We start from the raw sequence: 113,048 nt of genomic DNA, 5'->3' as shown, positions 1-113,048 counted from the left end.
GGTGGCGATACTCGGTGCCCTGGTGAATTCGCTGCTCACCGCGGATCTGCGGCAGCGAATGACCGAACTGGGTCTACCGGCCGACCTGCAGCCCGGCGCGGTGGAGGCTGTCGAACGTGGTGGTATTCCCCCGGGCCTCGAAATCGGACCCTATTTCCCGTATCTGGGCAAGCTGAACGAGGTTATCGAAACCGGAAAGACCGCATTCCATCATGGACTGGATGTGGCGCTGCTGGTTTCGGCGATCATGATCCTGGCTGCCGCGGCGTTCACCGCGTTCGACACGGCGAGCAAGCAACCTTCTCCGGGCGATCGCGCCCGGTTGCCGCAGTAGGGGGAGCGGCGCTTCTCGGGCGGGAAACCCGGTGGCGAGGTCGCCGCCCCCCGGCGGTGTCGAAGGGGCTGATCCGCAGCCGAAGCCCGGTGCGGGTCGTCGAAGCCGTAGATATGCAGTACCGGTGCTCTGACTGGAACAGTGCCGCTGGTGATTCACTAGATAATGAACCGCTGAACAACGGCACGTAGATGGGTCTCAGAACGCGCTACCCGTGCCCGGCAGGCCCGGAGCTCCGGCCAGGGGCAGGGGCAGGTGCGGCAGCGACGGGACGTGCAGCGCGGGGATCGGCGGCAGCAGCGCCGGCGCGGCCGGCGGGATGTAGGGGTTGGGCACGTTCCAGGTCTGGGATCCGCCGTTGTTGTGGCCGCTGCCCCGGTCGCCCGGTGCGTCGTAGTCGTGGCCGCGGTTGCCGCCGTAGCCGGCGTGTGAGTCGTTGTCCCGGCGGCCGTTGTGACCGCTGTTGAACTGGTCGTTCCAGCCGTCGTAGTTCTGCTGGTTGTGGTCGCGATATCCGTAGTGGCCGTTGTCGTCCCAGCCGTAATCGTTGTCGCCGATGCCGTAGTCGCCGGGCGTGCTGTCGCCGAGCTTGTTGTCGCCGAAACTGCTGTTGCTGTCCGAATTGCCGGAACCGTGGGAATCGCCGGGGCTGCTGATCGCGGTCGCGCCGGCCGGGTCCGCGAGGGCGGTGCCGGTGACGGCCAGGGGTGCGAGGGCGATGACCGCGATCGCGGCGATCCGGGCGGCGATACGGCGGGTGCGCTGTTCAGGGTTTCGGTTCATCGGTTGAGTCCTCACTCGTCGCGCCCTCTGTGGCTGTGGGCGGTAGCGCCTGTGGAGCGCTTATCGATACATTCAAAAGCGTACCGCTAACTAACGGCACATACAATAGGTGCTCGCGAATTGGGTCAGTGCGCGGAATAGGGGGCGGTTCCGGCCGATGTGATGCCGCATGCCGATGCCTTCCGGCGGGAGACGTCCGGCCCCCTTGGGTGTGTCGCATGCTGGTAGTCGCCCTCGCCGCGGACTCCTTCTTCACGCCGCGGCATCTACAAGTGAGACGCCGGTATTCGGGCGCCACCGACGACGGGCTATGCGCGTAGGGCCGCGGGTATCAGCATCGTGCCGCTGCGCGGCGGCTTACCGAGTGGCCGTCGCGAGGCTCGGGTTCCGGCGATTGCCGGTTGCGTGATCGGTGCCGATCGGATGCTGCACTTCCCGCTCGTATGGGCTCAGCAGTTGAAGGGGGTGCGATGGGGTGGCGGGATGCCGGTGCCGGCCGGTCGGGCACAGCCGATTACGGAGTCTGGATGGCAGTGAAGGTCATGCGGTCGCCGCGGTACAGAGAGCGGCGGTGTTCGATGGGGATGCCCGCGGTGTCGTAGGAGACTCGTTTGAGCAGGAACATCGGGGTCCGGGTGTCGACCGTCAGGAGGGCTGCCTCGCGAGCGTCGGGGAGGGTGGTTTCGATGCTGTCGACCGATTTCGCGAAAGCTATGCCACGGCCGGCTATTTCGGCGTAGAGCGACTGCGTGTAGTCGAAGGTGTCGATCAGCCCGGGGTAGCGGTAGGCGGGGAGCCGGGTTGTTTCGAGGCCGAGGCGGACGCCGTCGGTGGTGAGGACGCGTTCGAGCTGGACCACCGGGTCGCCCGGCTCGATGTCCAGTTGTCCGGCCAGTTCGGCGTCGGCGGTGAGGCGGGACCAGCCCACCAGGATGCGGGTGGCGCTGCGGCCTCCGGCCCGGGCCGCTTCCGTGTAGGAGCCGAGTGCCAGTGGGAGAACGAGTTTCGGGCCCGCGACGAGTGTGGTTTTGCCCTGCCGTTCGATTCTGCCCGCGACCAGTAACTCCCGCAGGGCCTGGCGCACCGTTTCCCGGGCCACGTCGAAACGGACGGCGAGATCGCGTTCGGAGGGAACGGTGGCGCCTTCCGCGAGTCCGTCGAGCAGTTCTTCGATGCGCGCGCGCACGATCTGATGTTTGAGAACCCGGGGTTCGGCGGTCGCGGTCACGATCCAACCTTACCGCGAAGCTGGTCTATACCAGCTGTTAACCCAGGGTTCGCTCAACAGCCGCCCCCTGGTCTATACCAGGGGTCATTCTCGATCCTGTGCAAGACAACAGCGATATCGCCCTGGCAGTACTGGACATGGCCGGCACCACGGTCGCCGACGACGGTGCCGTGATCGCGGCCTTCGACGACGCCGCCACGGCGGTGGGTCTGCCGGAATCCGGGCCGGAGCGGGACAACGCCCGTCAGTACGTGCTCGACACGATGGGCCAGTCGAAAATCGTGGTGTTCCGTGCACTGTTCGGTTCCGATCACCGGGCCGCACAGGCCAACGCGGCCTTCGAATCCGCCTACGAGCGTTATATCGACGAAGGCGCCATCACCCCGATTCCGGGTGCGGCGAACGCCATCGCGACACTGCGCACGGCGGGTATCAAGGTCGCGCTCACCACCGGATTCAGCCGCGGGACCCAGCGAAAGTTGCTGACCGCGCTGGGCTGGACCGAGGTTGCCGATCTGGTGCTGGCCCCCGCCGACGCCGGCCGCGGCCGTCCCTACCCCGACCTGGTGCTCACCGCGCTGCTGCGCGCCGAGGTCGACGATGTCCGCCGGGTCGCGGTCGTCGGCGACACCTCGAGCGATATCACCTCCGGCCTCCGGGCCGGCGCCGCCATCGTGGCGGGCACCCTCACCGGCGCGCACGACGCGCACACCCTGCGCGAGGCCGGCGCCACCCATGTGCTCGATTCCGTCGCCGAACTTCCCGCCCTGCTCATATCCGCCTGATCCCGCTCGACCCCTTCTCTCCCAAGGACGTTCCATGTTCTTCCGTCGTCGCCATGCCGTGGCCGCCGTATTCGCCGGCCTGGCTCTCACGCTTTCGGCCTGTTCCGGTTCCGATTCGGAAGCGGTGAACGAACAAGGCTTCCCCGAGACCCTGACCCTGGCCGCCATCCCGGCCGAGAACTCCTCCGACCTGAAAGCCAGCTACGAGCCGGTGATCGCCCTGCTGGAGCGCGAAACCGGATCGAAAGTCGACTTCGTGCAGGCCTCCGATTACGCGGGCGTGGTCGAGGGGCTCATCGCCGGCAATGTCGACCTGGCGTTCTTCGGTCCGTTCGCCTACGTCGTGGCCGGTGTGAACGGCGCGGAGATGACTCCGCTCGGCGCGGTGGTGCAGGACAAGGGCACTCCGCCCGGCTACCAGTCCTACGGCCTCACTCGCGCCGGCAATGCCGAGATCAACGGACTGCCGGACTTCAAGGGCAAGAAGGTCTGCTTCGTCGACCCGGGTTCGACCTCCGGATTCCTCTACCCCACTGCCGGACTGATCGAATCGAAGGTGATCGCCTCGGGGTCGGAAGCGGATCTGTCGGCCGGTGTGCAGCCGATCTACGCGGGCGGGCACGACGCCTCCGCGCTGGCCATCGCGACCGGCGATTGTGACGCCGGGTTCGCGTTCGACACCATGGTCGACAAAACCCTGATCGAAAAGGGCGACCTGAAGCCGGGGCAGCTCAAAACGGTGTGGAAATCGGAAACCATCGCCGGTTCGGTATTCGCCGCCAACAACGATCTCGGCACCGACACTGTCGGCAAATTGAAGACGATCTTCACCGAGAAGGTCAACGCCGACTACATGCTCGGCGAGGGTCTGTGCACCGGCGACTGCCGGATCACCGACGAACGCGTCTGGGGCGTTGTCCCGGCCGAAGACGCCGACTACAACGGCGTGCGCCACGTATGTGAAGTCACCGGCTCCGAGAAGTGCAAGGGCTGATACCGATGCCACCCGCGCCGCACCGCCCGACTGTGGCGGGAGATGACACCGTCATCTCCGCACAGTCGGTCACCAAGAAGTTCGGCGAAACCACCGCGCTCGACGAGGTGTCGTTCGAGGTGCACCGCAGTGAAATGGTCGTCCTGCTCGGGCTTTCCGGCTCCGGCAAATCAACCCTGTTGCGCTGCCTCAACGGACTGCATCCGGTGAGCTCGGGCCGGATCGAGGTCGGCGGAACCCGCGTCGACCTCGCGTCCGGGGCCCGGCTGCGCGCGCTGCGGCGCGATGTGGGATTCGTCTTCCAGCAGTTCAACCTGGTCGGTCGCCTCAGCTGTCTGGAGAATGTGCTCATCGGCGGCCTCGGCCGGATCACGCTGCCGCGCTACGGCGCGCTCACCTACCCGAAACGGATGCGGGCCGAGGCGCTGCAGCATCTCGACCGGGTCGGGCTGGCCGATCTCGCCGAACGCCGCGCCGACACGCTGTCCGGTGGGCAGCAGCAGCGGGTCGCGATCGCCCGGACCCTCATGCAGCAGCCCAAGGTCCTGCTTGCCGACGAACCTGTCGCCTCCCTCGATCCCGAGAACGCGGGGGTGGTGATGGACCTGCTGTTCCGGGTCTGTATCGAAGAGAAACTGACGGTGCTGTGCACCCTGCACCAGGTGGATCTGGCGATGGGCTGGGCGCACCGGCTGATCGGCTTGCGCGGCGGGGCGAAGGTGCTGGATCGGCCCGCGGTGGGCCTTTCCCGGGACGAGGTCATGGAGATCTACCAGCGCGTCGAACCGGCGGCCGCCGGCTCGACCACGGCAGAGTCGCGATGAGCACCTTACTTGCGCCGCACCGGCCGGCGGCGAAACCGCCGGTGCCGAACTCGTTTCGCGCTGTGATGCTGCGGAGCTTCGCCGGCGCCGCGGTCCTGGCGACCCTCGCCGCCGCCTGGTATATCGACTTCGCCCCGGCCACCCTGATCGACGGTCTCGACGAGATCGCCGCACTCCTGGAGCGGATGCTGCCACCGCGGCTGGACGACCCGGGCCGCATCTCCGTCCTCGCTGTCGAAACCCTGCTGATGGCGGTACTCGGCACCGTACTGGCGGCGCTGGTCTCGGTGCCGCTGGCGTTCCTCGCCGCCCGCAACACCACACCCCATCCCGTGGTCTACGGTGCGGCACGGGCCGTCATCACGTTCTGCCGGGCCATGCCGGATCTGCTGTTCGCCGCGCTGTTCGTCCGGGCGCTCGGCATCGGGGTGCTGCCCGGCATTCTGGCGCTGGCCCTGCATTCGATCGGGATGCTCGGCAAACTCTTCGCCGACGCCATCGAGCAAACCGACGCGGGCCCACGGGAAGCGGTGCGCGCGACCGGCGCCGGATACCTCCGGGAAATGCTCAATGCCGTCGTTCCGCAGGCTGTTCCGTCCTGGATCAGTACCTTCGTCTATCGCATCGATATCAACCTGCGGATGTCGGTGGTGCTCGGTTTCGTCGGCGCCGGCGGTATCGGCTTCGCGCTGCAGGATGCGCTGCGCGGGCTCATCTACCCACGGGCACTCGGAATCGTCGCCGTGATCCTGGTGATCATCGCGGCCATGGAAGTACTCACCATCGTCATCCGGCGTACCCTGCTCACCCCGTCGCAGGCCGGTCCGCGCCGGGACCGGCTGACCCGCTTCGTCTTCGGCACGCTCCTGGCCGTCACCTGCCTGGCTTCGCTGGTGCTGCTCGAGATCGCCCCGTTGTCGCTGCTGACCTGGCCGTGGCCCTCGTTCGAGGTATTCGGCCGGATGATCCCGCCGAACTTCGACGCGCTGGGCACCGAACTGTTCGACGCCGCCGTGCAGACCATCGCGATCGGTCTGGTGGCAACCGCGATCGGCGTGGTGCTCTCGATACCGCTCGGAATCCTCGGCGCAGCCAACGTCTCTCCGCACCCGGTGCTGTACTGGCTGGCCCGCGCCTGGATTCTGGTGGTGCGCGCGGTCCCGGAACTGATCATCGCGGTCGTCTTCGTGGCCGCGCTCGGACTCGGGCCCATCGCCGGAACGTGCGCCCTGGCCATCGGCTCGATCGGGTTCCTGGGCAAACTCGTCGCGGACGCGGTCGAGGAGATCGATCCCGGGCCGCTGGAGGCCGTCCGGGCGGTCGGCGGCGGCTGGTGGAAAACCCTGTTCGCCGCGGTGGTCCCGCAGGCCGTGCCGTCGATGATCGGCTCGAGCCTCTACCTGCTCGACGTCAATATCCGCACATCGACGGTGCTGGGGATCGTCGGCGCGGGCGGTATCGGATATCTGCTGTTCGAATCCATCCGTACGTTGAACTTCGATATCGCGGGCGCGATCGTGATCATCGTCTTCGTCATCGTCTACACCATCGAAAGGCTGTCCGGATGGATACGCTCACTCGTCGTCTGACCCGCGCCGCGATCTGGTCCGCGGACGGCGTACAGGTGCGCGAGGTCGCGTTGCCGGACCCCGGGCCGGGCGAACTCGTGGTGCGGGTGCGGCTCGCCACGGTATGCGGCAGTGACCTGCACACCGTCTCCGGTCGCCGCCCGGCACCGTCACCGTCGATTCTCGGCCATGAGGCCGTCGGGCACGTGGTGGCCGCCGGACCCGGCGCCGAACAGGAGATCGGCGACCGGATCGTCTGGTCGGTGACCGCCGCCTGCGGCCGGTGCGCTCGGTGCCGGCGGGGATTCACCGCCAAATGCGAGCAGGTCCGCAAAGTCGGGCACGAGGCGTTCACCGGCGACTGGCCGCTGTCCGGCGGCTACGCCGAGCACATCCTGCTACCCGCCGGAGTGACGACTGTCCCGGTGCCCGATTCCGTACCCGACGCTGTCGCCGCACCCGCCGGCTGCGCGACCGCGACCGTCATGGCCGTGCTGGAAGCCGCCGGCGATATGGCCGGGCGCCGGGTCCTGATCTGTGGCGCCGGAATGCTCGGGGTCACCGCCGTCGGCGCCTCCACCGAACGGGGTGCGCGGGTGGAGATCAGCGATCCACACCCGCAGCGCCGCGAGCTGGCGTCCCGATTCGGCGCCGGCCCGGACACCGGGGGCCCGGTGGATATCGCCCTGGATTTCTCCGGCTCGTCCACGGCCGTGGCTGCCGCTCTGTCCCGGATCGATCTCGGTGGAACGCTCGTGCTGGCCGGCTCGGTGACCCCGGGCCCCACCGTCGCACTCGACCCCGAAGCCGTGGTGCGGGGATGGCTCACCATCACGGGGGTGCACAATTACGAGCCCCGCCACCTCGTGCGCGCGGTCGAGTTCCTGACCAGGACTCATCGGACCCTGCCGTGGAACGAGCTGGTCGCCGCCCCGGTCGAATTGACGGCGATCGGCACGGTCCTCGCGCCCACCCCGCGGAATGTGCTGCGCGCCTCGATCGCCCCGTGAATATCGCCGGGTCCGGCGATCATCGTCGCGGCGCGGTGCCGTGGATATTGCGGCATGATGCTCATGGACACACCGGCTTTCGGTCCCACCGTCGTTTCCGAAGCCGCCCGGACCCGTATCCCGCGAGGATCGGAGAACAGTGCAGCAGCGTAGGACAGCAGCGGGACTCGCCGGTCAGGCCGAGTTCACCCTCGAATACGAACCCGATGCCCTCACCGAACGCGGTATCGATTGGCTCGTCACGGGCTTGGAGGAATCGATCCGGGAGGGTAGTCGTTTCCCGGTCGGCGAGACCGTCGGTATCGGCTGGCTCGATTGCTACGTGATGGATCGCGGAGACGGCACCCTCGGCCTGTGCGAGCCCGATTTCGTGCATTTCCCGCCGACTCTCGTCGCGGGGGCTTCCAACGCCCTGGAGCAGTTGTGGTTCCAGCGCGAAATCGCGAGGAGCGTCGGGCTGGAACCCGAACTGGACTTCCCGAACAATCTCCAGCCGGCTGTCACCTGCGCGGCGTTCGACGCCGGCCTCCCCGCCGTCCTGATGCATCGCTACCCACACGAAGAAGGCGAATCCGGCTGGTTCATCGGTTGCCGCGGTGCGGTCCACGAGCACACCGGCACCGCACTGCGCAGCGCGACCCTCTACGAACTCGCCCTGGCGAAACCGGTGATAGTCGGCTACCTCGCCCTTCCACCCGACTGCTCGGTCGTCGTGGGCGACGGCGCCCCCGAAATCACCCGCCGCAACGAAGTGCTGATCCCGGAACCCGGCTCACTTCTCGCGAAGATGTACAGCTGACCTCTGCGCGCCCAGAACCGCAGGCCGGCGGGCCGCCGCCGCTGCCGCTCACCGGCCGGACCGGTCAGCGGCGTTCGATGCGCTCTTCGGGAGGTGCGACCGGGCCGCGATCGCGGAGGTAGGTTTCCAGGGCGTCGAGGTCGGTGGGGCCGACCGTGGTGTCGGTGCCCCGGGTGAAGGTGGTGAAACCGTCGCCGCCGGACGCGAGGAAATTGTTGGTGCTCACCCGGTAGACAGCGACCTCGTTCAGCGGTTGTCCGCCGAGCCGGACCGAATCGGCGATCACCTTCTCGCCCGGCGGGGCGGTGTCGTCGTAGGCATAGGTGATACCGGCTACCGAGAGCACCGCGGGTTTGCTCTCGTTGTCCCACTGCTGTTCCAGCAGGTCGAGGATCTGGCGGCCGGTCAGGGTGAGTGTGACGACCTGGTTGCCGAACGGCTGGGTCTCGTAGATGCTTCCGTAGGTGATCGGGCCGGGGTCGATATCGGATCGAACCCCGCCGGGGTTCATGAACGCCGCCACTGCCTGCGCCGATTCGTCGGTGACATCGAGCATGGCGTCGGCGATCACCGCGCCCAGTGGGGATTCGCCGGTCGCGCTCGCCTTGGCCAGCGGGCCGGTGGCGGTGCCGACCACCCGGCCGGCGCGCGGGGCGGCCCGGCCGGCGAAGAAGTCGATCAGCCCGGTGACTCCGGAGTCGGGTTCGACATCGCGGGTGACCACCCGGTTCACCGCGTCCGCGGTGACCCGGCCGTCGCCGAAGCGCAGGGTGATATCGGTGATGAGGCGGCCGTAGGACGAGCCCTGGGTGACCACCTTTCCGTCGAATTCGCAGACGTAGGGCTGGTGGCTGTGCGCAGTCAGAATGACCTGCACCGCCGGGTCGGTACGGGCGGCCAGCTCGGGCACATCGGGGCTGATCTCGGCGCATCCGTTGTAGTCGGTGGTTTTGGCCGGGGTGCCCTGGGCGCCGCCGTCGTGTACCAGCGCGACAACGGTTTCGGCACCCGCCCGCTTCATCTCGGGGACGTACTTGTTGACGGCTTCCGCCTGGTCGCCGAAGGTGTAGCCGCGGATTCCCTCCGGGAAAACCAGATTCACCGTATCCGGTGTCACCGTGCCCACCACCCCGATCTTGTGGCCCCCGGCCTCGACCATGGTCCACGCCCGGACCTCCGGCGGCAGTTCACCGCGCGCGTCGGTGAGGTTGGCGGCGAGGAAATCGAAGGCCGCGCCGGTGAACGGGGTGCCGGGCGAGCAGCCGTCCACGGCGCATCCGCCCCTGCTCAGCCGGGCCAGGTCCAGCACGCCGTGGTCGAGTTCGTGATTGCCGACCGCCGATGCCGCAGTTCCGATCCGGTTGAGGAACGTGATCGTCGGCTCGTCGTGGAACAGTGACGACACCAGCGGGCTCGCGCCGATATTGTCACCGGCCGAGAGCACCGCGCTGTCCGGATACGCTGCGCGTAGCCGGTCCAGGTGGGTCGCGAGGTAGGCGGCCCCGCCCGCGGTGTACTCGCCGATCAGGCCGTTGCTCGCCTCGGGTGGTTCCAGATGGCCGTGCAGATCGTTGAAACCGAACAGATGCACCTCGCCCGTTTCGGCCGCCGGAAGATCATCGGTGGAGACCAGCGGGACGGTACCGGGCGGCCCGGGAGCGGGCTCACCGCCCCCGGAACAACCGGCCAGCAGGACGAGACTCAACGCGACACCGAAACCGGACGCGGCCCGACGCAGGACACTCATACCGCCCAACTCTGGCAGCGCTGTTCGGCCGTGGGACGACGCTGCGGTGAATTCCTGCGGTAGCCGGAGAAACTGCCGGCCGGCCGATGAATTCGGCCCGCCCGTTTCGTCGGTATCGGTGGGACGGCGGCCCGCGAACCCGAGATAGCGGGCCGCCGCCCTGCTGTGTATACGGGGCCGGGGCAACCGGTGCTGTGTGTCGCCTGTCGAGTTCCGCATCTGGGGAGCGTGGCGCGTGCAGGTGTACTACCCTGGGCACGCATTACGGAAAAGCGTTCCCTACCTGGGAAACTCGGCAAGGAGTGGTTGATGGCGGCGGTCCGGAATCTGGTGGAGAACTACTACGAGCTGATCGACTCCGGGCAGCTCGCCGACGCTGCCGCGTTGATGACCGAGGATGTGAAGCTGACCTTCGCCAACGCCGAACCGGTGACCGGGCGGGACGCGGCGACCGCCTCGATCCAGTATGTCCTCGACCAGACCACGAAGATCGAGCACAAGGTGGTGCACTGGATCGAACCGCATCCGGCGGTGAACGGCATCACCGAGGTCGTCTTCGAGATCCGCATCCACTACTGGCTGAAGAACGGCAAAGAGGTGGATATCCCGGGCGCCGTCTACGCCACGGTGGACGCGGACAACAAGTTCACCGAACAGCGCCTCTACGGCGATCTCACCGAAGTATTCGCCGCCTGAGCTGTATCTTCGGCGTCGCCTCCGGCGTCGCGGGGTCGGGGCCCTATCAACCCTCCGCTTCGCTCTCCCGCTCCAGACCAGGGGCAGGCCCCGACCGGAGGATGCTGACTATCCGGAGTGGGGGAACTGTGGACCGTGGCGCGGGGTGGGATGGAACGTCCGAGGTCTGGGCTGGTCCGAGGCTACGGAACCGGGGGAGAGCCGACCGGGGCTCGGACCTGGAGGGTGTCCGAGCCCCGGTGTGGTGCTGTTATTTCTACTTCGGCGCGGTCAGGTCGTAGACGGTGACGCCGTCCACTTCGGTCGCGGTGAAATGCTCCTGCACCCACTGCGTGATCTCCGCGCTCGTGCCCTCCCGGCCGCCGGGACCGCCGCTACTGCCGCCCAGGAAGTAGTGGATCTGCCCGGAATCGACATACTGCCGGAACTGTTCCAGCGTGGGCGAAGGGTCACTGCCGTTGAACCCGCCGATGGGCATGATCGGCGCTTCGGTCGCCAGCTGGTATCCGGCCGCGCTGTTCGAGGAGACGGTGGCGGCCGCCCAGGAGTAGGCGCCGGCGTCGTCCTTCAGCAACGCAACCAGGGCGTCGCCCGGCTTGCTCGCGCTCATCACGCCACCGCCGGGTCCGCCACCCCTTCCACCGGGCCGGCCCATACCGCCGTCGGCGCGGCCGTCGGCACCCTGAGTCGTCCCGCCGGGCGGCATTCCGGGCATTGCGCCGGTGCTGCCCGGCCCCGCGGGCGCGCCGTTTCCACCGTCGCCGGTTCCTCCCGGCATCCCGGGCATCCCCCCGGGCCCGCCGGTGGTTCCGCCCGGCCCGCCGGTCATCCCACCCGGCATTCCGGGGCCGCCGTCATCGCCGCGCATACCCGGCGGGCGCATACCGCCGAACATTCCGGTGTTCGGCCCGGCGGTCGGAATCGACCCGGCATGTGCCGAATTCAGTGTGTCGACCGTATACGCGACCGGACCGCCCAGCCCCACCACCGCGGCGAGCACCGCCGCGGCCACCGCGGCGCGGCGGGGCAGCGGCACCAGGATCGCTAGGGTCGCGATGATTCCGCCCACGAGGATCGTCCAGCGCAGCCACGGGAGGAAATCCGCACTGCGGGACAACAGCATCCAGGCGGTGGCCGTGGTCAGTACCAGGGCAAGGGCCGCCAGGACCCGCACCCACCAGCGGGACCGGTTGCGCCAGAACAACACCGCGCCGATACCCACCAGCGCCGCGATCGCGGGCGCCAGCGCCACCGTGTAGTACTGGTGGAAGATTCCGGCCATATAGCTGAACACCAGCCCGGTGACCAGCAGCCAGCCACCCCACAGCAGCACCTGGGCGCGGGCGGCGTCGGTGCGCGCGGCCCGGCCCCGCAACAGCAGTCCCGCGACCGTCGCGATCAGCGCCGCGGGTATCAGCCAGGCGATCTGCCCGCCCTGCATCTGATCGAACATGCGGGTGATCCCGGTCTGCCCCCACATTCCGTTACCGCCGGGCGGCAGTTCGCCACCCGGACCGACGCTGCCGGTCTCGTTGCCGTTCAACCGGCCGAGGCCGTTGTAGCCGAGGGTCAGTTCGATAATCGAATTGTTCTGCGATCCACCGATATACGGCCGGGAATCGGCCGGCCACAGTTCCACGGCCAGTAACCACCAGCCGGCCGCGACCACCATGGCCGCGCCCGCGGCGAACAACTGCGCGATCCGTTTACCCAGTTTCGGCGGTCCGGCGAACAGGTACACCAGTGCGAGTACCGGTACCACCAGCATCACCTGCAGCTGTTTGGCGAGGAAGCCGAAACCGATGCAGGTTCCGGTGAGCACCAGCCAGCGCCAGCGGCCGTCGTCGACGGCGCGCGTTATCGCCCACACCGCGGCGACCATCAGGAACACCAGCAGTGCGTCGGGGTTGTTGAACCGGAACATGAGTGCGAACACCGGAATCACCGCGACCACCAGGCCGGCGATCAACCCGGCCGCGGGTCCGAACGAACGCCGGACGGCCGCCCAGAGCAGCGCCACGGTCGCCAGACCCAGCAGCACCTGCGGGACGAGCATGCTCCAGCTGTTCAATCCGAACAGGCGGACCGACAGTTCCATAACCCACAGCGAGGCCGGTGGTTTGTCCACGGTGATGGAGTTCGCGGCATCGGAGGAACCGAAGAAGAAGGCCTTCCACGACACCGATCCGGCTTGGATGGCGGCCGAGTAGAAAGAGTTCGCCCAGCCGTTGGCGCTCAGGTTGTACAGATAGGAGAGCCCGGTGGCGAGCAGCAGCACCGCCAGCGCGGGGCTCTCCCAGCGGGCAATTCGGCCGGGCCCGCGACCCACAGTTGTGCCGGCGGCTCCGGTACTAGGGCGCGCCGGTGCAGTGATCGTCACAGAACATCCTTCGCAGCGGTGTGACGCGGTCGGCGGAGGCGGAGGTATCGCATCACCTGACCTCGTCGGAGCGGGTTGATGCGGCCGGCGGAGGCCGCAGCGAAGGCGGAGGTATCGCCGCACCCGCTTCGGTGAGCAGTGCGGGGCGCACGGTTTCGCGGAACACCCAGCGCAGTCCGATGAATCGCATGATGGTCGCGATCAGGTTCGCCACAACCAGCACGAACAGCTCCAGCTGAACCGGAGCCCCGGGCGCCCAATGATGCAGAACGAACAGGGAACCGCTGGTGACCAGCAGGCCGAACCCGAATATCAGCAGACCTTGGAACTGATGCGACGCCATCCCGGCCTGACCGCGCACCCCGAAGGTGAACGTGCGATTGGCGGCAGTGTTCGCGACCGCGGTGATCAGCAGGGCCGTGAAGTTCGCGATCTGCGCGCCGGTCATCGGCTGGATCAGCAGGTAGAGCAGCGCATACGCGAGAGTGGAACCGACGCCGACGAGAGCGAAGCGGATCAACTGCCCCACCATGCCGAGCGGTACACCGGGCACGAGCGGTTCCCGCCCGACGGCCCGGCGCAGTTCGGGCAGCGGCAGCGAGCCGGTGCCCAAGGCCCGGCCGAGCCGCCAGATTCCCAGCAGATCCTTGCGGGCGGTATCGACGATATCGACCCGGCTGTCGGGATCGTCGATCCAGTCCACGGGTACTTCGTGAATGCGCAGACCGGCGCGTTCGGCGATCACCAGCAGTTCGGTGTCGAAGAACCATTCGCCGTCCTCGACCAGCGGCAGCAGTTTGCGGGCCACGTCCGTGCGCATGGCTTTGAAACCGCACTGGGCGTCGGAGAAATGGGCCCGCAGCGAGGCTTTCAACAGCAGGTTGTAGCAGCGGGAGATGAATTCGCGTTTGGGTCCGCGCACCACCCGCGAGCCGGCGCCGAGGCGGGTGCCGACCGCCAGTTCGGAGTGTCCGGAGACCAGCGGCGCGACCAGCGGGAGCAGGGCATTGAGATCGGTCGACAGATCGACATCCATATAGGCGACGACCTGTGCGTCCGATTCCTGCCACACCGTACGCAAGGCCCGGCCGCGGCCCTTCGCGTCGAGATGCACCACCCGGACATCGTCGAGTTCGGCGGCGAGCAGTTCGGCCACCGCCAGGGTGGCGTCGGTGCTGGCGTTATCGGCAATGGTGATCCGGGCCGGGAACGGGAATCCGCTGCCCAGGTATTCGTGTAGTCGGCGCACACAGACGCCGAGGTCGGTTTCTTCGTTGTACACGGGGACGACCACATCCAGCACGGGAGGCGACGATGGGCCGTCGACTAATTCCGCCGGTGCGGCGACGGTCACGGTCTCGGTCATATCGACCAGAGTCGGCGGGCGGGCTGGGGCCGGGCTCCAGCCAACCTGGGAGGTTGCTGTGTTTTCGGCGCGCTGGCGCGCGCGGGGTTTGGCCCCCTTGGGCCATACCGTCAGCCCTCGAGACTCGCGGCTTCGCCGCATGCGCTTCGAGGACTGACGGCACGGCCGGGCCGAAACCTTCAAGGGCCTCGTAAGACTCGGCGCCGCCGCTGGGCACGTTTGGTCAGGCTGGGATCGGGCCTTGCCGGACTTCGGTGCCGACTGGGATGTGTTTCAGTTGTTCGGGGGCCGATGCATCAGCCGGATGTGCTACGGACCACACGAACCCCGTTGTTCTCGCCACGTCGTTGTGGTGGTGGTGTTCCGTAACGCCCTCAGTATGCGCGGAGGCACCGACAAGTTCGGGTCAGTGCAGGCGCCACAGGGGAGATACCGGGCCGTGGCCTTTGCCCAGGTCGTAGGCGGCGTCGAGGCAGCGGCGGGTCCATTCTTTGGCGAATTCGAACGCTTCGGGGACGGAGTATCCGTTGGCCAGCGCACACGCCAACGCCGCGGCCAAGGTGTCGCCGCCGCCGTGGTCGTTGCCGGTGGCTATCCGCGGTGCCCGGAATTCCAGGAACTGTTCGCCGTCGAACAGCAGGTCGGTGCTGTCGGCGGACGAGCGCAGATGCCCGCCCTTCACGACGACCCATTGCGGGCCGAGCGCATGCAGGGCCTGCGCTGCTGTCCGCGCGGACTCGGTATCGGTGACCCGCACCCCGGTGAGCAGCCGCACTTCGTCGAGATTCGGGGTCACGATCGTGGCCAGCGGAAACAGGGTGTAGCGCACCGCGTCCAGGGCCTCGGTGTGTAACAGCGGGTCACCGTGCATGGACGCGGCAACCGGGTCGACCACCAGCGGAATCTCGCCGTCGCGCCCGATCCCGACCTCCCGGCACACCCCGGCCACCGCCTCGATGATGTCGCCGGAGGCGAGCATCCCGGTTTTGGCGGCGCCGATGCCGATATCGCCGGCCACCGACCGCACCTGATCGGCGACGACCTGCGGCGGGATCTCGTGGAACCCGCTCACCCCCACCGAGTTCTGCACCGTCACCGCGGCCACCGCCACCAGGGCGTGCACTCCGCACAGTGCCATCGTGCGGGTATCGGCCTGGATTCCGGCCCCGCCACCCGAATCGGTTCCGGCGATGGTGAGCACCCGCACCGGGGTCTGCCCGGGGGGTGTCAACGGCAACAAATTCACGCAGTCACCCTACGTGGGGGCGGTAGTGGCCGGGCCCGGTGTCGCCGATCCACCCGACCTGCGGTCGCAGTCCGGCGGATCGTAGTGCTTCCGGCATCGGCGAGGGTGCGGCGCAGCGATCCGGAGAGGTTCCCGGTTCGTCAGTGGATGGTCTGGTCGATGAGCCGGCGGGCGGCGCGGTCGGTGCGCTCCACGTCGGCGGTGATGAGCCGGTCCTGGAGGATGCCGCGGAGTCCGGAGACCAGCAGGGTTGCGACCACTTCCGGGTCGTCCACCGAATGCAGGCCGCGGAGTCCGGCGGTGAGCGCGGAGACGAACGCGGCGGTCGCTTCGCCGGCGTAGCGGGCGTACGGGCCGTGGGGGGCGCAGGCCGCGCCGAGTACCTGCAGCATCACAGTGACGCTGACGGCGTCGGGACCGGTGGTGTTCGATTGGTAGAAATCCCACAGCCGTGCGCGCAACGCGGCGGCGTTATCGACCTCGGCGAAAACGGCGGTGAGATCCGGGCGGTGCGTGGCCAGTGCCTGGACCAGCAGTTCTTCCTTGGTGCCGAAGTAGTAGATCAGCATTCGTGAACTGGTGCCCAGGGCGGCGGCCAGCGGGCGCAGCGACAGATTCGCGAGGCCGTGTTCGGCGATATAGCGCACCACCGCGTCGAGGAGTTCGGTGCGTTTGGCGTGGTCGAGGGGGCGGGCCATGGGTTGACTGTAGCGAACGCTACAGGTATTCATGAGCCCGTGAATGTACCGATCGCTTCAGAAACTCGGCCGGTGGCTCCCCAGGTAGTCGTCACCGCCTACGCGGGCGTCACCTCGCTCGCCGACGATATGGACGAAACCTGGGCCGGGCTGCTGCGCGGAGACACCGGTATCACCACCCTCGACGACGACTTCGTCACCGAGTACGACCTGCCGGTCCGGATCGGCGGCAAGCTGAAATCACATCCCGGCGCGGAGCTCACCCGGGTCGAACAGCGCCGGCATTCCTACGTCGAGCAACTCGCCCTGGTGCTGGGCCGGCGGGTCTGGGCGGCGGCGGGGCAGCCCGAGGTGGAAGGGGAGCGGCTCGCGGTCTGCATCGGCACCGGGCTCGGCGGCGGTGACGCGCTCATCGACGCCGTCGACGCGATGCGCGCGGGCGGGTATCGGAAGGTGTCGCCGATGTCGGTACCGATGGTCATGCCGAACGGTCCCGCCGCGGCGGTCAGCCTCGAAATAGGGGCCAAGGCAGGTGTTTTCGCTCCTGTCTCGGCTTGTTCGTCCGGTACCGAGGCGATTGCGCAAGCCTGGCGGCTGATCGCCACCGGGGAGGCCGATGTGGTGGTGGCGGGCGGGGTGGAAGGTCATATCCACGCGGTGCCGATCGCGAGTTTCGCCATGATGCGCGCGATGAGCACCCGCAATGACGAACCGGAACTGGCCTCCCGCCCGTTCGACCGCGACCGCGACGGTTTCGTCTTCGGTGAGGCCGGAGCCCTGGTGGTTCTCGAATCGGAGCGGCACGCCCGCGCCCGCGGCGCCCGGATCCACGCCCGGGTTCTCGGGGCGGGAATCACCTCCGACGCGTACCACATCGTGGCCTCGGACCCGGCCGGTGCCGGCGCGGCCCGGGCCATGCGCAAGGCGATCGGCACAGCGGGCCTGCGACCCACCGATATCCAGCATGTGAACGCCCACGCCACCTCTACCTCGATCGGCGACGCGTCCGAGGCCGCGGCGATCCACGCGGTAACACCCGAAGCCTCGGTCTACGCGCCCAAATCGGCGCTGGGACATTCCATCGGGGCGGTCGGTGCGCTGGAAACGATCCTGACCGCGCTGACACTCCGTGAACAGATCGTCCCGCCCACGCTCAACCTCGCCAACTCCGACGTCGACCTCGACATCGTGCACGGCTCCGCACGACCGCAGGTCTGCGAGTACGCATTGACGAATTCCTTCGGATTCGGCGGGCACAACGTCACTCTTGCTCTCGGGCGGGCCTGATCCGAACCGATCGCCGGGCGCGGGCACCGATATCCGGACGGGAGCCGGCACGGTTCCGAGTCGTCCGACCTCGAATCCGTGCTTGCTCAATTGGCGGCCGTGGGCGGCGCGCTGGGGCTCGGGTCGCGTTTCCAGCGCCAGGCGAATTCCCCGGCGCGTGGTGGTGGGCCGGGTAGCTCCTCGTCGGCGCGTAGGCCGGCGAGGAGGAGGGCGAGTATCCGGCGGCGTAGTTGTCCGGTTCGTTCGGTGTCGGGGGTTGATACCGCGGCACAGGCCTCCAGTACGAGACCGAGGTCCTGCGGGGTCACGTCTCGGCGCAGCTGTCCGGATTCGTGTGCGCGGCGGACGAGTTCGTTGTTCACTTCCTCGGAATGCCGGACATCGGGCAGCAGCGATTCGTCGGGGGTGAAGGTGCCGGCGAGGTGGACGGCCAGCGAGTGCACATCGGCGTCGACCACGCGCTCCAGGAAGCGGGCCAGTGCCTGCCAGCCGTCGGGTTCCTCCAGTGCGGCATCGGCTTCGGTGTTGTACCGGCGGAGCCCGTCGTGGCAGAGAGTGCGCAGCAGTACCTCCTTACTGGGGTAGCGGCGGTAGAGGGCGCTGATGCCGACTCCGGCTCGTTCGGCGACGGCCGAGATCGGTGCGTTCGCATCGGCGAGGAAGACCGCTCGTGCGGCGTCGAGGATGAGTCCGTCGTTGCGTGCGGCCTGTGCTTTGCGGCCGGGGAGGGGTTTGGCCGCGGGGGGCTCGGCTGATCGGGGCATGCACCGAGATTAACACTTGAAACGGAATGATCCGTTCTGATACTCTCTGAACAGAACAAATCATTCCGTTCCAATAGGAGTCGATATGACCGCCATCCAGCCCTTCCGCATCGAGATCCCCGCAGCCGATCTCGATGACCTGCGTAACCGCCTGGACCGCACCCGCTGGACGGATCAGATCCCCGGGTCCGGTGACGAGTACGGCGTGGGCATCGATCGGGTGCGTCATCTGGCCGAGGTCTGGCGTTCGTTCGACTGGCGCGCCCAGGAGCGCAAACTGAACGCCTATCCCCAGTTCCGCACCGAAATCGACGGTCAGCTGATCCACTTCCTGCATGTCCGGTCGACGGGTGCGCAGGGGTTCCCGTTGATCCTGACTCACGGCTGGCCCGGAACCTTCGTCGAATTCCTCGATCTCGTCGAGCCCCTCACGGCGGCCGGTTTCGACCTGGTCATCCCCTCGGTGCCCGGCTACGGCTTCTCCGGACCGACAACGGAAGCCGGCTGGAACGACGCCCGGATTGCCCGCGCCTGGGCGGAGTTGATGCGTCGCCTCGGCTACCGGCGCTACGGCGCGGTGGGTAACGACGGTGGTTCGGCCATTTCCGCGGAACTGGGTCGATACGCTCCCGAGCAGGTGGTGGGAGTGCATGTCGCGCAGGTGTATTCGTTCCCATCCGGTGATCCCGCCGAAATGGCCGATCTCAGCGCCGACGAGCAGCAGGCGATGGCGACGCTGGACTGGTTCGTCAAGAACAAGATGGGCTTCAACGTCCTGCAATCACAGCAGCCGCAGACTCTCGCGCATGCGCTGGCGGACTCCCCGGCCGGTCTGCTCGGCTGGAACAGTCAGCTGCTCGGACCCGATCTCGACGACGAATTCGTCGTCACGAACATCGCGATCCACTGGTTCACCGGCACCGCCGGCTCGGCGATCCGGCACTACTACGAGAAGGACAAGGCCGAGCAGCCCACCGAACCGAGCACCGTCCCGCTCGCGTTGTCCGGTTCGACCGGCGATTTCCACGGAATCCGGCGTTTTGCCGAGCGCGATCACAACGTGGTGTCCTGGCGGACCCACGACGTGCACAGCCACTACCTGCACCACGCCGCGCCCGCGCTGATGGCCGAGGAGATCACCGTGTTCTTCGACAAATACCGCGGCGGCGAGTAGATCGCGCAAATCGGTTCCGGATCGATGTCGTCGGCGCGGGCACGGTTCCGACGTTCCCGGTGAGGATGGTTCGGACGGATCCATCCACCACCGAGTGAGGAGTAGGTCGTGAAATACGTGATCCTGATTCATTCGAACCCGCAGCCGTGGGGCCACCCGACCGGCGACTACCTGGCCGAATTCCAGGCGCTGCCGCAGGCGGAGCGCGACCGGATCAGCGGTGATTTCGAACGTTTGCTCACCGAGATGCAGGAGAAGGGCGAGTTGCTGGGCGGCGAGGCGCTGGGGTCGCCCGACGCCGCGCGGTTGTACCGATGGGAGGCGGGCCGGGCGGTGGCCGGGGACGGTCCGTACTCCGAGGCAAAGGAGCACCTGGCCGGCTTCTTTCTGATCGATGTGGAGGACCACGCGCGGGCGGAGGAGGTCGCCGCGGTGTTCGCGGGGCCCGGTGAGACGGTCGAACTGCGGCCCACGATGTGGCCGGGAGGCGACGACAGATGACCGCCGATCTCCCGGCGGTGGCCGAGGTGTGGCGCCGGGAGGCGCCGCATATCCTCACCGCTCTGCTGCGCCGTCACGGCGACCTCGGCGAATGCGAGGACGCCGCGCAGGAGGCGGCCGAGGCGGCCACGGTGCGGTGGGCTCGGGACGGGGTGCCGGACAATCCGCGGGGCTGGCTGATCCGGGTGGCCTCGCGGCGGCTCATCGACCGGGTACGCGCCGAGCGTGCGCGGGCCGGCCGGGAAGACGCGGTGGCGTCGGCGAAACCGGGCGATGCCGGTTTCGCGCCCGCCGCCGACCTTCCGGAATCCGGGTCTGCCGACGATACGCTGCGGCTTTTCCTGCTGTGTTGCCATCCGAGCCTCACCCGGTCGTCCCAGGTGGCCCTGACTCTGCACGCTGTCGCCGGTATTCCGGCCGATCGGATCGCCGCCGCCTATCTGGTTCCGGAGCGCACCATGGCGCAGCGGCTCACCCGGGCACGTTCGACGCTGCGCCGGGCAGGCGCCCGGTTCGAGTTACCTGCGCAGGCCGACCTGCCGGCCCGGCTGGCCGCGGTGCTCGACACCTGTCATTTGATGTTCACGACCGGGCACACCGTCAGTACCGGTGCGTCCGTGCATGATCCGGGCCTGGCGGGCGAGGCGATTCGGCTGACCCGAATTCTGCACCGGGCCGTCCCCGATCATGCCGAGGTCGCCGGCGCTCTGGCTCTCATGCTGCTCACCCACGCCCGAGCCGGGGCGCGAACCGATATGCGCGGGGAACTGGTCCCGCTGGCGGAGCAGGACCGCAGCCGGTGGAACGGCGACGCGATAGCGGAGGGTATCGGCATTCTCGAACGGGTGCTGCCTCGGGGACATATCGGTCGCTATCAGCTCGAGGCGGCCATCGCCGCTGTGCACGCCGAAGCCCGCACCTGGGAGAGCACCGACTGGCGGCAGATCGTCGTGCTCTACGCAATGCTCGACCGAGTGGCGCCGAGCCCCGCGATCACCCTCAACCGGGCAGTCGCGATCGCGATGGTGGCGGGCCCGGAAGCCGGGCTGCGGCTGACCGAACCGCTGCTCGACGAACCTGCCATGCGCCGCCACCATCGCACCTACGCGGTCCGTGGTCACCTGCTCGAAATGGCCGGCGACCCGGAGGCGGCGCGGGTGAATTACCGCCGTGCCGCCGCGCTCACGGCAAGCCTGCCGGAACAGCGTTATCTCAACGCCCGACTGCGCCGTCTCGATCTGACCTGAGTTGTCCTGTGTCCGTTGACCCGGTACAGGTGATACCGGTAGCCGTCCCGGGATCTCAGCCCGGAACCTTGTCCAGGAACCCGAGCACGGTCTCGATACGGCCCTGCTCGTCCGTGACCAGGACGTCGAATCCGATGATCACCGGTTCCGCGCCGGCCGGCCCGAGACCCCACTGGAAACGGACCTGGCGGTGGTGGTTGTCCGGTTCGCCGACCTGGGTGAAGACGAATCCCGGGAACTGGTCGTGGACGGCGCCGATGGTGGTGCCGATCGCGTCGCGGCCCGCGGCTTCGGCGAGTGGGTCGGTGTAGGTGGCTTCCGGTGTCCAGTGCTCGGTGAGCAGGGCGGTGCGGGCCTGCGGGTCGGTGCTGTTCCAGGTCTGCAGGTAGGTGGTGACGATGTCGTTCATCGGTTGGTCCCTCCGGAGTCGGGTGAATGTGTGCTCACAGCATTGCCACGATCCGGCGGTCTGACGATTACCTCAGAGGTAATGGGATCGGCTACCGCAGCGGCTAACATCCGTCATATGGCGACACTGGACACCGAAACCTCGATAGGCGGCCTGATCCGCGCGTGGCGGGAGCGGCGGCGGCTGAGCCAGCTGCAGCTGGCCACGCAGGCGGAGGTGTCGACGCGGCATCTGAGTTTTGTGGAGACCGGCCGGTCGCGACCCACCCGGGAGATGATCGAACGGCTCGCCACGCATCTGGACGTACCGCTGCGGGAACGCAATGAACTACTGCTCTCGGCCGGCTACGCGCCCCGCTACGGACAGCGCGACCCGGACGCACCCGAATTACGCGCGGTGATGGACGCCTTCCGCACCCTGCTCGACGCACACCTCCCGCATCCGGCGCTGGTACTGGATCGCGGCTGGGACGTGGTCGATCGCAATACCGCCACCGATGTACTGCTCGAAGGATGCGCCGCGGAGCTGCTCGAACCGCCGGTCAATGCGATCCGAGTCTCCTTGCATCCGGACGGTTTGGCGCCGAGGATCCGTAATCTCGGGCAGTGGCGGGGTCATCTGCTGAGTCAGGTCCGGTCCCGGCTGGCGTCGACCGAGGATCCGCGGTTGCGGTCACTGCTGGAAGAGGTATCGGCCTACCCGTGCCGGGATACGGGGGTCGTGGCGCGGGCCGATGTGGTGGTACCGCTCCGGTTGAGTATCGGCGAGACCGAGTTCTCCTTTTTCAGTATCACCACCTCGGCGATGTCGGCGACCGATATCACGATCGACGAACTGCATATCGAGGCCTTCTACCCAGCGGACGAGGCGACGGTGCGAGCCTTCCGCGCGATGTGAGCGTCCGTAGAAGCACGTGTAGACGCTCGCTTATGTAGAAGAGTGTTCGAGCCATGTTCCGTCTCGCTTCTGACGGCTGTACTGGATTCAGTCACCAGCCAACACTTTTCGACACTCAGGAGCGGATATGCGAATCGCGGTTTTCGGAGCCACCGGTACGGTCGGCCGGCACGTCGTCGACCAGGCGCTCGAGCGCGGGTACGAGGTCACCGCGCTCACCCGGGACGCCGCCCGGATCACCCGGGCACACGAACGACTGCACATCGTGGCGGGCGATGTGCTCGACCCCGGCGCGGTCGAACGCGCCGTCACCGGCCAGGACGCGGTCGTAGTGGTGCTCGGCAACGGCCGCAAAGGTGTGGTGCGGGCCGAGGGCACCCGGACGGTCATCGAGGCGATGAACCGGGCCGGGGTGAAACGGCTCGTCTGCCAGTCCACCCTCGGCGCCGGCGACAGCCGGGGAAACCTGAACTTCGTCTGGAAATACATCATGTTCGGCCTGCTGCTGCGCCCCGCCTACGCCGACCACCAGCAGCAGGAGTCCTACGTTCGAGCTAGCGATCTGGATTGGACCATCGTGCGCCCCAGCGCTTTCACCGACGGACCCCGCACCGGCACCTACCGCCACGGATTCGGCCCGACCGAAACCGGTCTCGATCTGAAGATCGCGCGGGCCGATATCGCGGAATTCCTGCTGAACCAGGTGACCGACCGCACCTACGTGCACCGGGCGCCGGGGCTCTCCAACTGAACTCGGCCGGATCAGTGCAACCGCCGTCACACCCGGTGGTTGCTCGGTGCCGGAAACCGCGCCGGGGAGCCGGAATCGGTCGAGGCGGTGATGGGGCGCCGGTCGTCCGGGGCGCGGCACTGCCGGAGCGTGGCATTGAGTTCAGGAATGCTCATGGACAGCGTCCCATACGGGAAACGGGTCGGGGTAGGTGGTCCATACACCCGGCCCGGCCGCGTATTCGGTGTCGGTGAGCAGCGCTTCGTCCAGCATCTCCCGCAAGGCAGCCCGATCGAGGCGGACCCCGATGAAAACGATTTCCTGACCTGCCGGGATCTCCAGCGACGACCACCACGCGGCGGGTTCGAAGGTGAGGTTCGGCCCCGCCTGCGACCAGATCGCGGCGAGGTCGGGGCGGCTGGCGATCCAGCAGAAACCTTTGCTGCGCAACAGCCGGCGCACCTGGGCCAATGCGTCGGCCAGGCGCTGCGGGTGGAACGGCCGGTCGGCGCGGTAGGTCAGGCTGCTGATCCCGTATTCCTCGGTTTCCGGCACATGACCACCGGCCAGTTCGTCGGCCCAGCCCTCGGTGCTCGCCGCGGCCACCGGATCGTAGCGGCCGGTAGCGAGTACCTCGCTCAGGTCCACGATGCCGTTGCTGGTGCGGATCAGTTCGGCCCGCGGGTTCATCCGCCGCACGGTCGCTTCCACAGCACCCACGATCTGCGGGCTCACCAGGTCGGTCTTGTTGATCAGCAGGACATCGGCGAATTCCACCTGGTCGGCGAGGAGATCGGCGATACCGCGTTCGTCGCCGTCGCCGGCTTCCAGATGGCGGGCGGCAAGTGTTTCGCCGCGGGTGATCTCGGTGAGGAAAGTGGCGGCGTCCACGACCGTCACCATGGTGTCGAGGCGGGCGAGTTCGCCGAGGGAGAAGCCGTCCTCGAATTCCCATTCGAACGTCGCCGCCACCGGCATCGGTTCGGAGATACCGGTGGATTCGATCACCAGCTGGTCGAATCGCCCTTCACGGGCGAGCTTTCCTACCGCCTCGATCAGGTCTTCACGCAGTGTGCAGCAGATACAGCCGTTGGTGAGTTCGACCAGCTTCTCCTGCGTCCGGTCCAGATGGCCCTGGCCGGCGACGAGGGCCGCGTCGATGTTCACCTCGCTCATATCGTTCACGATCACCGCGACGCGGCGGCCTTCGCGGTTGGCGAGTATGTGGTTGAGCAGGGTGGTTTTACCGGCGCCGAGGAATCCGGACAGCACGGTCACCGGAAGCGGCCGGGGAAGCGCAGAACTGGTCATCAGTAAATGGTAACCATTTTCATTAAGAGCAGTCCGACCGGGCCGCCGCACTACGGGTGATGCGCTGCCGGACCACGATGATCAGGCAGAGGCCGACGCCCAAAGTGGTCGCGTAGACGGGGAAAGCCCATACCGCCGGCTCCCACACGGTGATCGTGAGCAGCGTGATGATTCCGTTCACCGCCACGAGACCGAAGACGAGCGGGTTCTCGGTGCCGGGCGCGGACCAGGCTTTACGGAAGGTTGGAATCGCCGCGGCCAGATCACCGAGCACGGCGAAGATCACGGCTGTCTGCGGATCATCCCACCCGAGCCAGATCGCCAGCGCGACAACCGAAGCGGCCCCGCAGAGCAGATCAGCGAACGACACCCGCCAATAGCTCGACCTGTTCGCGAACGACGCAAGGAACACCACTGCCGGGCCCGCGCCCATCGAGAACGTGAGGACCGCAGACAGGCCGACACCGTCGTCGAGTTGGGCGCCGAACCCGGTCAGCGACGCGGCAGCCCACAGGAACCACGAGAGACGATTCGGTTTCACCTCGCCACGTACAGTGAGCAGGGCGTAACTGAGCGTTCCCACCATGCTGAGGGCGGCACCGAGGAAGACGAACCGTGGATCGATCACCGGTCCACGAGAACATCGGAATCCCCGGCCCGGCAACCGGACCGGTCCGGACACCACCGGGAAGCGGCGCCCGGATCATCCGCCTCCGGGCCGGTGCCGAGCTCACACGGCGCAGGGCTGTCCGACGTCGCGGCTGTTGTGGGCAGTGACTGCTGGTGGTCTCAGGCTGCGGTCGTGATGGCGATCGTCGCGGCGAGTTCACGAGCACGGGCGTGGGCGTCGGACATGGATGCCTCGTGTATCGGGACGAGTTCGGCGAGAGCCGGCGTATCGGGGGCCATGGTGAGCTCGGGGACCACGGCAGTGACATCGAGTCCCAGCAGTTCCTCGCGTCCGAGCACTGCCTCGAGGGTGGGCACGACGTAGTCGAAGCCGTGGTTGGGCGCGCCGGGACCGTAGCTGCCACCGCGGGCGGAGATCAGCACCGCCGGCCGTCCGGCGGCCGGGGACGGCCTGAACGTACGACCGGAGACGATGATCTGATCGAGCCAGGCCTTGAACACCGATGGCATCGACAGGTTGTACATCGGGACCGTGAACAGGTAGGCCCCGGCGCCGAGGAACTCCGCGATGAGCTCGTCCTGCAATGCGGCTGCGGCAGACTGCTCGTCGCTGTAATGGGCGGGGTCGGTGACGCGGGCCGTGATACCGGCAGCGCTGATATGCGGCACGGGTGCGGCGGCGAGGTCGCGGTGGACAACCTCACCGCCCCATCCCTCGCGGAACGACCGGGCGACCCGGCGCGAAACCGAGGACTCGCCGAGCGCGGAGGAGTCGATGTGAAGCAGGTACGACATGGATGTTCCCTTCGGGTAGTGGTATCGAGAGTGCGCTCCGGTGATCGACCGGAGCGAGTCGTTGTCGTGGAGCGTTGTGTGGTCGCCGACCGGGTCTTACATACTGGTAGTGCGGTTGCACACCAGATGAGAGGCGAATGGGATGGCGTCAGCGCGACAGATCAGCGGCCCGTGCCAGGCGTGGCCGGAGGACAGCGCCTTCATTCGTGAGGTGCTCGATCGCATCGGCGACAAGTGGACGGTGTTGGTCATCGGCACCCTGAGTGCGGGCTCGTTGCGTTACTCCGACCTGCAAGCGAGCATCCCGGGCATCTCCCAGCGGATGCTGACCCAGACCCTCAAGCACCTCGAGCGCGACGGACTGATCACGCGGACCGCGTACCCCGAAGTCCCGCCGCGGGTGGAGTACGAACTGACGGACCTGGGGCGGTCTCTGTTGGGTGCAGTGTCGGCGATGGCTGGTTGGGCCGCCACTCACCACGGTGAAATCGCCGACAACCGCGCCAGCAGTGAGCTGACCGGAGTCGGCAGAAACAAGGCATCGGTCCGCGCGTCGGCCGGCGGATCGAGCTGACTGCTCAACCATCTTGCTCACCTCACTAGTAGTGCGTAACACCATCATGAGTGAGTAATGGAGACCTTACAAAAGGCACTTCTAAGTGCGTCGGCATCGCCCGGCGCGCCCGGTGTCGGTCGGTTCGCGGTCGCCGGCGCCGAGACATCGTGGAGTGACTACCGCCAGAATCGGTGTCCCGGAGAAGCTTTCGCGGCCGATTCGCCTCGGCTCGTTGTACGCCGCGGAAGTCTCGCCCAGGTTTCAGGATTTTTCGGCTTGGATCAGGGTGCGGGTGGAATGTGCGACAAACGGGCCGTGCTGTCGGATCTGGTCGTGCAATCGGTGGAGTCGATCGAGATGGGCTTCGATGGTGAAGCCGGGAACCATCCAGACGACCTTGCGCAGGAAGTACACCACCGCGCCGACGTCGTTGAACTCCATGCGTAGCCGCCCGCTGCGCAGGTCGACGATCTGCAAGCCTGCGGCCTCCGCCGCGGCGGCTTCGTCGTCGGGCCGGCGTTTGCGTCGCGCCGCGGGCTGCGGACCCAGGAAATATTCGACCAGCTCGAACGCGCTGGCGGGTCCGACGTGCTGGGCAAGGTAACTTCCGCCGGGTCGCAGCACGCGCGCGATCTCGTCCCACCAAACCGTGGCCGGATGCCTGCTGGTGACCAGATCGAACGCCGCGTCGGCAAACGGCAGCGGCGGCTCGTCCGGATCGGCGACGACGACCGCACCCCGCGGATGGAGCAGCGCGGTAGCTTTGGCGATATTGGGTGGCCACGACTCGGTGGCGGCCATGGTCGGCGGAAATTTCTCGGCCTCGGCCAGCACCTCACCACCACCGGTCTGGATGTCGAGAGCGGCATTCACGGTCGCGAGCCGAGCACTCATCAGCCGTTGATAACCCCACGACGGCCGCTGCTCGGTGGCCCGGCCGTCGAGCCACGAGAAGTCCCACCCCGCCACCGGTGCCGCCGCGGCTTCCTCCAGCAGCTCCTCGAACGATCGCCCCATGTGGGAACAGTCTGCCAGCGACCGCGCGGGAAGATCGATTGGCACTCCCGGCCGTCGATCACCCCGGCGGCCCTGGCGTCCGCGCCCACTGCCCAGCTGAAAGCGGGTCCCGGCGGCACCGGGCGGCACTGCCCGTCTGCCAGTCGGCTCGTACCGCCGTGGACAGTCTGTGGTTCGCGCGCGGACCGGATGGGCTCACACGTCGTGGATGACGACCCGATCGCCGCAGAGCTTTTCCCAGTCGTCGCGGTCCGAGGTGAGTACCAGTGTGGAGGCTGGGCCTCGTAATGCCATGGCGGCGACCAACGCAGCGATCGCGTATCTGTGACCGTGCAAGCCGCCCGCGGCGCGAAGTAATTTCACTGCGCTCAGCGAGTCGTCGGGGAGGGCTGATTCGACCCGTAACCGGGAGAGATACCAGTTCAGGCGTGCGATATCGGTTTTGCCGTGGGCGGCCTCGACGATCGTCAAAACCGAAACCCGGACCGGGATGCCCGCTCGGCGAGCGGCCTCGACCCGAGCGGTCAGCGCCCGGTCCTTCTCCAGGAGCAGGCCGAGCGCCTGGCAATCGAGAACAATCGACCGGATCTGGACTTCGGTCACGCGGCGCCGCGACCGGTAGTTGCGTTGCCCGAACCGAACATCTCTCGCGCCGCCGCCTCGATCTCGGCTTCGGTGAGCGGTTCGTTGGCCGATTCGTACTCGGCGACGATCTCGGCCAATCCGTCCATCTCGAGCTGGTGGCGCACCGCTTCGGTGATATACGCCGATACGTTGCGTTGACCCGCCCGGGCGCGGACTGCGGTCAGTAGATCGGTCGGTATGGATACCGACACGTTGGAGGTTGAGCCTGCACGTGTAGTAGACACCGTCCTATTGTACGACAAAGTTTATTACAATCATCGGTCAATTCGACCCGTGGAGCTGCCGGAGGGTACGTCGACCACGCCGAGGATGTCGCTACCGCGGCCGCCCGTGAGGTCGAAGGTGAGACCGGGTGGCATCCACGCGCGATGGAACACCGCATGACCCATCAGCCCGTAATCGGAACCTGGGGCCATCCCCAGCAGATCTACCTGGCGCGTGGTGCCGAGCTCACCGAGACCCTGCCGGGCCCACACACTTACCTACCACCCGGTGGATCTCGAAGAGTCTGCCAGAATGACCTCATGACTGCGGTGCGCTCGGGACTCGTCATATGGGATATCGACGGCACCCTGATCCCCGCGGACTTGCGATGGCTACGGAGGGCAATTGCGCGCACTTATGCTCTGGCGGAGTCGCAAGTTGTTTTCCCTGCAGCGCGAGTGCACGGATATACCGATGAGTCGATTGTCGTAGAAACTGTTGTTGCGTCGGGTATCTCGCAGGAAACGGCAGAGGGGAAAATCGCTCGTTTCCATGACGAACTGGCAAGTGTGATGCACGAGGGCGAAGAGGAGTTGGCGCGAGACCAGCCGGCTTATGCCGGCGGGGCCGAGTCGATCGCCGAACTCGACAAGCATGGGTTCGTGCAGACTGTCTTGACCGGAAATATGCGATACGCGGCGGAAACCAAGCTCAGAGTAGCTGGCCTGGACTCACGCCTGCGACTCGACCTCGGCGCCTACGGCTCGGATTCCCGGGACAGGCTGGAATTGCCCGCTGTCGTTGCCGACCGATATCTCGAACAGTTCGGAACCCGCCTTCCCATTGCACAGACAGTGGTCATAGGTGACGCTCCGAACGACATTTACTGTGCCCGCCACGCAGGCTTCCGGATCATTGCCTTAACGCACCGGATGACGCGCCGCGAGCTGATCGAACACACACCCGATGCGATCCTCGATGGCCTGGATCCGTCCTCGGTTGTTCCCGCGGTCCGATCACTGACCGGTGCGACTCACTGAATCTCGGCACTTCGGATCCGCTCCCGCAGTTCCCGAACGGGCTGCTCGTTTCGCCACGGTGCGGTTCTCTCGATAGCCCGCTGCGCACGTTCGATACCACGGTGGTTGCCCATGGCAACGAGACTGCTGTGTGTTTCTCCGAGGATCCGGCACCCCTCTTCGAGTTCGCCGATCTGGTTGTATGCGCTGGCCATATCGACCTGCGCTGCGAGCCCCACATTCCGGTTCCCGTCTCCTGTGGCATTACACGCCTTGTCGAGAACAGAAATCGCTTTGCGAGGCTTATTCAGGAAGAGCCAGCACGTGCCCTCGTATACCAGGAGTCGACCAGCATCCCAGTCACTGAAAAGTCCGGTGCGGTCGATCTGGTCAATATCCTCGGCCGCCCGGCGCGCGCGAGACATAGCTTCCTGACACTCCCGTTCGAGCTCGAGCACCGCATATGCCTGAGCGAACTCGGCACCGATCCTTGCCCGGGCGGCCGGTGGCAAGCGATCCGCGAGCGTTGCGGCGTCTCTGAGGATCCGCAGTCCAATGATGACATCGCCGTCCGAACCGATCAGTGTCGCGGCATCCGAGCGCAAATTGCTTTCGAATATCCGAGCCACTCCGCCGATGACCGGATCGCGCAGGTCGTCTGCCAGCTTTCGCGCAAACGCGCAGTGTGAAAGCGCCATAGCACGATCGCCAACAGCGCTCCATATCCTGCTTGCGACAATGGAGGTCTCACCGAGCAGCGATCCGAGTTGTCCCTTCATTGGGCTATCGGCGGCGTTTCGGAACAGGGCGGAAATAGTGTCTCGGTGCGCCTCGATGGGACCTAAAAGCGCACCCGGCGCCACGTTCTGCCGCTGACCGGCCAGCAGTCGGGTGACCTCGGTCAAGCTTGTCATCGCGTGTTCGGATATTCGCTGTGAGCGAAGGTATGCGCCGATTTGTTCACGATCCAATGGCAGCTCGATGTCCGGCGCTTCCGCTGACGACCCTGAATGGGTGCGTGGCCCGAGGACGCCAAAAGGCACACAACCGCATTGTTCACCCACGGAACCCGCAGCATCTACTCGGCCGATGTTTTGACGGGTGGCCTTCCGGTCCTGCTTGATCCGGTCGTGTATCGCGATGAGCTCACCGTCGGCATCGAGCCCGGCATCTATGGCCGTAACAAGCTCTCGAGAAGGAAGATTCGCGTCCTCCCATTCGGTCATGGATACGTACTGTCGGGTGTAGCCGATCCGGCTGGCAAGTTCGCGCTGGCTCAACCCCGCCGCCCGTCGGCGACTCCTGATTTCGCGTGCAAGTTCGTCAGCGACCTCAGCGCGCTGAAGTGTGTGGTCGGGCACCGCTACCCGTTCGGCATTCCCCTCCTGCATGACTCGATTCTGGTGGAAAGCGCACAGCGGCAACTGTCTTTCACCGGTATTGCCACCTTTCTTGCCATTCGATTCCACCGCTGTCCTGGGACGGACAGCCGACCTGACCTTCCAGAGGGGAACAGCGAATGAGAACCACCGGTACCCACGCGCAGCCCGACCAGGTGGCGCCATGAACCACTCGATCGCGTTCGGCTGGATCGACTATGAAATCAGCCGTGCACCCGAATGGGATCGCGCCCAGATGCAACGCCTCGCCCGCCACCTCGGCTACCGCCTCGTATGGCCCGACGAACGGTCGGTGTTGCGAGTGTCCGACCAGGCACGCAATGCCGGGGCCGACCTGGTGATCCTGCTGGCACCCGATCACCTGAGCCCGCTCGAACTCAACGCGGTGATGGATGTGGCCGATGTGGAAACCGTGGTGCCGCGACTCAGCTTCGCCCGCTGGACCTTCGCGAAGGTGGGCCCATGAGCGCCGCGGTGGCGGCTGGTTTCGCCATCGTGATCGGACTACCGATGCTGGTGATCGCCGCGACGATCTGGTGGCCGTGATGCGCTTCGGTCACCTTCGGGCAGCGAAGGCCGCCCGAAGGGCGTTCGAGTCGCCGCGGAACTCGCTCGCGACGACGGCATCCTCGATGCTCATTGCTCCCGCCGCGAGGCCGACGATGACATCGGGCGCTGCAATGAGGACTGTCTCGGGCAGGTCGTCAGGGCGGGCGAACGCGCTCGGGCCTTCCTCGTCGATCCGCAGGACCATGGCGAAGCCGTCGGTCTCGATGCCGAGTTCGATGGGAGGCGAGGCGGTCGCGCCCCGGAGCAGCGCGGGTAGTGCGAGGGTGAGCCAGCGCGGCTGGAACGCATCGTCTCCGCGTCCGGTCGCGAGCAACGGCGCTCCCCAGCGGCCGAGCGCTTCCATGGGCTCCCGCAGTCCCTCGCCCCAGGGCGTGAGGGCGTACGCGACGCTTCCGTCCGCCAAGCGGCGCTCGACGATTCCGTTCGCTTCCAAGCTCCGCAGTCGCTCGGCGAGGAGGTTCGTCGCAATGCCCTCGAGCGAACTCTTCAGCTCGGTGTATCGCATCGGGCCGGGGAGGAGTTCGCGCACGATGAGGAGGGTCCAGCGCTCGCCCACAATGTCCAGAGTGCGCGCGAGCGCGCAGAACTGTCCGTAGGTTCGGGAGCGCTTCGACTTATGATTGACTTTATCCATCATGGTTGATTATATCAACTTAAATTGTCGAGAAGGGGGTTCCCCGTGGAGCTGAGCATCAGTTGGCCGGCCGTCGTGGTCGCGATCGTGGTCGGGTCGGCGATCGCGTGGGTCTGGTACAGCGATTGGGGCCTGTTCGGCAGCGCCTGGCGGAAGCTGACCGGCGTGACCAAGGAAGACTCCGCGCGAGCAGGCAAGGCTCCGTTCCTCGTCCTGGTGGCATCGATCGTCGTCACTACTCTCGCCCTCGCCGTCTCTTGCTCCCTCGCGTCCTCGTTCTTCGGCAGCGATTCAGTATGGCTCGCCCTGGCCGTCGGCTTTGCCGCCTGGCTCGGGTTCTCGCTCTCGACGCTTGCGCAGCACAACGGCTTCGAGCAGAAGCCCGGTCGACTCACCATGATCAATAGCGCTTATCAGCTCGTGTTGTTCCTGGGTGTGGCAACCCCCATCGGTTTGCTGCAGTAGTAGGGCCGCCACATCCAGCTTCGTAGGGCCGAGTTGCGCTGCGGGTTCGACCCGGGCGAGTAGGGGCCCGGTAAGTGCCCGGCCGGGAGCGTGGCCTGGAGAGGGACCGCCGAGCCGAGGATGAGCCTCAGGGAGTTCGCTTCAAAGGCGACTTGAATAGCACTCAAATGTTACTCGAATAGCACTGGATTGGGTGACATTTGACCGGTGTAGTAGCGCGGGAGCGGATTCCCCTTTGAGAACTTTTCCCAAAGGGGAATCCGCTGGGTAGACCTGTCAGGTGGTGATCGGCAGGTACACGCGCTTACCGGAATCGGTGAATTCGGCGGACTTCTCCGCCATCCCCGCCTCGATGGCCTGCACATCGGTAAGGTTGTGCTGCTCCGCGTAATCGCGGACATCCTGCGAGATCCGCATCGAGCAGAATTTCGGCCCGCACATCGAGCAGAAATGCGCGGTTTTCGCGGGTTCCGCGGGCATCGTCTCGTCGTGGTACTCGCGGGCGGTGTCCGGGTCCAGGGACAGGGCGAACTGGTCACGCCAGCGAAATTCGAAACGGGCCTTGGACAATTCGTCGTCGCGGCGCTGGGCGTGCGGGTGGCCCTTGGCGAGATCAGCGGCGTGCGCGGCGATCTTGTAGGTGATCACGCCGGTTTTCACGTCGTCACGGTTGGGCAGGCCGAGGTGTTCCTTCGGCGTGACATAACACAGCATCGCGGTGCCGGCCTGCGCGATCATCGCCGCGCCGATAGCCGAGGTGATGTGGTCGTAGGCGGGCGCGATATCGGTGGCCAGCGGGCCGAGAGTGTAGAAGGGCGCTTCCTCACACAGCTCCTCTTCCAGCCGCACATTCTCGACGATCTTGTGCATCGGCACATGGCCCGGGCCTTCGATCATCACCTGCACGCCATGCGCTTTCGCGACCTTGGTGAGCTCACCGAGCGTCCGGAGTTCGGCGAACTGCGCCTCGTCGTTCGCATCGGCGATGGAACCCGGCCGCAAGCCGTCGCCGAGCGAGAACGTCACGTCGTAGCGCGCCAGGATCTCGCACAGCTCCTCGAAGTGTGTGTACAGGAACGATTCCCGATGATGGGCCAGGCACCACGCGGCCATGATCGAACCGCCGCGCGAGACGATCCCGGTGACCCGTTTCGCGGTGAGCGGCACATACCGCAGCAGCACACCGGCGTGCACGGTCATATAGTCGACGCCCTGTTCGCACTGTTCGAGCACGGTGTCGCGGTAGAGCTCCCAGGTGAGCGCGGCCGGATCGCCGTTCACCTTTTCCAGCGCCTGATAGATCGGCACGGTGCCGACCGGTACGGGCGAGTTGCGCAGGATCCACTCGCGGGTTTCGTGGATGTTCTTGCCGGTGGACAGATCCATGATGGTGTCGGCGCCCCAGCGGGTGGCCCACACCATCTTCTCGACCTCCTCGGCGATCGACGACGAGACCGCGGAGTTACCGATATTGGCGTTGATCTTCACCAGGAATTTCTTGCCGATGATGGTCGGTTCCAGCTCCGGATGCCGGTGGTTGGCCGGGATCACGGCCCGCCCCGCGGCGACCTCCGTGCGCACCAGGTCGGCCGGGACTCCTTCACGGGCTGCGATGAATCGCATCTCCGGAGTGACGAGCCCCGCCCGTGCCCAGGCCAGCTGGGTCCGCGGTCCCGGTATTTCCGGCTTCGCCCAGGCGTCCCGTAATTTCGGCAGCCCCGCTTCCAGATCGATGGTCGCCGAATCGTCCGTGTACGGCCCCGAGGTGTCGTAGACGTCGAAATTCTCGCCGTTGGTCAGATGGATCCGCCGCACCGGAACGCGCAGGCCGTCCACCTCCCGATAGTGCTTGACGCTGCCCTCGATCGGACCCGTGGTCACGGAATCGACAGATGTGCCCGTCATTTTTCCTCCCTACGCCGGCATTACCCGGTCAGGTTCGTACGGTCGACAGCCCTGAACGCCCCGATGGGGCTAGCCGTCCTCTCAGCCCGCTGGTGCGAGCCCCCGTTGGATGAAATTTTCCGCCGCCGACCCTACTCGCTCGCGGGTCGCGCTGCCGGTCGGCGGGGTTCCTGCACCTGTCCGCCGCGAATGTGACATCACCCGGCGTAAGTTGTCCGAATACGGCTTCTGGGGGTCGTGAGCGATAGGGTCGAACGGTGACGCTCTCGCATGGATCGCTGATGACTGTGGACGAGTTCGAAGAACTCGATGCCGCGGCCCAGCGCATATCCGAGGGACTGCGGCTGGAGTACCTGAGCGGTCTGCTGGCGGCGAAAGCGCGCCCGGACGTGAACCACGGCCGGGTCATCCAGTGGCTGGCCCGCTTCCTCGTACCGCGCAGGTCGGAACTGTGGCTTTTCGCCGACCGCGGCCTGCGGGCCGGGCGTGGCAGTGGCAGCCGGGTACGCCCGGACGCGATACTCGCGCCCGCGTCCGCGTTCGCGGGGGAGGGCGAATGGTCGGATCCGCAGCCGGTGTTCATGACCATCGAGATCAGCTCCCGGGCGCAGCACACCGAACTGCGGGATCGGCTGGACAAACCGTTCCTCTACGCCGCCACCGGTATCCCGCTCTACCTGCTGATCGACCGCGGCTCCGCGGAGGTCAACATTTTCAGCGAACCCGACGACGGCCGCTACGCCTCCCGCGAAACCGTCCCGTTCGGCACCGATATCGAAATCCCCGAACCGCTCGGGGTCATCCTGGCCACCGACCCCCTCCTGGACTGGACCTAGATTCCGCCGCCGCAGCCCCCGCCGCCGCCACCCGTATCGCCGCCGGCGCTGCACCCGCTGTAGCCCCCGCCGCTCCCATCTGATGTGTACGGCCCCCGGTCCCCGCTCCCGTCCTGGGAGGTGCGGCCGGAACCGGCACCCCCGGACCCCTGGCCGGAGCGCCGGCGCCGTACACCCAGGATCGCGGCGATACGTCCGGGTTCCTCGTCCAGGAACTCGGCCACGATATCGACGAGATGTAGTCGGTAGTGCAGTTCGCGTACGGCCTTGTCCGCTTCCTGACGGGCGTGGGCTCGGGCCCAGCGGTACGGTTCGGCAGCCTTTGCGACGGCCGCGGACGCGTTCTCCTGTGCTTGCTGGAAGCTCATACCGTGGTCACGCTCGAAATCGGCAAGGAACTGATCCATGGCGGCCTTGCGCACAGCCATGAGCATGCGGCGGTTGCTGCTGTACAGGTCCGGGCGCTGCTGCATCTTCTGGCGTTTGCCGAATGCCCATGTCAGGGGGTTCCAGATCCGCAGCGGCCCAGGATCCCAGGCTTCCCATGCGTCCTGTGCGCGTCTATCCGCCTCGGCCCGGGCGGCGTCGCGCAGGGCACGGAGTTCGTCCTGTCGTGTGCGGGCCTGTACTTCCGCCGGGGCCGCGTTCGCTGCCGCCCGGGCAATCCGGTAGCGCAGCCGCCAATAGTCGCGGTCGGGTGCAGCGCTGCCGATCGTCCTGTTGAAGGTGTTTCGCGGCGAGATCTTCGCCCGTCCGGCCTCGCGCAACAACCGGGTCATATCGTCGAGTCCGTACTCCACCGCCACGTCCAGGGCCGTCCTACCCTCGTCGTCGGCGGCAGTCAGCGCGGCATCCGCAGCGAGCAACAGTTGCGCGATCTCGCTGTGTTCGTGCCGCGCCGCGAGGTGCAGTGCAGTCCAGCCGTTCGGTGTCCGGGCCATGGGGTCCGCGCCGAGTCCGAGCAGTCTCTCGGTTTCCGCGACCCGGCCGTCGGCGACAACGTCAAGTAGCGATATCCCTTCGCCCGGCACCGGGCCCCCGGCCGCATCCGGTACCACCAGCAGGCTCGCGATCTTGTACCTGTGGTGGGCGGCAGCGATATCCTGGGGTGTGTGCCCGGCCGTGTTCCGTGCATCCGGATCCGCGCCGGCCTCGATGAGTCGCCGTACTACCGTCGGCGAACCGGAACGTGCCGCGAGATGCAGTGGGGTGTCTCCGTCTTCCGTGATCTGCCCCGATTCGACCGCTACCCGGACCATCGCCGGATTGCCATGGAAGAACATCAGATCCAGCGGTGACCCCGTGTGCTGGTCCTTCGGATAGAGGTCGGCACCTGCCGCCAGGAGGATTCGGACGATCTCGGGATGGTTTCCGAGAACGGCGCATTCCAGTGACGACCGCCGGAAACGGTACCGCGCTGCCGGGTCCGCGCCCGCGTCGAGCAATATCCGGACTATCTCGGCATCTCCTCGTGTGGCAGCCAGTTCCAGTACCGAAGGCGATTTCTTGTGCCCGACAGCCGGGTCGGCGCCCTGATCCAGCAGTTCGCGGATTATTTCCGGATCTCCCCCTTCGACCGCCACCGATAAGGCGGTGCGGCCCGCCTTGGTCATCGTGTTCGGATCCACTCCGCCCCGGACGAGCTCGAGGATCCGATCGAGGAAACCCTGACCGATCGCATTGGTCAACGCCTGCTCCGGTGAATTCATCAGCGCTCCTCCCGCCCCGATGCCCACAGCCATCGGAAATCCCGCTCCCCGAGCCGAGGGATCTCTTACGCCGCGCCCCCGGAGGTGGCATCGTCGAACACCGCGATCACCGGTGCGTGGTCGCTGGCCCCCTTGCCCTTCCGTTCCTCCCGGTCCACACCGGCATCGACCACGGTAGCCGACAGTGCCGGGGACGCGAGGATGAAATCGATGCGCATACCTTCCTTCCGGGGGAAGCGCAGCTGCGTGTAATCCCAGTAGGTGTAGACACCGGGCCCGGGCGCGAAGGGACGCATGACATCGGTGAAACCGGTCGCGGTGATCGCCGCGAAAGCATCCCGTTCCGGCTGGGAGATATGGGTTTTGCCGGCGAAGAATTCGGGGGACCAGACATCGTCGTCGGTGGGCGCGATATTCCAGTCTCCGACGAGCGCGGTCCTGCTGCCGGGGTTGTCGGCCAGCCACCGGGCGGCGTTCCCGCGCAGTGCCGCCAGCCAGGCGAGTTTGTACTCGTAGTGCGGATCGGTCAGGGAGCGGCCGTTGGGTACGTAGAGGCTCCACACCCGGACGCCGCCGCAGGTCGCGCCCAGCGCCCGGGCCTCGACGGTGGGGGTGGTGATCAGCGCGTCCGCGGCGTCCCGGTCGAATCCGGGCTGATCCGGGAAACCGATTTCCACCTCCTCGAGCCCGACCCGGGAGGCTATCGCCACCCCGTTCCACTGGTTGAGCCCCACATGCGCGACCTCGTAACCGGCCTCGGTGAACTGCTCGAACGGGAACTGGTCGTCGCGGCATTTGGTTTCCTGTAGTGCTACGACATCGATGTCCTGGCGGTCGAGCCAGGCCAGGACCCGGTCCTGCCGGGAGCGGATCGAGTTGACATTCCAGGTGGCCAGTCGCACAGACTTCCTAATTTCTCGCGGGATGTGTCGGTCGCACCACGGCTAAGGTGTGGCCGCGGAACCTCCGGGGACGGCGTAGCGGTAGCTGTGGTGATCGAGGAAGCCCAGCTCGCCGAACAGTTCCAGTGCATCCACATTACCGGCCTCGACCTGCACGTACGCGTGGGTTGCGCCACGGTCGTGACCCCAGCGCAGCAGTTCCCCGCACACCAGGGCCGCCAAGCCGTGGCGGCGGTGGGCGGCCACCACGGCCACACAGGTCAGGCCGACCCAGCGGCGGCCGTCCGAGGCGGTGGTGAGGGCGCCGCGGGCGATCGCGATGGGACTGGGCAGACCCAAGGAGGCGAAGCCCAGCTGTCCCTCGTGGACCGCGGAGAGCACCTCGGGCAGCGGCACGGTGGCCGTATGACCGCTCGGTTCGTCGCCGCGGTGCCGGTGGATCTCCAGCCAGGCGATATCGGGTTCGGGGGCGATGCGCACCATGGACGGCCCCTGCGGAAGCACGAAATTTTCCAGATCGATGCCCAGGACCCGGGTTTCTCCCCAGCTGTTCCAGCCCGGCGGTACGGTGGCCAGCCGGTCGGGTAGCGCGAGCTGCAGCGGCAGCCCTTTCGCCGTGTACCAGGCCCCGATCCGCTGCAGCGTTTCCGGCGTGACCCGAGCCGGTCCGCTCGAATCACCAATGGGCACAGCCGAATTGGCGCGACGGGTGTAGCCGTGTCCGGCGCGCAGCATCCAGCCGTCGATCCAGGCGTATTCGGTACCCGGCCAGCCGTAGGCCGCCGCGGATTCCAGGGTGCGGATCTCGGAGGTGCGAATGGGTCGCGGCGCCAGCGTTTTCAGGGCGACCACGCCGGCGGCGGGGATCATCACCGGATGGCCGTCGGCGGCCATGACGGTGAGTGGATTCGTCGAGATCACCTCGCCGATGACGTCGGTCAGCGGCGGTTCGCTGCCCTCCGGCAACCGATAACGGACCACCACCCGTTCGCCGATCGGGATATCCGCCGCGGGGTTGTTCTCGGGTTCGGGCGGTTCAGTCGTCATGTCCGAAGGGATCCGGGTCGCTACCGGGAAGCCAGCTCAGGCCCGGAACGCCCCAGCCGCTGCGTTTCACTGTTTTCTTCGCCGCGCGCGCGTAGCGGCCGGTCAGCACATCGATATAGAGGTACCCGTCCAGATGTCCGACCTCGTGCTGCAGCATGCGGGCGAAGAACCCCGTGCCCTCGATCGTGACCGGCTCGCCGTGCTCGTCGGTTCCGGTGACCTTCGCCCAGTCGGCGCGGCCGGTGGGGAACTGTTCTCCCGGTACGGAAAGACATCCCTCTTCGTCGTCGTCGGGGTCCGGCATGGTTTCCGGGATCTCCGAGGTCTCCAAAACGGGGTTGATCACGGCCCCGCGGCGCCGCGCCACCGTACCGTCGGCCGCCCGGTCGGGGCAGTCGTAGACGAAGAGTCGCCTGGACACGCCGACCTGGTTGGCGGCCAGGCCCACGCCGTTGGCAGCGTCCAGCGTTTCGTACATATCGGTGATCAGCCCGGCCAGTTCGGCCGGTGATTCGGTCACCGGCTCGGTCGGACGGTGCAGTACGGGATCACCGACGATCACGATGGGCAGGATTGACATGCCGACGAGCTTATTGGGGTCGGTGCCGCGATAGGAAAAGGGCCTGTTCGGCGGAGGCGCGGGCGCGGTTCCGGTCGTTCCGCCGATCAGCCTGCGGGTTTTTTGGTACATGCGTACCGGACACGCCCGGGTGGACTCGGCAGCGGCGGACCGGGTGTCGTGGTTGAATATCGCAAGGCAGTAACACAGTGAGGCGTTCGGTCACAATTCGATCGCATCCGGTGGTAACTCGGCGAGGAGCAAGATGGACGGCGCAGCAGCGCGGGATCTTTCCGCAATCCAGGGCAGTCCTCCGGCCGGTACAGCGAATACGTTCTCCGAACCGGCCCATGATCCGGACAGCGGCCTGAGTCGCCGCGAACACGAGATCCTGTCCTTCGAGCGGCAGTGGTGGAAATACGCGGGCGCCAAAGAGGAGGCGATCCGCGAAATGTTCGCGCTGTCGCCCACCCGCTACTACCAGGTCCTCAACACCCTCATCGACCGCCCCGAGGCCCTGGCTGTGGACCCCATGCTGGTGAAACGCCTACGCCGGCTCCGCGCGAGCCGCCAGAAATCCCGCGCCGCCCGCCGCCTCGGCTTCCAGGTGTGAAACCCGGCCACCGCAGCCTGCGCCCCTCCGGGGCGCCCAACCGCTAGGCTCGGGCCCGTGAGCAATTCCAACCCTGGCTCCGGTGGACCGCCGCTGCGCGCGACGGCAATGGTTCTGATCGCGCTGGCGATCGTTTTCGCCGGTCTGGGCGCGATGTCGCTGTCGAGCGCGGATTCCGACTCCGATAACGCCGAGGGCGCCGGCAGCACGTCGGCGGCAGCTGCCCCGACCGCCCCGCGTGTCACCACCCCCGTGGCGGCGTCCACCTCGGCCGCGGCGGGATCCACCACGGCGGGCGCCACCACGACCGCGGGCGCTACCACCACGGCGGCAGCCGGTGAAGTGGACAAGTCCACACCGATCCGGATCCTCAACAACAGCCTGGTCGCCGGTTTGGCGGCCACCACGGCGAACGAGCTCACGGCGCGCGGCTGGACCAATACGTCGACCGGGAACTACGCCGCCACCACCCTCGAAGCGACCACCGTGTACTACGGCGAGGAACCGGCCGACAAGGACACCGCCGCCGCGGTCGCCGCGGATCTCGGCGCCACCACCGCGCCCATGGTTCCGGGACTGGGTGAGGGCTCCGGCGTGGTCGTCGTGGTGACCGGCAGGTGATTCCGGTCGCCGGAGGTCGGGGGCGTCCCGGGCGGTTACGGCGGGCGTGGCATCATCGTCTGCGTCTAACGATCGTTGTCGAAACGCTCAACCCGTAAACTCGGTACTCGTAAAGGAGTTCCCTGATGGCACCGTCCTCATCTCGTCGCCCGGCCTGGCGGTACGTGACCCCGGTGCTGGCTGTCGCGGCTTTCGGCCTCGTTGCCTGCACGAACAGCCAGGAATCCAGCGATGTGACGGGAACGACCCCGCCGGTGTTCACCTCCTCGCCCGCTCCGGCCGGTGAGGGCGAACACGGCGGCGAACACGGTGAAGAGCAGGACACCCCGGCCGGTTCCGGTACGGAAGTCGAGCTGAAGTCGCCGACCGGCGCGACCATCGGTACCGCCAACTTCACCGATGAGGGCAACCATCTGCGCATCACCGTCGACGCCACGGGCCTGACCCCCGGTTTCCACGGGCTGCACATCCACCAGGAAGGCAAGTGCGAGCCGAATTCCGCGCCGCCCGCCGGTGGCGCGCCCGGTGACTTCCTCTCCGCTGGTGGCCATCTGCAACTCGGCGGCGCCACCGGCCATCCCGCCAGCGGTGACCTGACCTCCCTGCAGGTCCGGGAAGACGGACACGGCTACCTGGTGACCACCACCGACAAGGTCACCATGGCCGATGTGCAGGGGAAGGCGCTGATGATCCATGCCGCCTCGGACAACTTCGCCAATATTCCGGACCGCTACACCCGTGAGGGTGGTACCGGCCCGGACCAGCAGACGATGAGCACCGGCGATGCGGGCGGCCGCGTCGCCTGCGGTGTCATCGGGTAGCTACCGACCCGCTACGGAGGGCTGTATGGGTGGGGCACGGATCGATCCGGTACCGTTCCGTGGCTCGCCCCGGCCGACCATCGGGATCGAATGGGAGATCGCGCTCGTCGACAAGACGAGCCGCGATCTGTCCAACACCGCGGCCGCCGTATTCGATGCCGTCGGTGAGCTGCGCGCCCACGACGGCACTCCGCAGGTGAGCAAGGAACTACTGCGCAACACCGTGGAGTTGGTCACCGGGGTGCACGAAACCGTCGGTGCGGCAGTGCAGGACCTGTCCGGCACCATGGACACCGTGCGCCGCGCCGCCGACGGGCTCGGGGTGGACCTGTTCTGCGCCGGGACCCATCCGTTCGCGCAGTGGTCCACCCAGCAGCTCACTCGCTCGGAGCATTACGACGAGCTGATCGAACGCACCCAGTGGTGGGGCCGGCAGATGCTGATCTGGGGTGTGCACGTCCACGTCGGCGTAACTCATCGGGAGAAGGTCTTCCCGATCCTCAATTCGCTGCTGCTGTCCTACCCGCATCTGCTGGCGCTGTCGGCGTCTTCGCCCATGTGGTCGGGTTCGGATACCGGCTATGCGAGCAACCGCGCGTTGATGTTTCAGCAGTTGCCGACGGCGGGCCTGCCGTTCCAGTTCGAGAACTGGACGCAGTTCGAGCATTACGTGCACGACGAGATGAAAACCGGTGTGTTCGAACAGCTCGGCGGTATGCACTGGGATATCCGGCCCGCCCCGAAATGGGGGACCATCGAGGTGCGGATCTGCGACGGGATCTCCAACCGCGCCGAGCTCGCCGCGCTGGCGGCATTCATCCACAGCCTGATCGTGCACCTGGACGAACGGGTGGAGCGCGGGGAAGATCTGCCCACGCTGCCGCCGTGGCATGTGCAGGAGAACAAATGGCGCGCCGCTCGCTACGGCCTGGACGCCATCGTGATCGTGGACGCCGACAACACCGAACGCCTGGTCACCGACGACCTCGACGACCTGCTGAACCGCCTCGAACCGACCGCGAACCGCCTGCGCTGCGCGGACGAACTCGCGGCCGTCGCCGAGATCCCCCGCCGCGGAGCGAACTACCAGCGCCAGCGCCAGACCGCCGCCGCGGCACAGGGCGACCTGATCGCCGTGGTCGACGCACTCGTCCGAGAACTGCGCGGTTAGGCCCGGATCCGGGCCGAACGGGCTTACCCCCGTGGCCTCCTTGACTCGGCAGTGGGCGCGTCAGGTCCTGGTGCAAACACTCCTGTTCGCATGCGACCCGCCCCTCCCTGTTCTCTGCATGCGACCGGTCAGCAACCCGCGCCGCCGAAGGCGGCGCCATAGACACAGCCCGTAGATCTGCCGTTCACGTGCCGTTTACGATGAGCGGGTGCTAGTCGAAAACCCGAATATGGGAGCTGGAGCCGCGGCGCGCAGATCCGCGTCGCAACGGGGGATTCGGGTGTTCGCCGTCCTCGCGGTACCGCTATTGCTGCTGGTATTGCAGGGAGTGGCGCTGTGGCGGGGGTACGAGGGGCCGCTGGAGAGCGTGGTCCGCGACTACTTCGGTACGCCCAAATCGATGACGGTGCCCTGGGCGGGGCTGGTGCTCGCGCTGGTCGGGCTGGGTAACCGGCACCGGGTGATCGCGTTCGGGGCGGCCGTTCTGATCGATATCGTCTACGCATGCGCCCGCCTGATCGCGGGCGGGCCGTTCACCGTCGGCAACGGGCCCGTGCTGGTTCTCACCGGGCTGGCTGTACTGGCTTGGTGGCGCTGGGAGGGGAAGCAGCGGAGTAATGCGCTGCGGGCCGCCGCGCTCGGTGCCCTGCTGATCCTGGCGACCAAGGTCGGCGACGTCTGGTTGCACATCACCGTCGACCTGCGGCCGCAGGTCCTGGACCAGTATGTGATGCTCGCTGATCACGCGCTCGGCGATCCCGCCTGGGTGATGGGCCGGGCACTGGAGGTGCTGGGGCCGGTCCCCGAGGCCGTCCTGCATTGGGTGTACATCGAGCTGCCCGCCGCCGCGATCGTGGTCGCGGTCTGGCAGTTGCGCCGCGTGGTGGCGGGTGGCCGGTGGCCGAACCATTACCTGGTGCGCACGTTCCTGGTGCTGGGCCTGGTGGGCCCGCTGGTGTACATCCTGTTCCCGGTGGTCGGCCCCATGTTCGTCTACGGGATGGACGGGAACGGTTTCCAGGTGGGCAACTACTGGCCCGGTGTGGTGCCGCCACTGGATCGCGGTCCGGAAGCGCTACCGTTCTCCGATCTCGCACCGCGTAACTGCATGCCGTCGATGCATACGGCGTGGGCGCTGGCATTGTTCCTGCACACGCGCCGCAATGCCGACGGCACACTGGCGCCCACCTGGCTGCGCTGGGGCGGGACGTTCTGGCTGCTCTGCACACTGGCCGCGACCCTGGGCTTCGGCTACCACTACGGTGTCGATCTGGTTGCCGGCGCGGTGCTCTGCCTGACGGTGGAGTCGGCGCTGCGCGAACCGGAGCGCGGCTGGGGCTGGTTCCGGGTGCGTCTGGTCGGCGGCGGGGCGCTGGTCCTGGTGACGCTGTTGCTCGGATACCGCTATCTCGCGGTGCATATGGCCGATTACCCGGTCGTGGCCGGTTCGATCGTGCTGGCTCTGCTGGCGGCAGTCGCCGCCGGATTCCACGCGACCTGGTTCGCCCGCCGCCGCAGCGATCTACCGCTCGCCCCCGCATCGAGTTCGGCCCGTACCGACAAGTTCCTGACCGGTACGGTCAACCGGCCGGCCCCGCACCCCAGCGCGGTACCCCTTCGGACGCAGACCCCGGATGGACCGGCAGTGCCCGCCGACTCCCCGATAGCGCCGGTCGAATCGCGCTGACACTGACTCCCGCCCTGGAGTTCTGGTCGAAGCCCGGATCAAACGTGTCCAGCGGCAGTGCCGAGTCTTACGAGGCCCTTGGAGGTTTCGGCCCAAGGGGGCCGAAACCCGCGACGCCGCAGGCGGCGCCAAAAAACAGAGCCTTACTGCTGCTCGTCCATCTTGTCGCCGAGTTCGTTCACCGCGAGCGGGATCTTGCGGTGCCGCTGCTCCCGGTAGGCCGTGCGGCCGATCAGGTGGGCGATCACCGGGGCGGTGAGCAGGGTGAACAACCCGACCAGGACCAGCATCCACACGTTCGGGTCGTCGTAAACCCGCAGGCAGGTACCGGCCAGGACCAGGTTGAGTCCGATCACCTGCGGTTTGGTCGCGGCGTGCATCCGCAGCAGCGTGTCCGAGAACCGGACGATGCCGATCGCCGCAGTGAGCGCCAGCAGCGCACCGAGGATGATGAAGGTGCCGGAAACCCAGTTCAGGACCGTGTTCATCGATCGTCCCGGACCCGGTAGCGGGTGACGGCCGCCGATCCCAGAAAGCCCACCAGGGAGAGCGCGACGATCGCGGGGACCACGGTGGTGTCACGGCTGTAGGCGGCCCAGACCGCGAGACCGCAGATCGCCATCGCGATGATCGAGTCGATGCCGACCACCCGGTCGAGGGTGTCCGGGCCGGCGAGGATGCGGTACGCGGTGATCAACGCGGCCGCACCGAGCAGGACCGCGGCCACCACGGCGACTACGTTCACGACTGCACCTCCTGGGTGGGCGCCGGCGGTAGCGGGGTGGCGCGGCGCTGGAACGCCGCGATCAGTAATGCCTCCACTTGCCGGATGGTGCGGTAGAAGCTGTCCACCGCTTTTTCGCTGCCGACGTCGATGACGTGGACGTAGACCTCGCACCGTTCGCGATCGATCTCCAGCACCATGGTGCCGGGTATCAGGTTCAGCAGGTTGGTGCACAGCACCAGCACGAGATCGGATTTGAACGCGAACTGCACCCGCAGCACACCCGATTCGGGGGGCGGGCCGGGTCGCAGGGCGAACCAGGCCAGCTGCAGACTCGATTCGATCGCGTAGTAGACACTCACCGCGACCAGCTTCAGCAGCGGCAGTATCCGCAGGTGTCCGCTGACCGGTATCCGGGGCAGCGGCAGGGTGATCATGATGACCGCACCGACCACGAGGCCCGCCAGTACGTTCGCGATGCTGATCCGCCCCCACAGCGCCACCCAGACGACGGTCAGCCAGATCAGCACGCCGATGCGCAGTACGTTGTCGCGGCTGAGTGCGAGCCGGATCATTTCGTCCCTCCACCGAGGACGGCGCCGATATAGATGTCACGGTCCTGTAGTTCCGTGGCGGACCGGTCGGCGATACCCAGAATCGGCCCGGCCCAGACCGTGAGGGAGAGACCCACCGCGACCAGCGCGGCGGTCGGCAGCACCATCATGACGGGCAGGCGGCCGGGGTCGGTGCGCTCGTCGTAGAGCATGTCGGTGTGGTCCTCCACCAGGGTCGGGAGGGTCGCGGCGACCAGGTAACCCTCCGGCGCCTGTTCGCGCGGCCGCCAGAACGCCTTGCTCCAGACCCGCGCCATCACATACAGCGTGAGCAGGCTGGTGACCACCGAGCCGCCGACCAGGATCCAGGCGAGTGCGCTGCCGTCGGCCGCACCGGCCTGCAGCAGGGTGACCTTCCCGATGAACCCCGAGAACGGCGGGATACCGCCGAGGTTCAGCGCCGGGATCAGGAACAGTCCGGCCAGCAGCGGACTCGCCGCCGCCATCCCGCCGACCCGGCGCAACGATGTGGAGCCCGCTTGCCGTTCGATCAGACCGGCCACGAGGAACAGCGCGGTCTGCACGAGGATGTGGTGCGCGATGTAGTAGACGGTGCCCGCCAGACCGAGCATGCTGGCGATCCCGACACCGAACATCATGTAGCCGATATGGCTGACCAGCGTGAACGACAGCAACCGGCGGATATCGTTCTGCGCGATCGCGCCGAAGATACCGATCAGCATGGTGAGCAGGCCGGCGATCAGCAGCAGGTTGTCGAAGCCGCCGTCCGGGAACAGCAGGGTCTGGGTGCGCACGATGGCGTACACGCCCACTTTGGTGAGCAGGCCGGCGAACACCGCGGTCACGGGGGCGGGTGCGGTCGGGTAGGAGTCGGGCAACCAGTTCGACAGGGGGAAAACCGCCGCCTTGATGCCGAACGCGACGAGCAGGACGCCGTACACGGCCTGGCGGATACCGTCGGGAACCGTCTCCATCCGCAGCGCCAGCTGCGCGAAGTTCAATGTTCCGGTGGCCCCGTAGGTGACGGCGATCCCGATCAGGAAGATCAGCGACGACACCATCGACACCATCACATACGACACCCCCGCGCGGATCCGTTCCGCGGTGGCGCCGAGGGTCAGCAGGACGAACGAGGCCACCAGCAGGATTTCGAAACCGACGAACAGGTTGAACAGATCACCGGCCAGGAACGCCATCGACACACCGCCGCTGAGCACCAGGTAGGTGGGCCAGAAGATCGAGGTGGGCTGGCGTACTGTGCTGTCGCCGATATTCTGGCCGGCGCCGTAGACCGCGACCGCGAGCAGCACAATCGCCGATACCAGCAGCATGGCGGCCGATAGCCGGTCCACCACGATGGTGATCCCGATCGGTGTCTCCCAGCCGCCGACCTGCACGGCGACCGTGCCGTCGCGGTCGGCCAGGTACAGCATTCCCGAGCAGACCACCACCGCGGCGGTGAGCGCGACCATGACGACCACCCGCTGGATCCGGGGGCTGCGCCCGACGACGAGGGTCGCGGCGGCGGCCAGCAGTGGGATGAGTACCGGTAGCGGCGCGAGCGCGGGGAGCAGGTTCTGCGGCAGGGTCATTCTTCGGGTTCCTCCCGCTCGCGCGCGGCGATCCCGACATCCTCCGGGTCGTTCTCGACTTTTTCGCTGGTGGTCAGGATGTAAGAGCGGTAGGCCAGGGCCAGCACGAACGCCGAGATCCCCATGGTGATGACAATGGCGGTCAGCACCAGGGCCTGGGCCAGCGGGTCGGCCATCCGGTCGCGGACGGAATCGGCCGCGCCCTGGATGGGCGGCGCGCCGTCCGGCCCGCCCATGGTGAGGATGAGCAGGTTGACGGCATTGCCGAACAGCAGGATGCCGAGCAGCATTTTCGTGACCGTGCGCTCCAGCAGGAGGTAGACCCCGCAGGCCACCAGGACACCGACGACGATCAACAGGGTGAGGTTCGCGCTCATGATTGCACCAGCTCGTCGTCCAGCCGCGCGCCCAGGCTGCGCAGTACGTCCAGGACCAGCCCCACCACGATCAGGTAGACACCGAGATCGAAGAACAGTGAGGTCACCAGTTTGATGTGACCGAGCAGCGGCACCGTCGCCTCCACGATCACCGAGTACAGCGGCGGGGCACCCAGCAGCAACGAGACGGTGGCCGTTCCGGCCGCCAGGATCAGGCCGGCGCCCAGCAGGCGTCCGGCGTCCACGGGCAGGGCCTCGCCCAGTTCGTACTGGCCGCCCGCCAGATAGCGCAGGACCAGCGCCAGACCGGCGATGAGACCGCCGGCGAAACCACCGCCGGGGGCGTTGTGGCCGGAGAAGAAGAAATAGACCGACAGCACCATGATGGTGGGGAACACCAGGCGGGTCGTGATCTGCAGGACCATCGACCGCTCGCGGCGATCCACCAGCCGGCCGGCGGGCAGCCAGCTCACTTTCCCGGGCCGGTAGTTCGGGGCGTCGGCGGCGCGCGGCGGCAGACCGAACCGGCGGCTGCGGAACACCAGCGACGCCACTCCGGTGGCGGCCACCACCAGAACCGATATCTCGCCGAGGGTATCCCAGGCCCGCATATCGACCAGGAGCACATTGACCGCGTTCTTACCGCCGCCGAACTCGTAGGCGGCCGCGGGGATCCGTTCCCAGATCGGCTCGGTGCTGCGGGCGGCGGTCGCGAACGCCGCGAGTACCGGCACGGTGATACCGGCGGCGATGGCGATCGCGGCCCGGCCGATCTGGAATCCGGCCTGCTGTTCCGGGCCGATCTCGGCGGGGAAGGCCCGCAATACCAGGACGAACACCACCAGGGTCAGCGTTTCCACCAGGAACTGGGTCAGGGCGAGGTCGGGTGCGCCGTGCAGGGCGAAGATCACGCCGCAGCCATAGCCGGTGAGCCCGACCGCCAGCACACTCGCCAGGCGGTTGCGCAAGACCGTGGCCCCGAGCGCCATGGCGATCATGATCGCGCCGATCACCAGTTGCATCGGGCGATCCCAGAGGCGTAACTCCACGCCGGTGCGGGTGCCGACGGCCAGGACCACCGCGGGCAGGATCACCAGGGTGCCCAGGATGACGGCCTGGGTCAGCGGCAGCGAACCACGCTGCACCGAACCGGTCATCCGCAGGGACAAGCGGTCCATGGCGCGCAGGGCAGCATCGTAGCCGCGGTCGGCGTTGCCGAGCAGGGTCGCCGATTCGCCGAACCGGTCGCGCCGGACGAACAGCAGGGCACCACCGGCGACAACGACGACGGACAGCAGCAGCGGCAGGTTCAGGCCGTGCCAGAGCTGGAGATGTGCTGTCAGTTCTCCGGGGAGCGTGGCCGCGTACGGTGCCAGCAGGCCGTCCATCCAGGGTGCGGCGAGTCCGGCGCCCAGCGAACCCAGGGCGAGTAGCGCGGGAGCGGCGATGAATGCCGGCCCGGGTGCGTGCCAGTCCGGAACCCGAATAGCGCGTTTATCGGCGAAGGCGCCCCAGACGAAACGCGCGCTGTAGGCGACGGTGAGCATGGACCCCAGCACCACACCGGCCAGGAGCAGCCATTTGCCGGTGCCGCTCAGCGGCGGATCCGCCGCCAGTTCCGCGGCCAAGGCCGACTCCTTGGCCACGAAACCCCACAGCGGCGGAATTCCGGCCATACTCAGCGCCGCCAGCACGGAAGTGGCGAGGAGGACGGGTGCGCGGCGCCCCAGGCCGGACAGTTCGCCGATATCGCGGGTCCCCGCACCGTGGTCGATGATGCCGACCACCAGGAACAAGCAGGCCTTGAACAGCGCGTGGGCAACGAGGAGTCCGATACCGGCCAGCGCGGCGTCGGGGGTGCCGAGGCCGACCATCATCACGAGGAAACCCAGCTGGCTGACGGTGCCGAAGGCCAGGAGCAGTTTCAGGTCGGTGACCTGCATCGCGCGCAGCCCGGCCAGCAGCATCGACGCCAGGCCGAGCGTGAGGATCAGCGGCCGCCACACCGGTTCGTCCGCGAACGCGGGGGCGAGCCGGGCGATCAGGTAGACACCGGCCTTCACCATGGCGGCGGCGTGCAGGTAGGCGCTGACCGGAGTGGGTGCGGCCATCGCGCCGGGGAGCCAGAAATGCAGGGGGACGATGGCGGACTTGCTCAGCGCGCCGACCAGGACGAGCACCAGCGCCACCTGGACGGCGATACCGTCCGGCACCTCGGGTGCCGCGAGCAGGTCCGAGAGCAGATAGCTGCCGTAACTCTGTCCGAGTACGACGATGCCGACCAGCATGGCCAGGCCACCCGCCCCGGTGACCAGGAGTGCCTGGAGTGCGGCCCGGCGCCCGGCGGCGCTGTCGGAGTTGTGCCCCACCAGCAGGAAGGAGAGCACCGTGGTGATCTCCCAGAAGATGAAAAGCAGCAACATATTGTCGCTGGTGACCAGCCCGAACATGGCCCCGGCGAAGGCGACCAGCCAGGCGGCGAAGGAGCCCAGTTTGGGTTCGTCGTCGGTGAAATAGCGGGCGCAGTAGGCGAGTACGAGCGCGCCGATTCCGAGGACCAGCGCGCTCATCACGGTGGCGAGCGAGTCGAAGCGCAGCTGCAGAGACAGATCGATGGTCGGTGCCCAGGCGTAGCTGACCTGCTGGGTTTCGTTCCAGCCCGCCATGACCCACACCAGCGAGGCCAGCGGCACCAGGGCCAGTGGATAGAACGCGTTGCGGCCCATCACTCGCACGGCTGCGGGCGCGGCAAGCGCGGCCAGGGCGTGTGCGAGCAGGATGGCGAGCAAGCGTTACCTCCGTCGGAATCAGGGGCGGCGGGGTATTGCGCGCTCATCATATGCGAGCACGAATTGGCACCATCGTACAGATATGCGGACCTCGGTCCGGATCCGGCTACCGTTTGGCAACGATCTGCCCAGGTCAGACATAACGGACAGGGTGTTACCGGATCAGTGGCGAGCCTCCGCGTAACGGCGCAGTGCTTCGACCTGTTCGGGGTCCAGGGACGGCCGCACCGCACGGCGGGCGGCGGCTATATCGTCAAGGGTGACGTCGGCCGCCATCACATCGCGGCGCATGGCCGCCAGTGCGGCCTCGCGCAACAGTGCGGCACAGTCGGCGGCGGAGAAACCGTCCAGGTCGGCTCCCAACTGTGCCAGGTCGACCGACTCCTCCAGCGGCACCGAACGCCCCGCGGTCCGCAGAATTGCCTCCCGGGCCTGCGCATCGGGCGGCGGCACGAAAACCAGGCGTTCGAGGCGGCCCGGCCGCAACAGCGCCGGATCGATGAGTTCCGGACGGTTCGTGGCGCCCAGCACCACCACATCACGCAGCGGTTCCACCCCGTCCAACTCGGTCAGCAGTGCCGCGACCACGCGATCACCCACCCCGGAATCGGAGCCCTGCCCCCGCCGCGCCGCCAAGGCGTCCACCTCGTCCAGAAAGATCAGCGACGGTGCCGAATCCCGGGCACGCTGGAACAGTTCCCGCACCGCGCGCTCGGACGAGCCGACCCATTTGTCCATCAACTCCGCGCCCTTGACCGTATGCACGCTCAGCTGGCCACTACCCGCCAGCGCGCGGACCAGGAATGTCTTCCCGCAGCCGGGCGGCCCGTACAGCAACACTCCGCGCGGCGGCTCGATCCCCAGCCGCGCGAACGAATCGGGATGCCGCAGCGGCCACAGCACCGCCTCGGTCAGCGCCTGTTTGGTCTCGGCCATATCGCCGACATCGTCGAGTCCGAGGCTGCCGATCGCCAGCTCCTCGGTCCCTGAGCGGGACAGCGGCCGGATCACCTCGAGCGCGCCCAGCAGGTCGTCGTGCTCCAGCCGCGGCTCGGCACTCTCCCGGCTCGCCCGCGCCGCCGCCCGCAATGCCGCCTCCCGGCACAGTGCGGCCAGATCGGCCACGACGAAACCGGGGGCGCGCGCGGCGACCTCCTCCAGCCGCAGCTCACCCGTGGGCACCTTGTTCAGCAACTGTTCCAGCAGCGCCTGCCGGATCGCCGCGGTAGGCAGGGCCAGGGCGAGCTCGCGGTCACACAGGTCGGGCGCCCGCAGCCGCTGGTCGACCGCGGTGGGATGCGCGGTGGTGGCCAGCAGTGCCACACACGGTTCGGCGACCGCCGCGCGCAGCTGGTCCAGGATCAGGGTGGCCACCGGTTCGGCCGGTTCCGGCAGCAGCGCATCGATATCGGTGACCAGCAGCACCCCGCCCTTACCCGACCCCGCAGCGGCGACAGCAGCCGCGACCTCACGCAACCGGGCACCGCTCTCGGCGGCCCCCACGGATGGGCCGTCCAACTCCACCACCCGGCGCGGCGCGGCCACCGCCCGCGCCAGCGTGGCCTTACCCACACCGGCCGGACCGGTGATTAGCACACCCAGGTGCGGCGCGGCACCCAGCACCTTCAACAGCTCGGGTTCATCCAGCGCCAGACTCAGCCATTCGCCGAGCTTGGCCGCCTGCGGCCGCGCCCCGGCCAGTTCCTCCACCCGGACCTCGGTGGCCGGGGCGTTCGTGACCGGAACCGTCCCCGGCAGATCCGTTTCGCACACGGTATCGAGATGACTCGGCACCAGCAGTTGATCCGGTGCGCCCTGCCCGTTCACCCGCACGGTTGCCGGATGATTGCCGGTCACCGCCCCCGCGGTCCATTCGACCGCGGAATTCGGTTGCACACTGACCGGAACGCCGGCCGGTTCCGTCGCGACCACGGTCAGGAGCTCGGAGGTCCAGGCGATCCCGAACGCCCGCGACAGCGCCTGACTGGCTTGCGAAGACGGAATATCCGGGCCCAGATCGCGGGGCAGCAGCGAGACGGTATCGCCGACCGTCACCACCTTGCCGAGCAGTGCCTGCCGCAAGGTCGCCGCGGGGATGGACTGCGTGGCGTGCTGCGACCCGCTCACCGAGATGTGCCGGGCACCCTGCACCGGCGCGGGCGAGACGACGACGGTGGCGTTCTCCCGGAGGCCGACGTTGGACAGGGTCACATCGTCGAGCAGTGCGGCTCCCGCGGGGGTGCCGGCAGGGGCCCGCCCGGCCACGGCCGCGGTACGGCGTGCGCCGACCAGTGCGATTCCGTCCCATTCGCGTAGCCCCAGCGCGGTCAGCACTTCCGGATGGAGTCGGATCACCCCACGCCGAGCGTCTGCGGCGGACGAATTCAGTCGGACGGTCAAAGCCAGTTCAGCCACAGTGTTTATTCTGCGCTGTATTTTCTGGCGCCGCCTGCGGCGTCGCGGGTTCGGCCCCCCTTGGGCCGGGCCAAAACCTTCAAGGGCCTCGTAAGACTCGGCGCCGGGTGCGCTAGCCGTTGACGACTATGCCGGAGACTACGGCGACCTTCTGATCGGCGAGTTTTGTGGAGTTGCAGACCAGTTTCGCGGTGCCGAGGGCGGCGTTGGGGTTGCTGACGAAGGCGCTCTCGGGGTTCTCGGAGAGAATTGCCTGGACCAGCTGCTGCTGTTCCGGTTCGTCGAGCTGGGCGAACTGGGCGCAGGTCGTGTCGGTGGCCCGGGCCGGGGAGTCCTCGGCGGGGGTGCTGGTCTGTGCGGGGGCCTCGGCGGTGGCGCTGTTCCCGTCCGGCGCGGGGGTGTCGCCGGTATCGGATTCGGTTTTCGGCGCGGTCTGTGCGGTCGCGGTGTTCTTCCGGAGTCCGGACGCTTCGGCCGGCTCCTCCTCCGACGAGCAACCCGCCAGCGCCAGCGCCGCGAGAGCGGCAGCGGCCGCGACAACAGTTGAGATTCGCTTCATCACGCAGTCCCCGGGGTCAGCCACGCCGGAGCCTCCGGCGCGACGTGCAGAGTACCGGGGAATCAGACTCGGTGCTTGCGCACCATATCGAGTTCGGTGGGGGTGAGCAGACGTTCCAGGCGTTCGTCGACTCGGTCGTCGCCGATGGCGTCATCCGGTTCGAGGGCGGGGAGCTTGGGTAGTCCCTCGGAGTTGTGGCGGCGCAATAGCGAGCGAAGGTTCACGGCCCATCACCTTACCGTAGCTGAATGTTTGCTGGCGTCGTGTCTTGCTTGCGGTGGCGTATACGGAACCGGCTGGTCTTCCATCTTCGATTCTGCTTGCGGATCGACGCTATCGATACACGGCCGGGGAAAACGTGACCGAGCCGTCGCCGATCGCTACCCTTCCTGATACTTGTAGTTTCAGCTATCCCGGAGGCACCGTTGCCGAAAAACTTGGAAACCAGCATCGACATCGCCGCCTCGCCGGAGCGTGTCTGGGCCGTTCTCGCAGACCCGAGCCGGATGCCGGAGTTCAGCCCGCAATGTGTGCGGATGATCCCCATCGGCAAACCCAAGGCGGGCGTACTCACCGTGAACCTCAATCGGGCCGGCTGGAAATTCTGGCCGACCACCTCGCGCATCCTGCGCTACGAGAAGAACAGCGCGCTGGCGTTCCGGATCAGCCAGAACCGGACCATCTGGACCTACACCTTGGAACCGGCCGGAGAAGGCACCCGGCTGATCGAACGCCGGGACGCCCCCAACGGCACCACCTGGGTCTCGCGGACCCTGATCAACGCCCTGCTCGGTGGCGAAGCGGCCTTCGAAGAAGACCTGGTGCGCGGGATGGACGAATCGCTGGCGAAGATCAAGACAGCGGTTGAGGCGGGCTGAACGCCGGCAACCGCACCACCTGCGCCGCGTAGGACAGCCCGGCGCCGAAGGCGATGAGCAGGGCGCTGTCACCCGGCTTCGATTGCCCGGTGCGCAGCAGGGTCTCCATCGCCAGCGGGATCGAGGCTGCCGAGGTGTTGCCGGCCTCCTCGATATCGTTGGCCAGGGCGCAGTTCTCGGGGAGTTTCAGCACCCGCGCCATGATTTCGATGATCCGGCCGTTGGCCTGGTGCGGGATCATGGCGTCCAGGTCGTCGATGGTCAGCCCGGAGCGGTCGACGGCGTCGCGGCAGACCTTCTCCAGCGAGTGGGCCGCCCACCGGAAGACCGCGGTCCCCTCCATCGCAAGATAGGGGCGCACGGCGTCGAGACCCTTCTCCTCGATTTCGGTGAAGAATTCGACCCAGTCCTTGTCCTGCCGGATCGCCTGGTGTTGCGTACCGTCCGACCCCCAGACGACCGGTCCGATTCCCGTTTCGGGGGCCGGGCCGACCACCACCGCGCCCGCGCCGTCCGCGAACAGGAACGCGGTGCCGCGGTCGGCCGGGTTCACCGTGTCGGACAGTTTCTCCACGCCGACGACCAGGACGTGCGACGAGGTTCCCGCGCGCACCAGGTCCGAGGCCATGGCCAAGCCGTGACAGAAGCCGGCGCAGCCGGCCGAGATATCGAAGGCCGCGGCACCGTTGGTGCCCAGTTCGGTGGCGATCCGGGGGGCGGCGGCGGGGGTGAGCAGCAGGTGGGTGGAGGTAGCGACGATAACGCAATCGATCTGATCACCGGCGATCTCGGCGGCTTCCAGGGCGCCGCGAGCGGCGGCGACGCTCATCGAGTGGATGGTTTCGGTGTCGTCGGCGAACCGGCGGGTGCGGATCCCGGAGCGGGTCCGGATCCATTCATCGCTGGAATCGATCGGCCCGGCTACTTCGTCGTTGGTGACGACGCGGGCCGGGCGGTAGACGCCCAGTCCCAGGATCGCGGTGAACTGCGCCCCGGTCGTCTGGGCGATCTGAGTAGCCATGGTGCTTCTCCTATGTACCTGCGGCGCGGCCGCGAGGGTTGACCCGGTTTCGATTGGATTCCTCACCCGGCGGGACGGCCGGGCGGCAATCCGAAGACATGAGGCACCCTCATATTAGCTCGCTGTGAGCATATCGGCAGCTTGTCTCCGATTTTTGCCGGTGGTTATGCGATCGGAACCCGGGTATGGCCCGGGTACAGGCCCGCCACCGCGAGCCTGATATCGGAGAGATAAGCGAGGAATACTCATGCTCGGTCTCGGCATCATCGGCTGGATCATCATCGGCGGCATCGCCGGATGGATTGCCAGTAAGATCATGAAAACCGATGCGCAGCAGGGCATCCTGCTCAATATTGTGGTCGGTGTCGTAGGTGGCCTGCTGGGTGGCTTCCTGCTCGCGGCCCTCGGGGTCGACGTTGCGGGCGGCGGCTGGTGGTTCAGCTTCTTCACCTGCCTGGCCGGCGCCGTCATCCTGTTGTTCCTGGTGAAGTTGGTCGTCCGGAGGTAGCTCGGGACCGACGCCCGGCGGCCGGGACCCTGTTCGGCGTAAGGTGTGAACGCTTGCGCCGACAGGTTCGCACCGGTCGCCGCAGGTGTCCGTCGCACACCGGTCCGAGTGGATCGACCGAGTTTTGAAAGAGGATTCAGTGGCACGCCGTCCCACTCCGCCCGGTACCCCGGAACGTACCGGTCCGGGCCATCTGGCCGATCTGGTGCGCAAAGCGATCCCGCCGATGCATCCGGCCGGTCTGCCCTTCGTGGCCGCGCCGCTGGCCGTGGCGGTACTGGGCGGCCGGCGCCGCTGGGTCCGCCGGGCCGGCCTCGCCGCCGCCGCGGCGAGTGCCACCTTCTTCCGGCACCCCCATCGCGTCCCGCCGAACCGGGCCGGAGTGGTCGTGGCCCCCGCAGACGGCGAGGTGGCGCTCGTCGATACGGCCGCGCCGCCCGCGGAGCTCGGTCTCGGTGACGAGCCGCTGCCCCGGGTGAGTATCTTCCTGTCCGTTCTGGACGTGCACGTGCAGCGCACGCCGGTCTCCGGAGTGGTCCGGGACGTGCGCTACCAGCGGGGAAGCTTCAAGTCCGCCGACCTGCCCGAGGCGAGTGCGGTCAACGAACGCAACAGCATGCTGATCGACACCGCAGGCGGGAAACAGGTGGTGGTCGTCCAGATCGCCGGCCTGCTGGCCCGGCGCATCGTCTGCGATGCCGCGGCCGGTGATCGGATCACCATCGGCGACTCCTACGGCCTGATCCGTTTCGGCTCCCGGGTCGATACGTACTTTCCGGCCGGTACCGAACCGCTGGTGACCATCGGGCAGCGGACGATCGGGGGGGAGACGGTGCTGGCGGTTCTGCCGTCGGCCGGATCGTGATGGAGCAGGTTATCGAAGGCAGGCGGCGCCGCTCGATCAGGCTGCTGCCCAGTATCGTCACGATTCTCGCGCTGTGCTCGGGGCTGTCCGCGGTGAAATTCGGCCTCGAAGGTGAGCTGGAAATCGCCCTGGCGATGATCGGCGCCGCCGCGGTGCTGGACACGCTGGACGGCCGGCTGGCCCGGCTGCTGTCGGCCACCACTCGGATCGGCGCGGAACTGGACTCCCTCTCCGATGCCATTTCCTTCGGGGTGGCTCCGGCCCTCGTGATCTATGTCGTGCTGTTCAATGGGGAGAGCAGCGGTGCGGGCTGGATCATCGCGCTGTTGTTCGCGGTGAGTATCGTGCTGCGGCTGGCGCGGTTCAATACGCTGCTGGACGACGATACGCGGCCGGATTGGGCGCGGGAGTACTTCGTCGGAGTGCCCGCTCCGGCCGGCGCGCTGATCGCCCTGGCGCCGATTGCCCTGTACGTGCAGTTCGGTGACGGCTGGTGGACGAGTTTTCCGATCGTGGCGGCGTGGACCGTGTTCACCGCGGCGCTGTGTGTGAGCACGATCCCGACGCTGGCACTGAAATCGGTATCGGTGGCGCCGCAGGCCGCCGCGGGTCTGCTGGTGCTGGTGGCGCTGGCCGGGGCCGCGTTGATCACCTATCCGATCGTGCTGTTGCTGGTGCTGATCGTGCTGTATCTGGGGCACATCCCCTTCGCCTGGTATTCGCAACGCTGGGTGGCCGCCCGCCCCGAGACCTGGCAGTACAAACCCGCCGAACGCCGCGCTCAGCGCCGGGCCGACCGCCGGTTGCCCGTGCTGCGCCGCCCCGATATCCGCCGGCCGGTGATGCGGGGCGATTCGCGGCTGCGGTTGCGCCGGCCGGGCGGGCGGAACTGAATCCCATCGAGCGTCAACTTTCGGTTGACGATCGTTATACGTCAACCTATCGTTGACGCATGACTTCTCCAGTGCGTTTGGACGACCTCATCGAGGCCATCAAAAAAGCCCGGCCCGACAATGCTCTCGAACAGCTCTCCGACGCGGTGGTCGCCGCCGGTCACCTCAGTGATCTGGCCGACCACCTGATCGGCCATTTCGTCGATCAGGCCCGCCGTTCGGGGGCCTCCTGGACCGAAATCGGTACGAGTATGGGCGTCAGCAAACAGGCTGCCCAGAAGCGATTCGTGCCGAAGGGTCCGGGTGATCCGTCCGCCGAAATGGACCCCAACGCCGGATTCGCGAAATTCACCGAGCGCGCGCGCACCATGGTGGTGGCCGCGCAGGAAGCGGCCAGTGTCGCCGGCAGCGATCAGATCACCCTCGTCCACCTGATCCTGGGCCTGCTCAGCGAAGCCGACAGTCTGGCGGTGCGGCTCATCGCCGACCAGGGCGTCGCGCCGGCGGATATCGCCACCGCCGCGACAGCGGCCGCGGGCGCGGAACCCGGCGCGGCGATCTCGCCCGAGGAGCTGAAGGCGGCCACCGCGGCGGGCAAGATGAGCGGGCTCGTGCCCTTCGACGCCGAATCCAAGAAAGCCCTGGAACTGACATTCCGGGAAGCGCTGCGACTCGGTCACAACTACATCGGCACCGAGCATGTCCTGCTGGCGATCCTGGAGCAGGAGAACGGTTCGGGGCTGCTGTCCGGCGCCGGTCTGCGGAAGGATCCGCTGGAAACCCGCCTGAAAGAGATTCTCCAGCAGATCGTGGCCGGTAAGCAGTAGGACACCGGTGGCGGAAACGCCTCCCAACTCGGTTGTCGCGCGAAATCCGGTCGGGTGCGGTGGGTGCTGCCGGGCCGCGCGCGTTCGGCTGCGGTGCTCCCGGCTCGGGCACCTGCCCCGGTAATCTATAGCAATGGCGGATGAAACGGACCCCGATCTGGTCGCTGGGGAGACCCGGGACGATCTGCTACGCGCACTGACCTATGTGTCCACCGAATCCCTGTCCGACGGGAGTTATGTGGTGAACGGCGATCTGCCGCCGGAGGTCGCACCGCCGTTCATTCGCGCGATCATGCGGGTCGAAGCCGAGCTCCTCCTGCACGATGCCGAATTCGTCACCATCGACGAGGGCGAACCGCGAACGCCCGAGGAGCGCCGCGCGGACGCCTTCCTGGCTCTCGCCCTCCGCGTCACCGACAGTCTCTGAGTTCGGCGCCGGCCTCCGGCGGCGCGGGCTCGGGCCCCCTTGGTCTCGATTCTTCACTATGTCGCTCCAGAATCGAGACGGGCCCCGAACCTCTTCGGGTTGCTGGACCGGGGATTGTTGTGGTCTTCGCGGCGGCCGACCTTGCACTCGCCACCCGCGAGTGCTAAAAATGGCTTTGGCACTCTCGATCGGTGAGTGCCAGGTCGGGACGGTGAGATCGGGTTACAACGACACCCCTGGTCGTCCGTCGCGGGCACCGAGCCTGGCCACAGCGTAACTAAGGGTGATCCGACAATGCGGTCATCCTGTGTGTCAGCCTCATTACTTGGAGGATCTCACCGCAATGGCCAAGACAATTGCGTACGACGAAGAGGCCCGTCGCGGCCTCGAGCGGGGTCTGAACGCCCTCGCCGACGCGGTCAAGGTGACGCTGGGGCCGAAGGGCCGCAACGTCGTGCTCGAGAAGAAGTGGGGCGCCCCCACGATCACCAACGATGGTGTGTCCATCGCCAAGGAGATCGAGCTGGAGGACCCGTACGAGAAGATCGGCGCCGAGCTGGTCAAGGAAGTCGCCAAGAAGACCGACGATGTCGCAGGCGACGGCACCACCACCGCCACCGTGCTCGCCCAGGCGCTCGTGCGTGAGGGTCTGCGCAATGTCGCGGCCGGCGCGAACCCGCTGGGCCTGAAGCGCGGCATCGAGAAGGCCGTCGAGGCCGTCACCGCCAAGCTGCTCGACTCCGCCAAGGAGATCGACACCAAGGAGCAGATCGCCGCCACCGCCGGTATCTCCGCGGGCGACTCGTCCATCGGTGAGCTCATCGCCGAGGCCATGGACAAGGTCGGCAAAGAAGGCGTCATCACCGTCGAAGAGGCACAGACCTTCGGTCTGTCGCTGGAGCTCACCGAGGGTATGCGCTTCGACAAGGGCTACATCTCGGGCTACTTCGTCACCGATCCCGAGCGTCAGGAAGCGGTCCTCGAGGATCCCTACCTGCTGCTGGTCGGCTCGAAGGTCTCCACCGTCAAGGACCTGCTGCCGCTGCTGGAGAAGGTCATCCAGGCCGGTAAGCCGCTGCTGATCATCGCCGAGGACGTCGAGGGCGAAGCCCTGTCGACCCTGGTCGTGAACAAGATCCGTGGCACCTTCAAGTCCGTCGCCGTCAAGGCCCCGGGCTTCGGTGACCGCCGCAAGGCCCAGCTCGCCGATATCGCCATCCTCACCGGTGGCGAGGTCATCAGCGAAGAGGTCGGCCTCTCCCTGGAGACCGCCGGCATCGAGCTGCTCGGCCAGGCGCGCAAGGTCGTCGTCACCAAGGACGAGACCACCATCGTGGAGGGCGCCGGCGACGCCGAGGCCATCCAGGGCCGGGTCGCGCAGATCCGCACCGAGATCGAGAACTCGGATTCGGATTACGACCGCGAGAAGCTGCAGGAGCGCCTGGCCAAGCTGGCCGGCGGTGTTGCGGTGATCAAGGCCGGTGCCGCGACCGAGGTCGAGCTCAAGGAGCGCAAGCACCGCATCGAAGATGCCGTGCGCAACGCCAAGGCTGCCGTCGAAGAAGGCATCGTGGCCGGTGGTGGCGTGGCTCTGCTGCAGTCGGCTCCGGCTCTGGACGATCTGAAGCTCGAGGGTGACGAGGCGACCGGCGCGAACATCGTCCGCGTCGCGCTGTCGGCTCCGCTGAAGCAGATCGCCTTCAACGCGGGCCTCGAGCCCGGTGTTGTCGCGGAGAAGGTTTCCAACCTCCCCGCCGGCAGCGGCCTGAACGCCGCGACCAACGAGTACGAGGACCTGCTGAGCGCGGGCGTCGCGGACCCGGTCAAGGTCACCCGTTCGGCCCTGCAGAACGCGGCCTCCATCGCGGCCCTGTTCCTCACCACCGAGGCCGTTGTCGCCGACAAGCCGGAGAAGGCCTCGGCCGCCCCGGCCGATCCCACCGGCGGCATGGGCGGCATGGACTTCTGAGTCCTGCCTCCTGGCAACCTGTTTCACACCGAGGGCCGGTCCACCATCAGGTGGGCCGGCCCACGGCCTGTTCTGACGGTGCCCAGCGAGCGGATTCGCACCGGAAACCCATCCGGTCCACGCGGATAACTGAACTACTTTCGAAGTCTTGCTAGGATGGTGGCATGGCTACTCGGACCTTCGCTTTTTCGACGCTGATCAATAAGCAGACCAGTGTTTTTCCTGCACTCGAGGATTCGGACGTGATTCTCGAACGTCGCGATGCGGAAAATCTGGTGCTCATGCGCTCGGAACGATTCGACGCGATGGTCCAGGGCCTCGGTCTGGCCGCTCGGTCGCTCGCGATCATTGCCAAGACGAACCGGTCCCTCGCCGAGGAAGTCTTCGCCGAGGAGCTACCTTGGCTGACTTGGCTACCGGCCGACGCTCGGCCGCAGTGCGTCACCGAACTTCTGGACCAACTCCTGGCCGGGGCTGCCACCGGACTGTTGCTGCCCTTCGCGCGTGCATTCGGTGAATGGCAGTCGACCGCCGAGATCTACTCCGACCCAGAGCTGGCCGCACGCCTGCGCGGACCGTTCGATACCGCTGACGCGGTGGAAGCCGACCGTCCCGGCGGTGGAGATGACTGACAAGCTCGGGCGTGGTGACGAAGTCCGACGGCCGACCGGATGGGTGATCCGGCTGGTCGATCGGCGGGCTGCGATCGGCTGGGCGGCGCTCCGATCCCAGGTCCCGGAAAATCTGGATCGCGCCTGGCTGGCTCTTACCGCTGATCCACGATGCCGCGACGAGCCCGCGCGACAGCATCCGTTGAGATACGACCTTGCCAGGGTGAAGGTGGGTGCCGGTGACCTCGAACAATGGCAGTACGAGGTCACCGGCGGCGGCCGCATCTGGTATGCCATCGATGACGAGCACTGGACTGTATGGATCACGCAGGCCGGCACGGGTCATCCGAAGCAGACGGACAAGCGTCGCCGCTGAGGCCGGCCCCCGGTGCGCCCTGGAGCGACCCGTGCGGCGATGAGTAATTCTGTTGCGGCGGTGCAGAGTTCGTTTCTATGGTGATCTCTGCCGGAATCGTCCGGCTCAGGGGAGGTCATCAAACCATGAAGCGCGTTTTCTTCGTACTCTTCGCAGCGTTGTTCGTCTCGCTGGTGCCCGTGGGTGTCGCTACCGCGGAAACCGGCACGCATACGAATTCCGGAAGCTGTTCCGGACAGACGCTGAGCTGGGGTTACTTCTATGCCTACACCTACCAGTACGCGTACGTGGTGAACGGCAAGTTCCAGAACGAATCGCACAATTTCAACTTCAACGGCTTTCTCGACGGTGCGAACGATGCCGATTTCGCCTACGGCATGGACAAGAAATGGATGGTCTACCGGTCGGGCGACTTCGACATAGCCGTGCCCTACATCGAGGGCGCCGGCCTTTTCGTCAAGGACAACCGCACGCGCGACAACGAGTGGATCAAGCTCTGCAGCTACTGAACGTTCTGATGGCTATGCGGCGTAGAGCCGTGCACTGCTGAAGAACCGCCTCGTGGCCGTGAGATCGATTGTGTTCGCCGCCAGGGAAGTAACGCTGAACTGGCCAACAGTGTGATGGCAGCGAACCCGATCGCGACTCGGGGGCTGGTGGCGCCTGCGATGACTCCGCCAAGGGCTATGAAAGCGGGTTGGAAGCTCTTGGCGCTGATCGACCAGGCGGTGCCGACACGTGCCATGTGATCGTCGGCGGTGCAGTTCATCCGATAGGTCGTGAAGACAGGATTGAACACACCGGCACAGAAAAGTAGCAGCGCCTCGGCGCCGATGATGACGATGAGCCCGGCCGTGCCCGGACCGGCGAGTAGCAGCAGACCGAGCCAGCAAGTGCGCAACGTCCCGAAGCCGAGAAGGACGGCCCGCTCTGTGAACAGTTCGACGAGCTTGGGGGCGCATAGCGCGCCGAGGAGACCGCCGAGGCACGGGACGCCCAGGGCGAGCCCGTACTGCCACGGGGAGAAACCTAGTTCGCGCAGCATCAGCAGCGCCAACAGCGGTGTGGTGAGCATGATGGAGCCGCCGAAGGCCATGGCATTCCAGAACAGCCGGTGCAGAGGGGGGTGGTCGAAGATATAGGTCCAGCCGCTGCGGATCTCTACCCACCAATGGTGTTCGGGTCGTCCGTGCATCGGTTCTGGTTCCGAGGTGGTGATACTCCGGATACCGAGAGCGGACAGCAGGTAGCTGACAGCGTCGATGACGAGAGTGATCGTGGTCCCGAAGATCGAGATGAGTGCGCCACCTACTGGAGCGCCGATGGTGGAGGCGGTCCAGAAAGTGGTCTCGAATCGGCTGTTGGCTCGTACCCGTAATGGTTCGGGAACCAGGGATTTGAGGTACGCGCCGCCGGCGGCGTTGGAGACGATGGCGCCCAGAGTCTGGACCGTGACAACAATGCACAGGTGGGTGTAGGTGAGGACCCCGAACCAGCCGGCCAGTGGCACGCTGGCGAGGGCCACGAAGCATACGAAGCTGGTGTGGACGATGATGCCTCGTTTGCGGCGGAACTCGATGAACGAACCCATCGGCAACGCGATGGCGGCGCCGGCGATACCAGCGAAGGCCGCCATAAGTGCTACCTGCAGATCAGAGGCGTTTACCGCGAGGATCGCTACCAGCGGTAACGCGCCGGACCCGAGTGCGCTACCGACCTGACCGACGGTGACCGACGCCCAGAGACGCCGAAAGTCGGGCGAGAGCCGCTCGGTGGAGACAGGGGTGTGCGTCAACGAACGTTCTCCGGCTGATGGGGAGGCGCTTGTGGGTGAATCGGTGATATGAGCCTAGATGGTTCCGTCCGTCGGATTTTCGCGTCAGCCCGCGGCAGACGCCCTCCGCCGCGGTGATCACGGATTTGGCCGAACTCCGGTGCGCGTTCTATTCGGTGAACGGAGGGGAGGCCGCTGCCGATGGTGGCAACCCGCGAAACCAGGTGCTGGGGGGTGAGGGCTAGGTTCGAGGTCGAGGCGAGGGAAGGCGTGCGCGGTGGCCAAAGTGTTTTCGGGGATCGATGCGGGGTTGCGGGAGTTCATCGGGAAGCAGGCGATGTTCTTCGTCGCGACCGCGCCGTCCGACGGTGGGCGGGTGAACCTGTCGCCCAAGGGGTACCGCGATACCTTCGCGGTGCTCGACGAGCACACCGTGGCCTACCTGGATCTGTTCGGTAGTGGTGTGGAGACCATCGCGCATCTGCGGGACAACGGGCGGATCACCATTATGTTCTGCTCGTTCACCCGGAACTCGCGGATTCTGCGCTTGTTCGGCACCGGACGGGTGGTCCGGCCGGACGAGGCCGAGTTCGAGAACCTCCGGCAGCATTTCGGGAGCGATCATCCGGGTGTCCGGATGGCCATCGTGATCACGGTGGATCGTATTGCGGACTCGTGCGGGTATTCGGTGCCCTACTACGACCTGATCGGTGAACGTCCGGTGCTCGACGCCCATCATGCTCGGCAACCTGCGGAAAAGTACGCCGGGCGGATTGTCGGCGACAACGGGCACAGCATCGACGGCCTGCCCGCGCTGGATCCCGAACATCCCGTGCCACCGGCGGCCGCGCCTCGGTCGACCGATTAGGCGCCGGAGAAAATCCGGTGATCCGGTACCGGCTCGGATGCATTTCGTCCCGCTCGCCCCGGGCGGCGGATTTCCCCCGTGTGGCAAGGCGGTCGGCGACTCCGTAGGGTCCATAGGTCACGTTGTGCCGGACGTGGCGTTCGCGGATGGAGGTCCGGCAGCGTGTCGATGGTGAAGAGGGCTTTGGTCGCGGCTGCTGTGGGGGTGATCGGCCTGGTGCCGGGCGCGATGCCCGCGCTGGCCCAACAGACACCGGAACCGAGCGGAACCGAGTACGCGCCGACGATGCTGGTACTGGACGCCTCGGGCTCCATGCTGGCCGCCGACCCCAGCGGCGGTACCAAAATGGACGCGGCCAAAAACGCCGTCCGCAGCTTCGTCACCGCCGCACCCGACACCGCGAAGGTCGGGCTCACCGCCTACGGCACCGGCACCGGCAACACCGACGCGGAAAAGACCGCCGGCTGCCAGGACGTCAAGATCCTGCACCCCGCCGACACCATCGACAAACCCGCCCTGACCACAGCGACCGACCAGATCGTGCCCCGCGGCTACACCCCCATCGGCACCTCGCTGAAAGCAGCCGCCGCCGCGCTGCCCCAGGCAGGGCCGCGCTCGATCGTGCTGGTCTCCGACGGCCTGGACACCTGCGCCCCACCCGACCCCTGCGACGTCGCCCGCGAACTCAGCGCCCAGGGCAACGAGATCGTCGTGCACGCCATCGGGTTCGGTGTCGACGATCCCTCCCGCGCCCAGCTGACCTGTATCGCCCAATCCACCGGCGGCACCTACACCGACGCCGCCGACGGCAAAACCCTCGAACAGGTCCTGCCTCGTGTGAGCGCCGCCGCCCTGCGCACCTACGCCGCGACGGGCGCTCCGATCACGGGCACCCCGGAGTACCGGGACGCACCGGTCGCCACACCGGGGCAGTACGTGGATGTGCTGGAACCGAAAAAGGAGCGGTATTACGCGGTGGACGTGCCCGAGGGTGCGACCGCGTATTTCAGCGGCACGGTGTCGTTTCCGCGTGTCTATGGCACCGAGCATTCGAACAACCAGCTGGATACACGTGTTTACGGGGCCGGCGGCAAAGATTGCAACGCCTACGAATTCGACGCATCCACCGGCTCCTCCGACGGGGTGGCGTTGACGGTCGGGAGTGTCTGGGCGGGAGCTGCCGAACCTGAGACCGGGAGCGCCGACGAATGCAAGGGCGGGGGGCGCTACTACTTCACGCTGAAATGGGCCACTGCCGCGGCCGACGCCCCGGCGCAGCTGCCGCTGGAGGTATCGGTCGGCCTGGAGCCCGGTGTCGACGATCCCGGCCCGCCGGCCGAACCCACCCGGGTGACATTCACCGAGCCGACCGGTGCGCCTGCGCCCGTGGTCGGCGGCGGGTCGTTCAATGTCGCGGCCGAGCTATCCGGTTCCGGCCGGTATTCGGATACATTGCAGCGTGGCGAGTACGTCTTCTATCGGGTGAAACTGGATTGGGGTCAGGGGCTGGCGTACCGGGTTCGGTTCGGGGAGAGCCCACTGCGTGGTGTCGACAACCTCTCGAATGTCTGGACGACGCTCTACACGCCGTATCGGGTGAAACTCGACTCCGATTTCTCCTCCTACAACGGCACCGAGAACATTGTGCCGGCCAATGACCCCGCAATAGCGACCGTCCCGATCCGCTATGCGAATCGGGAGAACTCCGACGGTGATATCGCGAACCAGGCCCTCCCGGGCTGGTATTACATCGCGGTCAAACTCAGCCCGACGCTCAACGGCGAGCGCACGGTGGGACCTGTTCCGATCGAACTGGAAGTCGATGTCACCGGTGCCCCGGAGCCCGGCCCGCGTTACCGGGACAGCACCGGCGACGAGTCGGTGTTCGGCAATGACGGGAAATCACGCAGCGTGGAGGATGACACCGCACAGGTCCCCGGCCCGAGCGAACAAGACGGGGTTTCCCCGCTGATCTGGGCAGCGATCGCCGCCGGGGTCGTTGTCGTCGCCGGTGCTGTCGTGGCAGCTGTTCTGAGTATTCGCCGTACCCGGCGCTGACCGGCGCCCCCCGGGATTCGGCCCGCCGGGCGAGAACGGTCGGATGGGCGACGCACCGAACAGCGGAACCGACCTGTCGCGGCAAGGCTCAGATGCCGGAGACCTCCAGCACGCGGAACGGGGAGTCCGGGGTGCCCGGGCCGAGGGGGCCGCCTCGGTCGAATTGCGATGCGACGACCAAGGTTCGATCCGCACTGTGGATCAGGGTGGTGGGGGTGGCGAGAGTGTCGTCGCGGTAGCCGGCGGTGCGGGTGGCGGAGGTGCCGTCGGGGGACAGGTTCCAGCGGGTGACGGTGTTTTCGGTGTTGTGGGCAACGCGGAGGGTGTTGTCGTGCAGGTCGAGGCCGTCCCCGAGGGGGAGATCGCCGCCGGTGAGGGTTACTTTGCGGATCGCGGCGGTGGTGAGGTCGACCCGGTAGAGGTCGCCGCCGGTGGAGTCGACGGTGAGCAGGTAGGAGCCGGTGGGGTCGGCGGTGATGCCGTTGAGGGTGTAGGCGGCGGGGTCGTGGGGTTCCAGAGCGGGGGCCAGGTCCAGGGAGTCGGTGAGTTCGGCGCGGCCGCCGGCGGTGATGGTGTGGGTGAGGGCGGCGGGGGTGATGCGATAGATCGCGGCGCGTTTGCTGTCGGTGAGGTAGGCCGTGCCGTCGGGGGTGAGGGCGATGTCGTTGAGAAAACGTTCGGCCCGGCCGGGGACGGTGTAGCGGGCGAGTGCGGTGCGGGTCGCGAGGTCGTAGACGGTGACGCCGGTGGTGGAGTCGATCACCCACAGCCGCCCGTCCGGGCCGACGCGCAGACCGTTGGCGGTCCGGCGGCCGTCGGTGCCGGCGGGGAGGAAGACCTCGGCGCGGGAGGTGCCCGGGGCTGCGCGGTAGATGGTGCCGTCGGCGAAGGAGCCGACGTAGAGGTCGCCGGTGCGCTCGTCCACGGCGATGCCCTCCGGGTAGACCCGTTCACCCGGCAGCTCGAACGCCGTCTCGACCCGGACAGTAGGAGCGTTCGACGCGGAATCGGTGCCGCAGCCGAGGGGCGATAGGCAGGCGGCGAGCGAAAGGGCAGTCGCCGACCAGCGCATTCGTGTGTTCACAGGCATGATTGAGAGATCCTATTCGTACTCACTTCTTATGAAGAATACGAACTATAGTTAGAACACTAATGATGGTCAATGCTCTTATTGATCGGCGGGTCGATACGATGCCTCTATGACGTCCATGCCCGCCGAGGAGCGCATCGGTTCGTATGTCAAACGCGCGGAACAGGCGCGGACAGCGGCCAAGAGCGCGGTGCTGAAACCGGCGGGTGTCACCGAAGCGCAGTACGCCGCACTGCTGTTCCTGACGGAGAACCCGGGTATCTCGGCCGCCGCGCTGGCGAGGTTGTGCGGGGTTACGCCACCGACGATGAAGACCGTGCTCACCAACCTCGTCGATCACGGGCTGATCGAACGCACGCCGCACCCCTGGCACAAGAACGTGCTGGAAACCCGGCTCACCGAGAAAGGGGAAGGGGTGATGCACGATGCCGACGCCCGCGCGATCGCGGTCGAACGAACCGTCGGCGACGGGTTCACCGACGCCGAACGGGAAACACTGTGCCGGCTGCTCACCCGCTGTGCCGACCTGTTCGACACCGCCCGCGCCGAAGTGCCCGCCCGCTTCGATACCGTAACCGGCTCCACCCCGGGGCGGACGTAACGGCCGGCACGAAACTCGGCGGACCCCGGTCACGGTTGGCCGGTTCGGCGCACGGCCTCGCGCCGGTGCGGTACCGACCTTCGTCGCCGCAGCTCCGTCCCGCTGGGTGAGAATGGTCGGATGAGCGACGCACCGGACAGTGGAACCGACCCCTATCTCTGGCTCGAAGAGGTCAGCGGTGAACGCCCGCTGGCCTTCGCCCGGGCACACAACGAGACGGTTGTCGAGCGGTTCGCCGCCGCCGACCGGTTCGATGTGTTGCAGCGGCGGATCCTGGACATGCTCGATACCGATGCCAAGATCGCCTACCCGGGCCGGCGCGGGAAATGGTTGTACAACTTCTGGCGTGATGCGCAGCATCCGCGCGGGCTGTGGCGACGAACCACGTTCGCCGAGTACGCGAAAACGGAACCGGAATGGGATGTGCTCATCGACCTCGACGCGGTGGCCGCGGCCGAGGACGAGAACTGGGTGTGGGGCGGGGCGGGTGTGCTGCGGCCGGAACAGACGCGGGCGCTGATCAGCCTGTCCCGGGGCGGCGCGGATGCCAAGGTCGTGCGGGAGTTCGATATCGAGACACGAGAATTCATCGCGCCGGAGAACGGCGGGTTCTTTCTTCCGGAGGCGAAATCCAGGCTCAGCTGGATCGATATCGATACGCTCTATGTCGGAACGGATTTCGGGTCCGGCTCGCTGACCGATTCCGGATATCCGCGGATCGCGAAACGCTGGCGCCGCGGTACCGCGCTCGATACCGCGGAAACCGTATTCGAGGGCACCGCAACCGATGTGGCCGTTTCAGCCGGCTACGACCGTACGCCCGGTTACGAACGCCACTACATCGGGCAGGCCACCGATTTCTTCAACGAAGAGGTGTACCTCCTCGATTCCGGCGGCTCGTGGGTCCATCTCGAGACACCGTCGGATGCCAGTGAATCGTGGTACAAGGACTGGCTGCTGGTCCGGCTGAAATCGCCGTGGGAGGTCGGCGGGACGACCTATTCCGCGGGTTCGCTGATCGTGACGAATTTCCCGCGGTTCCTTGCCGGCGAGCGGGAATTCGAGGTCCTGTTCGAACCGGACGCGCATACCTCGCTGCACGGCTACGGCTGGACCGAGAACCATCTGCTGCTGGTGACCCTGCAAGATGTGCAGACCAAACTGTATGTCCTCACCCCGGGGGCCGACGGCTGGGACACCGAACCGCTCGCCGATACCCCGGCCATGGCCACCACGAGTGTCATGAACCTCGACCCGCTCGAGGGCGGGGACGATTACATGCTCATGACCAGCGGTTTCACCACGCCGACCACCCTGCTCGCGAGCGCGGTCGGGGCACCGGCCACCGAGTTGAAGCAGGAACCGGCCTTCTTCGACGCCGCCGGCATCGACACCGAACAGTTCTTCGCACGCTCCGACGACGGGACCATGGTCCCGTACTTCGTGCTCAGGCACCGCGACAATCGGGGTCGCCCGGGGCCGACGGTCATGTCCGGATACGGCGGCTTCGAGGTCTCCCGCACGCCGGGGTACAGCGGGGCCTCCGGTATGGGCTGGCTCGAACAGGGCGGTACCTGGGTGATGACCAATATCCGCGGCGGCGGGGAATACGGGCCCGAATGGCATACCTCGGTGCAGAAAGCGAATCGGCACAAGGTGTACGAGGATTTCTCGTCGATTGCGCGCGATCTGGTATCCCGGGGGATCACCACCGCACCGCAACTCGGTGCGCTGGGCGGCAGTAACGGCGGATTGCTGATGGGGGTGATGATGACCCGCTATCCCGAGTTGTTCGGCGCCATTGTCTGCCAGGTGCCACTGCTCGATATGCGCCGATATCACCTGCTGCTGGCCGGGGCATCGTGGGTCGCGGAATACGGTGACCCCGATATCCCCGAAGAATGGTCGTATATCAGCCGGTATTCCCCCTATCAGAAGGCAATGGAAACAGGGTCCGATGCCACTTACCCACCTATCCTGATCACCACCTCCACCCGCGACGATCGGGTGCACCCCGGGCATGCGCGGAAAATGACCGCGCTGCTCGAGGAACAGGGGCATCGGGTCTGGTACCACGAGAACATCGAGGGTGGGCACGGCGGCGCCGCGGACAACAAACAGTCGGCGTTCCAGGCGGCCCTGATCTACGAATTCTTCACCCAGATGCTCATCGAGGGGCGCACCTCGAAATAACCGGCGCCGCCGTCAGCGGTCGCGCAGCCATTTCTCGACAGTGTCGAGTACCGGGCCGGGATCGGAAATCCAGCCGTTGTGGCCGAGGCGCCGCGGTTCGTGCCGGCTGGTTTTGTCGGCGGCCGGCAATTTGTCCAGGAGGTGGCGGGCCGAGGCCGGTGGGGTCAGGTCGTCACCGGCCAGGGTGATCGACAGGACGGGGAGTTTCAGCCGTGCCAGCCGCTCCTCGTAGTCGATATCGGCGCCGGCCGGGGCGAACCGGCCGGTGCGGGCCAGCCGGGCCCAGTCCGAGATCAGCACCTTGGACTGGCGTCCGAAGCCGTTGGGGCCGAGTTTGTCGCCGGGCCAGACACCGGCGAGATTCGCGGTGAGCGAGACTGCCGCGCTGCCGAGCAGCAGGCCGGCGCCCATGATCCCGCGAAACCCGCGGTGGTAGGGGGTGCCGGAGGCGATGAGGATCAACCCGCCGAGGCGGCCGCGGATACGGGCCGCGTAGAGCGCTGAGAGATGCCCGCCCATACTGTGCCCCAGCAGGTAGGGGGTGCTGTCCGGGAAGCGGGTGCGGACCACTTCGAAGATTGCCGGGAAATCGACCGCGGCCAGTTCGTGGTATCCGTAGGTGCTGGCCGCACTGGGCGCCGGGGTGCTGTCGCCGTTGCCGCGCAGTTCGCCGACCGCCACGTCGACCCCGCGGCGGGCGAGTTCCCGCGCGAAATACAGGTAGTACTCGCCGGGGACGCCGAGTCCGGGGATCAGCACGACCACGGGACGCGGCCGGTCGAGACCGATCGGGTGCCGGTGTGGTCCGCCGGCGGGGAGCAGCCGGACCGGTACGGTGCTGCCGTCCGGCATCTGGATCGCCACGGTTTCCATCGCGTCCAGATTAGCCGCGTGCCGTCCCCGAGCCGGACGCCGTCAGGCCCGGATCGCTCCGACGATGATCCGGCTCAGGACACGGATCACCTCGTCGAGTGGCTGTCTGGGTTCGGTGCCGCTCCATTCGTCGATCACGTAGTTCACCGCGCCGATGATCGCGAGCATGCGCAGGTCGTAATCGCCGGTTGGGATCTCCCCGTGCAGGGCGGCGTCCTCGGCGGCCCGGGCGAGGACAGCACTCCAGGCCCGGCGGGATTCGATCCGCATTTTTTCGACCTTGGCGCCCGCGCCGACTACTTCGACGAGAACCACCCGGGCCCGCCGGGCGTCGGTGCCGATGGATTGCACGTAGGCGCGGATCGCCGCGTCGATACGGGGTAGCGAGGTCTGCTCGGCGCTGTGGTCCAGCGATGCCAGTACCGCGGCCCGGGATTCCCGGTCGATGAGTGCGAAGAGTTCCAGGAGTAAGGATTCACGGCCGGTGAACTCCTCGTAGAACTGGCGCGAGGACAACCCCGCATCCCTGCAAATGGCGCCGACCGAGCTATTGGCATACCCATCGCGGGCGAAAACCGTCAGGCCGGATTCGAGAAAACGCGCGCGCCGCTCGCGTTGCCGATCTTCTACGGGCTGGCCGGCGTACCTACGTCCCGAATTCGCTTCCTGTGACATCGCGCAGAACAATACCGAAAAGCCCGATCCCCTCGTCATCGATCGGGCCTTTCGTAGCACACCGGTAGCATCCTGCGGGTTTGCCGAAAGTTGGCTGCTCGCAAGTGTGGTCACCGGTAAAACTGCCAAATCGGACAGTACGCGGTTCCGGTATCACGTGCGCGATTTTAGAGGGAAATTCTAGAATAATTTCGAGCGGCGGTGCGAAGGTGAGCCGATAACCGTGCAACACATAGTGTTCATCTTATGGGAACCGCACTGCTGTACGGGCTCGGCACGGCAATTCCATTGGTGATCGGTGCGGCAATCGGGTTGCGCACTACATTGCCCAAACCATTGCTCGCCTCACTCATGGCTTTCGGTGCGGGCACCATGATCGCCGCGGTATCGAATGAGTTGTTCGAGCCGGCCTTTTTGCAGGCGGGGGCGTTCATCGCCGGAGTCGCGCTGTTTCTCGGTGCCGCCGTGTACGTCGTGGCGAACCGGCTCCTGGAACGGCGGGCGGGCGGCACCTCTGCCGTCGGCTGGGCTCTCATGCTGGGCACTGTTCTGGACGGGGTGCCGGAGAACACCGCCCTGGGCGTATCGCTGAGTTCGGGCGGCGGGGTGGTGCTACTGGTGGCCATCGCCGCGGGGAACGTGCCGGAGGCGATCGGTGGTTCCGCGCTGCTGCACCGGCAGCGAAACGTCGCCACCGGCCGGGCATTCGCACTGTGGGTCCTCACCGGTGTCGTGCTCGTCGTCGTGACCGTGGCCGGCCACGTACTCTCCGACCACCTCGGCCCGACCCCGATCAGCGCCGTTCAGGCGTTCGCCGGGGGCGCGACCATTGCGGTCCTCGCCGATTCACTCATGCCGGAGGCCTACCGCGAGGGTGGCTGGTGGGTGGGTATCGCGACCGCGGCGGGGTTCCTGGTCGCCTTCCTGCTCGGGTGATCCCGGCGGCCCGGCGGCCGGGGGCGCGGCCCGTTGCGCCGGGGCGGCGAGCCCGGGTGATCCGGCTCACCACCGGGGGCGGGTGGGGTGGGCCGGGCCACCCGGGGAGAGTTAGGCTCGACCTCGTGACTTCCCACTACGATGTCGTCGTTCTCGGTGCTGGTCCCGGCGGTTACGTCGCCGCGATCCGCGCCGCTCAACTCGGCCTGCGAACAGCGATCGTCGAGCAGAAATACTGGGGTGGCGTGTGCCTGAACGTGGGCTGCATCCCGTCCAAGGCCCTGCTGCGCAACGCGGAGCTGGCCCATATCTTCACCAAGGAAGCGAAAACCTTCGGTATCACCGGGGAGGCGTCGTTCGATTTCGGTGCGGCGTTCGACCGGAGTCGTAAGGTCGCGGACGGCCGGGTCAAGGGCGTCCACTTCCTGATGAAGAAGAACAAGATCACCGAGTACGACGGGAAGGGGACGTTCACCGACCCCAACACCATCGCGGTGGAGCTCAGCAAGGGTGGCACCGAGTCGATTACCTTCGACAACGTGATCATCGCGACCGGCACCGTCACCAAACTGCTGCCGGGTACCTCGCTGAGCGCGAACGTGGTCACCTACGAGGAGCAGATCCTCACCCGCGATCTGCCCGGTTCGATCCTCATCGTCGGCGCGGGCGCCATCGGTATGGAGTTCGGCTACGTCCTGCGCAACTACGGCGTGGATGTGCGGATCGTGGAGTTCCTGGACCGCGCGCTGCCCAATGAGGACGCCGACGTCTCCAAGGAGATCACCAAGGCGTACAAGAAGCTGGGCATCACCATCTCCACCGGTGCGGCCGTGCAGTCGATCGACGACGACGGTTCGAAGGTCACCGTGGCGATCAAGGACAACAAGTCCGGTGCGGTGGAGACGATCACCGTGGACAAGGTCCTGCAGGCCGTCGGCTTCGCGCCCCGCGTCGAGGGCTTCGGCCTGGAGAACACCGGTGTCGCGCTGACCGAGCGTGGCGCCATCGCGATCGACGACAGTATGCGCACCAACGTGGGCCATATCTACGCGATCGGTGACGTCACGGCGAAACTGCAGCTCGCGCATGTCGCGGAGGCGCAAGGTGTGGTCGCGGCGGAGACCATCGGCGGTGCGGAAACCCTGCCCCTGGGCGACTACCGGATGATGCCGCGTGCCACCTTCTGTCAGCCGCAGGTCGCGAGCTTCGGCCTGACCGAACAGCAGGCCCGCGACGAGGGCTATGACGTGAAGGTCGCGACCTTCCCGTTCACCGCCAACGGCAAGGCGCACGGCTTGGGCGATGCCACCGGATTCGTCAAGCTGATCTCGGACAACAAATACGGCGAACTCATCGGCGGGCATCTGATCGGCCCGGACGTCTCCGAACTGCTGCCGGAACTCACCCTGGCCCAGAAATGGGATCTGACGGTGAACGAACTGGCCCGCAACGTGCATACGCATCCGACGCTGAGCGAGGCGCTGCAGGAGGCCATCCACGGCCTGGCCGGCCACATGATCAACTTCTGATCGCATTCACGGCCGATTCGGCCGTGCGCGACCCGGTGCGGTATCTACCGTGCCGGGTCTTTTGCGTTGCTGGGACTACCGGCCCGCGGTTCGCCGCTGATCGGCAGAATCCGGCGCCGCAACTCGCGCTACGGCGTGCCTCCGTTGCCGGCTGCGCGCGCGCCGTCGAGGAAGATCGCGAGCACCGCGGCACTCGCCTGTTCCACTCCGGTGTCGCCGCGCAACACCATGAGCAGGCCTTTCTCCAGTAAGCCGGTGTACATCTCGAACAGCGTGTCCACGCTCAGGTCAGTGCGCAGCGCGCCGGCGCCGGCGCCGCGCCCGATGAGTCCACGGACCGGTTCGCTCAATCGCTGCTTCAGCCCGGCGTCCTTTTCGGGGAGGTGCGTCTCCGGCTGTAACAGAGCGCCGTATTTGCTGCCCGCGGTGAGGAAACCGCGCGTCAGGCGGGCCAAGGCGGTGGGCACCGGCACCGAGTCCAGGTCGGCGTCGTCGATCCGGGCGACCAGGTCCCGGGCTGCCGCCTCGGTGAGCCCGCTCAGCAGCGCCTCCCGGTTGGCGAAGTAGCGGTACAGGGTCGCGCGGCCGATCCCGGCGGCCGCGGCGATCTCGGCCATGCTCGCGGTGCCCCGGACGGCCAGCACGTCGGCGGCTGCGGTGAGGATCGCGGCTTCGATGTGATCGCGCAGGGCGGGACGTTCGGCCATCGCCCGAGCATATATCCCAGCCCCATTCATTGACATATACATCTCCTTATGAGACATTGATGTCTCATAAGGAGATTGGAGAAGCTCATGATTGCAACGCGGGTACTGGGGTCATCGGATATCGAGGTCACGCCCATCGGTCTGGGTTGTATGCAGTTCGCGGGTCCGGGCCTGGTGGCGCAGTTCTACCCGGAACTCGACGGCACCACGACCGATGGCGTGGTGAAAGCCGCGCTCGACAGCGGAATCACCTGGTTCGACACCGCCGAGATGTACGGTGGCGGGCATTCCGAACGCGCGCTGACCACGTCGCTGCGCGCCGCGGGAACCACACCCGGTGATATCTCCATCGCCACCAAATGGACGCCGATGGGTCGCACCGCGACCAATATCGGCCGCACCATCGACACGAGAATTACCGCGCTCCAGGGATTTCCGATCGACCTCTATCAGATCCACCAACCATTCGGCAGCCTCTCCTCGGTGGCCCGCCAAGTCCGGGCGATGGCCCGCCTGCGCAGCGAGGGCAAAATCGCGTATGTCGGCGTGAGCAATTTCTCGGCGCGGCAGATGGAACGCGCGGACCGGATACTGCGCGAACACGGAACGCGGCTGATTTCCAATCAGGTGCAGATCAACCTGCTGCACCGAAAGATCGAGGACGACGGAGTGCTGGAAACGGCCCGCCGGCTCGGGATCACGCTGATCGCCTATTCGCCGCTGAAATCCGGTCTGCTCACCGGGAAATTCCACGATTCGCCCGACCTGATCGGCGCGGTACGACCTATCCGCAAGACACTGGGCGGCTTCAACACCCGCACCCTGACCCGGACCGCGCCGTTGATCGACGAGCTATGGAAACTGGCCCGGGCATACGGCGCCACGCCGGCACAGGTGGCGCTCGCCTGGCTGATCGGCTATTACGGCGACACGGTGGTCGCGATCCCGGGCGCCTCCAAACCACACCAAGCGGCGGAGCTCGGCGCAGCGATGAACCTGCGCCTCACCGATACCGAACTCTCCCGCCTGGCGGAACTATCGGCACCGCTGAATTGATCGGATCGATCCGGCAGGCCGGTATCGACGGTGCCGCCTCCGGCGGCGCGGGTGGGGCACACGTATACCGCGCCCGGGATATATTTCGCCTGTGCCTTCGGTTTCCGCGGTCCGCCGCTCGTCCACGCCGTGGTGGGTGCTCGCCGCGATCGCGGTGCCGCTGCTCGTTCTGGCCGGCGCGGTGGGGGTTTTCGTCGATACCCAGATGGTGCGGACCGCGACGGTGTACACGTCCACGCAGCCGGACGCAGTCGACTACGACGGGTTCACCTACCACGCCGGGCTGGTACGGCGGGAGAGCCGGCTGCTGGGCCGTCGTCTCGACGACAAGATCATGATCAGCCGCGACCCCGGCCTGACGTACGGGCATCCGGTGTACTTCGAGATCCTCGGAAATCGAGACCCGGTGCCGACAACGGTGCAGTGGCGTCCGGACGGGGTCTCGGTACGGTTCGATTCGGGGCACGAGATATTCGTGCCCGCGGCGGCATTCACCGGCGGGCGATAGCCGCGACCGGGTAAGAACGATCGTGAGGTGGGGGAATGGACCTGGCCAGGGTGTTCACCCAGATGTCGGCTCGTCAGTTCGCCGCATTCACCAGTCTCTATCCGCCGTTCCTGCTGGGTGGGGTGCGCGTGGTGCACGTCGCGGACGATTGGACCAGCGTCACCGTCCGCCTGAAAGTTCGCGGCTGGAACAAGAATCACAACGGTGCCGCGTTCGGCGGCATGCTGTCGGCGATGACCGATCCGTTCTTCGGATTGATGGCGCAATGGCAGCTCGGCGACGAATACACGATCTGGAACACCCGGGTCTCGACCGAGTTCCTGGCACCCGGACGCGGTGAGGTGCGGGCGACGATGTGTGTCTCGCCGGACGAGGCGGAGGTCATCCGGCGGAACGTCGCGGCCACCGGAAGTTCGCGGACCATCCATTCTGCGGACCTGGTGGGCTCGGACGGCCGGGTGGTCGCCCGGCATGAGCAGGAGGTGTACGCGCGGCTGCGGACTTGATCGCGGATCCGTCCGAACCGCGGCGCGCGGGATTCGTCCGTGCGGGCCGCGTTCAGAACTCGTCGCGGCGGATGCGCAGGGTGTTGATGGTGGCGGCGAGGCCTTCGTACTGGTTGACCAGGAGGACGATCTCGATCAGCCGGCGGTCGTCGTAGTAGGTGGACAGATGTTCCCAGGCCGCGTCGTCGATATCGCGGGTCGCGATCAGCTGGTCCACCGCGGTGAGCAGGGCGCGGTGTTTATCCGTCCATCCCTCGGCGCCGGCACCTTCGCGGATCCGCTCGAGAATCTCCGGCGTCACCCCGGCTCGGCGGCCGAGGCGGATGTGATGGTCGGTTTCGTACGCGCAATCACGCAGATGCGCGACGCGCAGGATCACCAGTTCGGAGTCGTGGCGGCGCAACTGCCCGGCGGGCATCAGCATTCCGGAGAAATGCAGCCAGCCGCGGAACAGCCGGCCGGCCCGGCCGAGGGTGCTGAACAGCTGCGCGTCCCGGGTGCCGGATGCCCGGGAGAGCACCTGCCACGCCACCCAGTTGAACGGTCCCAGCTCGCGCAGGCGGCCGGGGGTGATCCGTGGTTGCGACGCCGAAACCATCGATCTGCCCTCTCTCGAATGGAAGCTTTTCCTGCCGTCGGCCTCGATCTCGGTCTCGGCTACACGCGGCGCTGCACTGAACCTACCTGTCCCCGGGCCGGTGTACCGGGCTGCCGGGTCACGACTGTCCGGCGCGACCGAGCAGATCGGAGACGGTGACGAACCGGTAGCCGTCGGCCCGCAGCGTGGCGGCGATCGGCCCGATCGCCGCGCGGGATGCCGCCCCGCTTCCGAACATGGTGTGCAGCAGGATTATCGAACCGGGTCGGACCTGCTCGATGGCGGCGTCCACGATCTCGGCCGTCGAACTGTTTCCGGCCTCCGGTTCCACATCCCAGGTGACCGTTGTGCGGTCGTGGTCCGACAGATAGTCCGGCAGTGTCCACAGTTTCTTGCCGTACGGCGGGCGGAAGGTGATATCGCCCCGGTAGCCGGTTCGCCGGATCTCGGCATCGGTGCGTTCCACTTCGCCGGCCACCGTTTCGGGGGAGACCAGCACCATACGGCGGTGGTTGTAGGTGTGGTTGCCGATCTCGTGGCCGGCCGCCGCGATCGCCCGGCCCAGTTCGGGGCGGGCGGCCAGATCGCGTCCGTTGAGATAGAAGGTGGCCGGCACGCCGGCGGCGGCGAGGAGATCCAGTACTTCGGGGGCGTGGTCGGTGGGGCCGTCGTCCAGTGTCAATGCCACTATCTTGTCGCTGGTTTCCACCCGATCCACCAGTCGCCCGGCCAACTGGTAGGTCCGGGAGTTCATCAGAAAGTAGCCGCCGGCCAGCACGACCAATACCATCACCAGCCCGCAGGCCGCACCGATCATCCACCGTCGCATATCAGCTGTATACACGCAGCATGTCTGATTTGCGGTGGAGCAGGGCAGTTTTCACCCTGTCTCAGGCCGGCCGGGTGTCGCGGGTTGTTTCATCCGGGAGCGGCTGTTGCCGGCGGCGTTCGCGTTTGCCGCGCGCGACTTCGGTGGCGAGGGCGTCGAGTGGCTGGGCGAACTGTGCCATCGGATCCAGCAGGCCGGCCAGCCACTCCCGGGCAGCGGCCACGCCGTCCGGGTCGAGTGCGTAGATCCGCTGGACCCCCACCGATCGCACCCGCACCAGCCCGGCCGCACGCAGCACGTCGAGATGCTGCGAGACCGCGGGCTGGGAGATCGGCGAAGATGCCCGGACGCCGGCCACGAGTACACCGGCCGGTTGCTCACCGTCCGCCACCAGGCGCAGGATTTCGCGGCGGACGGGGTTGGCGAGCGCCTCGAATACTTTTTCCGGAGCTGAACCGGACATCAGGACTGGGTGCCCTCCTCTGGGACGGTGGTGTAGAACGCCACCGTTGTCTCGGCCGCCGGCCGCGCGAGCGCCGGATCGTCGCCGTCGGCGATCGCCGCCTCCGCCCAGCCCGCGGCGGCGGCGCGGACGAATGCCAGACCGTCCGGGGTGGTCGGGAATTCCAGGGCCGCCGCCTGGTCGACGCCCGCTCCGGTGTCCAGGTGCAGCCCCAGGCCCATGAGACCCAGATCCCACCCCACGCCCACCGCACCGGGCCCGAATTGTTTCCACATATCCGGGTCCACGGGCGCCTCGTGCATCAATTCCAGCGTGGTTCCCTCGGCGGCCGGATCGAGGCGGATTTCGAGCCAGGAGATCATCGGGCCCATTTCCCAGGTGACGGCGAATCGTTTCGGCGGTTCGCATTCTTCGACCACACCGCCCGCATTTCCTTCGAGCTGATATCTGCCGCCGACGCTCAGCTCCCCGGTGACGGGCAGAAACCAGCGTGGTATGCGGCCGGCGTCGGTGAGCGCATTCCAGAGATCGTCCGGATCGGTGGCATACGAACGCCGGGCGACGGCGATCTTCGTCGGCATCCCCTGTCGTTCGCCGGTACGGATCTCCCGGGATACGAGCCCCGCGACGGCGATGGGATCAGTCAGTAAACCCACGATGTCCTCCTTTGATAAGTTTTTTCTTATATTAATCGAACGAGCGGCGAGACTCCACCGGCTCCGGGCCCGGCTGTGGCGGGCCCGCGCAGCGCGGCGTGGATCCGATTCCGCGGCTGCCGGATCGGACCTTGTGAGCGGGGTATGGAGCTTGTGATTCCGATCCGGAACCGTGTACCGCTGACCGGTACACGTGCGGAGTTTTGGCCTTAATATCGGGCGAGGCCGGAGCTGCATCCGGTCGCGGCGAAAGGCGCATCCCACTGATGACAGGTCACGAATCCGGAATCGGGCGGAAAATTGCGTACTACCGTGCCCGGAAAGGATTGTCCCAACGTGATTTCGCGCCGTTGATCAAACGTTCGGAAGCGTGGGTGTCGCAGGTCGAGCGCGGGGTCCGTCCGGTCAAGGTGCTCGATGTGCTGGAACGGATCGCGGAGGTGCTGGAAATCCCGGTCGCCGAGCTCGCGCCCACCGCGCCCACCGCGCAGGCCCAGCCGGTTCCGGCGCATGTCCTCGCCCTGCGCCGGTTGCTGGCCGGCGATCACGCGCTGGGCGTAGCGGTGGCCGAAGTCCGCGATCTACCCGACCTGGGCCCGCTCGCCGAACAAGTCGAAACCGCCTGGGCCCGCGCCCGGCAGGCGCGCTACGCCGATCTGCTCGCCTTGCTCGAATCGCAGATCCCGGAGCTGGAGGCGGCGTCGGGGGCCGGTAGCGCGCGAGCCGATGCCCTGCTGGCCGACCTCTATCAGGTCTGGGCGGTGGCGCTGGCCGAGCTGCGGCAGTTCGACGCCGCCTGGGCCGCCGCCGAACGCGCGATGGCGAAGGCGCAGCGCAGTGCGGACCCGGTGCTCATGGCGGCCTGCGCTTTTCGGCGCGCCATCGTCTTCCAGCGGGCGCAGCAACTCGAGCTGGCCCGGCACACCGTCGATACGGCCCGCGCGGCGCTGGGAACGCTCCTGGACCAGCCGGCGCCGCGGGCGCTGACGGTCTACGGCGGATTGACCTTGCAGTCCGCGATCATCGCCGCCCGGATGGAGGACACCGAGCGCGTGCACGAAATGCTGCGGCAGGCGCGCAAGGTATCGAGCGCGCTGGGTGCGGACCGCGAGGAATACCGCATTGCCTTCGGGCCGACCGCGGTCGATCTGCAAGAGGTCGCCGCCGCGGTGGAGCTCGGTGATGCCGGTACCGCGATACGCCTGGCCGGCAAGATCGACGCGACGACCCTGTCGGATTTCGATCGCGGCCGGCTACTCGTCGATACGGCCCGGGCCTGGGCGCAGCGGCGCAGCCCGGAACGTGCGCTGGCACTGCTGCTCGCGGCCGAGGCCCTCGCGCCGGAACAGATTCACCGGCACCGGTCGGTGCGCTCGGCGACCGCGGACCTGCTCAGCATGGATCAGCGCACACCGGGCCTCGCCGAGTTCGCACAGCGCATCGGGGTGGACGCGCCGTTCATCCCGCCGCCGGGGGGCCGGTCCGCCCCGCCGCGCAGTGCGCTGCGGGCCGCGCGCGGGCCCCGGACGATCTGAGTTCCGGCGCGCCCGGTCACGCGGTGGGCCAGAACTCCCGCAGTTCCGTCGCGGCCGGAACCGCCTGGCGCAGACCGGATTCATAGGCCGGACCCAGCGCCGCCTCGGCGAACAGATCGGGGCCGAATGCGGCGACGGTGATATCGTCCGGGCCGATCGAGATCTCCCGGGCGTCCAAGCCCCGGTCGGCCTTGGTGCGCGGATAGACGTGGGCCAGCGGCTCCAGGATCACGACCGCGTCGTAGCCGGCGGCGAGATCGGCATTGATGGTGGAACGGACGCCGCCATCGATGTAGTGCCGGCCGCCGATCTCGATCGGCGGGAAGACCCCCGGGACCGCGGTACTGGCGGCCAGCGCCTGGACGAGGGTGGCCTTATCGCCGCGGGTCCAGGCGTGGAGTTCGCCCGAGCCGATATCGATCGAGGTGACCACTAGATCGTGGTCGGGCCAGTCGGCGAAATCCACCAGCGAACCGATGCGTTCGAGATGGGCCGCCGGATCGCCGGTTTCCGCGCCGAGTGCCAGTTCGCCGACTCGCTGCAGGACGAGTTCGCGATCCGTGTCGACGGCACGCAACAGCGAGGCGATCTCCAGGAGCGGACCGTAGTCGTGCGCCGGCGGTTCGGCGGGAGCCGGGCGCGGCCTCAGCAGCGTGGACAGGTCCGCCCGGGCGGCGATGGCCGTGCCGACCACCGCGCCGGCGGAGGTCCCGATGATGCGGCCGGCACGGGACAGGTCGATCCCGGCCGCCTGTAAGCCCTGGGCCAGGCCGGCCAGCCAGGCTATCCCGACAGGACCACCGCCTCCCAGCACCAAGGCGATCGTGGGCTCCGGGGGCAGTGCGGCGTCGGGCATGGCAGCAGGTTAGCCAATGTGCGGACGTCCCGCTCGGTTCGGGTGAGCGCCGCGCCCGGCGCCGGGGAATGTGAAGCAAATCACGGTGCGCTCGCGCGGGAAGGCCGGTAACAATAACTACGTACGATGTACGGAATTATCGCGAGTGACTGTGGAGGGCTCATGCGTACTACCGGAACAGCCATATCCCTGAACGTCGCCGACCCGGCCGCCTCGGCCGATTTCGTGTCCACGCACTTCGGATTCGCCGAGCAGATGTCGGCCGACGGTTTCGTCTCGCTGAGCCACCCGGATGCCGGGATCAACCTGATCTACCTGCGCACCGGCCTGTCCACCTTCAAACCCGCGCGGATCGCCGGCCCGGCGGGAGACGGTCTGCTGGTGGTGTTCATCGTGGCCGATATCGACGCCGAATACGCGCGCCTGCGGGCCGCGGACGCACCGATCGTCACGCCGATCGAGACCGAGGAATGGGGCGAGCGCTACTTCCAGACAACCGATCCCAACGGCATCGTCTATCAACTCGTGCAGTGGGTTTGATCGCCTCGGCTGCTGTCTCCCGGCCGCGGGAACACCGGATATCCGGACGCTGATCGCCGATTCGCCTGAACCACAGGCCATATCAGTGGTACGAAAGGGGCGGGCGGGTCATGATCGACACCGGGGGTCAGTGGTGGCAGAGGGCGCAACGGCACACAGCAGAGGTAGAGAACGATGCTGGTGAAGGTCGACGATCGGGCGGAACTATCGGTTGCCGAGCGGGAATTCGTGGAGTGCTTACGGGCGCTGCCGTCGACCGGGCTGGCCATTGTGGATCTGCGAATCGGTACCCAGCGCGGTACCCGGCAGATCGGCGCGGTCATCTGGACCCCGCAGGGCATTCTCGTGGTCGAGGTGATCGGGTTCCGCCGGAAGCAGAGCGGGATGCTGACGGTGTCCACGGAGCGGCCGTGGCGGGTGGGTGAGGAGGATGCGGACCTCGTTGTCGAATTCGGGGCCGATCCGGTGCGCGCGGTCGAGAGCGCGGTGCGGGAGGTTCAGCTCACCTTCGATCGCGCCACCTACGATCCGGGTCAGTTGTGCGGTGCGGTGGTGCTGGTACCGCTGCGGGGTGCGGTGGTGCGGCCGGCCCGGGAGACCGTGCGACCGGGACTCGACGTTGTGGTCGGCAATGTCGCGGAACCCACCGAACTGCGGATCTTCCTGGAGAATTTCGCCCCCGGGCCCCCGCGTTGGACGCTCGGCCGGGTCTGCGCGGCCACCCGGGCGCTCACCGGCTGGGCGCCGGAGCGCCGCGAACTGATCGCCGCCGGCTTCGACGACAAATTGCCGGAGCCGCCGAAGGCGTCGCGGAAACGGCCGGCCCTGCGGCGCCCGGACTCGCGGCGCGTCCACGATGCGATCGGCTGGTCCGTCCTGGCGGTCGCGGTGGTGGGCGTGCTTGTGGTCCTGGCGGCGATCGCCGGGTCGCTGCTGGCCGACGGACCCGCCGCCGAACCCGCGGCGCCCAGCAGCAGTAGCGAACCGGTGGCTCCGCCGCCGGCCGGCCCCACGGCGTGCTGGCCACTGCAACCGGACTGCTGAGGGCGGTCCCGGGGCCGCTGCGGTGTGCTCCTCGTACCGGTGCCCCGGCTACGGTTGCGTAGCCGGGTGCGGTCCGGCACGCTGCAGTTCGTACGATGTCAAAAAGCCTGTCACCACGCGGTCTGCCCGGCCGCCGGGGCGCCGATCAGGAGGACGACCGTGGGTCACTACCAGGCGAATCTGCGCGATATCGAATTCAATCTGTTCGAAGTATTCGAACTCGGCAAACTGCTCGATGCCGGCGCCTACGGCGATCTCGATACGGATACCGCGCGCGAGATCCTGGCCGAGGTGAAACGCCTGGCCGAGGGGCCGGTCGCGGAATCATTCGCCGCCGCGGACCGGGAACCGGTGGAATTCCGGCCGGAGACCCATTCGATCGCCGTTCCCGAGCCGCTGACCAAAACTGTGCTCGCTATCCGGGATGCCGGCTGGAACCGGCTCGGCAAGCCCGAGGAAATGGGCGGAATGCCCGCACCCGCCGCGCTGATCTGGGCGGTGAGCGAGATGATCACCTGCGCCAACCCGGCGGCGATCTTCTTCGATATGGGCGCGGCCATGGCCCAGGTGCTCTACGGGATCGGCAATGAGCAGCAGAAGCATTGGGCCGCAGCGGGTTTCGAGCGCCACTGGCAGGGCACGATGGTGCTCACCGAACCCGATGCCGGCTCCGATGTCGGCGCGGGCCGCGCGAAGGCGATCGAACAGGCCGACGGCACCTGGCATATCGAGGGCGTGAAGCGTTTCATCTCCGGTGCCGATGTCGGCGATACCGCGGAGAACGTCTTCCATCTCGTCCTGGCCCGGCCCGAAGGCGCGGGGCCCGGTACCAAGGGACTGTCGCTGTTCTACGTGCCGAAATACCTGTTCGACCCGCAGACACTCGAACTGGGCGAGCGCAACGGTGTGTACGTGACCAATGTGGAACACAAGATGGGCCTGAAATCGTCGCCGACCTGTGAGCTCACCTTCGGCGGTGCGAAGCCCGCCATCGGCTGGCTGGTCGGCGATAGCCACAACGGGATCGCCCAGATGTTCAAGGTGATCGAGAACGCGCGCATGATGGTGGGCGTCAAATCGAGCGGCACTCTGTCGACCGGCTATCTGAACGCGCTGGAATACGCCAAACAGCGCGTCCAGGGGGCCGATCTGACCCAGATGTCGGATAAGGCCGCCCCGCGGGTCACCATCACCCACCACCCCGACGTTCGTCGCAGCCTGGCCACCCAGAAGGCGTACGCCGAGGGCCTGCGCGCGGTCTACCTGTACACCGCCGTGCACCAGAACGCCGATGTCGCGGAACTGGTTTCGGGTGTGGATGCCGATACCGCGCACCGCGTCGACGATTTCCTCCTGCCGATCGTCAAGGGCGTGGGTTCCGAGCGGGCCTACCAGTATCTGACCGAATCGCTGCAGACCCTGGGCGGCTCCGGCTACCTGCAGGACTACCCGATCGAGCAGTACATCCGCGACGCCAAGATCGACTCGCTGTACGAGGGCACCACCGCCATCCAGGCGCAGGACTTCTTCTTCCGCAAGATCCTCCGGGATCGGGGGGTCGCGGCGGGACATATCTTCGCGAAGATCACCGAATTCCTGGATACGCCCACCGGGCGACTGGATACCGAACGCGCGCTGTTGCGTACCGCGCTCGGCGATGTGCAGGCCATGGCCGCGGCGCTCAGCGGCTACGCGATGGCGGCCCAGGCCGAACCGTCGGAACTGTACAAAGTGGGCCTCGGCTCGGTGCGTTTTCTGCTCTCGGTCGGCGATCTGCTGATCGGCTGGCTGCTGCTGCGGCAGGCCGAGGTGGCCGCGGCGGCACTGGCCGGTGCTGCCGAGGACCGCGACCGGCCGTTCTATACGGGCAAGGTCGGGGTGGCGAGTTTCTTCGCGAAGAACGTGCTGCCGACCCTGACCTCGACCAGGGCCGTGATCGAGGCACTCGATGCCGACATCATGGCGCTGCCGGAGGACGCCTTCTGATCCACGGTCGAGGCGTCCGGCGGCCGATCGGCTCCACCAGGTAACTTATGTTTTCATAAGTAAGTATCTGGAGGAGGTGCGCCGATATGCCGAGCACGGCCAAGCCCGGAGTATCCGGGCTACTGCTGGTGGTCCTGGCGCTGCTGTCGGCCGCGGCGCCGTTCGCCATCGACATGTACCTGCCCGCCTTCACCGATCTGGCGGGCGACCTGGGCGCCAGCGCCGCCAGCGTGCAGCTCACGCTGACCACATTCCTGATCGGACTGGCGGTGGGCCAGCTGTTCATCGGCCCGCTGTCGGACCGGTACGGCCGGCGTAAGCCGTTGGTGTTCGCCACGGCGGTCACCGTGGTGGTGACGGTGATCTGCGCGCTGGCGCCGACCATCTGGTTGCTGATCGCGATGCGGTTCGTCCAGGGGCTGTCGGCGTCGGCGGGTCTGGTGATCGGCCGCGCGGTGGGCGCCGATCGCACCGACGGCGCGGCGACCGCGAAGCTGTTCACCCTGTTCTCGGCCATCGGCGGAATCGCGCCGGTGATCGCGCCCCTGCTCGGCGGAGTGCTGGTGGACTTCGGCTGGCAGGCCGAGTTCTGGGCGCTGAGCGGGATCTTCCTGGTGATGTTCCTCGGCGCGGTACTGGTGGTTCCGGAATCGCTGCCGGCACAGCACCGCCAGCAGGCCGGATTCGCCGGCACCCTGCGCACGATCGGGCGGCTGGCGGCGGAACGGGGCTACCTCGGCTACATCTTCGCGTTCGCGTTCGGGTTCGCCGCCCTGATGTCGTATATCTCGGCCTCACCGTTCGTGATCGAGAATGTGCTGGGCATGTCGAACCAGGTGTACACACTGATCTTCGCCGTCAACGCCGCCGGGATGGTCGCCGCCGGTACGGTGAGCTCCCGGCTGGTCGGCAGGTTCGGACCGGAACCGATTCTGCGGGCCGGTCAGACCGTGACCCTGGCGGGCGGCCTGGTGCTGCTGGCGCTGCTGGCCGCCGGCGCACCCGCGTGGGCCGTGCTGCCGGTGCTCTTCCTGACCGTGGTGTCCGCGCCGATGGTCATGGGGACCGCGAGCGCGCTGGCGATCGGCCGGGCACGGTATGCCGCCGGAACCGCGTCGGCCCTGATGGGTGCGCTGCAGTTCGCTCTCGGTGCGCTGGTTTCGCCGATCGTCGGACTCGGCGGGCCCGGCACCGGTATCCCGATGGCGGTATCGATCGTGGTCGCGGTGGCACTCGGCATACTCGCCCGGCTGGTGGCGCGCACCGCGGGCCCGGTCCCCGAACCCGAACACAGCGCCGCGGCCGCCTGATCTCCGGCGCGCGCTGCCGTCACGATTCGACGGCCGGAGTCCGGTCAGCCGCCTGATCCCGGAACACTTCGGCAACGCTGTCGCCCCGGTCGCTCGCGCCTCACGGTGACCCGTGCACAATGCCTGGTGTGACAGTTGAGCTGTTGATTCTGCTGGTCGTCATTGTCACCGCGCTGGCCTTCGATTTCACCAACGGATTCCACGACACCGCCAACGCGATGGCCACGTCGATCGCCACCGGGGCGCTACGCCCCAAAATCGCAGTCGCCTTGTCCGCCTGCCTCAACCTGGTGGGTGCCTTCCTTTCGGTGGCGGTCGCCGCCACGGTGGCCGAGGGAATCGTGCGGCTCGATGAGGTGTCCGGCCACGAACTGCTGATCATCGTGTACGCCGGCCTGGTCGGTGGCATTCTCTGGAATCTGCTCACCTGGCTGTTCGGGCTGCCCTCGAGCTCCTCGCATGCGCTGTTCGGCGGCTTGATCGGCGCCACCCTCGCCTCGCTCGGCTGGAGCGGGGTGGTGTGGGCCGGCGACGACGGCGGTGTGCTCTACAAGATCGTCCTGCCCGCGATACTGGCCCCCATCGTGGCGGGATTCGTCTCCGCCGTCGGCACCTGGTCGGTGTACCGGATCACCCGGAGCTCGGAACACGGCAAGGTGACCACCGGTTTCCGCTGGGGGCAGATCGGTTCGGCCTCGCTGGTATCGCTGGCGCACGGTACCAACGACGCCCAGAAAACCATGGGGGTGATCTTTCTGGCGCTGGTCGCGCACGGGACGCTCACCGCCGACTCGACCATGCCGATCTGGGTGATGGCGGCCTGCGCGGTCGCCATCGCGGCAGGTACCTACCTGGGTGGCTGGCGGATCATCCGCACACTGGGCAAAGGGCTGGTGGAGATCGAATCCCCGCAGGGGCTCGCGGCGGAATCATCGGCGGCGGCGATCATCCTGACCTCCGCGAATTTCGGGCTGCCCCTGTCGACGACGCAGACGGCCACCGGCGCGATTCTCGGGACCGGTATCGGCAAAGGCGCCGAGGTGCGCTGGGGGGTGATGGGCCGGATGGCGGTGGCCTGGCTGCTGACGCTCCCGGCCGCCGGGATCGTGGGCGCTGTCTGCTGGCTGCTCGCGCACTACATCGGGGGGTTGCCCGGGGTACTGGTGGTATTCGCACTGCTCGTCGGGTTGGCAGGGTGGATGTACCGGCGCTCGCTGCGCGACAAGGTGTCCAGCGAGAATGTCAACGAGCCGACCACACCGTCCGGGTCGCTTCCGCCGTCGACACCCCCGTCATCGACCCCGCAGTCGCCACCACCGTCGGGAACGCGGGACCGGCGCCGCTCCCCGGCTCGATCGGCCGCCGAAGAGGAGGCATGATGTCCACATTCCTGACGCATCTGCGCGCACTGTGGGATGTATTCGTCGCGGCGCTGATCCTGGGTGCCGGGTTGCCGATCGTGTTCGCGCTCGGGGTGCGGTGGTGGTCGATCGCCGGGGTGACCGGTAGCGACGGGTCGGTCCGGCGTAATCCGCTCGCGCTCGCGGGCGCGTGCGCCTGCCTGGCGGTCGTGGTCGCGGTGGTGATCGCGGGCGTGCTGTTCGTCGCCAAGGCATTCCTCGCGGATCGTCTGGGGATCCATCTGTTCGGAGAGGACTGATATGGCGGCGCACGAGCCACAGCCGCAGCGGCAGGGACTGCTGGCCCGGGTCATCACCTGGCTGCGGGCCGGATATCCGCAAGGGGTTCCCCGGTCGGACTATGTCGCGCTGTTCGCGATCCTGCACCGGGATCTGACCGAAACCGAGGTTGTGCTGGTGGCCGAGGACGTTTTGCGCGACCGCGTGGAACGGCAGGAAATCACCCACGAAGAGATCGAAGCGGCGGTCCGCAGGGTGGCCAAGGAACACGCCGGCGGTGACGATATCGCGCGGGTGAGGGCGCACCTGGCCGCGGGCGGCTGGCCGCTGGCCTCGCCGTTGCCGGAGGAGGGGTAGTCATGGCCGGTGTTCTGTCCGCGGTGGTGGACTGGCTGCGCAGCGGGTATCCCGACGGTGTCCCGGAGTCGGACTACATTCCGCTGGTGGCGCTGTTGCGGCGGCGGCTCACCGACGAAGAAGTGGAGCAGATCGCGGCCGAGGTGCTGAATTCTCCCGGCCGTTCGCCGGACCGGCCCGATATCAGGGTGATGATCTCGAAGGTCACCAATGAGATGCCGTCGGACACCGATCTGCAGCGCGTCCTCTCGCATCTGGATCCACCGAGCTGGCCGGCACACGAGGTGTGAATACCGCTCCTCCGGCCTGTCCGCCACCTCGGCAAGTTTTTGCTAACCCGGCTATCGCAACGTGCGAACCCGGGGCCTAAACTGGACGCATGGCCAAGACTTATGTCGGCGCCCGGCTCCGGCAATTGCGGACCGAACGCGGGCTGAGCCAGGTGGCACTGGCCCAGCAGCTGGAGATATCGGCCAGTTACCTCAACCAGATCGAGCACGATGTCCGGCCGCTCACCGTGCCGGTGCTGCTACGGATCAGTGAAGTATTCGGCGTCGAGGCGACATTCTTCTCGCCGCAGGACGACACCCGCCTGATCGCCGAACTACAAGAAGTCGTGATGGATCAGGAACTGGGCATCGAAGCCGACGCCCGGGAAATCGCCGAAATGGTCTCCGCTCACCCGAGCATGGCCCGGGCGCTGGTCAATATGCACAATCGCTACCGCAACACCAGCGCCCAGCTGGCCGCGGCCACCGAGGACCGGTTCGCCGACGGCTCCGGCAGCGCCACGATCAGTAAGCCGCACGAGGAAGTGCGCGATTATTTCTACCAGCGGCAGAACTATATTCATCCGCTCGACACCGCCGCCGAGGAACTGGCCAACCGCATCCGGTTCCACGGCGGTGACGCACACAGCGAGATCCCCAAGGTGCTGCGCACCCACGGCGTGCGGATCATGGAGCGGATCGACCTCGGCGAGGGTGTCCTGCACCGCTACGACCCGGACAACCAGGTGCTCGAGATCGCTCCGCACCTGTCCGGCGGCCAACGCCTCTTCAAGCTGGCCGCGGAACTGGCCTATTTCGAATGCGGCCCACTACTGGAAAAGCTGGTGGACGAAGGGAACTTCTCCGGCCCGGACGCGCGCCGGCTGGCAATGCTGGGCCTGGCGAACTATTTCGCGGCCGCGACCGTCCTGCCCTACACCTACTTCCACGAGGTCGCCGAGGATTTCCGCTACGACATCGAACGGCTGTCGGCCTTCTTCGCCCAGAGTTACGAGACCATCTGCCACCGCCTGTCCACCCTGCAGCGGCCGGAACTACGCGGTGTCCCCTTCTCCTTCGTCCGGGTGGACCGGGCCGGGAATATGTCGAAACGGCAGTCCGCCACCGGCTTTCATTTCTCCTCCAGCGGTGGCACCTGCCCACTCTGGAATGTGTACGAGACCTTCGCCTACCCCGGCAAGATCATGACGCAGATCGCGCAGATGCCGGACGGCCGCAAATACCTCTGGGTGGCCCGCACGGTGGAACGCCGGGCCACCCGCTTCGGGCAACCGAGCAAAACGTTCGCCATCGGGCTGGGCTGCGAGGTCCGGCACGCGACCCGGGTGGTGTACGCGGATGGCATCGATCTGCGCGAGGTCAGCGCGACACCGATCGGCGCGGGGTGCCGCGTCTGCGATCGAGCCAATTGCCCGCAGCGTGCTTTTCCGCCGCTCGGCAAAATCCTGGATATCAGCGAGCACCGGAGTTCGGTGTCGCCCTATGTTCTCAAATGACCTGCGCGGGACAACTTTCCGGTTCAGTCGGACTCAGGCGTTTCGAGTTCGGAGACGACCACGGTGGGGGCGAGGTGGCCGCGTAGCCGGCGGTCGATTTCGCCGGCGACCGGGATGACCACCGACGCGGCCGATGTGGCGACGGCGTCCACCAGGATCGCGGGCCAGTCAGGGGTCTCCGTGGTTGCCAGAGCCGCTATGACCGCGGCGGACACGGTGTCGCCGGCGCCCGTCGGATTTCCGGTGAGCGGTTCGGGCAGATGGGCGTCCCAGGCGCCGTCGGGGGTTACCGCCACCATTCCCAGTGGTCCCCGGGTGATGATCACCGCTCCGACTCCGCGGTCCACGAGCGGCCGGGCCGTGGCGGTGAGCGCGGCCGGTGTCTCGGCGCGGGACCGGGCCAGCGATTCGAATTCGCCGAGCCCCGGTAGCAATACCACCCCGGGCACCCGGGAAGCCATTCGGAGCGCGGGTCCGTCCAGGTCGCAGACTGTGGGGACGCCGGCCTCGAGGGCGGCATGGGCGATCCGGGCGGGCAGGCCCGGATCGATACCGTCGGGGAGCGAACCGGCGATCACCAAACCGGAGATATGCGGCAGCATGCCCGATACCCGGACCTCGAGTTGCTCGGAAGCATGCGGGTTGGCCACCCGCGCACCGGGTTCGCGCAGCGCTGTCGCGGTGCCGGTATCGGATTCGCTGACCACCACCGTGCGGCGGACCCACGGCAGCGCGTGGACGAAATCCACCGGCATCTCGGCTTCGGCGGCGGCGGCGAAAGCGTGATCGGCGAACCCGGTGGCCCGCGCATAGCGACCCAGCTGGTTCAGCACCCGGGTCACGTTGATGCCTTTACCGCCGAGGCGCTGTTCCACCGAACGCACCCGATGAGCGCGTCCCGGGGTGAAATTCTCGACCCGGTAGGTCACATCGTATGCGGGATTCATTGTCACGGTGAGGATCACGAGAACCACTGTCCACGAGAGTCGGCACACCGCAAACCCGGCCGGGCGGTGTGCAGGGGTGATTTCGGTCGCCGGGCGGCGGAAACCGTCCCGGGGTGTCGCAGGCTCAGATCGCCGCCTCCGCGGGAAAGGCAACGGTTATCCGGCCGAGTCGTCCGTTACGCGCCGCCACCATCTCCGCCGCCACCGCCAGCGCGGTCTCGGTGCCGGTGGCGGCGCCGATATCCATTCCGGCCGGTGCGTGCAGCCGGGCCAGCATCGTCTCGTCGAACCCGCTGGCCCGCAGGTCGTCGAGGCGGCGGGCGCAGGTGAGGGCCGATCCCACCACGCCGATATAGCCGATCTCGGGTAGCCGCAGGGCCACTGTCAGTAGCGGGATCTCGAATTGTGGATCGTGGGTGGCCAGCACGATTCCGGTCGTCGAGTCCACTTCGCCTTCGGAGACCAGCACATTCAGATACCGGTGCGGCCAATCGCAGACCACCTCGGCCCCCGGGAAGGATTCCGGCACGGCGAAGGCCGGCCGCGGATCGCAGATGGCGACCCGATAGCCGAGCAGCTGGGCTTGCGCCGACAGTGCGGCGGTCGTCGTATTGGCACCGAAGATCACCAGCAGCGGCGGCGGGGCGAACGAGGCCACGAAGATATCGGATTGCGGCAGCGAGACCAGTTCGGTCGCATGCCGCTTATCGGTGATCAGATGCTGCCCGATCATTCCCGGTTCCGGATTCCAGACGACGGTGAAAACCGTTATTCGGCGGTGCTCGGCGATTTCGGTGGCAATGGTCGGGAATTCCGGGAAATGGCCGCGCGAGAACGGCTCGGTGAACACATCGATAACCCCGCCGTCACCGCCCGAGTCGGCGCCGGGCACGGTGAGCCGGTGCAACGCGCGCTGTCCGGTCCGGGCCGATTGCAGGGTGGCCTCGTACACGGTGTCCTCGATACCGGTGGACGCCATGGACCCGTAGATCATTCCGTCCGGGTCCACCAGCATCGCCGTACCCACCGGAATATCCACGAGCCCACCGGTGCGCACGATGGTGGCCAGCCCGCCGGTCCGGCCCGAACGCCACACCTGCAGCAGGTCGTCGACGATGTCGCGCATCAACAGCTCCGATCCCACCGTGCGTCGGAGGGCAGGCGCTCACCATCGGCACCCGTCACCGATGACCGCGCACGTGACGGACACCCTAGCGCTGTTCTGTGAGAATTTGGCACGCCTGCGAAAATCTCGTCGGGCGGGCACATGAATGGTTAGCCAAGTTTTGTGTCCTGACACCGAACTTCCCCGCGTTTTGTGTGGAATTCTTGCTGTTCACACCGCTCCGGAAGACGGGCGGGAGGTTGGTGAGCGCACTGATCCGCGGGGCGCGGAGCACAGCGATTTACCTGTGATGGGGGCGCTTCGGATCGCGAAGGGTGCGGGGCACCCGGGTCCGTCAGAGCGAGGTCGCGTCGATCCGTGAGGCCGGGTGTCCCTGCTCGCACAAGAGGGTGAACGCGGATCTGTCGGTGAAGGCTCGCGGCGGTCTTGCGGGGCCGGGCGCCGAGACCCTCAAACTGAGGGCGCACGACACCAGTTATGAACGTCCTCACAGATGGAGCCCGTGCCCGGGGAGCGGAGCAGGGGCAGCCGCCTCCGCTAACAGTACGAGCGTTACGCTAAAACCCCATGTCAGGGCTACCCGTCAGTAGGATTTGTGGCGGCAATGTCATGGCTACTTTTGCAGACTTAACAAACTGGTGGTCGATCCTAGCTCGGATTCACATAAGCAACAGGTAGACGACGTTTTGTTCGTGTGCCAAGGTGTGGAAGTACACCCGCTGGGCATTGCAAGCCTGCGAATCGTCGATCCAGCAGTGCGGGGCAGCAACACCCCGTCGACGCGGAACGGCGGACCGACCGAACAAGGAAGTGGAGTCGCACGATGTCGACCACCGGCACCCCGAAGACCCCCGAGGAAATCCAGCAGGATTGGGACACCAACCCCCGCTGGAAGGGCGTTACCCGCAACTACACCCCCGAGCAGGTGTCGAAGCTGCAGGGAACCGTTGTCGAGGAGCACACCCTCGCGCGGCGTGGCTCGGAGATCCTCTGGGATCTGGTGAACAACGAGGACTACATCAACTCCCTCGGCGCCCTCACCGGCAATATGGCGGTCCAGCAGGTCCGCGCCGGCCTGAAGGCCATCTACCTGTCGGGCTGGCAGGTCGCCGGTGACGCCAACCTCTCCGGTCACACCTACCCCGACCAGAGCCTCTACCCGGCCAACTCGGTGCCCGCCGTGGTCCGCCGCATCAACAACGCGCTGCTGCGCGCCGACGAGATCGCCAAGGTCGAAGGCGACACCTCGGTCGAGAACTGGCTGGCCCCGATCGTCGCCGACGCCGAAGCCGGCTTCGGTGGCGCGCTGAACGCCTACGAACTGCAGAAGGCCATGATTGCTGCCGGCGCCGCCGGCGTGCACTGGGAAGACCAGCTGGCCTCGGAGAAGAAGTGCGGCCACCTCGGTGGCAAGGTGCTCATCCCCACCCAGCAGCACATCCGCACCCTGACCTCCGCGCGCCTGGCCGCCGACGTCGCCGAGGTGCCCTCGGTGATCATCGCCCGCACCGACGCCGAAGCCGCCACCCTCATCACCTCCGATGTCGACGAGCGCGACCGGGAGTTCCTCGACGGAACCCGTACCGCCGAGGGCTTCTTCGGGGTCAAGAACGGCATCGAGCCCTGCATCGCGCGGGCCAAGGCCTACGCGCCGTACGCCGACCTCATCTGGATGGAGACCGGTGTGCCGGATCTCGAGGTCGCCCGTAAGTTCGCCGAGGCCGTCCGCAGCGAGTTCCCGGACCAGCTGCTGGCCTACAACTGCTCGCCGTCCTTCAACTGGAAGGCGCACCTGGACGACGCCACCATCGCGAAGTTCCAGCGGGAACTCGGCGCGATGGGCTTCAAGTTCCAGTTCATCACCCTGGCAGGCTTCCACTCGCTCAACTACGGCATGTTCGACCTGGCCTACGGCTACGCCCGCGAGGGTATGACCGCCTTCGTCGACCTGCAGGAGCGCGAGTTCAAGGCCGCCGCCGAGCGTGGCTTCACCGCCATCAAGCACCAGCGTGAGGTCGGTGCCGGCTACTTCGACACCATCGCCACCACCGTCGACCCCAACACCTCGACGGCCGCGCTGAAGGGCTCCACCGAAGAGGGCCAGTTCCACTGAGTTATGCGCCGCTCCGGCGACGCCGGGTTGCGGTTCCCGGGAACGGGAGCCGCAACCCTACCGGCCCGGTTCCGGGTTCGCCCGAGCCGGACATGGTATCCGTAACGGATACCGGCAACCACTACTTCGGTAGGGGTGTACCCGCCGCCCCCTCGCAACAGCCCGGCGAGGGGGCTTCGGTGCCTCTACCGTGGTCCAGGAAGCACCCCCATCCACGGACGCCTTTTCCTCACCGCCGTACCCGGTAGCACGCCTTCCGTACTCCCGCCTTCTAGGTTCGGGGCCCGTCTCGATTCTGGAGCGACAGAGCGGGGGAGCGAAGCGGAGGAGCGGCGGAGTGAAGAATCGAGACAAGAGGGGGCCCCGAACCCGCGCCGCCGGAGGCGGCGCCAAAAACACAGGGCCCCGAACCACGCGACGCCGGAGGCGGCGCCAAAAGATACAGGAGCGGACGTGAGCAGCAGCGAAAAGATACAGCGCGTCGGTGTTATCGGCGCCGGACAGATGGGCGCCGGCATTGCGGAGGTGTGTGCTCGCGCGCATGTCGACGTGCTGGTGTACGAGCAGACCCGGGAGCTCGCGGCGGCCGGCCGGTCGCGCATCCTGCGGTCGCTGGACCGGGGTGTGAGCAGCGGCAAGATCACCGAGCGGGAGCGCGAGCAGACGGCCTGGCGGTTGCGGTTCACCTCCGACCTGGGCGATTTCGCCGACCGTCAGCTCGTTGTCGAGGCCGTGCTGGAAGACGAGAAGGTCAAGACCTCCATCTTCGCCGAACTCGACAAGGTGGTCACCGATCCGGCCGCGGTGCTCGCCTCCAACACCTCGTCGATTCCGATCATGAAGATTGCGGTCGCCACCAACACCCCCGAGCGGGTCGTCGGTATGCACTTCTTCAATCCGGTGCCGGTGCTGCCGCTGGTCGAATTGGTGACCACCCTCAAGACCAGCGCCCCCGTCTCCGAACGTGCCGAGAAGTTCGCCGCCGAGATCCTGGGCAAAGAGGTCGTCCGTTCCTCCGACCGCTCCGGTTTCGTGGTGAACGCGCTGCTGGTTCCGTACCTGCTCTCGGCCATCCGCATGGTCGAATCGGGTTTCGCCACCAAGGAAGATGTCGACAAGGCGATGGTCCTGGGCTGCGCCCACCCGATGGGCCCGCTGGCGCTCACCGACCTGGTCGGTCTGGACACCGTGAAATCCATCGCCGACTCGATGTACGGCGAATTCAAGGAACCGCTCTACTCGGCCCCGCCGCTGCTCATGCGCATGGTGGAAGCCGGGCTGCTGGGCAAGAAGACCGGCGCGGGTTTCTACCAATACAGCAAATAAGAATGCGCCCCGCCCCGCGCCGGACACTCGCCCGACGATATGCGCCGGGCCTGGTAAGACTCGGGGTCGTACAGGTTCGGTGTCCTCTGCTGATCCCCTCCGCAGCCGACTCCTCGACGGTCCGCATTCTCCGGGCGGGGCCCGCCCCTGGTCTGGAGCGGGGGAGCGAAGCGGAGGAGCGGAGGAGTGAAGACCAGGGGTTAATAGGGCCCCGCCCTCGAGGCGCGGAGCGCCTCCAAGAACACGGAGGTCGACATGGTCAACGTCAGTGAAGGATTCGGGTCGAGTGTGCTCGGCTATCCCCGGATCGGTCCGCACCGCGAGCTCAAACGCGCGCTCGAGGCGTACTGGCGGAAGGCGATCACGCAGGAGGAATTGCGCGCGGTCGGGCGGGATATCCAGGAACAGCAGTTCAACGAGCTCGCCGCCACCGGGCTCACCCAGGTTCCGGGTAACACCTTTTCCTTCTACGACCATGTCCTGGACAACGCGCTGCTGTTCGGGGCGGTCCCGGCGCGGTTCGAGGAGTTCCGCGCGGACCTGGATCCGCTGGACCTCTATTTCCTGATGGCCCGGGGCCGGCCCGATGTGCCGCCGCTGGAGCTGGTGCGTTTCTTCGGGACGAACTACCACTATCGGCAGCCGGAACTCGACGCCGATACCGAATTCTCCCTGCACCCCGAGGCGCTGCTGGACGAATGGGATCGCGCGATGGCGGCGGGCATCGAACAGCGGCCGGTGGTGCTGGGGCCGGTGTCGCTGCTGCTGCTGTCCAAAGCGGGCAGTGTGCCGGGTGAATCGGCCGGGTTCGACACCATCGAACTGCTGGATCGGCTGCTGCCCGTCTACGAGCAGTTGTTCGAGATCCTCGCGCGGCGCGGCGCGACCTGTGTGCAGCTCGACGAACCGTGTTTCACCGCCGAGCGGACCGACGCGGAGCTCGCGGCGTTCGAACGTGTCTACGACCGGCTCTCGAAGGCTCCGCTGCGGCCCCGGCTCCTGATCACCGGGCAGTACGGCGATTTCGGGGAGGCGCTGCGCATTCTGGCCGGTACCGCCGTGGAGGCGATCGGCCTGGATCTGGCGTCGTACCGGATCCGGCCGGAGGATCTGGCGGCGATTCCGGGGATCCGGCGCAAACGGCTGTATGCGGGCGTGATCAGCGGCACCAATGTGTGGCGGGCCGACCGCTACGTCACCCTGGAATACCTGAACGAACTCGCGAAGGTGTGTCCCGACCTCGTGGTTTCCACCGGGACCACACTGCTGCACGTGCCCTACGACGTGCTCGCCGAATACGATATCGACGGAAATGTGGCCGACCGGCTGGCTTTCGCGAAACAGAAGGTCGGTGAGGTCGTTTCGCTGGCGAAAGCCCTGACCGAGGGTCCGTCGGACAAATGGCGGAAACGTCCCGGCGAAGTGCATTTCAAGCAGAAGCACGCGGTGCGCCAGCGCGTCTATGCGATTACTCCGCAGATGCGCGAGCGCGAACCCTATTCGGTGCGCCGGGCCGCGCAGCAGGAAAAGCTGCAATTGCCGCTGGTGCCCGCGACCACCCTGGGGTCGTACCCGCAGAGCGCCGAGGCCCGGCAGGCCCGCCATCATCTGGGTGAGGGGCGGATCTCCTACGACGAGTACCGCAAGAAGATCGAGGCCGAAATCGGCGCGACCATTGCGCTGCAGGAAGATATCGGGCTCGATGTGCTGGTGCACGGTGAGCACGAACGCAACGATATGATCCAGTACTTCGCCGAGCTGCTGGACGGTTTCGCGACCACGCATTTCGGCTGGGTGCAGGTGTACGGTTCGCGCTGTGTGCGGCCGCCGATCATCTACGGCGACGTGTCCCGGCCGGCGCCCATGTCGGTCGAGTGGATCGGCTACGCGCAGTCACTGACCGATAAGCCGGTCAAAGGCATGGTCACCGGACCCGTCACGATGGTGGCGCGTTCGTTCGTCCGGCAGGATCAGCCGCTGTACGAAACAGCCGACCAGGTGGCGCTGGCCATCCGTGACGAGGTCGTCGATCTGGAACGCGCCGGAATCGGCATCATCCAGGTCGACGAGCCGGCCCTGCGGGAGCTGTGGCCGGCCCGCCCGGAAGGCCGCGCCGAATACCTGCGCTGGGCGATCGGCGCGTTCCGGCTGGCGACCTCCGGCGTGCGCCCGGACACGCAGATCCACACCCATATCCCGTACTCGGGACGCACCGAGATCGTGGAGGCCATCGAACAGCTGGACGCCGATGTCACCGCGATCGTCGCGACCCGGTCCATCGAATGGGTGCTGAAGGCGCTGGAGGAGGACTATGCCTCCGGGCACGGGCTCAGTCACGGCGTCGGCCCGGGTGTCTACGAGAGCCGCTCGGCCCGGATCCCGGATATCGACGAACTGGACGAACTGCTCACCGCCGCTGCGGCCGCTGTCGGGCCGGAACGCCTGTGGGCGAATCCGGACGGCGGTCTCAAGACCCGGCACCACTGGCAGCTGGACCCCGCACTTCGCAATTTGGTGGCCGCCGCCCGCCGGGTCCGCCGCCGCCTGGAGGCAGCCGAGCAGTAGTTCGACTGTGAGTTGTCCCGCCCGGACGTTGGCAAACCCACGCATGCGACGGTAGGCATTACACCATGAGTAGTGCTGCCGCATACGCCATGGCCGGACCGGACGCCGCGTTCGAGAAGGTCACCATCGAGCGCCGGGCCCTCGGCCCGAAGGATGTCCTGATCGATATCGCCTACGCCGGGATCTGTCATTCCGATATCCACACTGCGCGCAACGAATGGGGCGGGGCCGGCTACCCGTGTGTACCGGGGCACGAAATCGCGGGCACGGTGGCGGCGGTCGGGTCCGCCGTCACCGCCCACCGGGTCGGTGACCGGGTGGGCGTGGGTTGCATGGTCGATTCCTGCGGGGTGTGCGAATCGTGTCTGGAGGGGGAGGAGCAGTACTGTGCGCGCGGTGCCGTGATGACCTACAACAGCCGCGTTGGCGAGGACGTGCAGTCCGGCGGACACACCCTGGGTGGTTACTCGACCCAGATCGTGGTGACCGAGAACTTCGTGCTCGGAATTCCGGAAGGTATCGATCTGTCGATCGCCGCCCCGCTGTTGTGCGCGGGGATTACGGTGTATTCCCCGCTGCGGCACTGGGGTGCGGGGCCGGGTAAACAGGTCGCGATTATCGGAATGGGCGGGCTCGGGCATATGGCCGTGAAAATCGCCGCGGCGCTCGGCGCCGAGGTGACCGTGCTCAGTCATTCCCTGAACAAGCTGGAGGACGGCAAGCGTTTCGGCGCCCACCATTACCACGCCACCAGCGATAAGCAGACCTTCCGCGACCTCCGCGGCCGCTTCGACCTGATCATCAACACCGTTTCCGCCGATCTGCCGATCAACGACTATATGAAGCTGCTGCGCCTGGACGGCACCCTGGTCGTGCTGGGCTTGCCGGAGCAGCCGTTGGCGGTGCAGCCGAAGGTGCTGGCCGGTCGGCGGCGGTCGCTGGCGGGTTCGATGATCGGCGGTATCGCGCAAACCCAGGAAATGTTGAATTTCTGTGCCGAACACGGAATAGGCGCGGAAATCGAACTTATTTCCGCGGATGAGATCGACGGCGCCTACGAGCGGGTTGTGGCCAGTGATGTGCGGTATCGGTTCGTCATCGATACCGCGACCATTTGAGGGCTGGCCCGGGGCAGATTCCGCTCCGCTGACCCGGGCGGATTCTGCTCCGCTGGTCCGGGTCGATCGACCGGTATCGAACAATTCTCCGTTCTCCAACCGCCCTTTCTCCACACTGTGGAGAAGGCTGTGGAAAAACCCGGACGAGCTTGTGGATGGACGTGCACAGTTGGGGACGGATTTCCGGCGATCGCCCGTTCCGGTCCCGGAAATCTATTGATTCGGTGTCCGATGGATAACGACCGGAACCGGTTTCCGGCCGGTCGACGATTTCCGGTTTCCGTGCGGGAATCGAACCGTCAGCGTGCGTTTTCGCGTATTCCGGGGACCCCGGCGGGCCTCGGGGCTGTGACGAGCGTGTGACCGGCGGGACGTCTCGGTAACGAATCCACAGGTGAGGCGGCACCTGCTCCCCAGATCTCGGACTGCCTGTGGATAACTGTGGAAGCCTGTGGATAACTTTCCGGTCGGCAGGAAAACAGATGACACGGCCGCCTTCGGGGCGACAATGGTGGAGTTCGGGTCATGGCGGTGGGAGGGCTCGGTGGACAACCAGTGGCAGGGCACCGGTCCGGATGGGCCGACCGGCGGTGGACGGGTGCTCGTATCCGTCTTCGCCGCGGTGCTGGTGCTCGGTGCCCTCTTCGGGTATCGGGGTGAACTGCCCGGGTTGGGCCGGCCGGGGCCGGATGTGGCGGTCGCGCCGGTCCGTCCGGTGCCGCGGCCTCCGCTGGACGCGGGCGAGGTGACCCGGGATATCTCCCCGGTACTGGTGAACATTACCGCCGCCGCTCGGCCGTTCGGCGCCGCGGCGGCCGGCTCCGGCATCGTCCTCACCGGGGACGGCCAGGTGCTGACCAGCCACCATGTGGTCAAAGGCGCGAAAACCGTGCGGGTCACCCGGGTCGCCGACGGGGCGGTGTACGCCGCGGAGGTGCTCGGCTACGACGCCCGCGCCGATATCGCTCTCCTCTCGCTGACCGGAGCCGCCGGCCTGGCACCGGCCCGGATCGGCAGCTCCGCGGGGCTGCGGGTGCAGGACGAAGTACTGGCCGTCGGCAATGCGGGCGGGAGCGGCGCCGCGACGGCCGTCCCCGGCCGGATCAGTGACCTGGACAGCACGATCATGGCTTTCAACGAACAGGACCTGTCCCGGCAGGCACTCACCGGAATGCTGGAGATCGAGGCCCCGGTCAGTTCGGGGCAGTCCGGGGGCGCACTGACCGATCACACCGGAGCGGTGGTCGGCGTGATCGCGGCCGCGTCCGGGGAGCGTGATCCGCCGCCGGGCCGGTCCGTCGACCCGCCGAACGGTTATGCGGTGCCGATCGACGCCGCGATGCGTATCGTGCGCCAGATTCGCTCGGGCACGCCGACGGAATCCGTGCACATCGGCCCCACCGCGACCCTAGGCGTCCTGATCTCCGACGCCGGTCCGCGCGGCGCGCGCATCGATATGGCGATCCCGGGGCTGCCGGCGCAGACCGCGGGGCTGGCCAGCGGGGATATCGTCACGTCGATCGACGGCCGGGCCGTCACCAGTGCCCGGGCGCTGCGCGCGGCGATCGATACCCGCAAGCCCACCGAGGTCGTGCAGCTGGAGGTGCTGGAAGCCGACGGGGACGAGCGGGTCGTCTCGGTACGGTTGGCGGCGGGCACGCCGGGCTAGGCGTACCTCCGCATTCGCTCCGGCCGTGCGCTTTGTGCGTACCTCCGCATTCGCTCCGGCCGTGCGCTTTGTGCGTACCTCCGCGTTCGCTCCGGCCGTGCGCGGACTGCGGGATCAGAACAGTGACAACCAGTAGTCCTGGAACCGCAGGAATACCAGGACCAGCACCACGGCATAGAACACCGCGACGAAGGTCCAGCGCCATTCCGCGACCACCCGCAACGCACCCCGGTCGTTACCCCACAGTTGTTCGGTGAGCACCGCGAGGACCGGTGTGATGATCGCCCAGACGACCATGCAGTACGGGCACAGCGCATTGATCCGGTACAGGCTCTGGAAGATCAGCCAGCAGATGAACAGGGTGCCCGCGGCCGTTCCCAGCCACAGGCCCGCCCAGATCCAGCGCGGCAGGGCGACCCCCGCGACCGACAGCACAGCCAGTGTGACCACCACCGAGAACCCGGCCAACCCGATGATCGGATTCGGGAACCCGAGCACCTGCGCCTGATCGGTGGCCATCACCGACCCGCAGGACAGCACCGGATTGAGACTGCAGGACGGTACGTACCCGGGTTCGCTCAGCAGTTTGAAATCTTCGACCAGCAGGGTGAGCGAGGCGATCCAGCCGGCCAGACCGCCCAGCAGCAGAATCCAGGCGGCCCGGGGCGACGTCGTGATCACCGGCCCGCAGCCGCCTGGATCGCTGTGGTCAGGGGAGCGGGGTCGAAATTCTGCGTGCCCGGGATGCCGGTCAGGTTCACCTGCTCACCGTTGACGAACACCGTGGGCGTTCCGTCGATCCCCTCGTCGGCCGATTCGTTCGACTTTTCGCCGACGTACCCCTCATAGGTGCCGTCGGTGATGCATGTGTCGACCGCGGGGTCCGTGTAACCCGCCTCGTGCGCGATGGCAATGAGCTCCTCGTCCGACAGGCCGGCCCCGCCCTCGGGCGGCTGCTTCTGGAACATCAGCTCCAGCCAGTCCTCGAATTTTTCGGTACCGCTGTCGGAAACGCAGTAGGCGGCGTTGGCCGACCGCGTGGAGTAGTTGGTGCTGGACATTTTGTCCAGGTAACCCACGATGTTGTATTCGATCAGCGCGGTGCCGTCCGCTACCGATTGCCGGAGCAATTCGCTGTGATCGGCTTCGAACTGTTTGCAGACCGGGCACTGCATATCGGCGACGATCCGCACCGTCGCCGGGGCGTCGGGCTGCCCGACCCGGATGGCGCCGTTCTCGGTAGCGGCGACCGGTACCGGCCCGTCATAGCCGGAACCGGAGTTGCGCACGGCCAGGCTGATCCCGATCGCGGCGACCAGCGCGACCAGGACCGCGGTGACACCCACCTGTATCGCGATCTTGCGCTTGCGCTCCGCGCGCTGGGCCGCCGCCAGCGGATTCGGCCGCCCGGGTTTCTTGCTCACCGTGCGTTCACCACGCCTTTCGCTCACCTGGGTGCCCCGGCGGGTGGTAGCTCCGCCGGGGAGCGGCCGGGGTATCCGGCGCACCGCCCCCATCATTGCCCGGCTTGCTGAGAGTTTCCACAACCCGCCGTATGTGGGGCGGTCAGGAGCGGTCGAGCCGCCGCAATTCGGCCGCCGGGTCGAAGGTGGCGGCCGGCCAGCGCAGGTCCAGGTTCTCCAGCGCCTCGATCAGCAGTTCGGTGACGGCCAGCCGGGAGAACCATTTCGCGTCGGCGGGTATCACGTACCAGGGCGCGTACTCGGTGCCGGTACGGTCCACGATCGCTTGGTAAGCCTGCTGGTAGGCGGGCCAATAACCGCGTTCGTCGATATCGGCCGGGTTGAACTTCCAGTATTTCTCCGGCCGCTCCAGACGTTCCCGCAGCCGTTTCTTCTGCTCGTCCAGGGAGACGAACAGCACCACTTTCACCAGTGTCGTGCCCGCGTCGACCAGCTCCCGTTCGAACTGGTTGATCTCGTCGTAGCGCCGCTGCCAGACCTCGTCCGGCACCAGCCGGTGCACCCGGGCGACCAGGACGTCCTCGTAGTGGGACCGGTCGAATACGCCCAGTTGCCCGCCGCGGGGCAGCGCGCGGCGGATTCGCCACAGGAAGTGGTGCTGCTTCTCCTCGTCGGTCGGGACACCGAAGGCGGCATGGTCGACGCCCTGCGGGTCCACCGACCCGATGACGTGGCGCACGATCCCGCCCTTGCCGGCCGTGTCCATCCCCTGCAGGACCAGCAATACACGCCGCCGATCGCCGGTCCTGCCGTTCGCGTAGAGCTTTTCCTGCAGTCCCGCCAGCACCCGGCCGCGTTCGGCGAGCAGCCGCTGCCCGTCCGATTTTCCGCCGCGGAATCCGGGACGGGCGGAGGTATCGATATCGGCGATCCGCAGACCGTCGGCGCGCAATGCCCGGCTCGCGGGGACTTTCCAATGTTCGGCCACCGGGGAAGACCTATCACAGTTGTCGCGGGCTGCCGCCGACACGTGCCAGGCCGAGCAGTTTGTCGGCGAATTCGGTATCGCTGACCGGGGTCAGGACCAGCACGTCCGCGGTGGTGAGCAGATAGCGGCCGTCGTCCCGGATATCCAGCCAGCTGCGGTGCCGGGTGGGTGGGGACATCGGCTCGTCCGGGGCGACCGTGACGGTGATGAAGCCCCGGGAGTCCACCGGTTCGCGCAGGGTTCTCCGGAACCGGTCGGCGTCGCCCGCTTCCCGGCACGTGGGTATGGGCGCGTCGGTGAGTACCGCTTCCTGCGGTTCGTACAGGGGTCCGTGCGCGCCGCGGCGGGCGGAACCGATCAGCGTGACCAGCCGGCTCCCGAGTTCTTGGGCCTGGCACATGTGCACGGTGACCCGGTCGGCGGTGGTGTGCAGGACCGCGGCATGGTGATCGATAACGGCGGCGAAGCCGAGAATCTGTTCGGTGGCGGGCAGGTCACCGTTGCGGGGGAGCACCGAGCGTTCTCCGGAGATGGTGACGGCGGTGGCGTCCGGGCGGGCGCAGAGCATGAGTGCGGCTGCCAGATCCGGGTCTGCCTGTCTGGCGAACCGCTGCGGTAATCGTAGGGCGGCCAATTCGGACTCGGTCCGGACCGTGCTGGCCGGTGCCAAGTTCACCGGATAGGGGCGCCGGTCCAGGCTCGTCTCATTGGCCCAGACGTAACTGAATTCGTCGGGGGTGAATATCCATTTCACCGGCGCGGGCTCCCGCGGTCGCCGCCGGTGGATGTCTCGGGGAAGCGGGGCACCCGATCCCCGGAGGGAGGGAGCGTGGGGAGATAGATGGTGGTCATCGCGTCCTGCGCGTCGGCGGTGGCCGCGGCCGCGGCGATATCGTGGTCCATTCGGCGCCGGCCGCCGTGTACGGCTTCGGCCGCCGGGTCGTCGAGAGGACGATACGGCTGTGGGGCCGCGAGCGCGGCCCGAAGTGTCTGGGCCGCATCCGAATTACCCTCCATGATCCGCTGGACCGCCCGGCAGACCTCATGGGTGGCCTCGCCGGCGCGGATGAAATCGAGGGTGGCCTGCCGGGCAGCGTCGGCGGTGTGCCCGGTCCAGCCCCCGAATTCCCGGCCCGCGGAATCGGCGAAGGCCGCGAAGGCTGCGGCCACCGCGTCGGCATTCGATTTCCAGGCCGCGGCCGCCGCGCCGAGTGCGGCCGGATCGAGTACCTCGTGGACGCGGTCCCAGATTTCCTGATGGGTGAAACTGCCGAAACATTCGCGTTCCGGCGCGTAGGGCGGATCGATATCGGGGGATTCAGGCATCGTCGCCGCCTTCGCTGCATCCGGCCCGGTCCGCGGCCGCGGCGAGGGCGGCCCGGTTGGCGAGATCGGCCTCGGTGAGCCGGCCGGCGGCCGCCAGGTAGGCGGCCTTGAACCAGAGCGCGGTTTCCTGCAGGGCGGTGAGGGTATCGAGGTAGTCCGCGCCCTTACCGGCGAAACCGGCGGCCAGGGCGTGCCCGGTGGGCAGGTCGGGGAAACCGGCGGTACCGGTGGCGGTGGCGATCTGCCGGCCCCCGGCGCGGGCGGCCTCCAGATCGGCAACCAGGACATCGCACGCCGCCGCCAGGCGCAGGGCGACATCCTCGGCGAGGGTGAAGGAATCCGTTCCGCCGGTCGTGGCCGCGGCGTACAACCGCCGGGCCGCGCCCTGCCCCAGATCCGGCACCGACATCTGGAATCCCCCTTCCGGACCGATAGCTCGACCCGTGATCCTACCGATGAGTAGGCACCGCTGCCGACGAATACCCGCTGCGCCTGGGTATTCGGCTGTGAAATGACGCACGCGGCAGGGGATGCGCACAGAAACCGGATCGCCGGATATCGCAGGCCGCGTGTTGCTGAGTCGCGCGATACCGTCAGACCCCGCGGTTCGAGGCGGCCGGGTGTCCGCCGCGCTGTTCCGCCGCCCCGGCCGCCGGCTTGGCCGCGGTGATGTACTGCAGGAATCGGTGCACCTGCTGGTCGATATCGACCAGTCCGGACGCGGCGAACAGGTCGGGGAAGGTCCGCCCGCCGAACATCCGCAAACCACTGACCGCCGCGGTACGGCGGGTGAGCTCGCCGAACGGATTGCCGGGGCGATAGCTCGTGGTGACGGCGAGCCGGCCGCCCGGCGCCAGCACCCGGATCATTTCCCGCGTCGCGACCAGCGGGTCCGGGATCAGGTACAGCGCACCGAAACAGCAGACAGCGTCGAAGGTTCCGTCGGCGAACGGCAGAAACCGCGCATCGCCGCGTACATATCCGGCGCGCGGTCCGGCGTTGTCGGCCAGGGCGCGGGCGAGCATCGGCGGTGAATAGTCGATTCCGGTGACGTAGCCGTCCGCGGGCACGTGCTCGCTGAGGTAGTGGGTGAAATTGCCCGGTCCGCAAGCAATATCGAGAACGCGGCGGGCGCTGCCCAGTCGCAGGGAATCCACCGCGAAGCGGCGATCGGCGCCGGTGCTGCGGCCCGAGGCCAGGTAGAACAAGGTCGGTCGCCACACCCGCTCGTAGACGGCCGCCAGCGCGGGGGCATTCATGGTGCGCCGGGCGAGGTTCATTCCAGCGGCTCCACATCGATGGTCATACCGGCCGCCCGGAGACGTTCGGTCAACGCGTCACCCATGGCGGTGGCGGGAGTGAGTATCCCGGCGATTTCCGGTTTCTCGTCGAAGGCCAGGGCCAGACCGCTCTCGCCGAGCATGACCGCGGTCGCCTTGTAACCGGGATCGCCCTGTCCCGCGAAATTCGCGAGATAGCGTGCGCCCGACGAGGTGCGCGTATAGGTGCGCATCCGGAACCAGCCGTTCTCTCTGGTCTTTTCGCTGGGTCCGGTACCCGGCGTGGGTAGGACCCGGTCGAGCAGGGCACGTCCGGCGCCGAACCGGGACAGCAGGCCGCCGACGGCCATTCCGGCGACCACCCCGCCGGAAACCCCGGCCGCGACCACCGGCGCCAGCGGCGAGGTGCCCGCGCCCATGGTTTCGCGATAGCGGAAGTTCTTGCCGTACACCCAGCCGAGCAGGCCGTTGCTGCGCCGCACGATCTTCCCGTTGTGCGCGGCCATGACGAAGGTGCCGACCCAGCCATCCAGGCTCGGATCGATATTCCGCGCCCGCTGGAGCGTGAGATCCGATTGCCGGCCCACCTCGGGGTCCATGGATTTGTCCGGGCTGAGCGAATAGGGGTGGCTGAGGACCGCGCCCTTGGATTTGTCCGCGGCGACGGCCTCCATCATCGCGCGGCCGGAGTCGATGGTGCCGCCGCTCACCCCGCCGCGCAGGGTCGCGATCAGGGTGGTGTCGCCCAGCTCGCCGGTGTTGTCCGCCACCGTTCGCCGGTAGAGCTGGTAGACGCTCAAATCCGACGGAACCGAATCGTAGCCACAGGAATTCACGATTTTGGCGCCGGTGCGCGCGGCCTCGTCGTGATAGGTGTCGATCGCCTCCCGGATGAACAGGGGTTCACCGGTCAGATCCGCATAGTGTGTGCCGGCCTTCGCGCAGGCCGCGACCATCGGCATGCCGTAGCGCAGATACGGTCCGACCGTGGTGATCACCGCGGTGGTGCGTGCGGCGAGGGCATCCATCGAGTCCTGGTCGGTGGTATCGGCCACCACCAGATCCCACTCGGGCGCGCCGATCTCGTCCCGTACGGCCGCGAGCTTCTGCGCCGACCGGCCGGCCAGCGCGATTCGCGCGCCCGCGGGCGCGACGCCCAGTAGGTACCGGGCGGTGAGCTTGCCGACGAAACCGGTCGCGCCGAAAACGATCAGGTCGAATTCGCGTGTGTCGGTCATGAATTGAACCCCTGGGTCGATGTGGCGTCGTGCGATGGCTTACCTGTGCGGCGTTTACCGCGCTTGTTGGGCCGGCGCTGCGCCAGCCATTCCCGGTGGGCCGTCCCGAGTTCGGTGACCGGCTCCTCGTCGTACAGCCACTCCCGGGCGATGCGATGCCAGTTCGCGGTGGCCTGCAACTGGCCCAGCATGCCGAAGGTCAGGAAATCGGCGCGCCGGGAGAACAGATGCTCCGGCGGCAGATTCTGCTGTTTCATCCCGGAGAATTCGCTGGAACGCGGATCGACGGCGAGGAGGAACGCGCCGCTGGCCAGTTCCGGGGTGATGGTGAGTTCCTGATCGACCAGACACCATTCGGAGGCCGAGAGCACATACTCCAGGCATTCCTCGACGCCGATCTCCTCGGTCGAATCGATAACACCGCGCTCGACCATCAGGTCCCGCAGGTCCGCACCGCGGTCCTCGGCGGCCGCGCACAGGCAGATCGCCTCGAACCGGACATGTTCGGGATCCATCCGGTTGAACAAACCGAAATCCAGGAATCCCACCCGGCCGTCGTCGGCGAGCAGGACATTGCCCGGATGCGGATCGCCGCAGAACTCGTTGAAACTGAACAGCGAGCCCACGTAGAAGCGGTAGATGATCTCCCCCACGCGGTCGCGTTCGGCCTGCGGCATATGCCGGATGTCCTCGAACGCGGTCCCGGCCAGGAACTCGGTGACCAGCACCCGCTGCGTGCTGTGCTTCAGCACCGGCGCCGGTACGACGATGAACGGATGGCCGGCGTAGAGGGCCGCGATATCGCGCTGCGTCTCGGCCTCGACGTGATAGTCCAGTTCGGATTCCATATTCAGCCGGAGTTCGTCGAGCACGGCCGGCGTCACCCACGGCATGGCCGACTGCAGGACCCGACGGAACATGGAGAGGTTCTTCAGATCGGCGCGCACCGCGGCGTCGATGCCCGGGTACTGCACTTTCACCGCCACCTGCCGGCCGTCGTGCAATCGGGCCAGGTACACCTGCCCGATCGATGCCGCGGCGATGGCCTCGGGCTCGAATTCGGCGAACACCGCATCCAGCGGCTGCCCGTAATCCTCTTCGATCACCGCGCGCATGGCCTCGAACGACACCGATGGTGCCGCGTTACGCAATACCGCGAGCCGTTTCTGGAAGCGCTCCCGGTGCTCGGGCGGAACCAGGTCCAGGTCCAGCACCGACATCATCTGGCCCAGCTTCATCGCCACGCCCTTCATGGTGCCCAGCACCATGACCAGCTGTTCGGTACTGCGCAGAATGGATTCCTCGGCCATCCGGGCCCGCACCGCCTCCGAACGCCCCCGCATGGAGAGCCGGGCGCGTTGTGTGCGGACCACCGAACCGGCCGCGACCGCGCCCAGTTTGGTGCCGCGGGCCAGCCGGGATGTCGGCACTTGTTTCGCCATCGAGGTACCTCCGTTGGTGCCGACGCGCGCTTGCGGCGGCCGAAGAACTCAGCCGCATCTCCCGGCGCCGCACGGCAATCAGAGTAGCCAAACGGGCGGGGTTGTCGAGTCCGGCGAGCCGGGTGGCTCAGACGGCCTGGTCGCCGGGGTCGATCGGCGGCAGCACATGTTCCTGCCCGGCGAACTTGGCCCGGGAACCGCCGGCCCGCGCCATCCCCTCGATAGCGCTCCACACCATCATGGTGAGGTAATCGATCACTTCGTCACGGGGCATGGATTTGTTGGTGGTCCACCAGTGGGTGGCGAGCTGGATACCGCCGACGATCACATACGACCACAGCATCACCCCCTCGGTCTCGATCCCGAGGTCACTGCCGCGTTCGGTGATGGCGGCCGCCACCACCTCGGCGAACAGCCGCTCGAAATCGGCCAGCGAGGACGGGTCACCGGAACCGGTGCCCATGATGAACCGGTAGACCTCGGGGTCCTCGTCGACCGCGCCCACATATTCGGCCAGGGCGGAACGGACCAGCTGGTACTCGTCGGCGTCCAGGCTGATCGCCCCGTAGACCCGCGGCATCAGGGTGATCTCGATGAACCGCTGCATAGCGGCGTTCACCAGGTCGTTCTTATCGGCGAAGTAGCGGTACAGGACGGTCTTCGACACGCCGATCTCGGCAGCGATCTCGTCCATGCCGGCATTGCCACCGCGTGTCCGGACTGCCGCGAGGGTGCCGTCGACGAGTTCCTCCCGCCGGTTGATCTTGTGCTGGCGCCAGCGCCGTTTACGGCCATCGGGTCGCGCGGTACGCACCGGCGCCGATCGATCGGCGGAGTTCCCGACATCGAGCAGGTCTTCGGTGGACAGCGTGGGCTCCTCGGTCCGTTCGGTTCGCGTGCGTTCCACTGTATGCTCTGTCTTTCTGGCGCGCTGGCGCGCGCGGGGTTTTGGCCCCCTTGGGCTCTGCGTTCAGCCCTCGAGACTCGCGGCTGCGCCGCATGCGCTTCGAGGGCTGAACGCAGGGCCGGGCCAAAACCTCCAAGGGCCTCGTAAGGCTCGGCACCGCCGCTGGGCACGTAGTCAGCACCCGTGCCGGGGTTCGTTCTGTTTCGGAGCGATCGGCGGGAGTGAGCACCTCGGGTTGACAGGGCCCCGGCACGTGCCATCGGAGGCGGCGCCACTTACACAGCAGAATGGGGGTATGCAGAAACCGATCGGCAGTAGCGCGGTGCTCGATTCCGCTCCCGCAACTCCCGCCGGGGGTCGGCAGCCGGAACCTCCGGGCGTCTTCGCCACGCTCACCGACGATGCGGCCAAGAAACGTGACCTGCGGCGGATGAAAGCCGTCGCGACGGGTCTGCTGGCCCTGGCCACCGTCATATATCTGGTGTGCCGGTGGCTGGAGTCACGTGGCGGCGCCGGCGACTGGGTGGGTTATGTGCGGGCGGCGGCGGAAGCAGGGATGGTCGGCGCGCTGGCCGACTGGTTCGCGGTGACCGCGCTGTTCCGGCATCCGCTCGGCCTGCCGATCCCGCATACCGCGATCATCCGCCGCAAGAAAGATCAACTGGGTGCCAGCCTGGGCAACTTCGTGGGGACCAACTTCCTTTCGCCGGAGGTGGTGACCGCGAAGGTCAATTCTGCGCAGATTCCGTGGCGGGTCGGGCGCTGGATGGCGAATCCGGAGAACGCCGCGCGGATCGCGGACGAGAGTTCGACCATCCTGCGGGCCGTGGTCGGCGTGCTCCGGGACGAAGACGTCGAGCAGATCATCGACAACACGATCGTGAAGCGGATCGCCGAACCGCAGTGGGGTCCGCCGATCGGCCGGGTACTGGCCGAGCTGCTGGCCGATAACCGCCAGCTCCCGCTGCTGGACCTGCTGGCCGAACGCGCCCACCAGTGGGCGCTGGGTAGTCAGGAGACGATCGACCGGATCGTCATGGGCGAGGCTCCGCAGTGGGCGCCGAAGTTCGTGAACGTGCTGTTGTCCGAGAAGGTGTACCGCGAGCTGGTCGAATTCACCTGGAAGGTGCGGTCGACCCCCGACCACGAGGTCCGGCTGGCGGCCAACCGCTTCCTGGAAGAGTTCGCCCACGACCTGCAATTCGACGAGACCATGATCGCCAAAGCGGAGCGGATCAAAACCCAGATCATGGGCCGCGAGGAGATCACGGGCCTGGCGGAGGCCACCTGGCGAGCGGCCAAACGGCTGATCCTCGAATCCGCCGACGATCCGGACAGCACCCTGCGCCGCAAGGTCGCCGAGAATGTGCAGCAGCTCGGCGAACGGTTGCGCGACGATACCGCCACTCGCGCCAAGGTCGACGGATGGATCGAACGCGGAGCCCGCTACCTGGCGGCCAACTATGCGGAGGAGATCGCGACGATCGTCAGCGATACGGTCGCCCGCTGGGACGCCGAGGAGGCGAGCAAGAAGATCGAGGTCCAGGTGGGCCGCGATCTGCAGTTCATCCGGATCAACGGCACAGTGGTGGGCAGCCTTGCGGGCCTGCTCATCTACACAGTGTCCAACCTGATGTTCGGTGGATAACCCCGCGCCAGAAGACACCGCTAGCACAAGTGCTTGCAATTGCTAGCACCCTGATTTATCGTTGCGTATGTACACGCCAGAAGGTGAGTGATGGCTGAACAGCCCGAGTTTTCCGCTCAGCGCACCGACGATCCGGCAGCGTCCGCCGGTGCCGGTGACAAGGCAGCCCGCGTGGTCAACGCGGCGCAGGATATCGGGGGGTTCATCCGGGCGCAGCGCGAGGCCGCCCAGGTCTCGTTGCGTCAACTCGCCCAGCTGGCGGGGGTCAGCAACCCGTACCTCAGCCAGATCGAGCGCGGATTGCGTAACCCCTCCGCCGAGGTACTCGCGCAGATCGCCAAGGCGCTGCGGGTGTCCTCGGAGGTGTTGTACGTGCGTGCCGGCTTCCTCGAGCAGCGGGCGCACAGTCCCGTCCGGGATGCACTGCTGGCCGATTCCGCGATCAGCGAGCGGCAGAAACAGGTGCTCCTGGATATCTACGAATCGTTCCGCCGGGAGAACGGGCCGGAGGAAACGATCGCTCGGGACAGCGTTGTTCCACAACCGACCACCGACGTTCCGCCATGCCAGGAGAACGATAAATGACCGAGAAGTACACGAATGTGAAACCGCTGTTCGCCACCGTCGGTGCCACGGACGCCGTCTACACCGCAGTTCTGGACGCGGTGACTCAGGTGCGGGAGCGGGCCACCGACGTCAACGGCCGCGTCGACGAGGCCCGGGAGCGGTTCGCCGGCCTGCCCGCCGACGTGCAGACCCAGTTCGAGCAGATCCGCACGCGACTGGCCGAGCTGCCGTCGGAACTGCCGGAGGACCTGGCCGAACTGCGGGAGAAGTTCACCGCCGACGAACTGCGCAAACTGGCCGAGCAGTACTACCGCCAGGTGCTCGACATCTACTCGGATCTGGCCGTGCGCGGCGAGGAAACCATGGAGCGGCTGCGCGCGAACCACCTGGTCGAGGAGCA

General features: G+C 67.1%; 115 protein-coding genes, 1 pseudogene and 1 riboswitch (2 of these 117 cut by a window edge). Of the genes and pseudogenes, 62 read left to right on the top strand and 54 right to left on the bottom strand.

Annotated elements, in window-relative coordinates; translation table 11 throughout:
* A protein-coding gene (locus ACIA75_RS01935) for an MFS transporter (RefSeq protein WP_397098881.1) crosses the window boundary here: on the top strand, nt 1–334 show its end. The gene continues 1,241 nt to the left of window position 1, outside the view; the window shows 334 of its 1,575 coding nt (coding positions 1,242–1,575); the start codon falls outside the window, past its left edge; its stop codon occupies nt 332–334.
* Nucleotides 335–532: 198 nt separating this feature from the next.
* On the opposite strand, the gene ACIA75_RS01930 is transcribed toward ACIA75_RS01935, so the two are convergent.
* A complete protein-coding gene (locus ACIA75_RS01930; RefSeq protein WP_397098879.1) occupies nt 533–1,117 on the bottom strand; it encodes a hypothetical protein in 585 nt (194 codons plus the stop codon).
* A 514-nt stretch (nt 1,118–1,631) separates the two neighbouring features.
* The gene (locus ACIA75_RS01925; RefSeq protein WP_397098877.1) at nt 1,632–2,345 is read right to left on the bottom strand and encodes a GntR family transcriptional regulator; all 714 of its coding nucleotides are present in this window, start codon (nt 2,343–2,345) and stop codon (nt 1,632–1,634) included.
* A gap of 98 nt (nt 2,346–2,443) precedes the next feature.
* Here ACIA75_RS01925 and ACIA75_RS01920 point away from each other — a divergent pair, with 98 nt between their 5' ends.
* The 6 genes from ACIA75_RS01920 (at nt 2,444) to ACIA75_RS01895 (ending at nt 8,325) form a co-directional block, all read left to right on the top strand.
* Nucleotides 2,444–3,130: a phosphonatase-like hydrolase gene (locus ACIA75_RS01920; RefSeq protein WP_397098875.1), complete on the top strand. Its 687-nt coding sequence runs from the start codon at nt 2,444–2,446 to the stop codon at nt 3,128–3,130.
* Between the two features lie 34 nt (nt 3,131–3,164).
* Entirely contained in the window at nt 3,165–4,124 is a 960-nt protein-coding gene (locus tag ACIA75_RS01915; RefSeq protein WP_397098873.1) for a phosphate/phosphite/phosphonate ABC transporter substrate-binding protein, read from the top strand.
* Nucleotides 4,125–4,129: 5 nt separating this feature from the next.
* The gene (gene phnC, locus ACIA75_RS01910; protein WP_397098871.1) at nt 4,130–4,948 is read left to right on the top strand and encodes a phosphonate ABC transporter ATP-binding protein; all 819 of its coding nucleotides are present in this window, start codon (nt 4,130–4,132) and stop codon (nt 4,946–4,948) included.
* A complete protein-coding gene (phnE, locus tag ACIA75_RS01905; protein ID WP_397098869.1) occupies nt 4,945–6,537 on the top strand; it encodes a phosphonate ABC transporter, permease protein PhnE in 1,593 nt (530 codons plus the stop codon). Before phnC ends, phnE begins: the two co-directional genes overlap by 4 nt.
* The gene (locus tag ACIA75_RS01900) at nt 6,513–7,526 is read left to right on the top strand and encodes a zinc-binding dehydrogenase (RefSeq protein ID WP_397098867.1); all 1,014 of its coding nucleotides are present in this window, start codon (nt 6,513–6,515) and stop codon (nt 7,524–7,526) included. Before phnE ends, ACIA75_RS01900 begins: the two co-directional genes overlap by 25 nt.
* Nucleotides 7,527–7,665: 139 nt before the next feature.
* Entirely contained in the window at nt 7,666–8,325 is a 660-nt protein-coding gene (locus tag ACIA75_RS01895) for a hypothetical protein (RefSeq protein ID WP_397098865.1), read from the top strand.
* Between the two features lie 64 nt (nt 8,326–8,389).
* On the opposite strand, the gene ACIA75_RS01890 is transcribed toward ACIA75_RS01895, so the two are convergent.
* Entirely contained in the window at nt 8,390–10,072 is a 1,683-nt protein-coding gene (locus ACIA75_RS01890; RefSeq protein WP_397098863.1) for a bifunctional metallophosphatase/5'-nucleotidase, read from the bottom strand.
* 309 nt (nt 10,073–10,381) lie between these two features.
* Between ACIA75_RS01890 and ACIA75_RS01885 the strand changes: the two genes are divergently transcribed.
* Nucleotides 10,382–10,768 carry a nuclear transport factor 2 family protein gene (locus ACIA75_RS01885; protein WP_397098861.1) on the top strand — a complete coding sequence of 129 codons (387 nt, stop codon included), beginning with the start codon at nt 10,382–10,384 and terminating at the stop codon, nt 10,766–10,768.
* 256 nt (nt 10,769–11,024) lie between these two features.
* Here ACIA75_RS01885 and ACIA75_RS01880 read toward each other — a convergent pair whose 3' ends face one another.
* From ACIA75_RS01880 to ACIA75_RS01865, 4 genes are all read right to left on the bottom strand, one after another.
* Nucleotides 11,025–13,097 (bottom strand): glycosyltransferase family 39 protein, encoded by a 2,073-nt coding sequence (locus ACIA75_RS01880; RefSeq protein ID WP_397100839.1) that lies wholly within the window; start codon nt 13,095–13,097, stop codon nt 11,025–11,027.
* A gap of 103 nt (nt 13,098–13,200) precedes the next feature.
* Nucleotides 13,201–14,514, bottom strand: coding sequence for a glycosyltransferase (locus ACIA75_RS01875; protein ID WP_397098859.1), 1,314 nt, complete (start codon nt 14,512–14,514; stop codon nt 13,201–13,203).
* Between the two features lie 406 nt (nt 14,515–14,920).
* On the bottom strand, nt 14,921–15,760 hold the full coding sequence (thiD, locus tag ACIA75_RS01870; RefSeq protein ID WP_397098857.1) for a bifunctional hydroxymethylpyrimidine kinase/phosphomethylpyrimidine kinase: 840 nt from the start codon (nt 15,758–15,760) through the stop codon (nt 14,921–14,923).
* Nucleotides 15,761–15,900: 140 nt separating this feature from the next.
* Complete coding sequence (locus ACIA75_RS01865) at nt 15,901–16,458, bottom strand: TetR/AcrR family transcriptional regulator (RefSeq protein ID WP_397098855.1); 558 nt, start codon at nt 16,456–16,458, stop codon at nt 15,901–15,903.
* 39 nt (nt 16,459–16,497) lie between these two features.
* On the opposite strand from ACIA75_RS01865, the gene ACIA75_RS01860 reads away from it, so the two are divergent.
* The gene (locus ACIA75_RS01860; RefSeq protein ID WP_397098853.1) at nt 16,498–17,745 is read left to right on the top strand and encodes a KasA/KasB family beta-ketoacyl-ACP synthase; all 1,248 of its coding nucleotides are present in this window, start codon (nt 16,498–16,500) and stop codon (nt 17,743–17,745) included.
* Between the two features lie 86 nt (nt 17,746–17,831).
* Here the strand turns inward: ACIA75_RS01860 and ACIA75_RS01855 are convergent, their stop codons facing one another.
* On the bottom strand, nt 17,832–18,509 hold the full coding sequence (locus tag ACIA75_RS01855; RefSeq protein ID WP_397098851.1) for a TetR/AcrR family transcriptional regulator: 678 nt from the start codon (nt 18,507–18,509) through the stop codon (nt 17,832–17,834).
* Nucleotides 18,510–18,594: 85 nt separating this feature from the next.
* Between ACIA75_RS01855 and ACIA75_RS01850 the strand changes: the two genes are divergently transcribed.
* From ACIA75_RS01850 to ACIA75_RS01840, 3 genes are all read left to right on the top strand, one after another.
* Complete coding sequence (locus ACIA75_RS01850; protein WP_397098849.1) at nt 18,595–19,683, top strand: epoxide hydrolase family protein; 1,089 nt, start codon at nt 18,595–18,597, stop codon at nt 19,681–19,683.
* Nucleotides 19,684–19,791: 108 nt separating this feature from the next.
* Nucleotides 19,792–20,184 (top strand): YciI family protein, encoded by a 393-nt coding sequence (locus tag ACIA75_RS01845; protein ID WP_397098847.1) that lies wholly within the window; start codon nt 19,792–19,794, stop codon nt 20,182–20,184.
* Entirely contained in the window at nt 20,181–21,431 is a 1,251-nt protein-coding gene (locus ACIA75_RS01840; protein WP_397098845.1) for an RNA polymerase sigma factor, read from the top strand. The genes ACIA75_RS01845 and ACIA75_RS01840 overlap by 4 nt, the downstream gene beginning before the upstream one ends.
* Before the next feature lie 55 nt (nt 21,432–21,486).
* Here the strand turns inward: ACIA75_RS01840 and ACIA75_RS01835 are convergent, their stop codons facing one another.
* Nucleotides 21,487–21,840: a nuclear transport factor 2 family protein gene (locus ACIA75_RS01835; RefSeq protein ID WP_397098843.1), complete on the bottom strand. Its 354-nt coding sequence runs from the start codon at nt 21,838–21,840 to the stop codon at nt 21,487–21,489.
* Between the two features lie 117 nt (nt 21,841–21,957).
* Between ACIA75_RS01835 and ACIA75_RS01830 the strand changes: the two genes are divergently transcribed.
* Nucleotides 21,958–22,737, top strand: coding sequence for a helix-turn-helix domain-containing protein (locus tag ACIA75_RS01830; protein WP_397098841.1), 780 nt, complete (start codon nt 21,958–21,960; stop codon nt 22,735–22,737).
* A 127-nt stretch (nt 22,738–22,864) separates the two neighbouring features.
* Nucleotides 22,865–23,488: an NAD(P)-dependent oxidoreductase gene (locus ACIA75_RS01825; protein ID WP_397098839.1), complete on the top strand. Its 624-nt coding sequence runs from the start codon at nt 22,865–22,867 to the stop codon at nt 23,486–23,488.
* A gap of 141 nt (nt 23,489–23,629) precedes the next feature.
* Here ACIA75_RS01825 and ACIA75_RS01820 read toward each other — a convergent pair whose 3' ends face one another.
* From ACIA75_RS01820 to ACIA75_RS01810, 3 genes are all read right to left on the bottom strand, one after another.
* Complete coding sequence (locus ACIA75_RS01820; RefSeq protein WP_397098837.1) at nt 23,630–24,778, bottom strand: GTP-binding protein; 1,149 nt, start codon at nt 24,776–24,778, stop codon at nt 23,630–23,632.
* A gap of 22 nt (nt 24,779–24,800) precedes the next feature.
* A complete protein-coding gene (locus ACIA75_RS01815) occupies nt 24,801–25,406 on the bottom strand; it encodes a hypothetical protein (RefSeq protein ID WP_397098835.1) in 606 nt (201 codons plus the stop codon).
* Nucleotides 25,407–25,567: 161 nt separating this feature from the next.
* Nucleotides 25,568–26,203 (bottom strand): FMN-dependent NADH-azoreductase, encoded by a 636-nt coding sequence (locus tag ACIA75_RS01810; protein WP_397098833.1) that lies wholly within the window; start codon nt 26,201–26,203, stop codon nt 25,568–25,570.
* A gap of 142 nt (nt 26,204–26,345) precedes the next feature.
* Here ACIA75_RS01810 and ACIA75_RS01805 point away from each other — a divergent pair, with 142 nt between their 5' ends.
* Nucleotides 26,346–26,777: a winged helix-turn-helix transcriptional regulator gene (locus ACIA75_RS01805; protein WP_397098831.1), complete on the top strand. Its 432-nt coding sequence runs from the start codon at nt 26,346–26,348 to the stop codon at nt 26,775–26,777.
* Nucleotides 26,778–27,020: 243 nt separating this feature from the next.
* Here ACIA75_RS01805 and ACIA75_RS01800 read toward each other — a convergent pair whose 3' ends face one another.
* From ACIA75_RS01800 to ACIA75_RS01790, 3 genes are all read right to left on the bottom strand, one after another.
* Nucleotides 27,021–27,776, bottom strand: a complete 756-nt coding sequence (locus tag ACIA75_RS01800; RefSeq protein WP_397098829.1) for a class I SAM-dependent methyltransferase — start codon at nt 27,774–27,776, stop codon at nt 27,021–27,023.
* Nucleotides 27,777–27,971: 195 nt separating this feature from the next.
* Nucleotides 27,972–28,379: a DNA-binding protein gene (locus ACIA75_RS01795; RefSeq protein WP_397098827.1), complete on the bottom strand. Its 408-nt coding sequence runs from the start codon at nt 28,377–28,379 to the stop codon at nt 27,972–27,974.
* Nucleotides 28,376–28,645, bottom strand: coding sequence for a hypothetical protein (locus ACIA75_RS01790; RefSeq protein ID WP_397098825.1), 270 nt, complete (start codon nt 28,643–28,645; stop codon nt 28,376–28,378). Before ACIA75_RS01790 ends, ACIA75_RS01795 begins: the two co-directional genes overlap by 4 nt.
* A gap of 6 nt (nt 28,646–28,651) precedes the next feature.
* On the opposite strand from ACIA75_RS01790, the pseudogene ACIA75_RS01785 reads away from it, so the two are divergent.
* Nucleotides 28,652–28,825, top strand: a pseudogene (locus tag ACIA75_RS01785) (NUDIX domain-containing protein); the annotation flags it as partial.
* 120 nt (nt 28,826–28,945) lie between these two features.
* Entirely contained in the window at nt 28,946–29,665 is a 720-nt protein-coding gene (locus ACIA75_RS01780; protein ID WP_397098823.1) for an HAD family hydrolase, read from the top strand.
* On the opposite strand, the gene ACIA75_RS01775 is transcribed toward ACIA75_RS01780, so the two are convergent.
* Nucleotides 29,659–31,113 carry a helix-turn-helix domain-containing protein gene (locus ACIA75_RS01775; RefSeq protein ID WP_397098821.1) on the bottom strand — a complete coding sequence of 485 codons (1,455 nt, stop codon included), beginning with the start codon at nt 31,111–31,113 and terminating at the stop codon, nt 29,659–29,661. The two genes, ACIA75_RS01780 and ACIA75_RS01775, sit on opposite strands and share 7 nt — an antisense overlap.
* A 94-nt stretch (nt 31,114–31,207) precedes the next feature.
* Here ACIA75_RS01775 and ACIA75_RS01770 point away from each other — a divergent pair, with 94 nt between their 5' ends.
* Entirely contained in the window at nt 31,208–31,510 is a 303-nt protein-coding gene (locus ACIA75_RS01770) for a hypothetical protein (protein WP_397098819.1), read from the top strand.
* 90 nt (nt 31,511–31,600) lie between these two features.
* On the opposite strand, the gene ACIA75_RS01765 is transcribed toward ACIA75_RS01770, so the two are convergent.
* Nucleotides 31,601–32,248 carry a winged helix-turn-helix transcriptional regulator gene (locus tag ACIA75_RS01765; RefSeq protein ID WP_397100837.1) on the bottom strand — a complete coding sequence of 216 codons (648 nt, stop codon included), beginning with the start codon at nt 32,246–32,248 and terminating at the stop codon, nt 31,601–31,603.
* A 45-nt stretch (nt 32,249–32,293) separates the two neighbouring features.
* On the opposite strand from ACIA75_RS01765, the gene ACIA75_RS01760 reads away from it, so the two are divergent.
* Nucleotides 32,294–32,713, top strand: a complete 420-nt coding sequence (locus ACIA75_RS01760; RefSeq protein WP_397098817.1) for a DUF1761 domain-containing protein — start codon at nt 32,294–32,296, stop codon at nt 32,711–32,713.
* A gap of 276 nt (nt 32,714–32,989) precedes the next feature.
* On the opposite strand, the gene thiC is transcribed toward ACIA75_RS01760, so the two are convergent.
* The gene (gene thiC, locus ACIA75_RS01755) at nt 32,990–34,618 is read right to left on the bottom strand and encodes a phosphomethylpyrimidine synthase ThiC (RefSeq protein WP_397098815.1); all 1,629 of its coding nucleotides are present in this window, start codon (nt 34,616–34,618) and stop codon (nt 32,990–32,992) included.
* Nucleotides 34,608–34,734: riboswitch (TPP riboswitch) on the bottom strand. It overlaps the preceding gene by 11 nt.
* Before the next feature lie 141 nt (nt 34,735–34,875).
* Between thiC and ACIA75_RS01750 the strand changes: the two genes are divergently transcribed.
* Complete coding sequence (locus tag ACIA75_RS01750; RefSeq protein WP_397098813.1) at nt 34,876–35,454, top strand: Uma2 family endonuclease; 579 nt, start codon at nt 34,876–34,878, stop codon at nt 35,452–35,454.
* Here the strand turns inward: ACIA75_RS01750 and ACIA75_RS01745 are convergent.
* The 4 genes from ACIA75_RS01745 to ACIA75_RS01730 form a co-directional block, all read right to left on the bottom strand.
* A complete protein-coding gene (locus ACIA75_RS01745; RefSeq protein WP_397098810.1) occupies nt 35,451–37,163 on the bottom strand; it encodes an ankyrin repeat domain-containing protein in 1,713 nt (570 codons plus the stop codon). The genes ACIA75_RS01750 and ACIA75_RS01745 overlap by 4 nt on opposite strands.
* A gap of 65 nt (nt 37,164–37,228) precedes the next feature.
* On the bottom strand, nt 37,229–38,065 hold the full coding sequence (locus ACIA75_RS01740; protein ID WP_397098808.1) for an exodeoxyribonuclease III: 837 nt from the start codon (nt 38,063–38,065) through the stop codon (nt 37,229–37,231).
* A gap of 42 nt (nt 38,066–38,107) precedes the next feature.
* On the bottom strand, nt 38,108–39,112 hold the full coding sequence (locus ACIA75_RS01735) for a GNAT family N-acetyltransferase (protein ID WP_397098806.1): 1,005 nt from the start codon (nt 39,110–39,112) through the stop codon (nt 38,108–38,110).
* On the bottom strand, nt 39,102–39,692 hold the full coding sequence (locus tag ACIA75_RS01730) for a peptide deformylase (RefSeq protein ID WP_397098804.1): 591 nt from the start codon (nt 39,690–39,692) through the stop codon (nt 39,102–39,104). The genes ACIA75_RS01735 and ACIA75_RS01730 overlap by 11 nt, the downstream gene beginning before the upstream one ends.
* Nucleotides 39,693–39,936: 244 nt before the next feature.
* Between ACIA75_RS01730 and ACIA75_RS01725 the strand changes: the two genes are divergently transcribed.
* The 5 genes from ACIA75_RS01725 (at nt 39,937) to ACIA75_RS01705 (ending at nt 44,584) form a co-directional block, all read left to right on the top strand.
* Nucleotides 39,937–40,284 (top strand): DUF3263 domain-containing protein, encoded by a 348-nt coding sequence (locus tag ACIA75_RS01725; protein ID WP_397098802.1) that lies wholly within the window; start codon nt 39,937–39,939, stop codon nt 40,282–40,284.
* Between the two features lie 57 nt (nt 40,285–40,341).
* Nucleotides 40,342–40,905, top strand: coding sequence for a LytR C-terminal domain-containing protein (locus tag ACIA75_RS01720; protein WP_397098800.1), 564 nt, complete (start codon nt 40,342–40,344; stop codon nt 40,903–40,905).
* 125 nt (nt 40,906–41,030) lie between these two features.
* Nucleotides 41,031–41,726, top strand: coding sequence for a superoxide dismutase[Cu-Zn] (gene sodC / locus ACIA75_RS01715; protein WP_397098798.1), 696 nt, complete (start codon nt 41,031–41,033; stop codon nt 41,724–41,726).
* Nucleotides 41,727–41,751: 25 nt separating this feature from the next.
* Nucleotides 41,752–42,897 (top strand): glutamate--cysteine ligase, encoded by a 1,146-nt coding sequence (locus tag ACIA75_RS01710; protein ID WP_397098796.1) that lies wholly within the window; start codon nt 41,752–41,754, stop codon nt 42,895–42,897.
* 229 nt (nt 42,898–43,126) lie between these two features.
* On the top strand, nt 43,127–44,584 hold the full coding sequence (locus ACIA75_RS01705; protein ID WP_397100835.1) for a DUF5933 domain-containing protein: 1,458 nt from the start codon (nt 43,127–43,129) through the stop codon (nt 44,582–44,584).
* Between the two features lie 143 nt (nt 44,585–44,727).
* Here ACIA75_RS01705 and mnhG read toward each other — a convergent pair whose 3' ends face one another.
* From mnhG to ACIA75_RS01660, 9 genes are all read right to left on the bottom strand, one after another.
* On the bottom strand, nt 44,728–45,072 hold the full coding sequence (gene mnhG, locus ACIA75_RS01700; RefSeq protein WP_397098794.1) for a monovalent cation/H(+) antiporter subunit G: 345 nt from the start codon (nt 45,070–45,072) through the stop codon (nt 44,728–44,730).
* Nucleotides 45,069–45,329 carry a monovalent cation/H+ antiporter complex subunit F gene (locus tag ACIA75_RS01695; RefSeq protein ID WP_397098792.1) on the bottom strand — a complete coding sequence of 87 codons (261 nt, stop codon included), beginning with the start codon at nt 45,327–45,329 and terminating at the stop codon, nt 45,069–45,071. The genes mnhG and ACIA75_RS01695 overlap by 4 nt, the downstream gene beginning before the upstream one ends.
* On the bottom strand, nt 45,326–45,883 hold the full coding sequence (locus ACIA75_RS01690) for a Na+/H+ antiporter subunit E (protein ID WP_397098791.1): 558 nt from the start codon (nt 45,881–45,883) through the stop codon (nt 45,326–45,328). The genes ACIA75_RS01695 and ACIA75_RS01690 overlap by 4 nt, the downstream gene beginning before the upstream one ends.
* Nucleotides 45,880–47,475, bottom strand: a complete 1,596-nt coding sequence (locus ACIA75_RS01685; RefSeq protein ID WP_397098790.1) for a Na+/H+ antiporter subunit D — start codon at nt 47,473–47,475, stop codon at nt 45,880–45,882. Before ACIA75_RS01685 ends, ACIA75_RS01690 begins: the two co-directional genes overlap by 4 nt.
* Nucleotides 47,472–47,852, bottom strand: a complete 381-nt coding sequence (locus tag ACIA75_RS01680) for a Na(+)/H(+) antiporter subunit C (RefSeq protein ID WP_397098788.1) — start codon at nt 47,850–47,852, stop codon at nt 47,472–47,474. The genes ACIA75_RS01685 and ACIA75_RS01680 overlap by 4 nt, the downstream gene beginning before the upstream one ends.
* Nucleotides 47,849–50,641 (bottom strand): Na+/H+ antiporter subunit A, encoded by a 2,793-nt coding sequence (locus tag ACIA75_RS01675; protein WP_397098785.1) that lies wholly within the window; start codon nt 50,639–50,641, stop codon nt 47,849–47,851. Before ACIA75_RS01675 ends, ACIA75_RS01680 begins: the two co-directional genes overlap by 4 nt.
* A 162-nt stretch (nt 50,642–50,803) precedes the next feature.
* On the bottom strand, nt 50,804–53,056 hold the full coding sequence (locus tag ACIA75_RS01670) for an AAA family ATPase (RefSeq protein ID WP_397098783.1): 2,253 nt from the start codon (nt 53,054–53,056) through the stop codon (nt 50,804–50,806).
* Nucleotides 53,057–53,168: 112 nt separating this feature from the next.
* Nucleotides 53,169–53,615, bottom strand: coding sequence for a hypothetical protein (locus ACIA75_RS01665; protein WP_397098781.1), 447 nt, complete (start codon nt 53,613–53,615; stop codon nt 53,169–53,171).
* A gap of 62 nt (nt 53,616–53,677) precedes the next feature.
* Nucleotides 53,678–53,839 (bottom strand): hypothetical protein, encoded by a 162-nt coding sequence (locus tag ACIA75_RS01660; protein WP_397098779.1) that lies wholly within the window; start codon nt 53,837–53,839, stop codon nt 53,678–53,680.
* A gap of 201 nt (nt 53,840–54,040) precedes the next feature.
* Here ACIA75_RS01660 and ACIA75_RS01655 point away from each other — a divergent pair, with 201 nt between their 5' ends.
* Nucleotides 54,041–54,493 carry an SRPBCC family protein gene (locus ACIA75_RS01655; protein WP_397098777.1) on the top strand — a complete coding sequence of 151 codons (453 nt, stop codon included), beginning with the start codon at nt 54,041–54,043 and terminating at the stop codon, nt 54,491–54,493.
* Here ACIA75_RS01655 and ACIA75_RS01650 read toward each other — a convergent pair.
* Nucleotides 54,468–55,514: a beta-ketoacyl-ACP synthase III gene (locus ACIA75_RS01650; RefSeq protein ID WP_397098775.1), complete on the bottom strand. Its 1,047-nt coding sequence runs from the start codon at nt 55,512–55,514 to the stop codon at nt 54,468–54,470. The genes ACIA75_RS01655 and ACIA75_RS01650 overlap by 26 nt on opposite strands.
* 247 nt (nt 55,515–55,761) lie before the next feature.
* Here ACIA75_RS01650 and ACIA75_RS01645 point away from each other — a divergent pair, with 247 nt between their 5' ends.
* From ACIA75_RS01645 to ACIA75_RS01605, 9 genes are all read left to right on the top strand, one after another.
* Nucleotides 55,762–56,022, top strand: coding sequence for a GlsB/YeaQ/YmgE family stress response membrane protein (locus ACIA75_RS01645; RefSeq protein WP_357243364.1), 261 nt, complete (start codon nt 55,762–55,764; stop codon nt 56,020–56,022).
* Between the two features lie 139 nt (nt 56,023–56,161).
* Nucleotides 56,162–56,887: a phosphatidylserine decarboxylase gene (locus tag ACIA75_RS01640; RefSeq protein ID WP_397098772.1), complete on the top strand. Its 726-nt coding sequence runs from the start codon at nt 56,162–56,164 to the stop codon at nt 56,885–56,887.
* A complete protein-coding gene (locus ACIA75_RS01635; RefSeq protein WP_397098770.1) occupies nt 56,887–57,780 on the top strand; it encodes a CDP-alcohol phosphatidyltransferase family protein in 894 nt (297 codons plus the stop codon). Before ACIA75_RS01640 ends, ACIA75_RS01635 begins: the two co-directional genes overlap by 1 nt.
* 59 nt (nt 57,781–57,839) lie before the next feature.
* A complete protein-coding gene (locus ACIA75_RS01630) occupies nt 57,840–58,607 on the top strand; it encodes a Clp protease N-terminal domain-containing protein (protein WP_397098768.1) in 768 nt (255 codons plus the stop codon).
* 133 nt (nt 58,608–58,740) lie between these two features.
* Complete coding sequence (locus ACIA75_RS01625; RefSeq protein WP_397098766.1) at nt 58,741–59,034, top strand: hypothetical protein; 294 nt, start codon at nt 58,741–58,743, stop codon at nt 59,032–59,034.
* A 343-nt stretch (nt 59,035–59,377) separates the two neighbouring features.
* Entirely contained in the window at nt 59,378–61,003 is a 1,626-nt protein-coding gene (gene groL / locus ACIA75_RS01620; protein WP_397098764.1) for a chaperonin GroEL, read from the top strand.
* Between the two features lie 164 nt (nt 61,004–61,167).
* Complete coding sequence (locus ACIA75_RS01615; RefSeq protein ID WP_397098762.1) at nt 61,168–61,635, top strand: hypothetical protein; 468 nt, start codon at nt 61,168–61,170, stop codon at nt 61,633–61,635.
* 43 nt (nt 61,636–61,678) lie between these two features.
* On the top strand, nt 61,679–61,990 hold the full coding sequence (locus tag ACIA75_RS01610; RefSeq protein ID WP_397098760.1) for a hypothetical protein: 312 nt from the start codon (nt 61,679–61,681) through the stop codon (nt 61,988–61,990).
* Nucleotides 61,991–62,115: 125 nt separating this feature from the next.
* A complete protein-coding gene (locus ACIA75_RS01605) occupies nt 62,116–62,499 on the top strand; it encodes a hypothetical protein (protein WP_397098758.1) in 384 nt (127 codons plus the stop codon).
* On the opposite strand, the gene ACIA75_RS01600 is transcribed toward ACIA75_RS01605, so the two are convergent.
* Nucleotides 62,493–63,785 (bottom strand): MFS transporter, encoded by a 1,293-nt coding sequence (locus ACIA75_RS01600; protein ID WP_397098756.1) that lies wholly within the window; start codon nt 63,783–63,785, stop codon nt 62,493–62,495. The genes ACIA75_RS01605 and ACIA75_RS01600 overlap by 7 nt on opposite strands.
* Nucleotides 63,786–64,041: 256 nt before the next feature.
* On the opposite strand from ACIA75_RS01600, the gene ACIA75_RS01595 reads away from it, so the two are divergent.
* Nucleotides 64,042–64,632 (top strand): pyridoxamine 5'-phosphate oxidase family protein, encoded by a 591-nt coding sequence (locus ACIA75_RS01595; protein ID WP_397098754.1) that lies wholly within the window; start codon nt 64,042–64,044, stop codon nt 64,630–64,632.
* Nucleotides 64,633–64,800: 168 nt separating this feature from the next.
* Nucleotides 64,801–66,690 carry a VWA domain-containing protein gene (locus ACIA75_RS01590; protein WP_397100833.1) on the top strand — a complete coding sequence of 630 codons (1,890 nt, stop codon included), beginning with the start codon at nt 64,801–64,803 and terminating at the stop codon, nt 66,688–66,690.
* A gap of 88 nt (nt 66,691–66,778) precedes the next feature.
* On the opposite strand, the gene ACIA75_RS01585 is transcribed toward ACIA75_RS01590, so the two are convergent.
* A complete protein-coding gene (locus ACIA75_RS01585; RefSeq protein ID WP_397098752.1) occupies nt 66,779–67,780 on the bottom strand; it encodes an SMP-30/gluconolactonase/LRE family protein in 1,002 nt (333 codons plus the stop codon).
* Between the two features lie 109 nt (nt 67,781–67,889).
* Between ACIA75_RS01585 and ACIA75_RS01580 the strand changes: the two genes are divergently transcribed.
* Together ACIA75_RS01580 and ACIA75_RS01575 are read left to right on the top strand one after the other, a co-directional pair.
* The gene (locus tag ACIA75_RS01580; protein ID WP_397098750.1) at nt 67,890–68,381 is read left to right on the top strand and encodes a MarR family winged helix-turn-helix transcriptional regulator; all 492 of its coding nucleotides are present in this window, start codon (nt 67,890–67,892) and stop codon (nt 68,379–68,381) included.
* 120 nt (nt 68,382–68,501) lie between these two features.
* Nucleotides 68,502–70,574, top strand: a complete 2,073-nt coding sequence (locus ACIA75_RS01575) for a prolyl oligopeptidase family protein (RefSeq protein WP_397098748.1) — start codon at nt 68,502–68,504, stop codon at nt 70,572–70,574.
* 12 nt (nt 70,575–70,586) lie between these two features.
* Here the strand turns inward: ACIA75_RS01575 and ACIA75_RS01570 are convergent, their stop codons facing one another.
* Both ACIA75_RS01570 and ACIA75_RS01565 read right to left on the bottom strand, forming a co-directional pair.
* On the bottom strand, nt 70,587–71,447 hold the full coding sequence (locus ACIA75_RS01570; RefSeq protein ID WP_397098746.1) for an alpha/beta fold hydrolase: 861 nt from the start codon (nt 71,445–71,447) through the stop codon (nt 70,587–70,589).
* A 42-nt stretch (nt 71,448–71,489) separates the two neighbouring features.
* Nucleotides 71,490–72,122: a TetR/AcrR family transcriptional regulator gene (locus tag ACIA75_RS01565; protein WP_397098744.1), complete on the bottom strand. Its 633-nt coding sequence runs from the start codon at nt 72,120–72,122 to the stop codon at nt 71,490–71,492.
* A gap of 246 nt (nt 72,123–72,368) precedes the next feature.
* Here ACIA75_RS01565 and ACIA75_RS01560 point away from each other — a divergent pair, with 246 nt between their 5' ends.
* Both ACIA75_RS01560 and lpdA read left to right on the top strand, forming a co-directional pair.
* Nucleotides 72,369–73,058 (top strand): ZIP family metal transporter, encoded by a 690-nt coding sequence (locus ACIA75_RS01560; RefSeq protein WP_397098742.1) that lies wholly within the window; start codon nt 72,369–72,371, stop codon nt 73,056–73,058.
* A gap of 125 nt (nt 73,059–73,183) precedes the next feature.
* Nucleotides 73,184–74,587, top strand: a complete 1,404-nt coding sequence (lpdA, locus tag ACIA75_RS01555; protein WP_397098740.1) for a dihydrolipoyl dehydrogenase — start codon at nt 73,184–73,186, stop codon at nt 74,585–74,587.
* 128 nt (nt 74,588–74,715) lie between these two features.
* Here lpdA and ACIA75_RS01550 read toward each other — a convergent pair whose 3' ends face one another.
* Nucleotides 74,716–75,294: a TetR family transcriptional regulator gene (locus ACIA75_RS01550; protein WP_397098738.1), complete on the bottom strand. Its 579-nt coding sequence runs from the start codon at nt 75,292–75,294 to the stop codon at nt 74,716–74,718.
* 87 nt (nt 75,295–75,381) lie between these two features.
* Here ACIA75_RS01550 and ACIA75_RS01545 point away from each other — a divergent pair, with 87 nt between their 5' ends.
* The 3 genes from ACIA75_RS01545 to ACIA75_RS01535 all read left to right on the top strand — a co-directional run bounded on the left by ACIA75_RS01545 (nt 75,382) and on the right by ACIA75_RS01535 (nt 77,364).
* Nucleotides 75,382–76,350 carry an aldo/keto reductase gene (locus ACIA75_RS01545; protein WP_397098736.1) on the top strand — a complete coding sequence of 323 codons (969 nt, stop codon included), beginning with the start codon at nt 75,382–75,384 and terminating at the stop codon, nt 76,348–76,350.
* Between the two features lie 91 nt (nt 76,351–76,441).
* Nucleotides 76,442–76,858 carry a hypothetical protein gene (locus ACIA75_RS01540; RefSeq protein ID WP_397098734.1) on the top strand — a complete coding sequence of 139 codons (417 nt, stop codon included), beginning with the start codon at nt 76,442–76,444 and terminating at the stop codon, nt 76,856–76,858.
* Nucleotides 76,859–76,893: 35 nt separating this feature from the next.
* Nucleotides 76,894–77,364: a PaaI family thioesterase gene (locus tag ACIA75_RS01535; protein WP_397098732.1), complete on the top strand. Its 471-nt coding sequence runs from the start codon at nt 76,894–76,896 to the stop codon at nt 77,362–77,364.
* A gap of 52 nt (nt 77,365–77,416) precedes the next feature.
* Here ACIA75_RS01535 and ACIA75_RS01530 read toward each other — a convergent pair whose 3' ends face one another.
* From ACIA75_RS01530 to ACIA75_RS01515, 4 genes are all read right to left on the bottom strand, one after another.
* Complete coding sequence (locus ACIA75_RS01530; protein WP_397098729.1) at nt 77,417–77,962, bottom strand: carboxymuconolactone decarboxylase family protein; 546 nt, start codon at nt 77,960–77,962, stop codon at nt 77,417–77,419.
* A 118-nt stretch (nt 77,963–78,080) separates the two neighbouring features.
* A complete protein-coding gene (locus tag ACIA75_RS01525) occupies nt 78,081–78,791 on the bottom strand; it encodes a polysaccharide deacetylase family protein (RefSeq protein WP_397098727.1) in 711 nt (236 codons plus the stop codon).
* A 61-nt stretch (nt 78,792–78,852) separates the two neighbouring features.
* Nucleotides 78,853–79,254, bottom strand: a complete 402-nt coding sequence (locus tag ACIA75_RS01520; RefSeq protein ID WP_397098725.1) for an ArsR/SmtB family transcription factor — start codon at nt 79,252–79,254, stop codon at nt 78,853–78,855.
* Nucleotides 79,254–79,910, bottom strand: coding sequence for an SRPBCC family protein (locus ACIA75_RS01515; protein ID WP_397098722.1), 657 nt, complete (start codon nt 79,908–79,910; stop codon nt 79,254–79,256). The genes ACIA75_RS01520 and ACIA75_RS01515 overlap by 1 nt, the downstream gene beginning before the upstream one ends.
* Nucleotides 79,911–80,176: 266 nt before the next feature.
* Between ACIA75_RS01515 and ACIA75_RS01510 the strand changes: the two genes are divergently transcribed.
* The gene (locus tag ACIA75_RS01510) at nt 80,177–81,445 is read left to right on the top strand and encodes a helix-turn-helix domain-containing protein (protein ID WP_397098720.1); all 1,269 of its coding nucleotides are present in this window, start codon (nt 80,177–80,179) and stop codon (nt 81,443–81,445) included.
* 16 nt (nt 81,446–81,461) lie between these two features.
* Here the strand turns inward: ACIA75_RS01510 and ACIA75_RS01505 are convergent, their stop codons facing one another.
* A complete protein-coding gene (locus ACIA75_RS01505) occupies nt 81,462–82,301 on the bottom strand; it encodes a patatin-like phospholipase family protein (RefSeq protein WP_397098718.1) in 840 nt (279 codons plus the stop codon).
* 162 nt (nt 82,302–82,463) lie between these two features.
* Between ACIA75_RS01505 and ACIA75_RS01500 the strand changes: the two genes are divergently transcribed.
* From ACIA75_RS01500 to ramB, 9 genes are all read left to right on the top strand, one after another.
* Nucleotides 82,464–82,841 carry a VOC family protein gene (locus tag ACIA75_RS01500; RefSeq protein WP_397098716.1) on the top strand — a complete coding sequence of 126 codons (378 nt, stop codon included), beginning with the start codon at nt 82,464–82,466 and terminating at the stop codon, nt 82,839–82,841.
* Nucleotides 82,842–83,015: 174 nt separating this feature from the next.
* Nucleotides 83,016–83,885 (top strand): nuclease-related domain-containing protein, encoded by an 870-nt coding sequence (locus ACIA75_RS01495; RefSeq protein WP_397098714.1) that lies wholly within the window; start codon nt 83,016–83,018, stop codon nt 83,883–83,885.
* Nucleotides 83,886–84,044: 159 nt separating this feature from the next.
* On the top strand, nt 84,045–85,871 hold the full coding sequence (locus ACIA75_RS01490) for an acyl-CoA dehydrogenase (protein ID WP_397098712.1): 1,827 nt from the start codon (nt 84,045–84,047) through the stop codon (nt 85,869–85,871).
* Nucleotides 85,872–85,957: 86 nt separating this feature from the next.
* Nucleotides 85,958–87,181, top strand: coding sequence for a multidrug effflux MFS transporter (locus ACIA75_RS01485; RefSeq protein ID WP_397098709.1), 1,224 nt, complete (start codon nt 85,958–85,960; stop codon nt 87,179–87,181).
* 128 nt (nt 87,182–87,309) lie between these two features.
* Entirely contained in the window at nt 87,310–88,560 is a 1,251-nt protein-coding gene (locus ACIA75_RS01480; RefSeq protein ID WP_397098707.1) for an anion permease, read from the top strand.
* Entirely contained in the window at nt 88,560–88,841 is a 282-nt protein-coding gene (locus ACIA75_RS01475; protein WP_397098705.1) for a hypothetical protein, read from the top strand. The genes ACIA75_RS01480 and ACIA75_RS01475 overlap by 1 nt, the downstream gene beginning before the upstream one ends.
* 1 nt (nt 88,842) lies before the next feature.
* The gene (locus tag ACIA75_RS01470; RefSeq protein ID WP_397098703.1) at nt 88,843–89,178 is read left to right on the top strand and encodes a DUF3349 domain-containing protein; all 336 of its coding nucleotides are present in this window, start codon (nt 88,843–88,845) and stop codon (nt 89,176–89,178) included.
* 2 nt (nt 89,179–89,180) lie between these two features.
* Nucleotides 89,181–89,468, top strand: a complete 288-nt coding sequence (locus tag ACIA75_RS01465; RefSeq protein ID WP_397098701.1) for a DUF3349 domain-containing protein — start codon at nt 89,181–89,183, stop codon at nt 89,466–89,468.
* Between the two features lie 89 nt (nt 89,469–89,557).
* Nucleotides 89,558–90,964: an acetate metabolism transcriptional regulator RamB gene (gene ramB, locus ACIA75_RS01460; protein WP_397098699.1), complete on the top strand. Its 1,407-nt coding sequence runs from the start codon at nt 89,558–89,560 to the stop codon at nt 90,962–90,964.
* 23 nt (nt 90,965–90,987) lie between these two features.
* On the opposite strand, the gene ACIA75_RS01455 is transcribed toward ramB, so the two are convergent.
* Together ACIA75_RS01455 and ACIA75_RS01450 are read right to left on the bottom strand one after the other, a co-directional pair.
* The gene (locus tag ACIA75_RS01455; RefSeq protein WP_397098697.1) at nt 90,988–91,938 is read right to left on the bottom strand and encodes a hexose kinase; all 951 of its coding nucleotides are present in this window, start codon (nt 91,936–91,938) and stop codon (nt 90,988–90,990) included.
* A 97-nt stretch (nt 91,939–92,035) separates the two neighbouring features.
* Nucleotides 92,036–93,037, bottom strand: coding sequence for an XdhC family protein (locus ACIA75_RS01450; protein WP_397098695.1), 1,002 nt, complete (start codon nt 93,035–93,037; stop codon nt 92,036–92,038).
* Nucleotides 93,038–93,860: 823 nt separating this feature from the next.
* Between ACIA75_RS01450 and aceA the strand changes: the two genes are divergently transcribed.
* The 5 genes from aceA to ACIA75_RS01425 all read left to right on the top strand — a co-directional run bounded on the left by aceA (nt 93,861) and on the right by ACIA75_RS01425 (nt 101,828).
* Nucleotides 93,861–95,150 (top strand): isocitrate lyase, encoded by a 1,290-nt coding sequence (gene aceA / locus ACIA75_RS01445; protein WP_397098693.1) that lies wholly within the window; start codon nt 93,861–93,863, stop codon nt 95,148–95,150.
* 453 nt (nt 95,151–95,603) lie between these two features.
* Nucleotides 95,604–96,476 carry a 3-hydroxybutyryl-CoA dehydrogenase gene (locus ACIA75_RS01440; protein WP_397098691.1) on the top strand — a complete coding sequence of 291 codons (873 nt, stop codon included), beginning with the start codon at nt 95,604–95,606 and terminating at the stop codon, nt 96,474–96,476.
* 255 nt (nt 96,477–96,731) lie between these two features.
* Nucleotides 96,732–99,041, top strand: coding sequence for a 5-methyltetrahydropteroyltriglutamate--homocysteine S-methyltransferase (metE, locus tag ACIA75_RS01435; protein WP_397098689.1), 2,310 nt, complete (start codon nt 96,732–96,734; stop codon nt 99,039–99,041).
* 65 nt (nt 99,042–99,106) lie between these two features.
* A complete protein-coding gene (locus ACIA75_RS01430) occupies nt 99,107–100,159 on the top strand; it encodes an NAD(P)-dependent alcohol dehydrogenase (protein ID WP_397098687.1) in 1,053 nt (350 codons plus the stop codon).
* A 544-nt stretch (nt 100,160–100,703) separates the two neighbouring features.
* Nucleotides 100,704–101,828 carry a S1C family serine protease gene (locus tag ACIA75_RS01425; RefSeq protein WP_397098685.1) on the top strand — a complete coding sequence of 375 codons (1,125 nt, stop codon included), beginning with the start codon at nt 100,704–100,706 and terminating at the stop codon, nt 101,826–101,828.
* A gap of 114 nt (nt 101,829–101,942) precedes the next feature.
* Here the strand turns inward: ACIA75_RS01425 and ACIA75_RS01420 are convergent, their stop codons facing one another.
* The 10 genes from ACIA75_RS01420 to ACIA75_RS01375 all read right to left on the bottom strand — a co-directional run bounded on the left by ACIA75_RS01420 (nt 101,943) and on the right by ACIA75_RS01375 (nt 110,340).
* Entirely contained in the window at nt 101,943–102,509 is a 567-nt protein-coding gene (locus ACIA75_RS01420; protein ID WP_397098683.1) for a vitamin K epoxide reductase family protein, read from the bottom strand.
* Nucleotides 102,506–103,252: a DsbA family protein gene (locus tag ACIA75_RS01415; protein WP_397098681.1), complete on the bottom strand. Its 747-nt coding sequence runs from the start codon at nt 103,250–103,252 to the stop codon at nt 102,506–102,508. The genes ACIA75_RS01420 and ACIA75_RS01415 overlap by 4 nt, the downstream gene beginning before the upstream one ends.
* 142 nt (nt 103,253–103,394) lie before the next feature.
* Nucleotides 103,395–104,240, bottom strand: a complete 846-nt coding sequence (locus tag ACIA75_RS01410) for a polyphosphate kinase 2 family protein (protein WP_397098679.1) — start codon at nt 104,238–104,240, stop codon at nt 103,395–103,397.
* Nucleotides 104,241–104,253: 13 nt separating this feature from the next.
* Nucleotides 104,254–104,994 carry an ESX secretion-associated protein EspG gene (locus tag ACIA75_RS01405; protein WP_397098677.1) on the bottom strand — a complete coding sequence of 247 codons (741 nt, stop codon included), beginning with the start codon at nt 104,992–104,994 and terminating at the stop codon, nt 104,254–104,256.
* Nucleotides 104,991–105,566, bottom strand: a complete 576-nt coding sequence (locus ACIA75_RS01400) for a hypothetical protein (protein ID WP_397098675.1) — start codon at nt 105,564–105,566, stop codon at nt 104,991–104,993. Before ACIA75_RS01400 ends, ACIA75_RS01405 begins: the two co-directional genes overlap by 4 nt.
* Nucleotides 105,559–105,975, bottom strand: a complete 417-nt coding sequence (locus ACIA75_RS01395) for a hypothetical protein (RefSeq protein ID WP_397098673.1) — start codon at nt 105,973–105,975, stop codon at nt 105,559–105,561. Before ACIA75_RS01395 ends, ACIA75_RS01400 begins: the two co-directional genes overlap by 8 nt.
* 184 nt (nt 105,976–106,159) lie before the next feature.
* Nucleotides 106,160–106,846, bottom strand: coding sequence for a class I SAM-dependent methyltransferase (locus ACIA75_RS01390; protein ID WP_397098671.1), 687 nt, complete (start codon nt 106,844–106,846; stop codon nt 106,160–106,162).
* Nucleotides 106,843–108,084: a saccharopine dehydrogenase family protein gene (locus tag ACIA75_RS01385; RefSeq protein ID WP_397098669.1), complete on the bottom strand. Its 1,242-nt coding sequence runs from the start codon at nt 108,082–108,084 to the stop codon at nt 106,843–106,845. The genes ACIA75_RS01390 and ACIA75_RS01385 overlap by 4 nt, the downstream gene beginning before the upstream one ends.
* Nucleotides 108,081–109,526, bottom strand: coding sequence for an ABC1 kinase family protein (locus ACIA75_RS01380; protein ID WP_397098667.1), 1,446 nt, complete (start codon nt 109,524–109,526; stop codon nt 108,081–108,083). Before ACIA75_RS01380 ends, ACIA75_RS01385 begins: the two co-directional genes overlap by 4 nt.
* Before the next feature lie 127 nt (nt 109,527–109,653).
* Entirely contained in the window at nt 109,654–110,340 is a 687-nt protein-coding gene (locus ACIA75_RS01375; protein ID WP_397100831.1) for a TetR/AcrR family transcriptional regulator, read from the bottom strand.
* 388 nt (nt 110,341–110,728) lie between these two features.
* Here ACIA75_RS01375 and ACIA75_RS01370 point away from each other — a divergent pair, with 388 nt between their 5' ends.
* The 3 genes from ACIA75_RS01370 to ACIA75_RS01360 form a co-directional block, all read left to right on the top strand.
* Nucleotides 110,729–112,081 (top strand): DUF445 domain-containing protein, encoded by a 1,353-nt coding sequence (locus tag ACIA75_RS01370; RefSeq protein ID WP_397098665.1) that lies wholly within the window; start codon nt 110,729–110,731, stop codon nt 112,079–112,081.
* A 90-nt stretch (nt 112,082–112,171) separates the two neighbouring features.
* Entirely contained in the window at nt 112,172–112,666 is a 495-nt protein-coding gene (locus ACIA75_RS01365; protein ID WP_397098663.1) for a helix-turn-helix domain-containing protein, read from the top strand.
* Nucleotides 112,663–113,048, top strand: partial view of a heparin-binding hemagglutinin gene (locus ACIA75_RS01360; protein ID WP_397098661.1) — the 5' portion only. It continues 286 nt past the right edge of the window; 386 of the gene's 672 nt are visible here — the first part of the coding sequence; its start codon is at nt 112,663–112,665; its stop codon lies beyond the right edge, outside the window. The genes ACIA75_RS01365 and ACIA75_RS01360 overlap by 4 nt, the downstream gene beginning before the upstream one ends.

It is taken from the genome of Nocardia sp. NPDC051750 (assembly GCF_044453135.1).
GTDB lineage: Bacteria > Actinomycetota > Actinomycetes > Mycobacteriales > Mycobacteriaceae > Nocardia.
Note: the sequence above shows the minus strand (reverse complement) of the source record. Positions and strands in the feature narration are given on the sequence as shown.

Coding starts and splice junctions, on each gene's coding strand:
- ACIA75_RS01820 (WP_397098837.1), bottom strand. CDS start 24,778: ATGACCAGTTCTGCGCTTCCCCGGCCGCTTCCGGTGACCGTGCTGTCC.
- ACIA75_RS01850 (WP_397098849.1), top strand. CDS start 18,595: ATGACCGCCATCCAGCCCTTCCGCATCGAGATCCCCGCAGCCGATCTC.
- ACIA75_RS01465 (WP_397098701.1), top strand. CDS start 89,181: ATGGCCGGTGTTCTGTCCGCGGTGGTGGACTGGCTGCGCAGCGGGTAT.
- ACIA75_RS01520 (WP_397098725.1), bottom strand. CDS start 79,254: ATGTCCGGTTCAGCTCCGGAAAAAGTATTCGAGGCGCTCGCCAACCCC.
- ACIA75_RS01875 (WP_397098859.1), bottom strand. CDS start 14,514: ATGACCGAGACCGTGACCGTCGCCGCACCGGCGGAATTAGTCGACGGC.
- ACIA75_RS01580 (WP_397098750.1), top strand. CDS start 67,890: ATGACGTCCATGCCCGCCGAGGAGCGCATCGGTTCGTATGTCAAACGC.
- phnE (WP_397098869.1), top strand. CDS start 4,945: ATGAGCACCTTACTTGCGCCGCACCGGCCGGCGGCGAAACCGCCGGTG.
- ACIA75_RS01800 (WP_397098829.1), bottom strand. CDS start 27,776: ATGGGGCGATCGTTCGAGGAGCTGCTGGAGGAAGCCGCGGCGGCACCG.
- phnC (WP_397098871.1), top strand. CDS start 4,130: ATGCCACCCGCGCCGCACCGCCCGACTGTGGCGGGAGATGACACCGTC.
- ACIA75_RS01585 (WP_397098752.1), bottom strand. CDS start 67,780: ATGCCTGTGAACACACGAATGCGCTGGTCGGCGACTGCCCTTTCGCTC.
- ACIA75_RS01710 (WP_397098796.1), top strand. CDS start 41,752: ATGGGTGGGGCACGGATCGATCCGGTACCGTTCCGTGGCTCGCCCCGG.
- ACIA75_RS01665 (WP_397098781.1), bottom strand. CDS start 53,615: ATGAAGCGAATCTCAACTGTTGTCGCGGCCGCTGCCGCTCTCGCGGCG.
- ACIA75_RS01825 (WP_397098839.1), top strand. CDS start 22,865: ATGCGAATCGCGGTTTTCGGAGCCACCGGTACGGTCGGCCGGCACGTC.
- ACIA75_RS01430 (WP_397098687.1), top strand. CDS start 99,107: ATGAGTAGTGCTGCCGCATACGCCATGGCCGGACCGGACGCCGCGTTC.
- ACIA75_RS01680 (WP_397098788.1), bottom strand. CDS start 47,852: ATGAGCGCGAACCTCACCCTGTTGATCGTCGTCGGTGTCCTGGTGGCC.
- ACIA75_RS01485 (WP_397098709.1), top strand. CDS start 85,958: ATGCCGAGCACGGCCAAGCCCGGAGTATCCGGGCTACTGCTGGTGGTC.
- ACIA75_RS01630 (WP_397098768.1), top strand. CDS start 57,840: ATGACTTCTCCAGTGCGTTTGGACGACCTCATCGAGGCCATCAAAAAA.
- ACIA75_RS01900 (WP_397098867.1), top strand. CDS start 6,513: ATGGATACGCTCACTCGTCGTCTGACCCGCGCCGCGATCTGGTCCGCG.
- ACIA75_RS01400 (WP_397098675.1), bottom strand. CDS start 105,566: ATGCCTGAATCCCCCGATATCGATCCGCCCTACGCGCCGGAACGCGAA.
- ACIA75_RS01765 (WP_397100837.1), bottom strand. CDS start 32,248: ATGGATAAAGTCAATCATAAGTCGAAGCGCTCCCGAACCTACGGACAG.
- ACIA75_RS01370 (WP_397098665.1), top strand. CDS start 110,729: ATGCAGAAACCGATCGGCAGTAGCGCGGTGCTCGATTCCGCTCCCGCA.
- ACIA75_RS01470 (WP_397098703.1), top strand. CDS start 88,843: ATGGCGGCGCACGAGCCACAGCCGCAGCGGCAGGGACTGCTGGCCCGG.
- ACIA75_RS01730 (WP_397098804.1), bottom strand. CDS start 39,692: ATGTCAATCCTGCCCATCGTGATCGTCGGTGATCCCGTACTGCACCGT.
- ACIA75_RS01810 (WP_397098833.1), bottom strand. CDS start 26,203: ATGTCGTACCTGCTTCACATCGACTCCTCCGCGCTCGGCGAGTCCTCG.
- ACIA75_RS01885 (WP_397098861.1), top strand. CDS start 10,382: ATGGCGGCGGTCCGGAATCTGGTGGAGAACTACTACGAGCTGATCGAC.
- ACIA75_RS01565 (WP_397098744.1), bottom strand. CDS start 72,122: ATGTCACAGGAAGCGAATTCGGGACGTAGGTACGCCGGCCAGCCCGTA.
- ACIA75_RS01500 (WP_397098716.1), top strand. CDS start 82,464: ATGCGTACTACCGGAACAGCCATATCCCTGAACGTCGCCGACCCGGCC.
- ACIA75_RS01505 (WP_397098718.1), bottom strand. CDS start 82,301: ATGCCCGACGCCGCACTGCCCCCGGAGCCCACGATCGCCTTGGTGCTG.
- ACIA75_RS01690 (WP_397098791.1), bottom strand. CDS start 45,883: ATGATCCGGCTCGCACTCAGCCGCGACAACGTACTGCGCATCGGCGTG.
- ACIA75_RS01705 (WP_397100835.1), top strand. CDS start 43,127: ATGGGAGCTGGAGCCGCGGCGCGCAGATCCGCGTCGCAACGGGGGATT.
- ACIA75_RS01510 (WP_397098720.1), top strand. CDS start 80,177: ATGACAGGTCACGAATCCGGAATCGGGCGGAAAATTGCGTACTACCGT.
- ACIA75_RS01450 (WP_397098695.1), bottom strand. CDS start 93,037: ATGCGCGACATCGTCGACGACCTGCTGCAGGTGTGGCGTTCGGGCCGG.
- ACIA75_RS01915 (WP_397098873.1), top strand. CDS start 3,165: ATGTTCTTCCGTCGTCGCCATGCCGTGGCCGCCGTATTCGCCGGCCTG.
- ACIA75_RS01890 (WP_397098863.1), bottom strand. CDS start 10,072: ATGAGTGTCCTGCGTCGGGCCGCGTCCGGTTTCGGTGTCGCGTTGAGT.
- ACIA75_RS01780 (WP_397098823.1), top strand. CDS start 28,946: ATGACTGCGGTGCGCTCGGGACTCGTCATATGGGATATCGACGGCACC.
- ACIA75_RS01590 (WP_397100833.1), top strand. CDS start 64,801: ATGGTGAAGAGGGCTTTGGTCGCGGCTGCTGTGGGGGTGATCGGCCTG.
- ACIA75_RS01840 (WP_397098845.1), top strand. CDS start 20,181: ATGACCGCCGATCTCCCGGCGGTGGCCGAGGTGTGGCGCCGGGAGGCG.
- ACIA75_RS01645 (WP_357243364.1), top strand. CDS start 55,762: ATGCTCGGTCTCGGCATCATCGGCTGGATCATCATCGGCGGCATCGCC.
- ACIA75_RS01635 (WP_397098770.1), top strand. CDS start 56,887: ATGGAGCAGGTTATCGAAGGCAGGCGGCGCCGCTCGATCAGGCTGCTG.
- ACIA75_RS01385 (WP_397098669.1), bottom strand. CDS start 108,084: ATGACCGACACACGCGAATTCGACCTGATCGTTTTCGGCGCGACCGGT.
- groL (WP_397098764.1), top strand. CDS start 59,378: ATGGCCAAGACAATTGCGTACGACGAAGAGGCCCGTCGCGGCCTCGAG.
- ACIA75_RS01685 (WP_397098790.1), bottom strand. CDS start 47,475: ATGACCCTGCCGCAGAACCTGCTCCCCGCGCTCGCGCCGCTACCGGTA.
- ACIA75_RS01475 (WP_397098705.1), top strand. CDS start 88,560: ATGTCCACATTCCTGACGCATCTGCGCGCACTGTGGGATGTATTCGTC.
- aceA (WP_397098693.1), top strand. CDS start 93,861: ATGTCGACCACCGGCACCCCGAAGACCCCCGAGGAAATCCAGCAGGAT.
- ACIA75_RS01835 (WP_397098843.1), bottom strand. CDS start 21,840: ATGAACGACATCGTCACCACCTACCTGCAGACCTGGAACAGCACCGAC.
- ACIA75_RS01805 (WP_397098831.1), top strand. CDS start 26,346: ATGGCGTCAGCGCGACAGATCAGCGGCCCGTGCCAGGCGTGGCCGGAG.
- ACIA75_RS01770 (WP_397098819.1), top strand. CDS start 31,208: ATGAACCACTCGATCGCGTTCGGCTGGATCGACTATGAAATCAGCCGT.
- ACIA75_RS01735 (WP_397098806.1), bottom strand. CDS start 39,112: ATGACGACTGAACCGCCCGAACCCGAGAACAACCCCGCGGCGGATATC.
- ACIA75_RS01570 (WP_397098746.1), bottom strand. CDS start 71,447: ATGGAAACCGTGGCGATCCAGATGCCGGACGGCAGCACCGTACCGGTC.
- ACIA75_RS01395 (WP_397098673.1), bottom strand. CDS start 105,975: ATGTCGGTGCCGGATCTGGGGCAGGGCGCGGCCCGGCGGTTGTACGCC.
- ACIA75_RS01605 (WP_397098758.1), top strand. CDS start 62,116: ATGAAGCGCGTTTTCTTCGTACTCTTCGCAGCGTTGTTCGTCTCGCTG.
- ACIA75_RS01545 (WP_397098736.1), top strand. CDS start 75,382: ATGATTGCAACGCGGGTACTGGGGTCATCGGATATCGAGGTCACGCCC.
- ACIA75_RS01365 (WP_397098663.1), top strand. CDS start 112,172: ATGGCTGAACAGCCCGAGTTTTCCGCTCAGCGCACCGACGATCCGGCA.
- ACIA75_RS01535 (WP_397098732.1), top strand. CDS start 76,894: ATGGACCTGGCCAGGGTGTTCACCCAGATGTCGGCTCGTCAGTTCGCC.
- sodC (WP_397098798.1), top strand. CDS start 41,031: ATGGCACCGTCCTCATCTCGTCGCCCGGCCTGGCGGTACGTGACCCCG.
- ACIA75_RS01560 (WP_397098742.1), top strand. CDS start 72,369: ATGGGAACCGCACTGCTGTACGGGCTCGGCACGGCAATTCCATTGGTG.
- ACIA75_RS01530 (WP_397098729.1), bottom strand. CDS start 77,962: ATGGTTTCGGCGTCGCAACCACGGATCACCCCCGGCCGCCTGCGCGAG.
- ACIA75_RS01615 (WP_397098762.1), top strand. CDS start 61,168: ATGGCTACTCGGACCTTCGCTTTTTCGACGCTGATCAATAAGCAGACC.
- ACIA75_RS01930 (WP_397098879.1), bottom strand. CDS start 1,117: ATGAACCGAAACCCTGAACAGCGCACCCGCCGTATCGCCGCCCGGATC.
- ACIA75_RS01390 (WP_397098671.1), bottom strand. CDS start 106,846: ATGAACCTCGCCCGGCGCACCATGAATGCCCCCGCGCTGGCGGCCGTC.
- ACIA75_RS01650 (WP_397098775.1), bottom strand. CDS start 55,514: ATGGCTACTCAGATCGCCCAGACGACCGGGGCGCAGTTCACCGCGATC.
- thiC (WP_397098815.1), bottom strand. CDS start 34,618: ATGACGGGCACATCTGTCGATTCCGTGACCACGGGTCCGATCGAGGGC.
- ACIA75_RS01725 (WP_397098802.1), top strand. CDS start 39,937: ATGGACGGCGCAGCAGCGCGGGATCTTTCCGCAATCCAGGGCAGTCCT.
- ACIA75_RS01380 (WP_397098667.1), bottom strand. CDS start 109,526: ATGGCGAAACAAGTGCCGACATCCCGGCTGGCCCGCGGCACCAAACTG.
- ACIA75_RS01495 (WP_397098714.1), top strand. CDS start 83,016: ATGCTGGTGAAGGTCGACGATCGGGCGGAACTATCGGTTGCCGAGCGG.
- ramB (WP_397098699.1), top strand. CDS start 89,558: ATGGCCAAGACTTATGTCGGCGCCCGGCTCCGGCAATTGCGGACCGAA.
- mnhG (WP_397098794.1), bottom strand. CDS start 45,072: ATGAACACGGTCCTGAACTGGGTTTCCGGCACCTTCATCATCCTCGGT.
- ACIA75_RS01575 (WP_397098748.1), top strand. CDS start 68,502: ATGAGCGACGCACCGGACAGTGGAACCGACCCCTATCTCTGGCTCGAA.
- ACIA75_RS01855 (WP_397098851.1), bottom strand. CDS start 18,509: ATGCCCCGATCAGCCGAGCCCCCCGCGGCCAAACCCCTCCCCGGCCGC.
- ACIA75_RS01830 (WP_397098841.1), top strand. CDS start 21,958: ATGGCGACACTGGACACCGAAACCTCGATAGGCGGCCTGATCCGCGCG.
- ACIA75_RS01525 (WP_397098727.1), bottom strand. CDS start 78,791: ATGCGACGGTGGATGATCGGTGCGGCCTGCGGGCTGGTGATGGTATTG.
- ACIA75_RS01550 (WP_397098738.1), bottom strand. CDS start 75,294: ATGGCCGAACGTCCCGCCCTGCGCGATCACATCGAAGCCGCGATCCTC.
- metE (WP_397098689.1), top strand. CDS start 96,732: ATGGTCAACGTCAGTGAAGGATTCGGGTCGAGTGTGCTCGGCTATCCC.
- ACIA75_RS01625 (WP_397098766.1), top strand. CDS start 58,741: ATGGCGGATGAAACGGACCCCGATCTGGTCGCTGGGGAGACCCGGGAC.
- ACIA75_RS01865 (WP_397098855.1), bottom strand. CDS start 16,458: ATGGCCCGCCCCCTCGACCACGCCAAACGCACCGAACTCCTCGACGCG.
- ACIA75_RS01745 (WP_397098810.1), bottom strand. CDS start 37,163: ATGAATTCACCGGAGCAGGCGTTGACCAATGCGATCGGTCAGGGTTTC.